Raw genomic sequence first — 111,451 nt, forward strand, 5'->3', positions numbered from 1 at the left:
AGGTGTTCCGGGGGAAGCCGAGGTTGACCCCGCCGTGGGACGGGTCCAGCCACCGGCTCGTGACGACCTTCGTGCGGGTGAAGAAGTGCACGCCCTCCGGGCCGTACGCGTGCGAGTCGCCGAACAGCGAGTCCTTCCACCCGCCGAACGAGTAGTACGCCACCGGCACCGGGATGGGCACGTTCACGCCCACCATGCCGACCTCGACCTCGTTCTGGAACCGCCGCGCCGCTCCGCCGTCGTTGGTGAAGATCGCGGTGCCGTTGCCGTACTGGTTGGCGTTGACCACGTCCAGCGCGTCGTCGTAGGTCGGCACCCGCAGCACCGACAGCACCGGCCCGAAGATCTCGTCCCGGTAGATCGACATGTCCGCGCCGACGTGGTCGAACAGCGTCGGCCCGAGCCAGAACCCCCCGGTGTCGCCGTCGATCTCGTGCGACCGGCCGTCCACCACCAGCGACGCGCCCTCCGACACACCGGCGTCCACGTACGACACCACCCGGTCGCGGTGCGCGCCCGTCACCAGCGGCCCCATCTCGCAGCCGGGACGACGACCGTCGCCGACGTGCAGCGCGGCGATCCGGTCCGCGACCTTGGACACCAGCTCGTCGCCGACCGGGTCCACCGCGACCACGACCGAGATGGCCATGCACCGCTCCCCCGCCGAGCCGAACCCGGCCGACACCGCCGCGTCCGCCGCCAGGTCCAGGTCCGCGTCCGGCAGCACCACCATGTGGTTCTTCGCCCCGCCCAACGCCTGCACGCGCTTGCCGTGCCGGGTGCCGGTCTCGTAGACGTACCGCGCGATCGGTGTCGACCCCACGAACGACACCGCCTTGACGTCGGGGTGCTCCAAGATCCGGTCCACCGCCACCTTGTCGCCGTGCACGACGTTCAGCACGCCGTCCGGCAACCCCGCCTCCGCGAACAGCTCCGCGATGAAGTTCGCCGCCGACGGGTCCTTCTCCGACGGCTTGAGCACCACGGCGTTGCCGCACGCGATCGCGTTCGGCACGAACCACAGCGGCACCATCGCGGGGAAGTTGAACGGCGAGATCACGGCGACCACGCCCAGCGGCTGCTGGATCGAGTACACGTCGACCCTGGTGGACGCGTTCTCGCTGAACCCGCCCTTGAGCAGGTGCGGGATGCCGCACGCGAACTCCACGGCTTCCAGCGCGCGCTGCACCTCGCCCGCCGCGTCGGACAGCACCTTGCCGTGCTCCGCGGTGACGATCGCGGTCAGCTCGCCCTTGCGGGCGTTCAGCAGCTCGCGGAACGCGAACATCACGGTGGACCGCTGTGCCAGCGAAGCGTTGCGCCACGAGGTGAACGCCTCGTGCGCGGTCGCCACCGCCGCGTCCACAGTGGGCACGTCGGCGAAGTCGACCCGCGACGCCACCTGACCGGTCGCCGGGTCGTACACGTCACCGGAGCGCGCGCTGTCGTCGTTCCGATCGTCGACTCCGCCGACGGTGTCCCACGGCTTGCCGCCGATCCAGTGCCTGATCCGCCCGGTGCTCACAGCACGTCCTCCAAGATGCCCAACGCCTCTTCGACCTCGTCCTCGGTCACCGTCATCGGCGGCGCGAGCCGGATGACGTTCCCGTAGAGGCCGCCCTTGCCGACCAGCAGACCACGTTCCCGCGCGCCCTCCAGCACCGCGACCGCCTTCGCCGGGGCCGGCTCACCACCCGGCCCGACCAGCTCGACCCCCACCATCAGCCCCTTGCCGCGCACGTCGCCCACCGCCGGCCGGTCCGCCGCGATGGACTTCAACCCGCCGATCAGCCGGTCTCCGAGCTTGGCCGCGTTGGCCTGGAGGTCGTGGTCGAGCAGGTAGTCCAGCGTGGCCAGCGCGCCCGCCGTGGAGATCGGGTTGCCACCGAACGTGGACAGCGAGTTGGCCTTGAGGCAGTCCATCAGGTCACCGCGCGCGACCACGCCGCCGATGGCCAGCCCGTTGCCCAGGCCCTTCGCGAACGTCATCGCGTCCGGCGTCACGCCGTGCGCTTGGATGCCCCAGAAGTGCTCGCCGGTGCGGCCCCAGCCGGTCTGCACCTCGTCCGAGACGAACAGGATGCCGTACTCGTCCAGCACCTCCTTGAACGCGGCGAACAGCCCGTCCGGCGGTGACGAGAACCCGCCGACGCCCTGGATCGGCTCGGCGACCATGCACGCCACGTCGCCGGCGGTCGTCGTCTCGATCACCTCGCGCAGGTCCGCCACGCACGCCTTGACGTAGTCGGCGTCCGACAGGTCCTTGAACGGGCTGCGGAACCGGTAGCCGCCGTGCACCCAGCTGACCTTCACAGGGCTCAGCGAGGACGCCGACCAGCCCCGGTTGCCGGTGATCGCGACGGTGGCGAACGCGCGGCCGTGGTAGGAGTTGCGCAGGGCGAGGACCTGGTCGCTGCGGCGGAACTGGGTGGCCAGCATGAGCGCCGTCTCATTGGCCTCGGTACCGGAGTTGGTGAAGAACACCTTGGCGTCCGGGATGCCGGACAGCTCGGCGATCTTCTCGGCCAGCTCGACCTGCGACCTGATCAGGTAGAGCGTGGAGCTGTGCAGCACGCCGGTGTCGAGCTGGGACCGGACCGCGTCGGAGATCTCGGCCACGTCGTAGCCGACCGCGTTGGTCAGGATGCCGGCGAAGAAGTCCAGGTAGGTGCGGCCTTCCCGGTCCGTGACCCGACGTCCGCTCGCGCTCGCCAGCTCGATCGGACGGTCGTAGTAGAGGGCCATCCAGTCGGGCATCACGGCGCGGTGCCGGGCCAGCAACTCCTCGTGGTCCATCGCGTCCTCCGGTCGTAGGTCCGTGCCCAGGAGTCTGGTCGGCCCAGGTGACGCCCGCCATGGACAACCTGTACCGCTTTCCGGGGATCGGCATTACGTTGTGTCCGTGTACCCGACGGTCGCCGAAGCGCTCGCACTGCCCGTGGTCCGGCGCGGGAAGCCCGCCGTGGTCGCGGGGGCGGCCGGCATGGGGAAGCGGGTGCGCTGGGTGCACGTCGCCGAGGTCGCGGACATCGCCCACCTGCTGCGCGGCGGCGAGCTGGTGCTGACCACCGGGATCGCGTTGCCCGACGACCCGGAGGGGTTGCGGAGATACGTCTCGGACCTGGCGTCCGTGGGCGCGTCCGGGCTGGTGGTGGAGCTGGTGCGGCGGTGGAGCGACGAGGTGCCGGGCGCGCTGGTGGCCGCCGCCGAGCAGCACGAGCTGCCGCTGGTCACGTTGGCCGAGGAGACCCGGTTCGTGTCCGTGACCGAAGCCGTGGTGTCGCTGATCGTGGACGCGCAACTGGCCGAGCTGCGGGCGGCCGAGCAGGTGCACGAGACGTTCACTGCGCTGACCGTGGCCGGCGCCGAACCGGCCGAAGTGCTGCGCGAGGTGGCGCGGACCGCCGGGCTGCCGGTCGTGCTGGAGACCTTGGGGCACGAGGTGCTGGCGTACGACGCGGCCGGTCAGGACCCGACCGCACTGCTGGCGGACTGGGGCCAGCGGTCCCGGGCGGTGGCCGTGTCGGAGCGGACGGCGTACCACGAGCAGGCCGGGTGGCTGGTCACGGTGGTGGGCGCGCGGGGCGCGGACTGGGGCCGGCTGGTGCTGCTCAGCCCGGACGCGCCGCCGCACCGGCACGTCGTGGTGGCCGAACGGGCGGCGTCGGCGCTGGCCGTGCACCGGCTGGTGGCGCGGGACCGGGAGTCGCTGGAGCGGCAGACCCACCGGACGCTGCTCACCGAGCTGCTCGGGCAGCCGCCGCACGACCTGCCGACGCGGGCTGCGGCGCTGGGGGTGCCGCTGGAACGGCGGCAGCTCGTCGGGGTGGCGATCCGGCCCGGCACGGCGACCGCGCCCGCGCAGGCGTTGGCCTCGCAGGAGGTGCTGCGCGACCTCGCCGAGGCGACGGCGTTGGCGGCCCGGCGGGTGACGGTGCCCGCGCTCGTCGGCGTCGTGGACGACACGAGCGTGCGGGCGTTGCTGTCGCTGCCGCCGCAGGGCGGGTTGGACGGTGTGCTGCGGCGGCTGGCGCGGGAGGTGCACCGGAGGGCGGCCGCGACGCAGCACGCGCTGCCCGTGGTGGTGGCCGTCGGCACGACCGTGACCGCGCTGCCGGACGTGCGGCGGTCGTTGGCCGAGGCGGCCCACGTGGCGGGCGCGGCCCTGCGGTCACCGGGGACGCGGCTCTACCACCGGCTGGACGACGTGCGGCTGCGCGGGCTGCTGCACCTGCTGCGCGAGGACGAGCGGGTGCTGGCGTTCGCGGACCGTGAGCTGGGAGCGCTGCTGTCGCGGGACGGCGCCCAGGGCACCCGGCTGGTGGAGCTGCTGCGCTGCTTCTGCGAGCACGGCGGCAACAAATCCGCCGCCGCGGCCGCCGCGCACCTCTCGCGGACCGCCTACTACCAGCAGTTGAGCCGGATCGAGCAGGTGCTCGGGGTGTCCTTGGAGGACCCGGAGTCGGTGCTCTCGCTGTACGTGGCGTTGCTGGTGCAGGAGATGGGCGAGCGGGACCCTCAACGGCCCCGCCCGCCCACGTCGACCTAGCCGATCCTCGGTGCCTGCACCGGCAGCGCGCCCAGGTCGGGCGCGAGGTCCGGCAGCTGCGGGGCCGCGACGGGCGGCGCCGGCAGCGGGAGGGCCGGCACCGGCGGCAGCGCACGGCCCTGCGGCGGGAGGGTGTCGCCCACCAGCGGCAGGCCGACCTGCGGGACGCTCGGCACGGCCGGGACCTGGGGCGCGGACCGCACCTTCGGCACGTGGACCTCCGGCGAGCCGGACGCCACCGGGGCGGGCAGCTTCAGGGCCCGACCGCTGAGCAGGTCGGTGACGGGCGTGGTGACCACGCTGCCGACCTTGGGCGCCTGGTCGATCGTGCTGTCCAGGGTGTCGGTGGGGGCCTCGGCGGCGGACGCGGTGGACGCGAGCAGCGGAGAAGCGCCGACGGCGAGCAGGGCAGCGGCACGCAGAAGTCCGCGCGTGCGGTTTCCGGACACGGTTTTCCTAACCTGGTTGGGGACCTGCAAGTGACCCCTATGGCATCGACCGTTCCCGCGCTCTTCCGTAGCCGCTCGATCAGGTGATCTGCGCGAGCACGATCCGTGAGACCGCGCGGGCCCGTGTCGTGGGAGACGCGACACGGACCCGCGACGGTTCCTCCCCCCGGTGCTAGGGGTTCGTGACCCCGAGCGCGTAGCTGCCGGACCCGCTGTACGCGTGCACCCGGTAGCGGTAGTAGCCGGCGGTGCCGTTGTAGGTCACCGCTTCGTTCGCGGCCGGGGTGTCGCCCTTCGCCACGACGACCCACGAGCTGCCGTTCCACTTCTGGAGGTACAGGTCGAAGTCGCCACCGCCCGGCCCGACCAGGCAGCCGACGTGCGCTCCGGACACCGTGGACCGGTAGTAGCTGTTGTCCGGCTGGTACGCCTGCCCGCCGGCGGCCAGGGAGCCGCGGTACGTGGTCTCGGAGCTCTGGCAGCCGGTCGGCGGGTTCGGGTCGCCGCCACCGCCGGTGACCAGCGTGAGGCCGTACGTCTGGAGGATCTCGTTGACCGGCTGGAAGTACGTGGTGCCGCCGGTGCGGCAGTTGCCGGATCCGCCGGACGTCACGCCCTGCGCCTGGGTGCCCGCGAGCAGGGAGCCGCCCGAGTCGCCGGGCTCCGCGCACACCGTGGTCTGGATCAGCCCGGACACCGTGCCCTGCGGGTACGTCACCGACGAGTTGCGCGCCTGGATCGTGCCGCAGTGCCAGCCGGTGGTGGAGCCGGAGCGGCACACGGTCGAGCCGACCGGCGCGTCCTGCGAGCCGGCGACCGATACCGTGCCGCCGGAGTAGTTGTTGACCAGCCCGCGCGGGGTGTTGCCCGCCGCGACCTGGACCCACGCGTAGTCGTTGCCGGGGAAGCTGGACCCGCGGAACGTGCCGCTCGGGTTGGCCGTCGACGCGCCGGTCGCGCCGCAGTGCCCGGCGGTGACGAAGCCGCCGGTGACGGAGAAGCCGACGGAGCACCGCGTGCCGCTGCCGATGGTGTAGGCGTTGCCGCCGACCACGTCGATCAGCGGGCGGGGCTCTTCGGTGGTGACGAAGTACCGGACGGCGGAGGCGGCCACGCCGGAGGACGCGACGAACCCGCGTGCGGCGGCGACGTTGCCGGGGTGCGCCTTCACGACCACGGTGTTGGTCGGCAGGTCGACGTACCAGCCGGGGACGGACCGCGGCGCCTTGGCCGCGTTGGCGTCCAACGCCGCCTTCACCGCGTCGAGGTCCTTCTCGCTGCGCTGGACGAGCTTCGTGCGCACGTCATGGTCCACTTCGGAGGGTTGGGTGACGCCGATGGTGAGGGCGCCTGACGAATCGATCCACGCGCCGCCGAACCGGGTGTCCAGCCGCTTGCGCAGGGTCCGCGCCGTCTCGGCGGATCGCGCGTCGGCGGCGAGGCGGGCCCGCGCCTGGTCGACGTCCAGCCCGAGGTCGCGTTGGATCGTGGAGAGGATCTCGGCGTTCTGGTCGGCGGGCGCGGCCTGGGCGGTGGGCGACAGGGTGCCGGCCGCGACCAGCGCCGCGACGAGCGCGAGCGGTCTGAAGAGTGCTGACATGGGGGTTTCTCCTCGAAGGGAGTGCAGGGATTCCCCGTGAAACTAGGTCCGCCGGTCCGCCCGCGGTAATACCGGTTGGGTCATAAGACGCGGTGATGGCCGCGCGGCCGGCCCGTGCCCCGGGTCGGACCGTGACGCGGCCGGCGCGCGGTCCGGTCAGACAGTGGCGCGGTCGGATGACGGGTGGAAGGCCGTCGCGCCGTACTCCGGGTGCGCCGGCAGCCAGGCCGTGTAGCGCGGGTTGCGCTCGGCGGTGTCGCGGTAGGCGTCGGCGGCGTACCGGAGCACCTGCGGCCCGAAGGCGGCGGCCGGGCTTTCGGGGTTCCAGCCGATGAGGTGCCGCCACCGCAGCGGCGCGCCCGCGAGCGGCATCGCGACCAGGCCGGGGGTGCGGCGGAACGTCGGCTGGCACAGCGCCACCGCGTCACCGGACGCGGCGAGGTCGATGCAGCTGTTCGTGTCCACCTCGTACATCGTGCGCGGGGTGAAGCCGGCTCGGCTGCACGCGGCCACGAAGCAGTCGCCGAAGCACCCGTCACCCGGCGTCACCGCCCACTGCATGTCCTTCAACTCCCCCAGCTCGACCTCCTCCAGCCGCGTGAACGGGTGGTCGTCCGGCACCAGCACGAACACCGGGTCGATCGCGATCACGCTCCACGTCAGCCCGTGCTCGGACGGCGGCGGCGCGTCCCCGCACACGCCCACGAGCACGTAGTCGAGCCGTCCGGCGGCGACCATCCCGGCGAGCTCGTCACCGGACCAGGACACCTGCGTCGAGACGTGCGAGCCGGGGTGCGCCTCGGTCAGCCGGTGCACCAGGCCGCCCAGCATCGGCCCGTTCACCGCGCCGACCCGGTACCGGTCGCCGGGCACGTCGTCGTCCACCAAGCGCATCGCGTCCTCCTGCAGACGGGAGAACGCGGGCAGCAGGACGCGGGCGCGTTCGAGCACCAACTCGCCCAGCGCGGTCGTCCGGGCGCCCTTGTGGTCCCGCTCGAAGAGCTTGCCGCCGAGGAGGGCTTCGATCCGGTGCAGCTGGGCGGTCAGGGCGGGTTGCGCCAGGCCGAGCAGCGAGGACGCCTTGGACAGGCTGCCCGAGTCCGCGATCGCGCAGACGACCCGCAGGTGCCGCAGTTCGAGCTTCATCCGAGGGACGGTAGGCCAACGGTGAACGGTGAGTCGAGGGCCGACCGGAGGTGCCCGGGACGCACCGGACCAGCGGCCGGAGTGGCAATGGACAGAGTGTGCCCTGATCATGGCAAGCGTGGACACTTTGCCACTGCCGACGCACGCGGGCCGACCGGAGGATGCCGGGATGGAATCGCGCCGAAGCGCCCGCACGAAGGGTGTTTCACGAGCGTAACAGGGAAGTGACCGATGGCCCTTGACCCCGCAACGCAGGTCACAGCCGCCTCCGACGGCCGCGTCGAGCTCCGCGATCATTCGGCGATCGCGGGCAGCCCGCACTACAACCCGGAACTGGCGCCGGTGCCGTTGGAGCGGCGTACGTGGACCACGTACAACTTCTTCGCGCTGTGGGTCGGCATGGCCACGAACATCCCCAGCTACCTGCTCGCCGCCGGGCTCGTCGCGATCGGGATGAACTGGTTGCAGGCGTTCCTGACGATCACCCTGGGCAACATCATCGTGCTGGGGCCGATGCTGCTCAACAGCCACGCCGGCACGAAGTACGGCATCCCGTTCCCGGTGTTCGCCCGCGCGTTCTACGGCGTGCGCGGCGCGAACCTGGCGGCGTTGCTGCGGGCGTTCGTGGCGTGCGGCTGGTTCGGCATCCAGACGTGGGTCGGCGGCCAGGCCATCCACGGCATCGTCGGCAAGCTGGCCGGCCCGGGGTGGAGCGGCGCGCTTGCCGTCGCGGGCCAGCCGTGGACGCTGTGGTTCAGCTTCTTCGCGTTCTGGCTGCTCCAGATGGCGATCATCTGGCGCGGCATGGACGCGGTGCGGGTGCTGGAGAACTGGGCCGCGCCGCTGGTGGCGCTGGGGCTGATGGCGTTGACGGGGTGGGTGCTGATCAAGGCGGGCGGCCTGGGCCCGATCCTGGCGGAGCCGTCGAAGCTGGGCTGGGGCGTGGACTTCTGGAAGGTGTTCGTGCCGTCGCTGATGGGCATGATCGCGTTCTGGGCGACGCTGTCGCTGAACATGCCCGACTTCACCCGGTTCGGCGGCAGCCAGCGCAAGCAGGTGCTCGGGCAGGTGCTGGGGCTGCCGACCACGATGTCGTTCATCGCGCTGCTGTCGGTGGTGACGACGTCCGGCACGGTCGTGCTCTACGGGGAGGCCATCTGGGACCCGGTCGCGCTGACCGCCAAGTTCGAGAGCCCGGTCGCGGTGGTCATCGGGCTGGTGATGGTCATCCTGGCGACGATCTCGACGAACCTCGCCGCCAACGTGGTGAGCCCGTCCTACGACTTCTCCAACGCGCTGCCGAAGCTGATCAGCTTCCGGGTCGGCGGGCTGATCACCGGCGTGATCGGCATCGTGATCATGCCGTGGCGGCTGATCACCGACCCGAACATCTACATCTTCGCGTGGCTCGGCTTCTACGGCGGGCTGCTCGCGTCGGTCGCCGGCGTCCTGGTCGGCGGGTACTGGATCCGGTCGCGCACCGCGCTGGACCTGTCCGACCTGTACGTGACCGGCGGGCGCTACTGGTTCACGTCCGGCTGGAACCCGCGCGCGGTGGCCGCGACGCTGGTGGGTTCGGTGCTCGCCGTGGGCGGCGCGTACAACGGACCGTTCCCGGCGGACGGGCTGATCCCGTTCCTCAAACCGCTCTACGACTACAACTGGGTCGTCGGCCTGGTCGGCGGGATGATCGTCTACCTGGCTCTGACGCCACGGAGGGAGAACGCGTGAGCACCATCATCCGCGCAGGTCTCGTGCAGCAGAAGTGGACCGGCGACAAGGAGTCGATGATCGCGAACGCGGTCGAGGCGGTCCGCACCGCCGCGTCGCAGGGCGCGCAGGTCGTGTGCCTCCAGGAGTTGTTCTACGGGCCGTACTTCTGCCAGGTGCAGGACGCGGACTACTACTCCTACACCGAGGGCATCCCCGACGGTCCGACCACCGAGCTGATGTGCGAGCTGGCCGAGCAGCACGGCGTCGTGCTCGTCGTGCCGATGTACGAGGAGGAGCAGCCGGGGATCTACTACAACACCGCGGCGGTGATCGACGCGGACGGCACGTACCTCGGCAAGCACCGCAAGAACCACATCCCGCAGGTGAAGGGGTTCTGGGAGAAGTTCTACTTCAAGCCCGGCAACCTCGGCTACCCGGTGTTCGACACCGCCGTGGGCAAGGTGGGCGTCTACATCTGCTACGAGCGGCACTTCCCGGAGGGCTGGCGGGCGCTCGGGCTGAACGGCGCGCAGATCGTGTTCAACCCGTCCGCGACCAGCCGCGGCCTGTCGGAGTACCTGTGGCGGCTGGAGCAGCCGGCGGCGGCCGTGGCGAACGAGTACTACGTCGGCACGATCAACCGCGTGGGCGTTGAACCGTTGGGCGACAACGACTTCTACGGCCAGTCGTACTTCGCCGACCCCCGTGGGCAGCTGGTGGGCGAGGCGGCCTCCGACACGGAGGAGGAGATCGTGGTCCGGGACCTCGACATGGACCTGCTGGCCGAGGTCCGGAACCTGTGGGCGTTCTACCGCGACCGCCGTCCCGACACGTACGAAGGGCTGGTGCGGCCGTGAGCATCCTGATCAAGGGCGGCACGGTGGTGAACGCCACCGGGGCCGTCACGGCGGACGTGCTGGTGGACGGCGAGAAGATCGCCGCGCTGCTGGCGCCGGGGTTCCCGCTCCAGGCCGACCAGACGATCGACGCCACCGGGAAGTACGTGATCCCCGGCGGCATCGACGCGCACACCCACATGGAGATGCCGTTCGGCGGCACGTTCTCCGCGGACAGCTTCGAGACCGGCACGATCGCGGCGGCGTGGGGCGGCACCACCACGATCATCGACTTCGCCGTGCAGGTGAAGGGCACCTCCCTGCTGTCCACGCTGGACAAGTGGCACGGCAAGGCGGACGGCAACTGCGCGATCGACTACGGGTTCCACATGATCGTCTCCGATGTCGACGACACGTCGTTGAAGGAGATGGAGTCCTGCATCGGCGCGGGCGTGAACACGTTCAAGATGTTCATGGCCTACCCCGGCGTCTTCTACGCCACGGACGGCGAGATCCTGCGCGCCATGCAGAAGGCCCGGGAGACCGGCGCGACGATCATGATGCACGCGGAGAACGGCATCGCGATCGACCAGCTCGTCGCGCAGGCGCTGGCCGATGGCCGCACCGACCCGGTCGAGCACGGCCTGACCAGGCCCGCCGAGCTGGAGGGCGAGGCCACGTCCCGCGCCATCACGCTGGCGAAGGTCACCGGGTCGCCGCTGTACATCGTGCACCTGTCCGCCGCGCAGGCGCTGGACGCGGTGACGAAGGCGCGCGACACCGGGCAGAACGTGTTCGCCGAGACGTGCCCGCAGTACCTCTACCTGTCGCTGGAGGACCTGGCGAAGCCGGACTTCGAGGGCTCGAAGTACGTCGCCTCTCCCCCGCTGCGCCCCAAGGAGCACCAGTCGGAGCTGTGGCGCGGCCTGCGCACCAACGACCTCTCGGTGGTGTCGACCGACCACTGCCCGTTCTGCTTCAAGGACCAGAAGGAGCTGGGTCGCGGGGACTTCTCCAAGATCCCCAACGGGATGCCGGGCGTGGAGCACCGGATGGACCTGCTGCACCAGGGCGTGGTGAGGGGTGAGATCAGCCTGGAGCGGTGGGTGGAGATCTGCTCCACCACGCCCGCCCGGATGTTCGGCCTGCACCCGCGCAAGGGTCTCCTCGCCCCCGGAGCGGACGCGGACATCGTGGTGTACGACCCGTCCGCGACCCAGGTCATCTCGGCGGCCACGCACCACATGAACGTCGACTACTCGGCCTACGAGGGCATGGAGATCACCGGCAAGGTCGACACGGTGCTCTCGCGCGGTCGGGTGGTCGTGGACCACGCCGGTTTCCACGGTTCGACCGGGCACGGGAAGTTCCTGTCCCGCGAGCTGAACCAGTACCTGGTGTAGGAGGCGGAAGTGGACTTCGGTGTGGTGCTCCAGACGGACCCGCCCGCGCGGGACGTCGTGGCCGCGATGAAAGCCGCGGAGGACAACGGCTTCCGGTACGGCTGGACGTTCGACTCGGTGGTGCTGTGGCAGGAGCCGTTCGTCATCTACTCGCAGGTGCTGGCCGCCACCCGGGAGCTGGTGGTCGGCCCGATGGTGACCAACCCGAGCACGCGGGACTGGTCGGTGACGGCGTCGCTGTTCGCGACGCTGAACGACATGTTCGGCAACCGCACGGTGTGCGGGATCGGGCGGGGCGACTCGGCGCGGCGGGTGATCGGGCAGAAACCGGCGTCGCTGGCGACCCTGGGCCGCGCGATGACGGTGATCAAGGAGTTGGCGGAGGGGCGGGAGGTCGAGCACCACGGCACGCCGGTGCGCATCCCGTGGGTGCGCGACGGCAAGCTGGAGATGTGGATGGCCGCGTACGGTCCCAAGGCGTTGAAGCTGGTCGGCGAGCAGGCGGACGGGTTCATCCTGCAGACCGCGGACCCGGACATCGCGCGGTGGACGATCGGGTCGGTGCGGGAGGCGGCGGTGGCGGCCGGGCGTGACCCCTCGGCGATCACGATCTGCGTGGCCGCGCCCGCGTACGTGGGCACGGACCTGCCGCACCAGCGCGACCAGCTGCGCTGGTTCGGCGGGATGGTCGGCAACCACGTGGCCGACCTGGTCGCGCGGTACGGCGACTCCGGCGTGGTGCCGGCGGCGCTGACCGAGTACATCAAGGGCCGCGAGGGCTACGACTACGCCCACCACGGCAAGGCGGGCAACCGGTCGACGGACTTCGTGCCGGACGCCATCGTGGACCGGTTCTGCCTGCTCGGCCCGGCGTCCGCGCACGTGGACCGGTTGCAGGAGCTGCGGGACTCCGGCGTGGACCAGTTCTCGCTGTACCTGATGCACGACGACAAGGACAAGACCCTCGCGTCCTACGGCAACGAGGTGATCGGCCGGGTGTGACCTGATCGGGGGGGTGTTCCTCGCTGTCGGGCGCACCCCCCGACCCGGCCCGACCCGACCCGCCCCGGATTGTCGGACCCCGTTGTCACCGTCGCTCGCATGATCCTCCGACCGCTGCCGAAGAGGCCCGTTCCCGGGCGATGCCGGAGAACGCGTGGGCCGGGCTCGGCCCGGCGCGACGTGTCCGTGGACGCCTTCGAGGAGGCCGCCCAGCTCGAAGAACACCTCGACCGGGCGCTGGAGGCGTTGGCCGAGGAGTGCGCCGGGTTGTCCGCCGAGGAGCTGACCGCGCTGGACCGGGTGGTCGAGCGGAAGGCACGGGATCGACGGGGCCGACGTGCACGAGGTCACCGAGGGCTCGGACGACGGCTTGCTGTACGCGCGGGGCTGCATCGTCGCCCTGGGGCAGGAGTTCCACGAGGCCGTTTCGCGCGATCCGCGGGTGGCCGTCGGTGACGCCGAGGGCGAGGGCCCGTGCTACTTCTTCGCGCGGGTGCACGCGGAGCGGTTCGGGGATTACCCGGAGACGGGGTCGGGGATCTCCCGGGAATCGGGCCGGAACCGGGCCGGGTGGGCGGATCTGGAGGTACGGTCGAAGGCGTGATCGACTTCGAGAAGCAGTCCGTCTTCAAGCTCGCGCCGTGCCGCCCCGAGGACATCGCGTCGCAGGTGTCGCCGATCCTGATCCAGGGCGAGCACCTCGTGTCGAGCTTCAAGACGGTGCGGGACTTCGTGGTGTTCACCAACAAGCGGGTGATCGCGGTGAACGTCCAGGGCATGACCGGCCGCAAGAAGGACTTCACGTCGCTGCCGTACAGCCGGGTGCAGGCCTTCTCCATCGAGACGGCGGGCACGTTCGACATGGACGCCGAGCTCGACCTGTGGTTCAGCGGCCTGGGTCACGTGCGGCTGGAGTTCAAGGGCCACGCCGACGTGCGGCTGCTGGGCCAGATGATCGCCACCTTCATCCTCTGACGGTCGTCCTCCAGCGCCGTTCCCGGCGGTCGGTCAGTTCTGCGCGCCCTGGTTGGGCGTGCCGTTCGCCAGCCCCGGCGGGTCGTCGGCACCGGGCACGCCCTTGGCCGCCTCGTTGGCCATGGACATGAGCATGTCCCGCGCCTGCGTGAACGGCATGGCCTGGAGCAGCGCCTGGGCGACGCCGCCGTCCGTGCCGCCGATGACCTGCGGCACGTTCACCTTCACCCACTGCGCCAGCACCCGCTCCATCGACACGTGCTCCGCGCCGAGCAGCCTGACCAGCGTCCGCAGCTCGATGAAGTCCAGCTGGCGGCGCTCGTCCTCGACCCTGACCTGCTTCAACGCGATCTCGCTCAGCACGTCTTCGTTGTGGCTCCGGGCTTGCAGCTCGGCCAGCTTCGCCTGTTCGAGCTTGACGCGTTCCTGCTGGAGCGCGATCTGCCGGCGCATGTCGTTGATCTCCGGCTCGTCGCACTCGAAGTTCTCCAGGGTGGTGGAGATGGCTCTGACACCCGTCCGCGCCATGGCCTGCCGCACCTCGCCCGCGAGTTCGTTGCACACCTCGTCGTAGCGGGTGATGAACTCCTGGATCCGGTAGCGGGCGGAGATCCGGCGGAAGTAGCCGTCGACCGTGGCCCCCAGCTCCTTCTTCACGAACTCCTGCACCGTGCTGCGTCCGCCGGCCTCGCCCTGCCCGCCCAGGCCGTAGCTGCGCACGATCCCCGGCGCCGCCTCGGCCGGGATGCGCACGGTCTGCTTCATGTCGAGCCGGACCCGGTGGCCCTGCACGTCCAGGACGATCCGGTCGAGCGAGATGTCCAGGTTGCCCGTCGCCTTCGCGGCCTTGGTCGTCCACTCCAGGATCAGCGTCCGGGTCGGCACCTCGACCACCTGCGCGAACCACGGGTTGATCGCGTAGCGCCCCGCCTCGTCCAGCGTCTCCTCCTGCACGCCCCGGCGTCCGTTTCCGTCGATGAACACCCAGGGCAGCTGGAAGGCGGCGTGGCCCGCCACGGGCGGGCCGAGGACGTTCGGATCGGTCTTGGCGCCGATGTGCGTGATCACCACGCCGGTCTCGCCGGTCGAGATCTCCACCACGGCGAGGTCGCGGGGCGTCAGGCCCTCGCGTTCCATGTCTTCCGGCGTGTCGACCGTGATCACCCGGAACAGGCGGGTGTTGATGTCGTAGTAGCCGCCGGTCAGCACCTGCATCTGGCGGCCCTGCCGGCCGCCGCCCCGGAGGAAGCGCACGCCGTCCTGGAAGTAGTCGCAGTCGACGTACTCGGCGATCTGGCTGTCGGGCGGGCTCACGGCGCCCGCCTCGGCCACGACCAGGCCGATCGTCCCGTTCGGCACGCACGTCTGCAGGATCAGCTCGACGTCGTACAGGTACGGAGCCAGCCAGGTGCGCGTGTTCGCGCGGAGCAGCCGTGCCTGCGGACCCGCGCCGTCGAACGCGCTCACCCTCGGGTTGTCCTCGGGGTGCCGTGGGCGCAGGGCGAAGCGCTTGGTCACCAGGCCGACCCGACCGGACGGGACGCTCCGCACCCCGGCGACACCCAACCAGCCGGCGGCGGCCAGCACGACGAGCACGACCACGAGTCCCATCTCACCCCTCCCAGCGCTGCAACCGGACGTGCACGGCCATGACGGTCGACGACCACTCGTCGTGCCAGGTCGCGTGGTCTTCCCGCTCGGGATTTCGCAATGTCGGGTGGAACGAATCCGCCGTAGCGCCGGAACGTCGACCGAATTCCCCGTAACGGGATATCACTTCTTCCCTTTCGGTCCGCCACCCGAGCCGGACGGAAAGCTCCCGGAACTCCTTCGGCCCGGAAAGTGCCAACCCGCCGAGCCGCGCGCGTTGGGCGCGGAATCCCGCCTCTCCCCCGGAGAAGTCCGACCAGGCGAGGTCGAGTTCGGTCAGCAGCGCGTCGGTCAGCAGTTCCCCGTCCGACCGGCGCAGCCACCCGTTGCGGCCACGGCCCGCCTCCGCCAGCAACGCCCACGTCGTCATCGCGTCCGCGCGGCGGAGGTCATCTCGCGCGAGCGCTTCCCGCGCCTCGCGCACGGCGTCGCGCACCTCGGGCGCCAGGTCGGCCGGCGCGGGCTCGACCACCTCCACCGCCGCCTCACGCCCAGCCGCCTCACGCCCTCTCCCCGGCGGCGGAGTGGGCGGCGGCAGCGTGGCTCGCAGGGACTTGATCAGGAGCGGAATGCCCGGCGGCTCGGGATCACGCGGAGGCTCGGGCCGTGCGGTGCCCTCGCGCGGCACGTACAGGTACGCGGTCTGGTCGAAGCCCTTGTCCGGCACGTCGACCCGGACCTGCCGGAACTGCCGCGGCCGCAGTCCGCCCAGCTCCGGGAGCACGGCCTTGCGGTACAGGTCGGCCGAGATGATCTGCGCGAGGTTCGCCTCCGGCGCTCGTGCCAGCGCGGCCCGCACCGCGTCGGAGTCGAGCAGGCGGCTCAGCACGGTCAGGGCGGGACCGGCGTACCCGAGCGGCCCCGGCTTCGTCACCACGTCGGTGTGCATCGCCACCCGCAGGCGGATTCGCGCCCCGATGCCGTGGTCCTCGTTGTGGTCGGTGAGCCCGGTGTCGAGCTCGGTGACGAACCGCCGCACCACCGCGAGCAGGTCCACGTCGGCCGGCAGCACCGCCACCTCGCCGTCACCGCCCGGATGACGCGTCCACAGCTCCCGGTCGAGCCCCACGCTTGCCGCCGCTTCGCCGAGCATCCGGTTCAGCGCCGCCTGGAGGACGACCTGGGTGCGGGCGACACGGGAGGAGAAACCCTGGATGTCCACCCCGACGACGAATCGCTCGACCAGTGACACGGAGCCTCCCGATGGCCCGGACAATTCGACGTGGCGCCCTCGCGGTTAACCGGAGCGGGGCATCCCCGGATCGACCGGCCGGCGGTATTCCCCCTGTCGCCAGTGTGCCACAGGGCGGCAACCGGAAGCATCAAGCAATTAATCCGCAGAATTGCGGGCGCGAATTCCCATTACCCCTCGAAGAGGTCGGACGCGGTCCGGCAGCGCGCACGGGCAGCGGCCCGGACCGAGTGAAAGTCGGTAGGATCCGAGCGGTGCTCGATGGGTAGCACGGCCACGCCGCCTCGGACAGGAGACCCCATGAAGTACGTCCTCGCACTCGCCGTCCTGCTCGCCGTCGCGATCGGCGTCGCCGCTTTCGCGTACGGAGAGGCCGACGACTCGCCGGGCCTCCAGCTGATCGGCGCCATCGTGGTCGTCGGCACGATCGTGTTCACCGTGCGGACCGCCCGAGCCGGCAAGACCCGCTAGCCGACCCGCCGCCGCTGGTAGGACAGCGTCACAGCCGCGAGCAGGGGCGCCCACGCCACCAGCGGCAGGTAGACGAACCCGACCCCAGGTAACCGGTGGACGTCATCGCGGCACGACCCGGCCGCCGAGCACCGGCACCCACCGGGGCAGCACCACGCCACACCGCCGCACCAGGCCGAACGTCAGCAGACCGGCGGCCTCGGCCAGCACACCCAGCACGACCGGGTACACGGCCCCGAAGCCGGGACCGACCGGCTCGCGCAGCCCTTGTTCGGCGTGGCCGAGCGGGTCCCCCAGCGCCGGACCGATCCGCCACACGTCGGACCGCACGGCGACAACGCCGGCACGTGCGCCGCTCGTCGCGCCCACCGGGGTGGGTCCGCCACGACCGGTTCCACGACGCCCCGCCGCTCCACGCTGACCACGTCCGCGACGGTACCGACCACGGCGCCGACGCCCGTGCCGAGCACCCGCCGCGACGGTCCCCGGGACTCACCGCACGGAGCGGGTGGCGCCGTCCCACTCGGAGAGCGCGCCGGGCAGCACCTCGGCCAGCTGCACGGGGTACACGGTCTCGTCGGTCGACGCCAGCTCCTCCACCGACCACCACCGGTGCCGTCGGATGGTCCGGCGCTCGATGTCGTCGAACCGCGAGGTGTCCACCTCGACCCCGTCCACCCTCGCCACGAAGAACCACTCGGCCGCCGCGTAGCTCAGGCCGTCGAACGCGAACACGGCGTGCCGCTTCCACAGCGGACCGACCAGGTCCTCCTCGGCCAGCCGCACGCCGGTCTCCTCGAACAGCTCCCGCACCGCCGCCGCCCGGACGTCCTCCCCCGGCTCCACCCCGCCGCCGACGGTGAACCAGAACAGCTCGTCGGGCCGGGACGGGTCGAAGCCCTCGAACATCAGCACCCGGTCCTCGGCGTCCAGCAGCACGACCCGCGCCGACACGCGCTGGGTCAACGAGGACGTCTCGGAGTCCGCTCCGGGCTCGGCGATCTCGAAGTACGACGGCGTGGGCGCGGTGCCCGCGAGACGCAGCCACCGCACGGACCGCCGCCGCCGCAACGACAACGTGTCTCGCACCGCGTCGTTGTGCACGCGCCGGGCCAGCACCACCCGCTGCTCGGCGTCGGACAGCTCGGCCGCCAGCTCGGGCTTGAGCACCGACCGGTCCAGCCCTTCCAACAACGCCGACAGCCGGTTCTCCGCCGCCTCCCGGTCGGCCCGAGGCGACCGTTCGGCCCGGTCCGCCGCCGCACGCAGGTCCGGCTTGCCGCACACCGCCGCCACCGCCCGCGTCACCACCGCACGTCGTGCCAGGGCCGCGTCGAGCGCCGCCCACGCCGCGTCCGTGCGCACGTGCAGCCGGTCCAGCCGGTTCGCCGTGCCGAGCGTCCACGGCCCGATCAGCACCGCCAAGCCCAACAGCACCAGGAACGTCATCGCGACGCCGGAACTGGTCACGCCTCGCCCACCCGCCGCGGATCGGCCGCCATGGCGCTCTCGTAGACCCGCACCACCTGGGCCGCCACCACCGACCAGTCGAACATCATCACCCGCTGCCGCGCCGCCGCCACGTAGTCCGCCCGCCGCACCGGATCGGTCAGCAGGTCGCGCAACGCCGCCGCCAGCGCGTCCGAGTCACCGACGGGGGTCAGCACACCGGCCTTGCCGTCGTCCAGCACCCGCCGGAACGCGTCGAGGTCGCTCGACAGCACCGCCGCGCCCGCGGACATGGCCTCGGTCAGGATGATCCCGAAGCTCTCGCCCCCGGTGTTGGGCGCGCAGTAGACGTCCACGCTGCGCAGGGCGCGCGCTTTGGTCTCGTCGTCCACCATGCCCAGGAACACCATCCGCGACGCCAGCTCCGGCCCCGCCCGCTTGCGCAACTCGTCCTCGTCACCGCGCCCGACGATCAGCAACCGCACGTCCGGCTCGTCCAGCGCGCGGAACGCGTCCAGCAGTACCGGCATGCCCTTGCGCGGCTCGGTGAACCGGCCGACGAACCCGACCGTGCCGCCCGGGCGCGGGTAGCCGTCCAGCGGCTTCGCTTCGGCGAAGAACCCGACGTCCACCCCGTTCGGGATCTCCACCGCGTCACCGCCGAGGTGCTCGACCTGCACGCGTCGCGCCAGCGCGGACACCGCGATCCGGGCGGTGACCTTCTCCAGGAACGGCTGCAGCACGGCCTGGAACGCGGACAGCATCTTCGAGCGCGGCGTGGACGTGTGGAAGGTGGCCACGATCGGCCCGTCCGCGACCATCAGCGCCAGCATCGAGAGCGACGGCGCGGTGGGCTCGTGCAGGTGCAGCACGTCGAAGTCGTGCTCGGCGATCCACCGCCGGACCCGGGTGAACGACACCGGCCCGAACGACAGCCGCGCCACCGACCCGTTGTACGGGATGCCGACCGCGCGGCCGGCGGACGTGACGAACTCCGGCATCGGCGTGTCGTCGTCCGCGGGCGCCAGCACCTCCACCTCGTGCCCGAGACCGCGCAGCGCACGCGCCAAGTCGACCACGTGGGCCTGCACGCCTCCGGGGACCTCGAAGGAGTACGGGCAGACTATGCCGACCTTCACGCAGTTTCCCCCCGGCGGGCGAGCACCCGGCGCAGCGCCTTCTGCCTGCTCTCGGGCAGGTCGGCCAGCCACAGCTGCTGCATCATGTGCCAGTCGGTGGGGTGCGCGGCGATGTCGGCCGCGAACACGTCCGCCAGCTGCTGGGTCGCGGCCGGCACGCCCGCCGTCCCCTGGACCCGGATCGGCGGGTGCAGCCGGATGACCCAGCCGTCCTCGGTGAACCACAGGCCCGCCGGGATCAGCGCCGCGCCGGTCGTCGCGGCCAGGTGCGCCGGACCGGCCGGCATCAGCGTGCGCTCGCCGAAGAACGTCACCGGCACGCCGCCGGCGGTGAGGTCGCGGTCGGCCAGCAGGCAGACGACCTTGTTGGCGCGCAGCCGTTCGGTGAGCACGACGGCCGGGTTGCGGTCGCCCCCGGTGAGCGGCACGACCTCGAACCCCAGGCTCTCGCGGAACGCGATGAACCGGCGGTAGAGCGATTCGGGCTTGAGGCGTTCGGCGACCGTGGTGAACGTGCCGCAGTGCCCGACCAGCCAGACGCCCGCCATGTCCCAGTTGCCGCAGTGCGGCAGCGCGATCACCGCGCCCCGGCCCTCGGCCAGCGCCGCGTCCAGGTTCTCCACGCCGGTCATCGTCCGGTCGCACTCGGCGTAGGCGGCCTTGAGGTCGAGCGACGGCAGCCGGAACGCCTCGCGCCAGTACCGCGCGTAGGAGCGCAGCGCCAGGCGGACCAGCTCGTCCAGCTCCGCCTCGCCGGCCCGCGGGACCACCCGGCGCAGGTTCGCCCGCAGCTGCTGGACACCCTCGCCGCCCCGTTTCGCGGCCCGGTCGGCGGCCAGGTCGAACAGCGGGCGCGCCCAGACCTCCGGCAGCAGCCGCACCAGGCGCCACCCGGCCGCGTAGGCGAGGTCGGCCAAGCCGCCTTTCACGTCCCGAGCTTTCACGTCCCGAGCTCCTTGGCGGCGCGGCTCACGGCCAGGACGCGCTGCACCACGGTGATCGTGACGAGCACCGCCAACAGGTACAGGGCGACCGGCAGGACGTAGGGCACGCCGAGCCCGTGCAGGCCGATGCCGACCAGCACGACGATGAACCGCTCGGCGCGTTCGGCGATCCCGCCGTCGGCGGACAGCCCGGACGCCTCGGCGCGCGCCTTCACGTACGAGGTGACCTGGGCGCCGACCAGCGACACGAGGGTCGCCGCGGCCAGGCCGTGCTCGTCCTGGCCGAACGCCCACCAGGCGATGGCGGCGAACAACGCGCCGTCCGCGATCCGGTCGCAGCTCGCGTCCAGGACGGCGCCGAACCTCGTGCCGCCGCCCTGGGCGCGGGCCATCGCGCCGTCGATGAGGTCCAGCAGCACGAACACCGTGACCAGCGCGGCGCCGACGAACAGCTGATCGCGCGGGATGAACCACAGCGACGTGGCGACGGAGCCGACGGTGCCCAGCACCGTGACGGCGTTCGGGGTGAGGCCGCGGCGCAGCAGCCACGCCCCGATCGGATCGGTGACGCGGGAGACGGACGCGCGGGCGAAGATGTTCAGCATGGGGTGGCGAGGCACCTACCGACGGGGACGAAGTGGTCCCCGGCAGCCTAACCGCCCAGCTCAGCCGAGCTCGCGGTGGTCCCTGGAGATCTGCGCGAGCAGGTCGTCCAGCGCGTCGCCGCGCACCGCCAGCCGTTCGAGCCTGCCGAACAGCCCCAGGTACTCGCGCACGTCGTGCGGGTCGGTGATGGTCGCGTTGCCGGTCAGCACGCTCAACGTCACCACCCGCTCGTCGTACACCTGGAACCCGTGCAGCGCCACCAGGTTCGCGTCCGCCGTCCACGGCACCACGCCCAGCTGCACATTGGGTCTTCGGCTGAGGCCGAGCAGGTGGTCGATCTGCTCGCACATCAGGTCGGCCGAGCCCATCCGCCAGCGCAGGGCGCTCTCCGCGAGCAGGAACACGAACCGCTTGCCCAGGTCGTCCATGCGGGCCCGACGGGTGCGCAGGGTGGCGATCGCGGTGTCCTGCTCGTGCGGGGGCGTGGCGTTCAGCACGACCCTCAGGTAGTTCTCGCTCTGCAACAGCGCGGGCACACCCGCGTTCTGGAAGAAGCGGCTGGTGGTGGCGCGGGCCTCGATACGTGCCACGGTCTGCTGGTGCCGGTGGGCCCCGCGGTGCAGCACCACTCGGCGGGTCTCCGCCTCGGCGTGCAACAGTCGGGCCAACTCGACCAGCTCGACCCTGGTCTCCCTGGTCGCGGACAGCTCGGCGACCAGGCGCTCCACGTCGGTCACGGACGGGAGGAGCATGCCGTTCTCGATCTTCGACAGCTTGGACTGGCTCATCCCGGTAGCGCGCGCCGTGGCCGTTCCGGTCATCTTGGCCTCGGTGCGCAGCCTTCGTAACTCGCGCGAGAGCCGTTCTCGGGCCAGCCGCGAACGCTCAGGTGCGGTCATGCAACGCACCGTATCGACGCTCACCCCTCTTGACGATCGGCCAGGAAGGTATGTAAAGGTCGGATCACCGCCGCACCGTGGTGATCTAACCCACGCCTTCCCGACGTATCCGCGCGAGTCCTACGCGGGGCGGGGGGTGGGCCAGGCGTCGGCGAGGAGTTGACGGGTCTCGCCGAGGAGCTGGGGCAGGACCTTGGTGTGGCCGATCACGGGCATGAAGTTCGCGTCGCCGCCCCAGCGGGGCACGACGTGCTGGTGCAGGTGGGCCGCGATGCCGGCGCCCGCCACGACGCCCTGGTTCATCCCGACGTTGAACCCGTGCGGGCTCGCCACGGCGCGGATCACCCGCATCGCCGTCTGGGTGAACGCGGCGAACTCGACCGTCTCGGCCGGTGTCAGGTCCGTGTAGTCCGGCACGTGCCGGTACGGCAGCACCATCAGGTGACCCGGGTTGTACGGGTACAGGTTGAGCACCGCGAACACCAGCTCGCCGCGCGCCAGGATCAGCCCCTCGGCGTCGTCCAGCCCGATCACCCGGCAGAACGGGCACCCCTCCGGCTCGTCGCCGACCGCCTTGCCCTCACCGCGCACGTACGAGAGGCGGTGCGGGGTCCACAGCCGCTGCAACGCGTCGTGGACCCCGACCCCGTCCTGCTCCTCGTACTGCTCCGTCACTGGACGAGTTCCGCCGTCGGCGAGGCGTTCTCCCGCCGCGCCACCCAGTCGACGACCGTCTCGACCGCCCGCTCCACCGGCACGCCGTTGATCTGCGTGCCGTCGCGGAACCGGAACGACACCGCGCCCTGCTCCACGTCCTTGCCGCCGGCCAGCAGCATGAACGGCACCTTCTGCGTGGTGTGGTTGCGGATCTTCTTCTGCATCCGGTCGTCGGAGGCGTCCACCTCGACCCGGATGCCCTTCGCCCTGAGCTGCTTCGCGACCGCCAGCAGGTGGTCCACGTGCTCGTCCGCGATCGGGATGCCGACCACCTGCACCGGCGCCAGCCACGCCGGGAACGCGCCCGCGTAGTGCTCGGTCAGCACGCCGAAGAACCGCTCGATCGAGCCGAACAGCGCCCGGTGGATCATGACCGGGCGCTGCCGGGTGCCGTCCGGCCCGGTGTACTCCAGCTCGAACCGCTCGGGCAGCGTGAAGTCGAGCTGGATGGTCGACATCTGCCAGGTCCGGCCCAGCGCGTCCTTCGCCTGCACGGAGATCTTCGGCCCGTAGAACGCCGCGCCGCCCGGGTCCGGCACCAGTTCGAGACCGGAGTCCTCGGCCGCTTCACGCAGGGCCTCGGTCGCCGTCTCCCACACCTCGTCGGAACCGACGTACTTCTCGTCGTTGCGGGTGGACAGCTCCAGGTAGAAGTCGTCCAGCCCGTAGTCGCGCAGCAGCCCCAGCACGAAGGACAGCAGCGACTTCAGCTCGTCCTGGATCTGGTCGGGCGTGCAGAAGATGTGCGCGTCGTCCTGCGTCATGCCGCGCACGCGGGTCAGGCCGTGGATCACGCCGGACTTCTCGTACCGGTAGACCGAGCCGAACTCGAACATCCGCAGCGGCAGCTCGCGGTACGACCGCCCGCGCGACTTGAAGATCAGGTCGTGGAACGGGCAGTTCATCGGCTTCAGGTAGTAGTCCTGGCCGGGCTTGCGCAGCTTGCCGTCCTCGTCGTACTCGGCGTCGAGGTGCATCGCCGGGTACATGCCGTCCTTGTACCAGTCGAGGTGACCGGACGTCTCGAACAGGTTGCCCTTGGTGATGTGCGGCGAGTAGACGAACTCGTAGTCCTCCTCGGCGTGCCGGGCGCGCGAGTAGTCCTCCATCGCCTTGCGGATGATCCCGCCCTTGGGGTGGAACACCGCCAGGCCGGAGCCGATCTCGTCCGGGAAGCTGAACAGGTCCAGCTCGACGCCGAGCTTGCGGTGGTCGCGCCGCTCGGCCTCGGCCAGCAGCTCCAGGTGCTGGTCGAGCGCCTCCTGCGACTCCCACGCGGTGCCGTAGATGCGCTGCAGCTGGGGGTTCTTCTCGTTGCCGCGCCAGTACGCGGCGGCGACGCGGGTCAGCTTGAACGCCGGGATGTGCTTGGTCGTCGGCACGTGCGGGCCGCGGCACAGGTCGCCCCAGACTCGGTCGCCGGAGCGCGGGTCGAGGTTGTCGTAGATCGTCAGCTCGCCGCCGCCGACCTCCATGATCTCCGAGGAGTCCACCGCGGGGTCGGACAACTCGGCTTTGACGTCCACCAGTTCGAGCTTGAACGGCTCGGCCGCCAGCTCCGACTTGGCCGCGTCGACCGACTCGACCACCCGGCGGTTGAACCGCTGCGCGCCCTTGATGATCGACTTCATGCGCTTCTCCAGCGCCTGGAGGTCCTCGGGCGTGAACGGCTTGTCGACCTTGAAGTCGTAGTAGAAGCCGTCCTTGACCGGCGGGCCGATGCCCAGCTTGGCCTCGGGGAACTGCTGCTGCACGGCCTGCGCGAGGACGTGCGCCGTGGAGTGCCGGATGACGCTGCGGCCGTCGGCGGTGTCGGCGGCCACGGCCTCCACCTCGACGTCGACCTGCGGCGTCCACGAGAGGTCGCGGAGGTGGCCCTCGGGGTCGCGCACGACCACGACGGCGTCCGGGCCCTTGCCCGGCAGCCCCGCTTCACGCACCGCCGTCCCCGCGGTAGTCCCCGCCGGCACCACCACGCGCGGTGGGGTTGGAGCGGCTGCGGGGCGCGGCTGGGACACGGTGACTCCTCGATGTGTATGCGGTCTTCGCCGGAGATGTTATCGGTGCTCACCGACTCCTTTTCCGGCGCACCGGACGGACCGCCGCGGCGTACCGCCGGATCACCCGCTCGGGGCGCTCCTCGGCCTCGGCCCAGCGCGGACGACGCGTCCACCGAGGTCACGGCACGTCAGGTGGACGGCGGGCGGGGTTCTCAGCTGACGTACAGCCGACGATCAGGATCAGCTCAGGTAGGCCGCGCACCATGGCGTCCACCAGCGCGATCACGTCACCGCGTCCGCCGGCACGACAGAGCAGGGAGTTCCGCCGATGCCAGACCCGCAGCCACCGTCCGAGCAGCACCCGTCCCAGCAGCCACCCGAGCAGGAGAAACCCACGTCACCGGCGGACCGGGCGCCCACCACGCCGGTGGAGACGCCGGTCGCAGGCCCGGCCGAACCGGCCGCCGCCCAGCAGGCCGCCGGACCCCCTGGTGAGCCCTCCACCGCAGGTCACCCGGCGCCTGGTGTGCCGCACCCCGCGCACAGCCAGACCGCTCCGGGCAAGGACGCGGTCGTCGGACGGGTCGTCAAGCACCGGGCCACCCAGCTGGTCGCCGTCGGCCTGCTCGGCCTCGTCCTCGGCGGCGGGATCGTGGCGGCGGCCGACCGCGACCACCACCATTACGGCGTCGGGTTCGACGGGCCGCCCGGCCACTTCCAGTTCGACGAGCGCATCCCGGAGCACAGGTTCGAGCACGGCCCGGAACGCCGGTCCGAGCGCTGAGGTCCGAGCGCTGAGGTCAGGAGGCGGGGTCAGGAGGCGGGGTCAGGAGGCGGGTCAGGAGCCGGGGGTCACGACAGGAAGCCGCGCAGCAGCAGGGCCGTGCCGTCCAGGTGCTCGGCCATCGCCCGCCGCGCGGCCTCCGGCTCACCCGCCACGATGTCCGCCACGATCGCGTCGTGCTGGTCGTTCGAGTGCGCCAGGTTCGGGGCCAGCAGCGGTATGCGGTCGAGCAGCGCGTTGACCCTGGTCCGGGCGTCGGCGACGGCCGCCGTGAGCGACGCCGACCCGGTCGCCTCGGCGATCGCCAGGTGCAGCCGCGAGTCCTTGCGCCGGTACTCCTCGACGGTCGCGTCGCGGCACTCGGCCAGCCGCGCCAGCAGGTTCCGCCGGTCGACCGATCCCAGCGCACGGGCCGCCGCGCACTCCGCCGCACCCGTCTCCACCGCCGCGCGCAGCGTCAGCGCGTCCGCCAGCTCCTCCGGGTCGACCCACCGGTCCGACGCGGGCGCCGGCAGCGGCGAGTTCACGAACGTCCCGCCGTACCGGCCGCGCCGCGACTCGACGTAGCCGGCGTCCTGGAGCGACCTGATCGCCTCGCGCAACGTCACCCGGCTGACGCCCAACCGGGTGGCCAGCTCGCGCTCCGCGGGCAGCCGCTCCCCCGGCCCCACCACGCCGAGCCGGATCGCCTGCATGAGCCGTTCCACGGTCTCCTCGAACGCGTTGCCCGCCCGCACGGGGCGGAACAACGCGTCCTGCACGGGCATCACAGCGGTGTCACGTAGGCACCGGCGATCCCGCCGTCGACCAGGAAGTTCGAGGCGGTGATGAACGACGAGTCGTCACTGGCCAGGAACGCCACCGCCGCCGCGATCTCCTCCGGCTCGGCGAACCGGCCGAGCGGCACGTGCACCAGCCGCCGCGCGGCCCGCTCCGGGTCCTTCGCGAACAGCTCCCGCAGCAACGGCGTGTTCACCGGTCCAGGTGACAGCGCGTTCACCCGGATGCCCTGCCGCGCGAACTGCACGCCCAGTTCCCGGCTCATCGCCAACACCCCGCCCTTGGACGCCGTGTACGAGATCTGGGACGTCGCCGCGCCCATCGTCGCCACGAACGACGCCGTGTTGATCACCGAGCCGCGCCCCTGGGTCAGCATGTGCGGGATCGAGTGCTTGCAGCACAGGTACACCGAGGTCAGGTTCACCTTCTGCACCCGCTCCCACGCCTCGATGCCCGTGGTCAGGATCGAGTCGTCGTCGGGCGGCGAGATGCCCGCGTTGTTGAACGCGACGTCCACCGAGCCGTAAGTGTCCACAGTGGTCTGGTACAGCGCCGACACCTGCTCCTCGTCGGTCACGTCGACCTGGACGAACAGCCCGTCCACCTCGTCGGCCGCCGCCTTGCCGGACTCCGCGTCGACGTCGGCCACGACGACCCGCGCGCCCTCCGACGCCAGCCGCCGCACCGAGGCGAGCCCGATGCCGCTGCCACCACCGGTCACCACGGCCACCCGGCCCTCGAATCGCTGAACCACGTTCTCTCCCAACCAGCGTCAGTGAGCGATGAAGACGTTCTTGGTCTCGGTGAACGAGTCGAGGGCGTCCGGCCCCAGCTCGCGCCCCAGCCCCGACTGCTTGAACCCGCCGAACGGCGTCCAGTACCGCACCGACGAGTGCGAGTTGACCGACAGGTTCCCGGCCTCGACGGCACGGGACACGCGCAGCGCCCGCCCGACGTCCCGCGTCCAGATCGACCCGGACAAGCCGTAGGCGCTGTCGTTGGCCAACCGCACCGCGTCCTCCTCGTCGGTGAACGGCAGCACGGCCACCACCGGCCCGAAGATCTCCTCGACCGCCGCGCGGTCACCGCGCCCGACCGGCGCCAGGACCGTTGGCGGGAACCAGAAACCCGCGCCCGGAGGAGCCGAGCCCCGGAACGCCACGGGCGCGTCGGAAGGCACGTAGGACGCGACCTTCTGCCGGTGCGCGGCCGAGATCAGCGGCCCCATCTCGGTGGCCTCGTCACCCGGCGCGCCGACCACGACACCCTTGACGGCCGGCTCCAGCAACTCCATGAACCGGTCGTAGGCCGACGCCTCGACCAGGATGCGGGACCGCGCGCAGCAGTCCTGACCGGCGTTGTCGAACACCCCGTACGGCGCGGTCGCGGCGGCCTGCTCCAGGTCGGCGTCGGCGAACACGACGTTGGCCGACTTGCCGCCCAGCTCCAGCGTCACCCGCTTCACCTGCTCCGCGCAGCCGGCCATGACCTGCTTGCCGACCCGCGTGGACCCGGTGAACACGACCTTGCGCACGTCCGGGTGCGTGACGAACCGCTGACCCACCACCGGCCCGGCCCCCGGCAGCACCTGGAACACGTCCTCGGGGATGCCCGCCCCCAGCGCCAGCGAGGCCAGCTTCGAGGCCGTCAACGGCGTCAGCTCGGCGGGCTTCAGCACCACCGTGTTCCCCGCCGCCAACGCGGGCGCGAAACCCCACGCGGCGATCGGCATCGGGAAGTTCCACGGCACGATCACGCCGACCACACCCACCGGCTCGTGGAACGTCACGTTCAGCCCGCCCGGCACCGGGATCTGCCTGCCGAACAACCGCTCCGGCGCGGCCGAGTAGTAGTGCAGCACGTCCCGGACATTCCCGGCCTCCCACCGCGCGTTGCCGATGGTGTGCCCGGCGTTCAGCACCTCCAGCGCCGCCAACTCCTCCAGCGCGCCGTCGACCGCCTCCGCGAACCGCCGCAGCAACCGGGCGCGGTCACCCGGCGCGACGGCACGCCACGCGGGCAACGCCGCCGACGCGCGGGCGATCGCCGCGTCGGTCTCCTCCAGCGAGGCCAGCCGCACCGTCCGGACCACCTCCTCGGTGGCCGGGTTGATCACGTCGAACGTCGTCACCGCACTCCCCTGTTCGAATCGGACGCCGCGTCCACCAGTGCGGCGAACAAGCGGTCGTCCTCGCTGTCTGCCTCCGGGTGCGACTGCACGCCGAGCACGAACCGCGAGCCCGGCAGCTCCACCGCCTCGACGGTCCCGTCCGGCGCTCCGGCGACCACCCGCAGACCGTCACCGAGGACGTCCAACGCCTGGTGGTGGTGGCAGTGGACGGTGGTCGCCAGGCCGACGACCTCCGCCAGCCGCGAGCCGGGGGCCACCGCGATGCCGGTGTGCTGGAACACCGCCGGGGCCGGGTTGTGGCCCTCGACGTGCTGGACGAGCGTGCCGCCCAACGCCACGTTGAGCACCTGCATCCCCCGGCACACCGCGAGCAGCGGCAGGTCGAGCTTGAGCGCCGCGCGGGCCAGGCTCAGCTCGGCCGCGTCCCCCTCCGGCCGCGCCGGTCCCGTACGGGGGTCGCGTGGCCGCCCGTACAGCGCCGGGTCCAGGTCCGCGCCGCCCGCCAGCACCAGGCCGTCCAGGAAGCCGATGGCGTCCGCGTCCCAGTCCCCGACCGGCGGCAGCAGCACGGGGTTGCCGCCCGCGCGCACGACCGAGTCGAGGTAGTCGCGGTGCAGCACCGCCGCCTCCACGTCCCAGATGCCGAACTTCGCGCGTTCCAGGTACGTGCTGACGCCGATCAGCGGCCGGCCACCCCGGCCGGCGGAGCCGCTGGAACCGCCAGAGGCGCTAGAGCCGTTCGAAACCACGGACGCGCTCCCAATCCGTCACCGAGGAGTCGAACGCGGCCAGCTCCACCCGGGCCGCGTTGAGGTAGTGCTCGACCACGTCCTGCCCGAACGCCTCCCGCGCGAGGTCGCTTCTCGCCAGCAGGGACGCGGCGTCGCGCAGGGTGGCGGGCACGGTGGGCCGGTCGGACGCGTAGGCGTTGCCGACGAACTCGTCCTCCAGCGGCAGCTCGTCGTCCACGCCGTGCAGACCCGCGGCGATCAGCGCCGCGACGGCCAGGTAGGGGTTCACGTCCGCGCCGGGCACCCGGTTCTCGAACCGCAGCGACTGCCCGTGCCCGACCACGCGCAGCGCGCAAGTCCGGTTGTCCTTGCCCCACGCCACGGCCGTCGGCGCGAAGCTGCCGGGCACGAACCGCTTGTAGGAGTTGATGTTCGGCGCGAGGAAGTAGGTGAGTTCGCGCAGCGCGGCCAGCTGACCGGCCAGGAAGTGCTCCATCAGCTTCGACATGCCCCGGCCCTCGGCGAACACCGGTTCGCCGTCCTCCGAGCGCAGGCTGAGGTGGATGTGGCAGGAGCTGCCCTCGCGCTCGTTGTACTTGGCCATGAACGTCAGCGACTTGCCCTGCTGCGCCGCGATCTCCTTGGCGCCGGTCTTGTAGATGCTGTGGTTGTCGCAGGTCGCCAGCGCTTCCGCGTAGCGGAACGCGATCTCGTGCTGGCCCGGGTTGCACTCGCCCTTGGCCGACTCGACCACCATGCCCGCGCCCGCCATGTGGTTGCGGATGGCGCGGAGCAGTGGCTCGATGCGCGCGGTGCCCAGCAGCGAGTAGTCCACGTTGTACTGATTAGCCGGGGTGAGGCCGCGGTAACCGCGATCCCAGGCGTCCTCGAACGTGTTGTCGAAGACGACGAACTCCAGTTCGGTGCCCACGAACGCGCGCAGGCCCCGTTCGGCGAGCCGGTCGAGCTGCCGCTTGAGGATCTGGCGCGGCGAGGCGACCACCGGCGACTCGTCCTCCCAGACCAGGTCGCACATGACCAGCGCGGTGCCCTCGTGCCACGGCACGCGGCGCAGCGTGGCGAGGTCCGGCCGCATGACGAAGTCGCCGTAACCGCTGTCCCACGAGGACATGGCGTAACCGGCGACCGTGTTCATCTCCACGTCCACCGCCAGGAGGTAGTTGCAGCCCTCGGCGTAGTGCGGCAGGACCACGTCCACGAAGTACCGGGCGGCGCAGCGCTTGCCCTGGAGTCGGCCCTGCATGTCGACGACGGCGACCAGGACCGTGTCGATCTCCCCGGCGTCCACGAGCACGCGCAACTCCTCCACGGCGAGCATCCGCAGTACCTCCAAAGGTATGTCAGCGAGCCATTGGATGCCCCATCTTGACACCATCAGGTGGGCCGCGCCACCCTCCAATCACCCTCCAAAGGAGCGCGACTGACCCATTAGGGAGCGAGCGCAGATGGCCAAGCACGTCGAGTACGAGAAGGTGGGCAGCGACTACCTGGAGCACCGGCAGCTGAAGCGTGGCGCCGCGGGCTGGGTGCTGCTGGCGGGGCTGGGTGTCTCCTACGTGATCTCCGGCGACTTCGCCGGGTGGAACTTCGGCATCGCGCAGGGCGGTTGGGGCGGGCTCCTCGTCGCGACGATCCTGATGGGCGCCATGTACACGTGCATGGTGTTCGGCCTGGCGGAGCTGGCCGCCGCACTCCCCGTGGCGGGCGGCGGTTACGGCTTCGCGCGACGGGCGATGGGGCCGCTGGGCGGGTTCGCCACCGGTGTCGCGATCCTCATCGAGTACGCCATGGCGCCGGCGGCCATCGCGGTGTTCATCGGCGGGTACGTGGAGACGCTGGGGCTGTTCGGGCTGACCAACTCGTGGCCGGTGTACCTGGTGTGCTTCCTGGTCTTCGTCGGGGTGCACCTGTACGGCGTGGGCGAGGCGTTGCGGCTGATGTTCGTCATCACCGGTGTCGCGGTGGTGGCGCTGGCCGTGTTCGTGATCGGGATGATCCCGAAGTTCGACTCGGCCAAGCTGTTCGACCTGGCCGAGGGCGGCGGGTTCCTGCCGTTCGGCGTGACGGGCGCGCTGGGCGCCCTGGTGTTCGGCATCTGGTTCTTCCTCGGTGTCGAGGGCGTGCCGCTGGCGGCGGAGGAGGCGCGCGACCCGAAGCGGGACATGCCGCGCGGCATCATCGCCGCGATGGCGGTGCTGCTGGTGTTCGCGGGCACGATCCTGGTGTTCGCGCCGGGCGGTGCCGGGTCGGAGGCGTTGAAGGGGTCGGACAACCCGCTGCCGGCGGCGGTGCGCGCGGCGTACGGCGGGGACAACCTGCTCGCGCAGGTGGTGAACTACGTCGGCCTCGCCGGGCTGGTGGCCAGCTTCTTCTCGCTGATCTTCGCCTACTCGCGGCAGCTGTTCGCGTTGTCCCGGGCCGGCTACCTGCCGCGTTGGCTGTCCCGCACCGGGAAGCGCAAGACGCCGTACCTGGCGCTGGTCGTGCCCGGCGCGATCGGGTTCGTGCTGGCGGCGGTGACCCGGGACGGTGCGTTGCTGATCAACATCGCGGTGTTCGGCGCGGCGCTGTCGTACGTGCTCATGATGGTGTCGCACATCGTGCTGCGCGTGCGCGAGCCCGGGTTGGAGCGGCCGTACCGGACGCCGGGCGGCGTCGTCACGACCAGTGTGGCGCTGGTGCTCGCGGTGGCGGCGGTCGTGGCCACGTTCTTCGTGGACGAACTGGCCGCCGGGATCACGGCGGGCATCGTCGTGGTGGCGCTGGCCTACTTCTGGTTCTACAGCCGGCACCACCTGGTGGCCTCCGCGCCGGAGGAGGAGTTCGCCGCGATCGCGCAGGCGCAAGAGGAGCTGAAGGACTGACCGACGGGGAACCGGGTGACGCACCGCCACCCGGTTCCACCGATCGTGCAACGCAAGTCTTCCTGGAAGTGGGCACCCCTGTAACGGGGCACCGACGAACAGGAGGCAACCATGACACCCAGGACATCCACCGCCGGAGCGGCGATCGCGGCACTGCTCGTCACCGCCGCCCCCATCGCCACGGCGCCCGCCGGCGCCGCCCCCGTCCACGAGCAGCAGGTCTTCGCCCTGACCAACGAGCAACGGGCCGCCGCCGGGTGCCCGGCGCTGGCGTCGAGCCCGGCACTGGACGCGGCGGCGCGCGAGCACACCGTCGAGATGGCGCGGACCGGCAACTTCAGCCACACCGGCGTGGACGGCAGCACGCTCGGGGAGCGCGTCACCGAGGAGGGCTACCAGTACCGGATGGTGGCGGAGAACATCGCGGCCGGCCAGACGTCCGCGGCGGAGGTCGTGCAGGCCTGGATGGCCAGCGCGAGCCACCGGGCGAACATCGTCAACTGCGAGTTGCGCGACCTCGGCATCGGCTACGCCGTCGACGCGAACAACAAGCCGTACTGGACGCAGGACTTCGGCGTCACGGGCTGACCGTCCCGAAGGGAATCCTCCCGATGGAGGCCCCGGGGACGTGCTGCCGGGGGAACGCCCTGGCAGGATCAGGGCGTGAGTGACATTCAACGTGTTGGAGTGGTCGGCTCGGGCCTGATGGGCTCCGGCATCGCCGAGGTCTGCGCGCGCGCGGGCCTCGACGTGCTGGTGGCCGAGGTCAGCCCGGACGCCACCGAAGCCGCGCGAGGGCGGATCGCCTCTTCGCTCGGCAAGGGCGTGCGCAGCGGCAAGCTGTCCGCCGAGGACCGGGACGCCGCACTGGAGCGCCTCCGGTTCACCACCGACCTCGCCGACTTCGCCGACCGGAACCTGGTCGTGGAAGCCGTCGCGGAGATCGAGCAGGTCAAGACCGAGGTGTTCACGACGCTCGACAAGGTCGTCGCGGACCGGAACGCGATCTTCGCGTCCAACACCTCCTCGATCCCGATCATGAAGCTGGGCATGGCCACCAGCCGTCCCGAGCAGGTCATCGGAGTGCACTTCTTCAACCCGGTGCCGGTGCTGAAACTGGTGGAACTGGTGCCGTCGCTGCTGACCGGCGACGAGACCCGGGCCAGGGCCGAGGCGTTCGTGACCGACGTCCTGCACAAGGAGGTCATCCGCTCGCAGGACCGGGCCGGGTTCGTGGTCAACGCCCTGCTGATCCCGTACCTGCTGTCCGCGATCCGGATGCTGGAGTCCGGCTTCGCCAGCGCCGAGGACATCGACACCGGCATGGTGCTGGGCTGCGCGCACCCGATGGGGCCGCTGCGCCTGGCCGACCTGATCGGCCTGGACACCACCAAGGCGATCGCCGAGTCGATGTACGAGGAGTTCAAGGAGCCGCTGTACTCGCCGCCGCCGCTGCTGCTGCGCATGGTGGACGCGGGGCTGCTGGGCAAGAAGAGCGGGCGCGGGTTCTACGACTACGCGTCCTGACCCGTCACTCCTCGCGGGGCCGTCGATCCACGTGATCGGCGGCCCCGTCCGCGTGTCCGGGGGCATTACCACACAACTCGTGCGCGAACCACGCCGAGCGCACGTCGAACAATCGACACCAGCGTCTTGAATGGTGGGACGTATTAGCGGCGAACGTTCGACCGTACCCCAGGCGGACGTCGGTACAAAATGCCACGATGCGTCATCGAAGATCACCTGGATCTTAGTGCGAAAGGCTGACGGCCACTCAGTCAAGCGGCCGTTCGGAGTAGTTCTGATTACTGGCACCGACCGCGCGGCAACTGATCGACAGGACGTCGACCTGCCTTTAGAGTGCGCTACGTCACGCTACGGCCGACCGGTGGACAAGATTGCTTCGCCTAGCGTACTTTTCGACTCGCCCCCCACGAGGAGAACCCCGCCTTGGACCCTCAAAAAGTCTCCATACGCGATTTCACGGGCCGTCAACTGAGTGCCCTTCTTCATTCCGTGGGCATTACGGACAATACCCTGGAATCCGTCGGGCTACTCGCGGACGCACTGGGCCCCGGTGGCCTGCGCCCGGTTTCCACCAGCCCCGCCTGGCCTTCCGGGGTCGCCGACGACCACTCCCCGGTCGAGTTCTCCACGGCCTTCGCGGCGGACGAGCCCCCGACCGTCCGCATGATCGTCGAACCCACGGCGACCAGGCCTTCTCGTGCCGCCAACCTGTCCGCCGCGCTCGCCTCCCTCGACCGCGTGCAGCGCCGCCACAACCTGGACACCGGCCGTTTCGACGCGGTGCGGAACCTGTTCCTGCCGGAGCACCCCGAAGCGGATTTCACGTTCTGGTATTCGCTCGTGTTCCGCCCCCACGTGAAGCCCACGGTGAAGGTCTACCTCAACCCGGGGGTGCGCGGCGAGGCCGCCGCCGAAGGGCTCGTGCGCGAGGCGTTGGACCGGACCGGTTTCGCCGCCGGTTTCCGGCCCATGCGGGACAGCGCGATGACGCGACCCGGCCTCGACAAGTATTCCTTCTTCGCGCTCGACCTGGTCGAACAACGGCAGGCCCGGGTGAAGGTCTACATCTCCCACCACGCCGCAGAAGTAACCGATGTCACTCGTGCGGCGAGCGCGGCGCGAGCTGTCGATGTGGACAGGGTGCCCGACTTCTGCCTCCTCACCGGGGGCAGCACCGGAACGTTCGACAAGCGTCCGCTGATTTCCAGCTACACGTTCCTGGACGGCGACGTGGGCGCGCCGAGCGGCTATTCCCTCTACGTGCCCATCAGGGACTACGTGACCGACGACGAAGAGGCCCGGCGACGGGTGCTCGCGGTGATGGCCAGGTACGACCTCGACCCCACCCCGTTCGACAACGCCCTGCGCACCGTCGCGGGCCGGCCGCTGGACGAGGGTGTCGGCCTGATCGCCCACGTGTCGCTGCGCATGGGCAGGCCACGCCCCGGAATCACCGTCTACCTCTCGTCCGAGGCTTACGACGTGGCCATGCCGCGTTCGATCAGCCTGGCTGTCTAGGAGTCACCATGCCGATCATGGAGCCGTACCGCATCAAGGTCGTGGAGCCCATCCCGATCACCACGCGCGCGCACCGCGAGCGCGCGTTGGCCGCCGCCGGGTACAACCCGTTCAACCTCGCCGCCACCGACGTGACGATCGACCTGCTCAGCGACTCGGGCACCGGCGCCCTGTCCGCCGAGCAGCAGGCGGCGGGCATGCGGGGTGACGAGACCTACGCGGGTGCGCGCTCCTACCACCGGTTCCACGACGTGGTGACGGAACTGACCGGGTACCCGTACGCGTTCCCCGTCCACCAGGGGCGCGCAGCCGAGCGGATCCTGTTCACCGCGCTGATCAAGCCCGGTCAGGTCAGCGTCGGCAACACGCACTTCGACACCACCCGCGCGAACGTCGAGATCGTCGGCGGCGAGGCGATCGACCTGCCGTGCCCGGCCGCCGACGACCTCGACAGCGACGCGCCGTTCAAGGGCGACATCGACCTGGACGCGTTGGAGGCGCTCCTGTCGAGCCGGCGGGACGTCGCCGTCGTGATGATCACCATCACCAACAACGGCTTCGGCGGGCAGCCGGTGTCGATGGGCAACATCAAGGCCGCCGGTGAGATCGCCCGCCGCCACGGCGTGCCGTTCTTCCTCGACGCGGCCCGCTTCGCGGAGAACGCGTGGCTGGTCACCCAGCGGGAACCGGGCTACGAGAACCACACCCCGCGCCAGGTCGCGGAGGAGGCGTTCCGGCTGACCGACGGGTGCGTGGCGAGCCTGAAGAAGGACGCGATCGTCCACATCGGAGGGTTGCTCGCGCTGCGCGACCCGGAGCTGGCGGCCAAGTGCGAGTCGCTGCTGATCGCGACGGAGGGGTTCCGGACGTACGGCGGTCTGTCCGGCCGCGACCTGGAGATGCTGGCGCAGGGGCTGCGGGAGGTGACCGACCCGGAGTACCTGCGGGCGCGGGCCGACGCGACGTCGTACGTGGCTTCGCTCGCCGCGGCGGCGGGCGTCGACAGCGTGCGGCCGACCGGGGTGCACGCCGTGTACCTCAACGCCGGGCGGCTGCTGCCGCACCTGCCGCCGAGCCGGTTCCCGGGGTTCGCCCTGGCCAGCGAGCTGTACCTGGCGGGCGGCATCCGGTGTGCGGAGCTGGGCTCGCTGTACCTCGGCGAGCTGGACGACGAGGGTGAGCTGCTGAAGCCCGCGCCGTACGAGCTGGTCCGCCTCGCCATCCCGCGGCGGGTCTACACGCAGAGCCACCTGGAGTACGTCGGCGAGACGCTGGCGGAGATCGCGAAGGCACCCGAGCGGGTGCCCGGTTACCGGTTGACGCACGTGCCGAAGCTGTTGCGGCACTTCAACTGCAAGCTCGCGCCGGTGGAGTAGGTCTCCGGTCGGCTCGTGGTTCTCTTCGGGGGCCACGAGCCGGTGCCCGCCGCTGGTGAGCACGGTGCCCGGACGGTCGAGCGCCTGCGGACGGGAGTGGCCGGTTGTGCACAGGCAGGGCTCTCGGTGCCCGGATTGCCGGTCCCTGCCGGCAGGATCAAGACAGGGGTCCCCTGCGGGGGACCCCTGCGGAGCAAGGTCATGCCAGGCGGGTGGCGCGGTTCCCTAAGCCATGGCGTCGAGCCGGTCCATGGTGTGCTGGATCAGGCTCACCAGCACCGTCTTCGCCGACTCGCGGTCCCGCGCGTCGCACAGCACGAGCGGGATGGCGGCGTCGACGTCCAGTGCCCGCCGCACCTCTTCCGCCTCGTACTTGTGCCCGCCCTCGAAGCAGTTCACCGCGATGATGAACGGGATGCCGCGCCGCTCGAAGAAGTCGATCGACGGGAAGCTGCTGTCCAGCCTCCGCGTGTCGACCAGGATCACCGCGCCGATCGCGCCGTACGCCAGCTCGTCCCACATGAACCAGAAGCGGTTCTGGCCGGGGGTGCCGAACAGGTACAGCACCACCTCCGGGTTGATCGTGATCCGGCCGAAGTCCAGGGCCACCGTGGTGGTCTCCTTGGCCTCCAGGCCGACCACGTCGTCGACCCCGACACCGGCCTCGGTGAGCAGCTCCTCGGTGTGCAGCGGCGGTATCTCGCTGACCGATTTGACCATCGTCGTCTTCCCGGTGCCGAAACCACCGGCGATGACGATCTTCACTGGGGTGGGGACCAGCAGTTCCCCACCCGGCCGCTCAGATCCCACGGACACCATCCAGCACCGCCTGCAGCAAATTCCGGTCCGGCACCTGCGGAACTCGGGAAGGGTCTCTGATCACGACGTCACCACGTTGGATCAGGTCGCTCAACAACACCTTGACGACCACCAGCGGCACGTCGAGGTACGCGGCGACCTCGGCCACCGACAACGGCCGCCGGCACAGCTCCATGATCTCCATGTGCTCGACCGCCAGCGCGTCGGGGTCCGACGGCGACGGCATCGCGCGCACCTGCGTCACCAGGTGCAGCTCCGGCCGCAGCGGACGTGTCCGGCCGCGCACCATCGCGTACGGGCGGACCAGCGGGCCCGCCGCCTCGTCGTACCACCAGTCCTTGCCGGCCATCAGGAGGACCTTCGGGCGGCGGGCAGGCTCGCGGCGGCGGTGCCGCGCGGCGCCGAGGACAGGTAGGTGCCGACGCGCTTGACGAGCATGTTCATCTCGTAGGCGATCATGCCCATGTCGGAGTCCTCCTCGCCGAGGACCGCCAGGCACGCACCGTGCCCGGCCGCGGTGACGAAGAGGTAGGCGTGCTCCATCTCGACGATGGTCTGCCGCACCGCGCCGCCGCCGAAGTGCCGCCCCGTGCCGCGGGCCAGGCTCTGGAAGGCCGACGCCATCGCGGACAGGTGGTCCGAGTCGTCCTTGGACAGCCCCGGCGAGCGGCCCAGCAGCAGACCATCCGCCGAGAGCACCACCGCGTGCCGAGCTCCGACCACCCGGGAGACCAAGTCCTCCAACAACCAGTTCAGTTCGTTGTGCTGGCTGGTCATGTCGTTCATCGGGTTGCCTTTCCGGTTTCCAGTCGTCCGGCCACTGCTGCTGGTCAGGGTTCGAGGTCGTCGGGTGTCCGACGGGCGTCGCGCGTGCCCCGTTGGAACGCCGACAAGCCCTTGCGGACCTTCTCGGCGGACTGCTCCGGGTCGACCTCGGCGAGCGGTTCGGGCGAAGGGTGGAAATCGTTGCGCACCAACTGCGGCGCCAGGTTCTGCTGCCTGCGCCGCCTGGGCAGTTCGGGTCGGTCGGCACCGCCGTTGGCCGACTCCGGATCCGCCGGGGGCCACTCGGTGGTGGCCCGCTTCCGCTGCGGCAGTTCCAGCTCGCCGCTGCGCTGCGACAGGTCCAGCCCGCCGCTCAGTCGTTCGACCTCGGGAAGGGGATCCGCGGTGACCGCGGCCTCGGCCTGGGCCCAGAACCCTTCCAGGTCTCGGGAACTGTCGGGAAACCTGGCGTCTCGCACTGAGTCGTCGCCCTGCTCGGGGATGTCGTGGAAACTGCGGCGCGGCAGCTGCCGGGTCTCGGCCGCCTCGGTCGCCGTGGTGGGGCCCGCGACGATCGCGGACGGGATCAGCACGAGCGCCAGCGTGCCACCGTACGGCGACTCGCGCAGCTCGACGTGGATGCCGCGACGGGCCGCCAGCCGGGCCACCACGAACAGGCCGAGCCGGGACTCGCCGCGCAGGCGCATCGCGTCGAACTCCGGCGGGTCGGCCAGCATCGCGTTGTGCTGCTCGCGGTCTTCCGGGTTGATGCCGAGGCCGTGGTCCTCGATCTCCACGACGATGCCCTGCGGCACCTCGCTGGCGTGCACCTGCACCTGCGAACGCGGTGAGGAGAACGCGGTCGCGTTGTCCACCAGCTCGGCGATCAGGTGGATGGTGTCGGCGACGGCCGCGCCCACCAGCGCCGTGTCCGGCACCGGGTTCACCTTGACCCGGACGTACTGCTCGGTCTCGGCGACGCCGGCGCGCAGCACGTCCAGCAGCCGCACCGGCTTGCGCCACTGCCTGCCCGGCTGCTCGCCCGCGAGGATGATCAGGTTTTCCGCGTTGCGGCGGGCGCGGGTGGCGAGGTGGTCGAGCTGGAACAGCGCGTCGAGCTGCTCGGGGTTCTCCTCCTCCCGCTCCAGCTTGTCCAGGATCTTCAGCTGGCGGTGCACGAGGCCCTGGTTGCGGTGCGCGATGTCGAGGAAGACCCGGTTCACGCCTTCACGGGCCTGGCTCTCCTTCACGGCCGCGGCGACGGCGGTGTACTGGGCGGCGTTGAACGCGTCGGCCACCTGGCCGATCTCGTCGCTGCCGTAGTCCAGCGGCGGCACCTCGACCTCGACGTCCACGTGCTTGCCCTCGCGGAGCCGTTCGACGATGTCGGGCAGCCGTTCGTGGGCCAGTTGCAGCGAGTCCTTCTTCAACGCCGTGAGGCGGGTGATCAGCGCGCGGTTGACCAGGCGGTTCGACGTGCGGATCGCGATCAGGATGCCGATGACCACGGCGAGCAGCGCGACCAGGCTGCCGATCAGCACCGTGCGGAACTTGCTCTCACCGCGCTCCATGGTGAGGTTCACGGCGCTGGCGGCCTGCTCGTTGACCAGCGCGGTCAGCTCGGTCGAGATCGGGCCGCTGATGCTCTGCCACTCCTGGAGCGACCCGGCGACCGACGGCTTCTCGCTGTTCTGGATCAGCTTGTTCTCGAACTCGACCAGCCGCTTCCAGTCGTCGCCCTCGATCATGAACCGGTAGTGCTCGCGGACTTCCGGCTGGGCGTAGGGGGCGATCGACTCGTACGAGGAGTGGTAGGCGCCGACGAGGCCGGCGAATTCGAGGTGCTCCTCCGGCGTGAACTGGCCCGCCGCGAGCGCGCCCGAGGCGAGCGAGGTGGCGCGGGACATCCAGTCGGCGGCCCTGAAGTACTCCGGGGCGATGATCGCGCCCTTCACCGACTCGTGGTCGGGCACCACCCGGGCCTGCACGCTGAACAGCGCGTGACCTGCGTCGAGGAGGTTGTTGTAGTACGAGTAGATCTCCGTCTTCGACGCGCGCCTCGCTTCGAGGGCGGCACGGCGCTGGGGCAGCTGGTCCAGCAGCACGTTGAGCGCGTTGATCCGGTCGACGATCTCCTGCGGCGCCTGGGTGGCCAACTCGTCGAACGCCGTGCGCATCCCGGTCACCGCGCGGTCGGTCTCGCCCTGCTGGACTTCCAGGTCGCTGGTGCCGCGGTCCGGCTGGCTGAGCGCCGTCATGCTCAGCTCGCGCTCCTTCTGGAGCGCGGCGAACGTCTGGACGGCCGGGATCGAGGCGTCCTTCACACCGGAGGCGACGGCGCGCAGGTAGAAGCCGTCGAACACGGTGTAGGACGAGAACAGCGCCCACATGATGAGCAAGACGATGCTGGGGACGACGACGACACCGGTAAGCCGTGAACGGATCGTCTTGTAGTTCGTCTCCGTGGTGCTCTTCTGCTTCACAGCGCTCCGCAGCCTCGTCACGTTGGCAGGTCAGGCGTAGCGACTATGGCCACTGCCTCTTCTTCACCCGATCGGCTACGGAACGGTAACACTCAGAAGATCATCATTACGAAGAGACAGCGATCACTCGCGCGACGCGACGGTCAGGCTACCCAGTGGAGTGACGTCGCGAACAGGGGGCCGATGTGAACTTCTTCGCACCGGCCCCCTGACTTTCACCATCTGGGAACGGAAACCGCGTTGTAGGTCGTGGTCGGCGTGGGCGGCGTGGTGAAACGCGCGTTCGGCAGGTACAGCCGGTGACCGAAGGAAGCGACGGTCGTCGGCACGTCGAAACGCGGATCGGTGATCTTGGTCACGAGCTTTCCCGTGGTCCCGTCCTCGGCCAGCGTGAACACCGCGATCGTGTTAAGGCGGTTCTGCACCACATAAAGGGTGCGACCCTCCACCAAAAGCCCGTCACCGTTGGTGAGCACCTCGCCTTGGAGGTCGACGACGGTCGTGCGACCCGATTCCTCGTCCACCCGATGCAGTTGACCGGTGTTGCTCTGGACGATCAACAGCGCTTCGCCGTCCGGGGTCTCCGCGATGCCGTTGGCGTTGTTGACGCCGGGAGTGAGGACGAAGTCGCCCGTCACCGGAATGGCGGTGTGGGAGGCGGGCAACGAGCCGTGCCGGCCGAACGCGACCCGGTACAGCACCGCCTTGCGCGAGTCGGTGAAGTAGGCGGCGTCGCGAGTGATCACGACATCGTTGACGAAAGTGTCGCCATCGCTCGCGAATTCATAAGACTCAAGCACCTCTCCCGACCGCGCGTCGACAACCCGCCCGTCACCGCCCGCGCCACCGGCCACGAACAACCTCTGCCGCCGGTCGACCTTCAACCCGACCGACGCCGTCCCCGGCCCCTGGCTGAACACCTCGCCGCGCCCGGTGCGCAGGTCGACCCGGAACAGGTCGCCGTCGGCGCGCGAGCCGAAGTAGGCGGTGGGGGCGGAGCCGATCGCGATGCCCTCCGGCAGGAACCCGTCGGGCAACCTGAACTCGGAGGGGAACGGGTGTGCTTGCGCTGCGGTGGCGGGCGCGGCGGTGATGAGGGAGACCCCCAGCACCACGGCTGCCAGCGCACCGAGTGTGCGAGACATGACCACTCCTTCTTCGCTTGTGAGGCGATCCAGAGTCTGGCGCAGCTCGCGTGGCGGGGCGAACGCTCGACGAGCCTCTACAGCGAACCGACAGGGTGGGGTAGGGGGGCCGGATGACCGGTGATCGGTGGACGAATGGGCCGATCGGCTTGGGCACGGCGAGCCGGGTGGCGAGGTCCGGTTGCAAGTCGGTGCTGGTGGTGGTGCCGCACGTGGTCGCGGGGACCAGGCTCGTGGACCTGTCGCCGCTGCTCGAAGCGGACCACCGGGTGCGGGTGCCGTTCACCGCCGCGGGCTCCGCGCACGGGACGGCCGGGTGGTGGCCGCCGCTATCGCGCTGTCACACCGGGACGAGTTCGACGTGCTGCGGCGTCGTGCCCCGAGGCCGAACCCGCCGCCGTGGTGGCCGGGACATCTGCCTGGACCGGATGGCGGCGGTGCTGCACCCGAGCATCCGGAGCGTCCACGGCGCACGGCAGGTGCAGGCGGTGCCACCGGTGCCGGTGCGGGTATGAGGCATGCCATCTGTGGCGGATGGCGCGGAGGCCCGGAAGTCAGGGGTCGGTTTCGATAACGAACAGGTAACGGTGAGGTCGCGGACCGGGGACGGTACGTATGCCACTGTGTCCACCGCCCACCGGCGGTCGGGGTTCTACGCAGGACATGCGCGTACCTACGACGAGGTGACTCATCCATGACGCGAAACCAGGGGCGGCACCGCTTCTCCCGGCGCACGAAGCTGACTGCCGGCGTGACCGGGTTGGCGCTCACGATCGGCCTGGCCGTCGCGATCAGCACCACCGGCGATCAGGGCACCGCCCAGGCGGACGGGGCCGACGTCTCCCTGTTCACCGACATCACGAAGCAGCAGCGCAACGTGAAAGCGCCCCGGCCGCAACGGGGCGCGAGCACCGGCACGTTCACGGTCGACTGCGGCCGCAACGAGAACGGCCACTTCAACCCGGACAACTTCATCGCGCAACCCGGTGTCCGCAACGGCGCCGAGCACCTGCACGACTACGTGGGCAACGTGTCGACCGACGCGGACTCCACCGACGAGAGCCTGCTCGAAGCCGACACCACCTGCGAGAACGGCGACAAGTCCGCCTACTTCTGGCCGGTCGTCCGGATCGACCGGGAGAACGAGGACGAGGAGCCGGGCGAACCGGCCGACGCCGAGGTCGAGTGCCCCGACGTGCAGCGGAAGCTGCGCGACGTGCCCCGCCGGGCCAAGGCGGAGGTGGACCGCAACCTCCAGGCGCTCAAGGACCAGGTCACCGAGGCGAACCAGAAGCTGAAGGCCGCCGCGGACGTCGACGACGCCAACTTCGTCAACAACACCGTCCTCAGGCCGTTGCGGGACAAGAGGACCGCGACGATCGACCGGATCGTCGAGGCCGTCGACCGGGTCGCGCAACGCCCGCGCGGGCTGAAGAGGCTCGCGCCGTGCACCGTGAAGGACGGCGACGCCAACGACGTCAAGGTCGCCGAGGCGGCCCGGGAAGCCGAGGCGGACGCGCCGGAGAAGGGTGACGGCCAAAGCGGGAGCGACGAGAACGAGCTGCCCGGCAACGAGGGCGAGATCCAGCGCCCGGAGGTCGTGGACATCACGTTCCGGGGCAGCCCGGTCGGCAAGGTCGAGGCGATGCCCCAGTTCCTCCGGGTCCTCTACGGCGACGCGAAGGTCTCCACGAACGGCCCGAAGAACGCGCGGAAGTCGTGGACCTGCACCGGTTTCGAGGACAGAGTTCTGATGGACAAGTACCCGATCTGCCCCGAGGGCAGCAAGGTCAAGCGCATCCACGACTTCGCCAGCTGCTGGGACGGCCGGAACACCGACAGCGCCAACCACCGCGACCACATCGTCTACCCGAACGGGATCGGCGAGTGCCCCGGGGGTTTCAAGGCCGTGCCGCAGCTGCGGATCAGCCTGACGTACGACATCCCGAGGGACGTGCAGCTGGCCGGGCAGTACGCGGTGGACGCCTTCCCGCAGGAGGAGCACAACCCGTTCTCCGACCACGACGACTTCGCGAACGTCATGTCCGAGGAGATCATGGGCCGGCTGGTCGATTGCGTGAACTCCGGCCGCCGGTGCAGGGAGTGACGGTGCCCCGGACCGACTTCCAGTCCGGTGTGGACGGACTGCCCGCCACCGGGTAGCACCCCCCGGCACACCGGGCTCGACTTCCCCACCACAGCGAGATCCCGGTCGCGACATCGCCGTCGCGATCGAGGGGCTCGGCGCGTGAGATGAGGAAGGGCCATCCCCGACCCGCGCGGCGGCCGGTCGGGGATGGCGCGTCTCCAGGTCAACCGGCCTGGAGTGCCAGGTACAGGTCCACCCGTTCGGCGAAGTTCGAGAGGTCGACGCCGAGCAGGTCCTCGACCCGCTTCACCCGGTACCGCAGGGTGTTCACGTGGACGTGGAGGCGGGCGGCGGCGGTGGTCCACGAGCCGGAGCAGTCGAGGAACACCCGCAGCGTGCCGACGAGGTCGGAGCCGTGCTCGGCGTCGTAGTCCAGCACCGGGCCCAGCAGTCGGCGGCGCAGCGAACGGCGCAGTTCCTCGGGCACACCGGCCAGCAGCAGTTGGTGCAGGGCGATCTCCTCCCCCGCCACCACGCACGTCCGCCCGGCACGCCGCTCCCCCAGCCGCCGCGCGTGCGACGCCTCGTCCGCCGCACCGCGCAGCCCCGCGTGCCCGACCGGCGACGAGATGCCGACCAGCACCCTGGTCGACCGCAACCCCGGCTCCAACGTCCGCAACGCCGACCGGACGCCCTCGGTCCACGACCCGGACGGCACGAGCGCGTAGACCTCCGCGCCGACAGCGGCCACCAGGAACGTCGGCGTGACGGCGGCCAGCACCTCCTCCACCAGCGCCACGGCCTGCTCGGGCCGGCCGGCCGACACCGAAGCCGCCAGCACCCGCAGCGGCACGTCCGGGTCCCACCCGACGGCCGCCACCCTGGCCCGGGCGTCGCCACCGGCGAACACCTCGCGCAGCAGCGGCCCGGCCGCCCGGTTCTCGATCTCCCGACCCTGCACGACCCGCGCCCGCTCCACGCCGACCAGGCTGGCCAGCTCGGCGGCGACGTCGTCCCGCGCCCGGTCGCCGGCGACCACCAGGACCCACCCGGTCAGCCGGGAACCGCCGCGCGTGGACACCGGCAGCAACGTCGTGCCGCGCACCACCTTGGGCAGCCGGTCGGCCAGCAGGAACTCCCGGACCAGCTCGGCGGCCTCGGGCAGCTCGGGCCCCGCGACGACGTGACCCGTGCACGCCAGCACCCAGCACGGCGCGTCCAGCTCCGCCGCACCCGCCGCCAGGAGCTCCGACAGCCCACCGCCGTCCGCGACCACGGTCAGCAGCCGCCGGTGCCGGCCGAGCTGCACGCCCGCGTCGCCGACCCGTTCCGCGGCCAGCTCCAGCACCACGCGTTCGGTGATGGCCGCGAACGACAGGTCGACCGGCACCTCCAGCAGCGGCACGCCGTGCCGCTCGCACGCCTCGACCAGGGCTTCGGGCAAGTCGCCGACATCGGGTGGGCTGGCCGCCAGCGCGGCCACGCCGGATGCCGCCAAGGACGAGACGAACTGCTCGCAATCGGCCGCCGTGCGATGCCACAACAGCCCCGAGAGGACCAGCTCGCCCCCGGACAGGTAGCGGGCCGGATCGGGCAGTTCGGTGCCGTAGAGCCTGGTCACGGGCCGGTCCAGCCACTCGTCGCCGCCGACCAGCCGCAACCGGAGTTCCGGCATCCCGAGCAGGCTCCGAACCAGCAACACGCCCGCCTCCCCGACGTCGCACCGGCCGTTCACCGTCGTCCGATCGTGTTTGTAGGAAAGCACAACTCCACTGCCTGTAGGAGCCTGGGGTTCATGCGGCGCCGCCGTAGCCGATCACCCCTCCGGGTCTGTGTACTGGCTCACACACCGCGCACGTCCAGCCACACCGAGGTAGCCGATGGATTTCCTCCGCCCCGACACCCTCGCCGAGGCGCTGGCCCACAAGGCCGAGCGCCCCGACGCCGTGCCCATCGCCGGCGGCACGGACGTGATGGTGGAGCTGAACTTCGACCACCGCCGTCCCGCCGCGCTGCTCGACCTGACCCGGATCGCCGAGCTGCGGACCTGGGACGAGGACGGCGGCGCGGTCCGCATCGGGGCGGGCGTCCCGTACACGCGGGTCATCGAGGAGCTGGGCGGGCGGTTGCCGGGGTTGGCGATGGCGTCCCGCACGGTCGGCTCACCGCAGATCCGCAACCGGGGCACGATCGGCGGCAACCTCGGCGCCGCCTCCCCCGCCGGTGACACGCACCCGGTGCTGCTCGCCGCGGGCGCGACGGTCGAGGCCGCCTCCGCCAGGGGCACCCGGCTCATCCCGGCCACCGACTTCTACCTGGGCGTGAAGCGCCACGCGCTGGAGCCGGACGAGCTGATCACGGCGGTCCACGTGCCGGTCACGCGGGCGCCCCAGCAGTTCTCCAAGGTGGGCACGCGCAACGCCATGGTGATCGCGGTGTGCTCGTTCGCCGTCGCCCTGCACCCGACGCAGAACCGGGTCGGCGCGGCGGTCGGCAGTGCCGCGCCCACGCCCCGCCGGGCGTCGGCGGCGGAGGAGTTCCTGTCGGCCGAACTGACGTCCACGAACCAGTGGGAGTCGCCGGAACCGCTGCTGGACTCGGTGAAGCAGCGGTTCGGCGACCTGGTCGCGGAGGCCGCGAGCCCGATCGACGACGTGCGCGGGTCGGCCGCGTACCGCAAGTACGCACTCTCCGTGCTTGCCCGCCGCACGCTCGGCTGGGCTTGGCGGGACTACACCGGGAAGGTGGCCTGAGCATGCGCGTGACCGTGACGGTGAACGGCGAGCAGCGGCAGGCCGACGACGTGTGGGAGGGCGAGAGCCTGCTGTTCCTGCTGCGCGAGCGGCTGGGCCTGCCCGGCTCCAAGAACGCCTGTGAGCAGGGCGAGTGCGGTTCCTGCACGGTCTACCTGGACGACGTGCCGGTGTGCGCCTGCCTGGTGGCCGCGGGCCAGGCGCAGGACCGCGAGGTGCGGACGGTGGAAGGGCTGGCCCAGGGCGATCGGCTCGACCCCGTCCAGGAGGCGTTCGTGGACGCGGGCGCGGTGCAGTGCGGGTTCTGCACGCCCGGTCTCGTGGTCGCCGCGCACGACCTGCTCGACCGGGTGCCGAAGCCCAGCGACCCTGAGATCCGCGAGGCGCTGGCCGGGAACCTGTGCCGCTGCACGGGGTACGAGAAGATCCTGGACGCCGTGCGCCTGGCCGCGAGCCGCAAAGCCGCGACCCGCGAGGGGGCCGGCGCATGACGCCCACGATCCTCGACGGCGTCGCGGTGGCCACGGTGGACGCCGCGGGCACCGAGCACGCGTTCGGCCACGTCGTGATCGAGCACGGCGTGATCACGGCGGTCGGCCCCGGCCAGGCGCCCAGGCCCACCGGCCCGCACACCTGGATCGACGGCAGCGGCTGCCTGGTCACGCCCGGCCTGGTCAACACCCACCACCACCTCTACCAGTGGGCCACCCGGGGCATCGCCCAGGACGCCACCCTGTTCGAGTGGCTGACCACGCTGTACCCGGTGTGGGGCGGGCTGGACGCCGGGATCACGCACGCGGCGGCGTCGGCCGGGCTGGCGCGGCTCGCGACCACCGGCTGCACGACCGCCGCCGACCACCACTACGTCCACCCGCGCGAGGGCGGCGACCAGTTCGAGGCGCTGGTCGGCGCCGGGAAGCGGATCGGCATCCGCCTGCACGCCATCCGCGGCTCGATGGACCGCGGCCGGTCGCACGGCGGTCTGCCGCCGGACAACCTGGTCGAGGACACCGAAGGCGCGCTCATCGCCACCGAACGGGCCGTCAACGACCACCACGACCCGCGTCCGGACGCGCTGATCCGGGTCGCCGTCGGACCGTGCTCGCCGTTCACCGTGAGCCCCGAGCTGATGACCGGAGCGGCGGAACTGGCCCGCGCCAAGGGGGTCCGGCTGCACACCCACCTCGCCGAGACGGTCGACGAGGAGGAGCAGTGCCTGGCCGAGTTCGGCTGCACGCCCACCGAGTACGCCGAACGCCTGGGCTGGCTCGGTGGCGACGTGTGGCTCGCGCACACCGTGCACCTGTCACCCGAAGCGGTGAAGCGGCTGGGCGCGACCGGCACCGGCAGCGCGCACTGCCCCACGTCGAACGGTCGGCTCGGCACCGGCATCGCCCCGGTCCGCGACCTGCTCGACGCGGGCGCGCCGGTCGGCCTGGGCGTGGACGGCGCGGCGTCCAACGAGTCCGGCGGGATGGTCGAGGAGCTGCACCAGGCCCTGCTGCAAGCCCGCCAGCGCGGCGGCCCCAAGGCGTTGAACGCCCGGGAAGCGCTGTGGCTGGGCACGATGGGCGGCGCGCGGTGCCTGGGGCGCGATCGGGAGATCGGCTCGATCGAACCGGGCAAGCTCGCCGACCTGGCCGTGTGGCGGCTGGACGGCCTGGACCACGCGGGCATCGACGACCCGGTGGCCGCCCTGGTCCTCGGACCGCAACCCCGGCTGAAACTGCTGCTGGTGGGCGGCCGGACCGTGGTGGACGACGGCGAGTTGCGCACCGCCTCCGGCACCGACCTCGCGCGCGACCTGCGTGCCGCCGCCGAGCGACTGAAGGGGACGCGATGAGCCTCACCCCCGCCGACCTGACCTCCGCCGTGGCCGGTGGCATCGGCGCCAGCGCGCAGCGGCCGGACGGGAACCTGAAGGTGCGCGGCGAGTTCGCCTTCGCCTCGGACCTCTGGCACGAGGACATGATCTGGGGCGCGACCCTGCGCAGCCCGCACCCGTACGCGCGGATCGTCTCGGTCGACATCACCGAGGCGCTCAAGGTGCCCGGTGTGTACGCCGTGCTCACGCACGAGGACGTGCCGGGGCAGAACCGGTACGGCCTGGAGCACGAGGACCAGCCGGTGCTCGCCGAGGACGTCGTGCGCTACCAGGGCGAACCGGTCGCGTTGGTCGGCGCGGACCACCCGGAGACCGCGCTGCGCGCCATGAAGCGCATCAAGGTCGAGTACGACGTGCTCACGCCCGTGGTGGACATGGAGACGGCGGCCGACGACACGCCGCTGCACCCGGCCGGCAACGTCGTGCGGCACGTGCCGATCCGGCGCGGCGACCAGCACGCGGAAGCCGAGGTCGTGGTCACCGGGCGGTACGAGGTCGGCATGCAGGACCAGGCCTTCCTCGGTCCCGAGTCGGGGCTGGCCGTGCCGGATGAAGAGGGTGGCGTCGACCTCTACATCGCCACCCAGTGGCTGCACGTCGACCAGGCGCAGGTGGCGGTGGCGCTGGGCCTGCCGCTGGAGCGGGTGCGGTTGACGCTGTCCGGTGTCGGCGGCGCTTTCGGCGGGCGTGAGGACCTGTCCATGCAGGTCCACGCGTGCCTGCTGGCGTTGCGCACCGGCAAGCCGACCAAGATGGTCTACAACCGCGAGGAGTCGTTCTACGGGCACGTGCACCGGCACCCGGCGGTGCTGTACTACGAGCACGGCGCGGACCGCACCGGCCGGCTCGTGTACGTCAAGGCGCGCATCTTCCTCGACGGCGGCGCGTACGCGTCCAGCACGTCCGCCGTGGTGGCGAACGCGGCGACGCTTGGCGTCGGCCCCTACGACGTGGCCAACGTGACCGTCGACTGTTGGGGCGTGTACTCGAACAACCCGCCGTGCGGCGCGATGCGCGGGTTCGGTGCGGTGCAGGCGGCCTTCGCCTACGAGTCGCAGATGGACAAGCTCGCCGCGGCGCTGGACCTGGACCCGGTGGACGTGCGGATCATGAACGCGATGAGCGAGGGCTCGGTCATGCCGACCGGTCAGGTGGTCGACTCGGCCGCCCCCGTCGCGCAGCTGCTGAAGCTGGTGAGGGACAAGCCGATGCCGCCGATGCCGGCCGCGGTGGACCTGCGGGACATGCCCGGCGGCGTCTCGAACACGACGCACGGCGAAGGCGTGGTGCGCGGCGTGGGCTATGCCGTGGGCATCAAGAACATCTGCTTCTCGGAGGGCTTCGACGACTACTCCACCGCGCGGGTCCGGTTGCAGGTCATCAACGGCGAGCCGGCCGCGTTGGCGCACACGGCGGCGGCCGAGGTGGGGCAGGGCCTGGTGACGGTCATGCAGCAGATCGTGCGCACGGAGCTGGGCGTGGAGCGGGTGACGATCCTGCCGATGGACACCAGCATCGGCAACGGCGGCTCCACGTCCGCGTCCCGGCAGACGTACGTGACGGGTGGCGCGGTGAAGGCCGCCTGCGCGGCCGTGCGGGAGAAGCTGGTCAAGCTCGCCGGCGGCCGGCACCCGGTGGACCTGGTCGAACTGCTGGGCGACGAGGTGATCGACGAGACCGTGGAGTGGCGGCACCGGGCCACTGAGCGGATCGACCCGGTGACGGGGCAGGGCAACGCGCACGTGCAGTACGGGTTCGCCGCGCACCGCGCCGTGGTGGACGTGGACGTGGAGCTGGGCCTGGTGAAGGTGGTCGAGCTGGGCTGCGCGCAGGACGTCGGCAAGGCGGTCAACCCGCAGGCCGTGCTGGGCCAGATCCAGGGCGGGTCGGCGCAGGGCCTCGGGCTCGCGGTGATGGAGGAGATCCAGCTCGCGGACGGCAAGGTGCGCAACCCGTCGTTCACCGACTACCTCATCCCGACCGTGCTCGACATGCCGCCGATGAGCATCGACGTGCTCGAACTGGCCGACCCGAACGCGCCGTACGGTGTGCGCGGCGTCGGCGAGCCGCCCACCATCTCGTCCACGCCGGCCATCGTCGCGGCCATCCGCGCCGCCACCGGCCTCGCCCTGACCCGCGTGCCCGTGCGGCCCGAACACATCACCGGCACCTGACCGTCCCCGCCGCTGTGGCCCATGCCCTGAGGAGCGCTCCATGACCACGTCCGTGTCACCCGACCACGCCTGGCTGCGCGAGTCGATCGACCTCGCCACCCGCAACGTCGCCGAGGGCGGCGGCCCGTTCGGCGCGGTGGTCGTCCGGGCCGGCGAGGTGATCGCGACCGGCACCAACCAGGTCACCCCGACCCTCGACCCGACCGCGCACGCCGAGGTCGTCGCCATCCGCGCGGCCTGCCAGGCCGTCGGCGACTTCAAGCTCACCGGCTGCGTGCTGGTGTCGTCCTGCGAACCGTGCCCGCTGTGCCTGTCCGCCGCGCTGTGGGCACGGGTGGACCGGGTCGTCTACGCCGCGGACCGGCACGACGCCGCCGCGGCCGGCTTCGACGACCGCGAGTTCCACGACCTCTTCGGCCGCCCCCGCGACACGTGGACCCTGCCGGTGCACCGGATCTCCACGAGCGACGACAACGCCCCGTTCACCGCCTGGCTCTCCCGCCCGGACCGGGTCGACTACTAGGCAGTGCCCGTGACTCGGGGGTGTTGTGCCTGATCGGCCCGGTCGGACCAGGGGAAGGCGCCGGAGATGACGGCGCTGGGCGGTAGTCCGTAGCGGTCTTCTCGAAGAAGGGCTGAGGTACTGCGCCTGGGCGATGTCCGCGTGGAGCTAGCATGCCGGCCGTGGCTGACATGATCGGAAGGCGCGCGGTGGTGGTGGGCGGCGGCATCGCAGGTCTCACCGCGGCTCGTGCTCTCGCCGACCGGTTCGAAGAGGTGGTCGTACTCGACCGCGACGAGTTGCCGGACGAGGTGGAACCGCGCAAGGGCGTGCCGCAGGGCCGGCACGCGCACACGCTGATGGCCGGTGGTCGCCGGGCTCTGGAGGAGCTCTTCCCTGGGCTGGACGCCGAACTGGTCGAGGCCGGAGCCGTCGACCTCGACCACGGCCTGGGCATCTCGACGGCCCGGTTCGGCCGGGTCGGATCGCATTGGACGGCCGGCGTGCGCATGATGAGCGCGAGTCGGCCGCTGGTGGAGACCTCGATCCGGCGCCGGGTGCGGGCGGTGGACTCGGTGCGGCTGCGGACCGGGGTCGCGGTGTCCGGGCTGGTCGGCGAGGACGGCCGGGTCACCGGTGTGTCCGTGGACGACGGCGAGGTGGTCGAAGCCGACCTCGTCGTCGACTGCACGGGCCGGGGAACCCGCTCCGACCACTGGCTCACCGCGCTGGGCCTGGCCGTGCCCGAGTCGGTCGAGGTCAAGGCCGGCGTCGGCTACGCCAGCAGGCTCTACCGCAGGACGGACCCGGTCGAGCCCAAGATCGCGTTCGCGGTGCCCGTCGCGCCCGCGGAGTTCCGGGCCGGGCTCATGCTGCCGATCGAGGGCGACCGCTGGCTGGTGTCGCTCAGCGGGTGGCACGACCGGTTCCCGCACGACGACGAGGAGTTCGAGGCGCACGCCGCGTCGTTGCCGCACCCGGCGATCCGGGAGGTCGTCCGCACCGGCGAGCCGCTGACCGGGATCTCCGTGATCCGGTTCCCGGCCAGTCGGCGGCGGTACTTCGAGCGCCTGCGCCGGTCGCCCGCCGGTTTCCTCACCCTCGGCGACGCCGTGTGCAGCTTCAACCCGATCTACGGCCAGGGCATGTCCTGCGCCGCGATGGCCGCCGCGGAACTGCGTCGGCTGCTCGGCGTGCACGGCGCCGTGACCCCGGAACTGTCCACCGAGTACTACCGCCGCGTCGCCGGCATCCTGGCCACCCCGTGGCAGTTCGCCACCGGCGGCGACTACTCCTACCCGCAGACCGAAGGCCACCGCCCGCGCGGCATCGGCCTGGCCAACGCCTACACCAAGCTGATCCTGCTCGCGTCCTCGGCGGACGAGGACCTGCGCCGGACGTACATCTCGGTCCAACACCTCCTCCTCGACTCGGCCGTCCTGCGGACCCCGCCCATGGTCCTCCGCGTACTCCGCCGCGCCGTCCAGGCAGCCCGGCGTTCACGCCGACAGGCCGCGGTCGCGACAACGTCTTCGAGCCGACCGCGGCGCGGCTAGGTGCCGAGCAGGCCGCGTTCGTAGGCCACGGCGACAGCGGCGGCGCGGTCCTTCACGCCCAGCTTGGCGTACGCGTGCACCAGGTGCGTCTTCACGGTCGCCTCGCTGATGAAGAGCTTCGCCGCCGCCTCGCGGTTCGTGCACCCGCGCGCGATCAGGCCGAGCACCTCCACCTCGCGGTCGCTCAACGGCTCCGCGGTGGGCGTGCGGACCTGGCCCACCAGCCGGGTCGCCACGGACGGCGACAGCACCGCCTCGCCTTCGGCGGCCGAGCGCACCGCGCGGAACAGCTCGTCGCGCGGGGTGTCCTTCAGGAGGTAGCCGGTGGCCCCGGCCTTGATCGCGGGCAGGACGTCGCTGTCCGTGTCGTACGTGGTGAGGACCAGGACGCGGGTCGGGAAGTCGCGCAGGCGCTCGATCGCCGTGACGCCGTCCACGCCGGGCATCCGCAGGTCCATCAGCACCACGTCCGGCGCCACGGCCCGCACCACGGCCACCGCCTCCGCGCCGTCCGCCGCCTCACCCACCACCTCGACGTCACCGGCGCCCGCGAGCATCCCGCGCAGCCCGTCGCGCACCACCGGGTGGTCGTCCACGATCACCACCCGGATCACGCCACGACCTCCGCCGGGATCGCGGGCACCGACGCGGACACGGCCGTCCCACCGCCCGGCTCCGACTCCACCACCAGGGCGCCCGCCAGCCTCGACACCCGCTGGCGCATCCCGATCAGCCCGAAACCGTCCGTGTGCACCGCCGGGTCGAACCCGGAACCGTCGTCGCGCACGTCCAGCGTCACCACGTCCTCCATGTACGACAGCGTCAACCCGACCCGTGAAGCGGCGGCGTGCTTGGCCACGTTGGCCAGCGCCTCCTGCGCGGCGCGCAGCAACGTCACCTCCACCTCGGGGTGCAGGGCGCGCGCCGCACCGGTCGTGTGCACGGACGCGGCCACCCCCGTCTGGTCCGTCCACCCCGTGACGACCTCGGCCAGCGCGTCCGGCAGGTTCGCGCCCACCAGCGCGGGCGGGCTGAGGGCGTGCACGGACCGACGCGCCTCGGCCAGGTTCTCCCGCGCCAGCCGCAACGCCGTCTCGACGTGCCTCGGCGGGCTCTCGTCCGCCTGGAGCTGCGTGATGATGCCGGTGAACCCCTGGGCGAGCGTGTCGTGGATCTCCCGCGCCAACCGCTGCCGCTCGTCCAGCACGCCGGCCTCCCGCGCCTGGATGAGCAACTGGGCGTGCAGCCCCGCGTTCTCCTCCATCATCGTCGCCATCTCGGCCACCATCTCCTTGCGGCGCCGGGCCTGCTCGGACGTGATGTGGCCGAACGTGGTGAACGTGCAGGCGATGACCACGATGAACACGACGATGGCCAGGTACACCACGATCGGCCCGAACTCCGCCGGCGGGAGTCCCCCGTGCAGGGACGTCGCCGCCAGCACGCCGGTGGCCGACACCCCGGCGAGCTTCCACCGGCCGGGCAGCACCTCGATGGCGAAGACGTACCCGGCGAAGGAGAAGAACCCGAACATCGGTTCGCGCAGCCCCAGCAGCGCGTACGCCACCAGGATGCCGACGAAGAACACCGCCATCAGGCCGGACCGGGAGCGCCAGCCGGGGTGCAGGGTGAACCACCACAGCATCCACAGGCCGGTCGCCACCGCGATGCCGACGTTGACGGCCGGGGTCGGCCAGGGGTCCGTCTCGACCACCAGGTACATCACGGTCGTCAGCACGAGCACGAAGTACGGGATGGCGTGGCCGGCGACGGTCAGCCGCCGCTCCCACGTCTCCAGCACGTCCATCGTGCGCACCCCTACTCCCAGCGGAAGGACTTCGCCGCGACGGTACCCGCCACCACCGTGACCAGCGCCAGGACGCCGAGGTGCACCGGGTCCGGCGCGGCGCCCAGCCACGACTCCTGGAGCGCGGCCACACCGGGCGGCATGTACTCGCCGATGACGTTGAGGAAGTCCGGCAGCAGGAAGCGGGGCAGGTACACGCCGCCGAAGAACATGACCAGCATGAACACCACGGTCGCCCACCCGCCGGCGGACCGCGCGTTCGGCGCCCAGGCCGCCACCAGCAGACCGATGGCGGACAACGACAGCATGCCGAGCAGGCACGTCACCAGGAACCCGAGCGGGTGGTGCGGCAGGTCGATGTCGAACACCAGCCGGCACGCCGCCATGAGCAGCACGATCGAGATCGCGCCCGCGATCACGTTGACGGCCACCTGCGCCACCAGCAGGCGTGCCGGGTGGACGGGGGTGGTGGAGAAGCGGCGCAGCACGCCCTTCTCGCGGTAGGTGGCGACGGTCGTGGGCAGCTTGTTCAGGCCCAGGAACGCCAGCGCGACCACCACCAGGCTGGACACGTAGGCGTCGACGAACCGCAGGTTGCCGAAGTTCGGGTCGGGGGTGCGCAACGCGGGGATCGCCCCGAGCACCAGCAGCAGGATGGTCGGGAAGAGGACGGCGAACACCACCATGCCGGGCTCGCGCAGGAAAAGCTTCCACTCGATGTCGATGATCTTCAGCATGCTGCTACTCCGTGAGCGTTCGGCCGGTGAGGCGGATGAAGGCGTCGTCCAGTCCCGCCTGCTCGACGCGCAGGTCGGCGGCGACGACCTGGTTGCGGGCGAGCACGGACGTGACGGCGTGCAGCAGGTTGCCGGTGCCGGTGACGACGAGTTGCACCCCGTGCTGCTCGACGTTCGAGACCTCGGGCAGCGCTTCGAGCAGCTTCACGTCGAGCGGCGCGGTGGGCCGGAACCGGACCCGCTGCTCACCGTCCACGCTGGACACCAAACCGGCCGGGGTGTCCACCGCGACCAGCTTGCCCCCGTCGATCAGGGCGATCCGGTCGCACAGCCGTTCCGCCTCCTCCATGAAGTGCGTGACCAGGACGACCGTGACGCCGGAGTCGCGGATCTGCTCGACCAGGCTCCACGTGTCGCGGCGGGCCTGCGGGTCGAGGCCGGTGGTCAGCTCGTCCAGCACGGCCACCTTGGGCTTGCCTATCAGCGCCAGCGCGATGGAGACGCGCTGCTTCTGGCCGCCGGAGAGCTCGCGGTACTCGGTCTTGACCCGGTCGGCCAGGCCCAGGCGGGCCAGCACGGTGCGCCAGTCGGCCGGGTCGCGGTAGAAGGAGGCGTAGAGGTCCAGCGCCTCGCCGACCCGGATGCGGTCCGGCAGCTCGCTCCGCTGCAGCTGCACGCCCACCCGCGTGCGCAGCTCCATCCGGTCACGTCGCGGGTCGAGGCCGTCGACCCGGATGCTGCCGCCGTCCGGCGTGCGCAACCCCTCGATGCACTCGACGGTCGTGGTCTTCCCCGCCCCGTTCGGGCCGAGGATCCCGAAGATCTCCCCCTCGTCGACGGCGAACGAGACACCGTCCACCGCGACTTTCCGGTCGTACCTCTTGACGAGGTCGACCACCTCGATGATCGCCATGCCACCAGCGTCGTCGCGGCGGCGCCCGTCCGGATCACTCGGCGGGTCACACCTCGCATCAACCGATCGGTTGATCCTCCCGTAGACCACCCCGAGGCCTCAGGGATCGTGGCCGGGGGCGCGTTGGGTATCGTTCGCGGCGTGGTCGTCCCGGTCCGTGTCCGCGCCCTGAGGTGGGTGTTGGTGCTGGGTCTGGCGATCGCGGTCGTGGGGATGCACCACCTGAGCGGTCACGGGGCCGGGCACACCGGGATGGACGCCGGGACGGATGTCGGTGTGACGGCCGTCGTCGAGCCCGTCGCCGTCGAGTGCTGTGCCGGCCACATCGGCATGGCCGGGCCGCTGCCGCCGGTGTCCTCGATGCCTGCGGTGTTCCCGGTACCCGAGGTGCCGGCGATGCCCTCGATGCCCGAGCCGTCCGGGCAGGACCTGCTGCACCTGTGCCTGGCCGTGCTCGTCGCCGCGCTCGGGTCGGGGCTGCTCCTCCGCGCGGTGCGCCGGAGTCCGGTGTCCGATCCGGTCGGCGCGTTCGTCACGAGGACGATCGGGCGGCGCCCAGCCCTTCCCCCGCCACGCGGCGTGCCCGCCGTGCTGGCCTCCCTCTGCGTGCTGCGGCTGTGACAGGCCGCACGTCGGCAGTCCACAAAGGACTCGACGTGCGTCCGCACCACACCACGACAGCACCCGCGGAGGAATCATCACCATGACCAGGAACCACCTGGTCGTGACGGCGCTCGCCGTCATGACCACCGTCCTCACCGCATGCGGCGGAGGCACGGACCACAACACCGACCACGGCACGAGCAGTGCGCACACGACGGCAGCGGCGGGGTCGGTCGCCGCGTCGTCGGATGAGCACAACGACGCGGACGTCACGTTCGCGCAAGGCATGATCCCGCACCACGAGGGCGCCATCCGGATGGCCCAGCTCGCGCCGAGCCGCACCGCCAACGCCCGGATCCTCGACCTCGCGGCACGCGTCGAGAGGGCGCAGGACCCGGAGATCCGGACCATGACCGCGTGGCTGGAGGCGTGGGGCGCCGACGTCACGCCGGGCGGCGGCCACGCCGGTCACGGCTCGTCCATGCCCGGCATGAGCGACGAGGACACCGCCAAGCTGGAGGCGGCCGAGGCCGCCGACTTCGACCGGGCGTTCCTCGAGTTGATGATCGAGCACCACCAGGGCGCGGTCGACATGTCCACCACGCTGCTGGGCTCGGGCCGGAACGCGGACGCCAGGAAGCTGGCCGAGCAGATCATCGCGGCTCAGCAGGCGGAGATCACCGAGATGGAAGGCCTGCTCCGGACCGTCGGCTGAGCTTGGCCGCGAACGTCGCGAACGCCGTGACGCCCTGGGGCTTGTACACGCCCAGGGCCGTCACGGCGACGCGGACGACAGCGACTCACGCGTTCCGGACGTAGGACTCACGGGAGGTGGGGGTTGAGGTCGTTCGTGAGGTGGGGAGGGAGTGGGCGGTGGTGGTGCTGCGGAAGCCGCGGAGGCGGAGGCTGTTCGACACCACGAAGACCGACGAGAACGCCATGGCGGCGCCGGCGATCATCGGGTTGAGCAGCCCGGCAGCGGCCAGCGGCAGGGCGGCGACGTTGTAGGCGAACGCCCAGAACAGGTTGCCCTTGATCGTGGCCAGGGTGCGGCGCGAAAGCCTGATCGCGTCCACGGCGGCCAGCAGGTCACCGCGCACGAGGGTCAGGTCACTGGCCTCGATCGCGGCGTCGGTGCCGGTGCCCATGGCCAGACCCAGGTCGGCCTTGGCGAGCGCGGCGGCGTCGTTGACACCGTCACCGACCATCGCCACGACCTTGCCCTCGGCCTGGAGCCGGGCCACCACGTCGACCTTGTCGGCGGGCATGACCTCGGCGATCACCTCGTCGATGCCCACCTCCGCCGCGACCGCGCGCGCCGCGGCCTCGTTGTCACCGGTCAGCAGCACCGGGGTCAGCCCCAGCGCGCGCAGCTGCCGGATCGCCTCGGCGGACGTCGGCTTCACCGTGTCCGCGACGACGAGGACCGCGCGGGCCGCGCCGTCCCACCCGACCAGCACGGCGGTACGGCCCTGCTCCTCGGCCGCCCGCTTCGCCTCGGCCAGCGGACCGTCCAGGTGGAGACCCCACTCGGCCAGCAGCCGCTCCCGACCGACGATCACCGCGTGGCCGTCGACCACGCCCTGCACGCCGAGCCCTTCGAGGTTCTGGAAGTCCTCGACCGCCGCCAGGTCGCCGACCCGCTCCGCCGCACCGACCGCGACGGCCTTCGCGATCGGGTGCTCGGAGGCGTGCTCCAACGCCCCGGCCAGCCGCAGCACCTCGTCCTCGTCCACACCGGAAGCGGTGTGCACGGCCACCAGGCTCATCCGGCCCGCGGTGACGGTGCCGGTCTTGTCCAGCACCACCGTGTCCACCCGACGGGTCGACTCCAGCACCTCAGGACCCTTGATGATGATGCCCAGCTGCGCGCCACGCCCGGTGCCGACCAGCAACGCCGTCGGCGTGGCGAGCCCCAGGGCGCACGGGCACGCGATGATCAGCACCGCGACCGCCGCCGTGAACGCCGCCGACACACCGCCACCGGCGCCGAGCCAGAACGCCAGCGTCCCGACCGACAGCGCGATCACGATCGGCACGAACACCGCCGAGATCCGGTCCGCCAGCCGCTGGGCCTCGGCCTTGCCGTTCTGCGCGTCCTCGACCAGCTTCGCCATCTGCGCCAGCTGCGTGTCCGACCCGACCCGCGTCGCACGGACCACGAGCCGACCGCCGGCGTTCACCGTCGCGCCGACGACCGCGTCACCGGGGCCGACCTCGACCGGCACGGACTCGCCGGTCAGCATGCTCGCGTCGACCGCGGAGCTGCCCTCCGCCACCACACCGTCGGTGGCGATCTTCTCCCCCGGCCGCACGACGAACCGGTCGCCGACCGCCAGCTCCGCGATCGGCACGCGCACCTCACGGCCGTCCCGCAGCACGGCGACGTCCTTCGCGCCCAGCTCCAGCAACGCCCGCAGCGCCGCACCCGCCCGCCGCTTGGACCGCGCCTCGAAGTACCGGCCCGCCAGGATGAACGTGGTCACCCCGGCCGCGACCTCCAGGTAGATGGACCCCGCGCCGTCACCGCGCGAGATGGTCAGCTCGAACGGGTGCGTCATCCCCGGGGTGCCGGCCGTGCCGAACAACAGCGCGTACAGCGACCAGGCGAACGCCGCGATCGTGCCCATCGAGATCAACGTGTCCATCGTGGCCGCGCCGTGCCGCAGGTTCGCCCACGCGGCCCGGTGGAACGGCAACGCGCCCCACACCAGCACCGGAGCGGCCAACGTCAGCGAGATCCACTGCCAGTAGGTGAACTGCGACGCCGGGATCATGGCGAGCAGCACCACCGGCACGGACAGCGCCGTCGACACGATGAGCCGCTGCCGCAACGCCGCCGTCGCATCCACCTCGACGACGGGCGCGTCGGCCCCGGAAGGGGTCTCGACGACCGGCAGCGCGGCCCGGTACCCGGCGGCCTCGACCTGCTCCACCAGCGTCGCCGGGTCCACGTCCGCGGGGAACGTGACGCGGGCCTTCTCGGTGGCGTAGTTGACCGTCGCGGTCACGCCGTCCAGCTTGTTCAGCTTGCGCTCGATCCGGGACGCGCAGGAGGCGCACGTCATGCCGGTGATCGCGAGCTCGACCTGCGACTCAGCCATGACCGTGTCCTCCTTCTTCCTCGACCGGCGCCTGAACGGTTCCCTCAGTCGGTGTTCCCGCAGTCGGTGTTCCCGCAGTCGGTGTTCCCGCAGTCGGTGTTCTCGCTGGCGGGGTCCCGGCAGCGGGGGTCTCCACAACGGGGGTTCCCGCTGTGGCCACGGTGAACTCGGCGGTCCGCACGATCCCGTTGTGCCGGAAGTCCAGGAACAGCCGGTAGCCACCGGCTGACGGGACCTCCGCCACGAACGCGATCTCCGGGCCGGCCGCCGTCTCGCCGTCACCGGGCGTGCCCGCCGGGTGCACGTGGAGGTAGGCCAGGTCACCCTGGCGCAGCGCGACCAGGTGCCCGTAAGCACCGAGGTACGGCTGGAGGTCGGTGACCGGCACCCCGTCCTTGATGACGGTCAGCCGCACCGGCGAGGCCTTGCCCGCCAGCAGGTCACCGTCCAGGCGCACCTGGTAACCGTCCACTTGGGCCACCCGGGACGGCGCGTGGGCACGGGGCTCGAACGCCCCGGCCGCGGCGACGTCGACACCCAGCGTGGTCGCTTCGCCACCGGTCGGCTTGAAGTCGGCGAACACCCGGTAGGAGCCCGCCTCGGCGACGTCCAGCGGCACGGTCCACGTGCCGTCCGCCGCCATCTCGGGGTGGACGTGCCGGTAGCCGGACGTGTCGCGCCGGACTACGACGAGGTGCATCCGCTTGTCGTGCTCGACGTCGAACCCGGTCACCGCGGCACCGCTCGGCCCGGTGATCCGGAAGGAGAATGGGTTGTTCCCCGTGGTCAGCGTCATGTCGGTGGGCGTGAGGGTGTAACCGCCCCGAGACGACGCCAGCCCGCCGGGCTGGTCGTTCGCGGCCTCCGCGACGGTGCCGCCGTGGTCGTCCCCGTGGCCGGTGCCCTCAGCACCGGACGTCCCGTCGGCACCGCGCGGGGCGGCTTCGACGGAGAAGGGACCGACAGCGCTACCGGCCGCCCAGGCGCCACCGGCGACCAGGGCGAGTACCGCACCGTAGGCGGAGAGCTTCGCTGCTGTGTTCATGTGCTCAGGTCCTTGAGACTGGTGGAGCCCGCCCCCACGGGCGGGCTCCGGATCGGCCGTTGTGCCGTTCGTGCCTGTCCTCACCTCGACCGGACGAAGCCGGTCATGCCGCTCGGGCCGCTCAGCCGGCGAGTTCGTAGCCCGCTTCCTCGACCGCCGCGCGGACGTCCGCCTCCGCGACCGGGGCGGCGCTGGTGACCTTGACCGCGCCGGTCGGCAGGTCGACGGCCACGTCGGTCACGCCGTCGATCCTGGTGACCTCCTCGGTCACGGACGCCACGCAGTGACCGCAGGTCATGCCGGTGACGGTGAAAGTGGACTCGGCCATCGGGTGCTCCTCGTAGTCGTTCCGATTCAGGACCGCACCAGGCGGGCGATCGCCTCGCTCGCCTCGCGGACCTTGTCGTCAGCGCCTTCGCCGCCCTGTGCGAGCGCGTCGGCGACGCAGTGCTTCAAGTGCTCGTCGAGCAGACCGAGGGAGACGGCTTGCAGGGCCTTGGTCGCCGCGGCGACCTGGGTCAGCACGTCGATGCAGTACTCGTCGTGCTCCACCATCCGCTGCAACCCCCGGACCTGCCCCTCGACCCGGCGCAAGCGCTTGAGGACGGCATCCTTCTCCGGTGTGTAACCCCGCATGTCCCACTCCCTCCGGCCTCCCGCCGGTCCATCGCGTTCCGGCGGGTGCCCTACAGCCACATTTATACCCCCGGGGGGTACAAGGGTCAAATCAGCCGGAGCCAGAGGTGAGCGTCGTCACGGACAGCCCTCGCCGGCGATACCCTACGGGGGTTACGTCTTTTTCGCGCACCGGGGGACGCCCATGCGGAACCGACCGCGGTGGAGGGCGTGGAGATTGACGGCCACGGCGCGGAGGAGGACCTGACGAGCGTCAAGTCGGGGGTGGGGCAGGCGGGTTTCCGGATCGCGTCCCGAAGGGGCGCCGGCACTCGGAGGGCCGGCAGCACTCGAAGGAACGGCAAGCCCCTCGAAGAGGCCGCTAGTCCTCGAAGACCAGCTCGGCCCACACGGTGGTGGTGGTGTCCTGCGACAGCACGCCCCAGCGGGCGGACAGCGCGTCGACCAGCAGCAGACCGGCCGCGGGACGCCAGGGCCCGGCCCGCTGGTCCGCGCGGTCGCGGACGCTGATGGTCAGGGACTCGCGCCACCGGTCGAGCACGAGTTCGACCACGTACGGCGGCGCGCCGTGGTTCCAGGCGTTGTCGAACAACTCCCCCACCACGACGCCGACCAGCTGCACGTCGTGCTCCGGCCAGCCGTCAAGGCGCTCGTGCAGCCAGAGGGCGACGTCCTCGGGTGAGGTCGAGTCCTCGTCCTGGACGACCAGGACAACCGCGTCGTCACCGGCCGTCACCACACCAGCGTCCCATCCCCGGTCCGGATCGCACCTGACGAGAACCTGACGATCCGCGCCTCAGGACTCGTCGATCACCGAGCGCAGGAACTGCCTGGTCCGCTCCTGCTTGGGCGAGTCGAACAGCTCGTCCGGCGGCGCGGACTCGATGATCCGGCCCTCGTTGAACATCAGCACGCGGTCCGACACGTCGCGGGCGAACTTCATCGCGTGCGTCACGCAGAGCATCGTCACGTCGAACGTGCGTGCGACGTCCCGCAGCACGTCCAGCACCTCGGCGGCCAGCTCGGGGTCGAGCGCGGACGTCACCTCGTCCAGCAGCAGCACGTCCGGCCGCATGGCCAGCGCGCGGGCGATCGCGACCCGCTGCTGCTGGCCGCCGGACAGCTGCGACGGGTACGCGTCGAGCTTGCCCGCCAGCCCGACCATGTCCAGCAGCTCCCGCGCGCGCTCCTCGGCCTCCTCGGCGGAGAGCCCCAGCACGTGCACGGGCGCTTCGGTGACGTTGCGCAGCACCCGCATGTTGGGGAACAGGTTGAACTGCTGGAACACCATCGTGGTGTGCCGCCGCATGGCCCGCAGGTGCTGTTCGCTCGCGGGCACCAGCGCGTCACCGCGCCGTTCCTGGAACAGCGGCTCACCGGCGATGGTGATCGTGCCGCTGTCCGGGCGGGTGAGCGTCATCAGCATCCGCAGGATGGTGGTCTTGCCGGAACCGCTGGGCCCGATCAGGGTCACCCGCTCGCCCGCGCGGACGCCGAAGGACAGGTCGTCGAGCACGACGGCGTCCCCGAACCGCTTGCCGACCCGGTCGAACGTGATCAACTCCGCGGTCATGCGATTTCCCTTCGGTACCGGCGTTCCAGGACCCGCACCGGCCACGCGATGACGAGGGCGGTGATCAGGTACAGCAGCCCGGCGACGGTGATCAGTTCCAGGTACTGGAAGTTCTGCGAGCCGACCGCCTTCACCACGCTGAGCACTTCGGCGATGGTGATGACGGTGAGCTGGGGGGTGTCCTTGAACAGCGCGATGGCGTAGTTGCCCAGCGCGGGCACCACCCGCGGCACGGCCTGCGGCAGGACGACCCTGGTCCACGTGCGGCCGCGGGGCAGGCTGAGCGCCTTCGCCGCCTCCCACTGCCCGGCGGGCACACCGTCGATCCCCGCCCGGTACACCTCCGAGGTGTAGGTGGCGTAGTGCACGCCGAGGCCGATCGCGCCGGTCGCCATCGCGGACAGCTCGATGCCGACCGTGGGCAGGACGAAGAACAGGAAGAACAGCTGCACCAGCAGCGGCGTGGAGCGGATGAACTCCACGAAGAACGCCACCGGCAGCCTGATCCACGGTTGCCCGCTGCGCCGCAGGAGCGCGAACGCCAACCCGAGCACCAACGCGATCACGTAGCCGAGCGCGGCGGCCTGGAGCGCGATCACCAGACCGCGCAGCAGTGCCGGCACCGCGTCCCACGCGGCCTGCCAGTCGAACGTCATCGTGCCCCCTCGACGGCCCGCGGCCCGGTGTGGGTGGTGCGGCCCAGCGACGCCGCGGCCCGCCGTTCGACCAGCTTCATCAGCCGGGTGAGCACCAGGGCGATCACGCCGTAACCGGCGAGCAGGCCGGCGAACGTGGCCGCGGTGTCACCGGTCGCGGCCCGCACGATCTGACCCTGGAACGTGAGGTCCTGGAGGTACACCAGCGACACCAGCGCGGTCGCCTTCAGCAGCTCGACCAGCAGGTTCCCGAAAGGCGGAACCATCGCCACGAGCGCCTGCGGCAGCACCACGAGCCGCATCCGCTGCCACGGCGTGAAGTTGAGCGCGGTGGCCGCCTCCAGCTGCGCGGTCGGCACCGAGACGACCGCGCCGCGGACGACCTCCGCGCCGTACGCGCCGATGTTGAGCGACAGCGCGAGCACCCCGGCGAACAGCGGCTCCAGCTGGAGGCCGAGGCCAGGCAGGGCGAACACCAGCCAGAACAGCACGACCAGCGCGGGCAGCCCGCGGAACCCCTCGGTGTACGCCATGGCGACGCCGCGCAGCAGCCGGTTCGGCGACAGCCGGGCGAGCCCGGCGGCGAACGCGAACACCAGGCCGATCGCCGCGCCGAACACGGTCAGTTCCAGGGTGACGACCAGCCCGTCGAGCAGCCGCAGCCACAGACCTGTGGACATGGGGTGACCCTTCCCCTCAGGCCCGGTCGGCCCGGCAGAGCCGGTCCGCGGTGAGGTCGGTCATCTCGGACTCGGTGAACCCGAACGGTCGGACGATCTCCAGCAGCTCACCGCTCTGCTTGAGCACGGTCAGCTCGGCGTTGAACGCGTCGCGCAGCCGCCGCTGGTCCGGGCGGAAGCCGAACCCGCCCGCGCCGTACTGCTCGACGCCGTCCAGCACCGGCACGAACGGCTCGGTCAGCTCCACCGCCGCGTCCGGCCTGCGGGCCATCGCGTCGCGCAGCGAGATCGCGGTGAGCAGGAACCCGTCCGCGCGACCCGCCAGCAGCCCGTCGATGCCACCCGCCTGGGTGGCGAACGTGACCGTCCGGTCCTCGGGCACCCCGTACCCGGCGGCGATCTCGACCTCGAAGCTGCCCAGGAGCAGGCCGAGGCGCGCGGTGCCGTCGCTGGCGAAGTCCTCCAGCGTGCGGTACCGCCCGACGTCCTCGCTGCGCACCAGGATCGCTTCGGGCGCGTTGTAGTCCGGGTCGGAGAACAGGATCTGCTCGCACCGGGGCGGCGTGATGAACATGCCGGCGGCGATGACGTCGAACAGCCCGGCGCGCAGGCCCGGGATCAACGCGCCGAAGTCGGACAGCGCGGGCACGAAGCCGGGCACGCCCAGCCGGCGGAAGACCGCCTTGGCGACCTCCGGCGCCTCGCCGGTCAGCTCGCCGTCGCTGTCGACGTAGCCGTAGGGGGCTTCGTTGGCGAAACCCATCCTGACCTCGCCGGTCGCGCGCAGGCGTTCCAGCAGGTTGCCCCCGTCACGCTCGGCGGACAGGTCGACGGTGCTGCACCCCGTCACGGTGAGCCCGGCGCCCAGGCCGGCCAGCATGAACAGGCGACGGGACAACTGTGGAGTGGACACGAAGCGGGATTCCCAACTTCGACGACAGGACGGCCCACCACACCGGGAGGGGCGGGGTGGACGTTGGCGACCCTAGAGACAGGCCACCCGGAGCGTCAACACGGCACGGCGTCGCGTGAGGAACGATCCCCGCCATTCTCGTTGCACAACAGGAGAAATCATCTTGTTGCACAGCGCAAAAATCCACAATAGACGGTGAACCTTGCGGTTTCGTGACAGCTGTCACAAGACCCGTTCACCTTTTCCGAGCGGCTGTTACGTTCCAGCAGCATGTTCGCCAAACCGACGAAACACAGCGCGGCCGAGGTCGGCCCGGGGCCACGGCTCCAGGTCGGGCGGCCGAACCCGGTGGACGGGGGCGCGCTCTGGCGACTGGCCCGGGACACCGGGGTGCTCGACGTCAACTCCTCGTACGCCTACCTGCTGTGGGCCAGGGACTTCGCGGCCACCTCGGTGGTCGCCCGGCACGACGGCGAGGTGGTCGGCTTCGTCAGCGGCTACACCCGCCCGGACGCGCCGGACACCCTGTTCGTCTGGCAGGTCGGCGTGGACGCGCGGCACCGTGGCCGCGGCGTCGCGCGCGCCATGCTCGACGACCTGGTCGGCCGTGGCGCGCGGTTCCTCGAAACGACGGTCACCGCGACCAACGAGGCGTCGATCCGGTTGTTCAGCGCGCTGGCGCGGGACCACGACGTCCGGCACACCGTCGAGCCGCTGTTCACCGCCGACCTGTTCCCCGACGGGCACGAAGCCGAGGAACTGCACCGGCTGGGCCCGTGGCCCGTCCCGGCCCCCACCGCACCCGAAAACTTGGAGTGACGTGAGCATCTTCGCCAGCCTCGAATCCGAGGTCCGCAGCTACTGCCGCAGCTGGCCTGTCGTGTTCGACCGCGCGGTCGGCGCACACCTGTACGACGAGGACGGCCGGGGTTACCTGGACTTCTTCGCGGGCGCGGGCGCGCTCAACTACGGGCACAACAACCCGGTCCTGAAGAAAGCGCTGGTCGAGTACCTGTCCGAGGACCGGATCACGCATTCGCTGGACATGCACACGGCCGCCAAACGCGAGTTCCTGGAGACGTTCGACGAGGTCGTGCTCCAGCCCCGCGGCCTGGACTACAAGGTCCAGTTCCCCGGCCCGACCGGCACGAACGCCGTCGAGGCCGCGCTCAAGCTGGCGCGCAAGGTCACCGGGCGCGAGTCCGTCGTGAACTTCACCAACGCGTTCCACGGCATGACGCTGGGCGCGCTGTCCGTGACCGGCGACTCGATGAAGCGCGGCGGCGCGGGCATCCCCCTCGTGCACGCCACGCCGATGCCCTACGACAACTACTTCGAGGGCCAGTACCCCGACTTCCTGTACTTCGAGCGGCTGCTCGGCGACGCGAGCAGCGGCCTCAACGCGCCCGCCGCCGTGATCGTGGAGACCGTGCAGGGCGAGGGCGGCATCAACGCGGCCCGGTTCGAGTGGCTCGCCGGGCTCTCCGCGCTGTGCCGCGAGCACGGGATCCTGCTGATCGTGGACGACGTGCAGATGGGCTGCGGTCGCACCGGCCCGTTCTTCAGCTTCGAGGCGGCCGGGATCAAGCCGGACATCGTCTGCCTGTCCAAGTCCATCGGCGGGTACGGGATGCCGATGGCGCTCACGCTCGTGCGCCGGGACCTGGACGTGTGGGAGCCGGGCGAGCACAACGGCACGTTCCGGGGCCACAACCCGGCGTTCGTGACGGCCACGGCGGCGCTGCGCACGTACTGGACCGACGACCGGCTGGAGAAGAGCACGCTGGCCAAGGGCGAGCAGGTCGAACGCGTGCTCCTCGACCTCTGCGCGACCGTGCCCGGCACCCGGGCGAAGGGCCGCGGACTGGCCCGCGGCATGTCGTTCGAGGAGCCGGGGCTGGCGGGCCGGGTGGCCGCGGCGGCGTTCCGGCGCGGGCTGCTGGTGGAGACGTCGGGACCGGAGGACGAGGTGGTCAAGCTGATGCCGCCGCTGACCGTCACCGACGAGGAGCTGGACCGGGGCCTGGCCCTGTTCACCGAGGCCGTGCGCGAGTGCGCCCCCGCCTGACAGGAGAGGCACCATGATCGTTCGTTCCCTGCACGACCTCGACGGCACGGACCGCGATGTCGTCACCCCCAACTGGCGCAGCAAGCGCATCATCCTGGCCGGTGACCGGGTTGGGTTCTCGATGCACGAGACGGTCCTGAAAGCGGGCACCGTCAACGACTTCTGGTACGCCAACCACGTCGAGGCCGTGCTGTGCGTGGAAGGCCACGGCGAGCTGGTCGACCAGGAGACCGGCGAGGTCCACCCGCTGCGGCCGGGCACGCTCTACCTGCTCGACGGGCACGAGCGGCACCAGGTGCGGCCGGTGACCGACATCCGCGCGATCTGCGTGTTCAACCCGCCGGTGACCGGGCGCGAGGTGCACGACGAGACCGGCGCGTACCCGCTGATCCGCCTGGAAGACCTGGAAGACCTGGAAGACGGCCTGGACAACGGCCCGAACGAGGACGCCGCCGGCCGGCCGTCCGACGAGGAGACCCGCGTATGACCGCGACCACCGCCACCACGACCGCGGACCGGTACCCGACCCGCACCCCGGGCGAGTCCGCGCCGATCAGCCGGACCGAGCCCGTGCTGTGGAACGGTGCGGCCTCCGGCCCGCTCGACGCCGAGACCGCGTCCTCGTACGACGCCAAGGGCTTCCTCACCGTCGAGGGCCTGCTGACGCCGGACGAGGTCGACGTGTTCCGGGCCGAGGTCGACCGGTTGCGCAACGACCCGGTCGTGCGGGCCGACGAGCGCACCATCGTGGAGAAGCAGTCCGACGACGTGCGCTCGATCTTCGAGGTGCACCGGATCAGCGATCTGGTCGCGCGGCTGGCCGCCGACCCCAGGCTGCTCGACCGGGCCCGCCAGATCCTCGGCTCCGAGGTCTACGTGCACCAGAGCCGGGTGAACTTCATGCCGGGCTTCACCGGCAAGGGCTTCTACTGGCACTCGGACTTCGAGACGTGGCACGCCGAGGACGGCATGCCGCTGATGCGGGCGGTCAGCGCGTCGATCGCGCTCACCGACAACTACCCGTTCAACGGCGGTCTGATGCTGATGCCCGGCGCGCACCGGACGTTCGTGCCCTGCGCGGGCGCGACACCGGACGACCACTACCGGGAGTCGTTGAAGGAGCAGGAGATCGGCGTGCCGAGCCGGGCGAACATCACCGCGCTGGCCGACGCGCACGGCATCGAGCAGTTCACCGGACCGGCCGGGTCGGCGCTCATGTTCGACTCCAACAGCATGCACGGGTCGGGCAGCAACATCACGCCGTTCCCGCGGTCGAACATCTTCCTGGTGTTCAACAGCGTGGAGAACGCACTGGTGGAGCCGTTCGCGGCGAACCGCCCGCGGCCGGACTTCGTCGCCTCGCGCGACTTCACGCCGCTGGGCTGATCCGACTCGTCAACTGTTCGTCAGCTTTTCGTCAGGTACGGCGGGCGTCCGTTGCGCGATGATGGTGGCGCGACTCGCGGGGCTTCGGCACCGCGAGTCGACCACACTTCGGGCGCCCGCCGGGTGAGGTACAACTTCCCCATGAATCGGGCCAAGGTCTCCAGCGGCGACGTCGACGCGCTCACCGACGCGGTGCTCACCGCGTCACGGCTCCTGGTCGCCGTGTCGGCCCGGTCGATCGCCGCGGTGGACGAGTCGATCACGCTGGCCCAGTTCCGGATGCTCGTCGTCCTCGACAGCCGTGGCCCGGTCAAGCTGACGTCGCTGGCCGAGCACCTGTCGGTCAACCCGTCCACCGCCACCCGGATGGTGGACCGGCTCGCCGCGGGCGGCCTGGTGGTCCGGCAGGCCAGCCCCACGTCCAGACGCGAGCTCGTGCTCGGCCTGTCCGCCGAGGGCAAGCGGGTGGTGCAGACCGCCACCCGCCGGCGGCGGGCCGAGATCCGCAAGATCGTGTCCCGGATGCCGGCGGAGACGAGGGCGGGGCTGGTCGACGCGCTGGTGGCGTTCGCGGACGCGGGCGGGGAGCCGGTCGTGCCGGACGACTGGACGCCGCTGGGCACGCTGGCCTGACGTTCTCCTTGCGGTGCGGCGCGGCCCGTCGTCGGGCGCACCCGACCGTCCTACTCTCGGTGTGACCGCACGTCGTGCACCGGGAGGACGACCGTTGCTGGACATCGACGACACCGCGACCAGCGCCATCAGGAAGCTCACCGACGCCGCGGGCGTGGCGCCGAGAGGCGGGCTGCGGATCGCGCGGACGCCGGACCTGCGGTTCGACCTGTCCATCACGGCGCGGCCCGGCGGTGACGACGAGGTCGTGACCTCCGAGGACGGCGCACGGGTGTTCCTGGAGCCGCAGGCGGCGGAAGTGCTGGCGGACAAGGTCCTGGACGTGCGCACCGACGACGACGGCCGGTTCCACTTCGGGGTCTACCCCCAGCTCTGACCGGCGAGCGGGCGGTCGGGGGCGGTCGGGGGCGATCGACGTGGTCGCAGCGGGACGGTTCAGTCGGCGCAGCGGAAGCAGTAGTGGGGCCCGACCGCGCGGTCGAGGCCTCGCCACCCCGCCTCGAACGCCTGCTCCCAGAGTAATCGCCAGTCGTGGACGACCTGGTCGACGCGGTTGTGGGTGCGTCCGCAGTGGTCGCAGACGAGGACGAGAGCGGATTCGTCATGGTCGCCGGGAATGGCGGTCACGGTGCCGGTATCGACTTCCTCATCGGGCGCTCCACATCTCGTCGGGCGCTCTGTCCTGTCGGCGGTGGGCAGGTGTCGGCCGCGTCTTTGCGGCCGACACCTGGTTGTGCACCCAGTGATTGCTCGGGAGCCTCGTACCACCTTGGTGGAGAACCGCCGCGGTGAACCTTGCGATCGGCTTGCGATCGCGGCGAGGCCTGTCCCCGTGCGACAGTCTGGGGCCGACCGAAGGTGAGGATCGGGGTAGATGGAATTCTCTGTGCTGCTGGTCGAGGACGACGAGCACATCCGGCAGGCGCTGGGACTGGCGCTCGACGACGAGGGCTTCGCCGTCCACGACGCGGTGTCCGGCGAGGAAGCGCTCGCCCTGCTGGACACGACCACGTTCGACGTGGTGCTGCTGGACCTGATGCTGCCCGGTGTGGACGGACTGGAGGTGTGCCGCCTGCTGCGGGCGCGCGGCGACCTGCCGATCATCATCGTGACCGCGCGCGCCGACGCCTCCGACGTGATCGCCGGGCTGGAGGCGGGCGCGGACGACTACGTGACCAAACCGCTGGTGGCGAGCGTGCTGGCGGCCCGGATCAGGGCGCTGCTGCGGCGGCGTGGCGGCGGGCGGCAGGACGAGGTGATCCGGATCGGCCAGCTGGAGATCCGGCCCGACGTGGGCACGGTGCACCGGGCCGGCAGCGAGGTGCACGTGACCCGCACGGAGTTCCGGCTCCTGGTGGAGCTGGCGTCGGCCGGCGGCCGGATCGTCACCCGCGAGCAGCTCCTGCAACGCGTGTGGGGCTACGACTACTTCGGCGACACCCGGCTGCTCGACGTGCACATCCGCCGGCTGCGCCGCAAGGTGGAGGAGAACCCCGACGATCCGACGCTGGTGGTGACCGTGCGCGGGGCGGGCTACCGGATGGACGTCTGATGGGTCGGTTCTCGCTGCGGTGGCGCGTCGCGCTGGCCCTCGGACTCGGGTCGGTGCTGCTGACCAGCGCCGTCGCGGTGGCGATCTGGAACCTCACGTCCGGCTACATGCTGCGCCAGCGCGAGCAGAGCGCGGTGCGGCAGGCCGAAGTCAACGTGCGGCTGGTCGCCGAGGCGCTGCGCACCGACTCGGACGGGCTGAACGAGCTGCTGACCGGCCTCACCACCGGCCCCGACTCCACCGTCCTGCTGTTCCACGGCGGGCAGGTGCTCACCAGCGGGCGTCAGGTGGACGCGCAGGTGCTGCCCCGTCGGCTGGTCGACCTGGGGCGGGAGGGGACGCCCGCGTCGCAGCGGCTCGTCGTGGACGGCATCCCGGTGCTGGCGGTGACGCTGCCGATCGAGTCGACCGACGGCGCCTACGTCGAGCTGGCGCCGCTCGTGCAGCTGGACCGCACGTTCCGGTTCCTCAGCGGCCTGCTGGTGGCGGTGACCGTGATCAGCGGCCTGCTGGGCGTGGTGCTGGGTTCCTGGGCGAGCAGACGGGCGCTGCGGCCGCTGAGCGAGCTGACGAAGGCCGCGTCGCGGATCGCGGGCGGTGACCTGGGTGCGCGACTGCCGGCCCAGACCGACCCCGACCTGACCCCGCTGGCGGCCACGTTCAACTCGACGGCCGACGCGTTGGAGCAGCGGGTGCGGCGTGACGCGCGGTTCGCCGGCGACGTGAGCCACGAGCTGCGGTCACCGCTGACCACCATGGTCAACGCCGCCGAGGTGCTGCGCCGCCGGCGCGTCGAGGTGCCCGGCACGGCGGGGCGGGCGCTCGACCTGCTGACGTCCGAAGTGGACCGGTTCGCGCGGATGGTGGTGGACCTGTTGGAGATCTCGCGGGCCGACCAGCAGGCCGAGGACCCCACGCTGGAGACGATCGACCTGGTCTCGCTGGTGCGCAACGTCGTCGCGGCCCGGCCGGGCGACCAGGCGCCGGTGCACGCCGAGGAGCCGCCGCCGCAGGTGCTCGGCGACCGGCGACGGCTGGACCGGGCGGTCAGCAACCTGCTCGACAACGCCGAGCGGCACGCGGGCGGGGTGGTGCGGGTGGCCGTGTTCAGCCGTGACGGGCAGGCGCGGATCGAGGTGGACGACGCCGGTCCGGGTGTCCCGCCCGAGCTGCGCGACCGCATCTTCGACCGTTTCGACCGGGGTGCGCGGGCCGGCAGCCGGGGCGCGGACACCGGCAGCGGCCTGGGCCTGGCCCTGGTCGCGCAGCACGTCCAGCGGCACGGCGGCACCGTGCGGGTGGAAGACCGCCCCGGTGGCGGCGCCCGCTTCGTGATCGAGATCCCCGAGGCGGACCAATGAGGACCGCCGCCCTCCTCGTAGCGGCCCTGGCCTTCCTCACCGCGTGCGGCGTGACCACCCAGGACGACCCACAGCCACTGGTCACGTCCACCGCGAACCCCTTGCCGACGCCGACGCTCACCCAGCGCCCGGACCCGACCACGCCCTCCTCCCCCGTCACCCCGTCCACCACCACCGCCGCTACGCCGACCACGTAGGCGCGGCGCGGCTCGCCCCCGCCCGGGAGCCGAACCCCGGCAGAGATCCGGCGCCGGCTCGCCGGCCCTGGTCCGCCCGCGCCGCACCCCGGCCGGATGATGGGGAGATGCGCAGGCGGGTGTTGTCGGTGGCGGCGGTGGTCGTCACCATCGTGGCCGTGGTGTTCGGTGGCGTGTTCGCGTTCCAGCGCAAGCTCATCTACCTGCCGTCCGGTGGGCCGCTGCCGGGCGCGGCCGAGGTGCTGGGTGGTGGACGGGACGTCACCCTGACCACCTCGGACGGCCTGCGGTTGTCGGCCTGGTACTTCCCCGTCGACTCGGCGCGCGCCACCGTGCTGGTCGCGCCGGGCAACGCGGGGAACCGGCGGCTGCGCGTCCCGCTCGCCCGCGCGCTCACCGCGCGCGGCCTGTCGGTGCTGCTGCTCGACTACCGGGGGTACGGCGGCAACCCCGGCGACCCCACGGAGGCCGGGCTGGCGCTGGACGTCCGCGCGGCGCGCGAGTTCCTGGTGGGCGACGCCGGTGTGCCGCCCGAGCGGGTGCTGTACTTCGGCGAGAGCCTGGGTTCGGCGGTCGTCGCGGAACTCGCCACCGAGCACCCGCCGGCCGGGCTGGTGCTGCGGTCGCCGTTCACCGACCTGGCGTCGGTCGGCTCGCTGCACTACCCGTTCCTGCCGGTGCGGTGGCTGTTGCTGGACGAGTTCACGACCGCCGAGCACGTGGCCCGGGTCGAGGCGCCCGTCACCGTCGTCCACGGCACGTCCGACTCGATCATCCCGGCGGAGCAGAGCCGGGCGGTGGCGACGGCGGCGGGCGCCCGGACCGTCGAGGTGCCAGGGGCCGACCACAACGACCGCGTGCTGCTGGACGGGCCGGCGGTGGTCGGCGCGATCACCGACCTGGCGCCGCCGTGACCGGCGGCGACCGGGCTACCGGCGCGCCGGCCGGGTGCCGGTCGGCCGCCGACCGGCTGCTCGCCCGCATCGCACCCGACCCGCCTCCGCTACCAGCGCTCGTCCGGCGCGGGCACGTCGTCGGGCAGCGGCACGGCGCGGCGCTGGTCGGCGACGTCCGCCGGGTCGGCTTCGGCCGGCTCCAGCGGCTCGGGAGCGGGGTCGGCCCGGCCGACCGACGCCTCCTCGTCCACGAGGCCCGCATCGACCTCGGGCTCGACGGTGCGCAGTTGGTCGGCCACGTCGTTCATCGGCTTCTCCATGCTCATCACGATGACCTCCACAGCGGCTGCGGGCAGGACGAGGCCCGCTGCGAACAAGGGTCGCAGCGGGCCGACGGATACGACGTTCAGAGACGGGTTCACACACCATCGGGGGATGCCGCTCGTGGTGCTCGCCTGCGCGCGTCACGAGACGCCGGGCCGGGCCATCCGCTCACGGCACCCGGGTAGCGGTGGGGCGAGCCACCTCGCCGAACGAGCCGGATCCCCTCATCGGGTCACCTCTCCCTCGGTTCCGGACGAACGAGCAACGAACAGTCCACCGTCGATCCGGCGCAGCGGAGGAGACCGCTCGCACGGATCGACCCGGTGGGCTCTGAGGTGCGCGGGACGGGCCGGCGGTCCGGCGGACCGGTCGGGGCCGCGACGTCCTTCCGACGGTCCCCGCCGGGTCGACCAGGGCAGCGGCGTGGAGGCAGCGCCGAAGTTCGCGCTGACGATGGCGGCGAACTCGGCATCCAGCCAGCCCTGGTCCGCCAGGACCAAGTCGGCGAAGCCGACCTGCCCGTCCTCGCGGACGCGACTGCTGACGCAACTGCTGCCGAACACGTCGATCACTCCCAGGCCACGTTCACCAGGTCACTGACCGATACACCTTTTTTGTAGTCGACACTGTAGGTTGTGTCAAGTGCTTGATGTGGCTACGTTGCGAAGGGCAGGTCACCCGCCTGCGGGAGGAGCTGTCCGTCGTGGCCCTGGACGAACTCGATGACGTCGACTTCCCGGCTTACACGATCGGACAGGCAGCCGACCTGCTCGGCGTGCGGCAGGCGTTCCTGCGCAGCCTGGACACCGCCGACCTGGTCCGCCCGCACCGCTCGGGTGCCGGCCACCGCCGCTACAGCCGCAGGCAGCTCCAGCTCGTCCAGCGCATCCGGGCGCTGTTCGACCAGGGCCATTCGCTGGCGGCGACCACGCGCATCCTCGAACTGGAGGACACGCTGGCCGCCGCCAACGCGGAGATCGCCGACCTGCGCAACCGGCTCGCGGACCGGACCACGAACGCGGACCGAGCCGAGCTCACCGACCACGACCAGCCCATCGACCGGATCGAGCTGCCGGGTCGGACCGAGGACGTGTCAGGTGGTCCAGTCGCCTGACAGCCCGGACACCGAGACCTCCTCCCCGCGAGCGCTGATCTGCGCGGTCTCGGCGCCCAGCTTCAGTTCGGACAGCGTCAGCTCGCCCCACCGCGCGGGCAGGTGCGGCTTGGTGGACAGGGTCCGACGCGGCACGTGCGGCTCCAGGCCGAGGAACGCCCGGACCAGCAGCAGCGGTGAGGCGCTGGCCCACGCCTGCGGCGAGCAGGACGTCGGGTACGGCACGGGCGGGTGGAAGTCGTCCCGGGAGAAGCCGCAGAACAGCTCCGGCAGCCGTCCCCCGAACGCCGCCGCGGCGTCGAGCAGGCCGTCCGCCAGCCGGTGCGCGAGGTCCACGGCGCCGGGCAGGTGGGCGTAGCGGAGCAGCCCGGCCACCGCGATGGCCGTGTCGTGCGGCCACACCGACCCGTTGTGGTAGCTCATCGGGTTGTACGCGCCCATGGACGAGGCGAGCGTGCGCAGGCCGTGCCCGCTGTCCATGTCGGGCTCGGCCAACCGCCGGATCAGCACGGCGGCGTGCTCATCGGTCGCGATGCCGGTCCACAGGCAGTGGGCGGTGTTGCTGGTCAACGCGTCCACCCGGTCCTTGCGCCCGTCGAGCGCCACGGCGTACCAGCCGCGGTCGGGCAGCCAGAACGCCTCGGCGAACCGCTGCCGCAGGTCCGCCGCACGCTCGCGCAGACGTGCCGCGGTGGCCTCGTCGCCGAACCCCTCCGCCAACTCGGCCCGCGCCAGCCACGCCGCGTACACGTAGCCCTGGACCTCGCACAGCGCGATCGACGGGATGGCCGGGCGACCGGAGAGGTCGTTGACGCCGTCGAAGCTGTCCTTCCAGCCCTGGTTCGCCAGACCTCGGTCGGTGGCGCGGCGGTACTCCACGAACCCGTCGCCGTCACGGTCGCCGTACCGGTCGACCCACGCCAGCGCGGCGTCGGCGGCGGGCAGCAACGAGCGCACCACGTCCTCGTCCGCGCCCCACCGCCAGCACTCGGCCAGGAGCATCACGAACAGCGGCGTGGCGTCGACCGTGCCGTAGTAGTGGTTGCCGCCCAGCACGCTCGTGCTGTCCGGGCCGAGGCGCAGCTCGTGCAGGATCCGGCCCGGCTCCTCCTCGGTCAGCGGGTCGACCGCCGTGCCCTGGGTCTCGGCGAGGGTCTGCAACGTGCCCAGCGCCAGCCCGACGTCCAGCGGCAGCGCCATCCACGCGGTCAGCAGGCTGTCCCGGCCGAACAGGGTCATGAACCACGGCGCGCCCGCGGCGACGAACGGCCGGCCGTCCCGCGCCGGGTCGTGGATGAGGAGCGCGCCGAGGTCGCTTTCCGTGCGGCGCAGCACTCCCGTGAGCACCGGGTCGGTCGCGGTGACGAGCGTGCTGGCCGCGCGCCACGCCCGCATCTTGCGCGCCGGACCGCTGCTCTCGATCCGCTCGCCCCGGTCGAACTGGGGTTTGACCGCCCGTCCGCCCACGGTCGGCTGCACGACGACCTCGGTGGACCACCGCCCGCCCGCGGGCACCACGACCTGCCAGCTCAACGCGCCGGGCACCACCACGGGCTCCGCGGTGGCGGTGATCGACACGCCGCGCGAACCGTCCTTGCGGTCGCGCAGCAGCAGTTCCGGTCCGGCGGCCAGGGCGTCGGACCCGCCGTGCACGGCCCGCCCCTCCTTGACCGCGAACAGGTCCGCGAAGTCGGCGTCCACGTGCAGTTCCAGCCGCACGGCGGTGGCCTCGCGGCCCAGGTTGTCGACGGTGATCGTCTCCCGCATCCCGTCGCCGACCAGTCGTTCGCGCACCAGGAGCAGGGTGCTGTCGGCGGTGCCGGCGGCGGGCGGGCGGCGCAGCACGAACCGCCCAGCGAAAGCTTCGGGGTGCGATACGGACAGCGGGTGCGGGGTGCGGCCGTCCAGCCGCAGTTCCCAGCGCGACAACACCCGCGCGTCGCGGAAGAACAGGCCGTGCGGCGTGCCGGGCTCGATGTCGCCGGTGCTGCCGGACAGGCAGAACGTGCTGCCCTCGACCAGCGTCGTCGTGCCGCCCACGGCACCGGTGAACGCCGGCTCGCCCGCGTTGAAGGGCTCCGGCGGCAGGTCTGCGGTCACGGGCGGTCTCCCGAGGGGTGCAGGGCGGGTCCTTCATCCACATTGCGTTCATAGACGCGGTCGAGCGCGGAGTCCAACGCCGCGTAGTCGCGGCGCAGCGCGGTGAGCGAGCCGTCCGGGGCGACCACCTCGCGGTAGGCGGCTTCGTAGCCCGCGCCGAGGCCGTCGACGTCGAAGTGCGCTGCGACGTGCGCCCGGCAGGCGGCCGGGTCCAGCGCGCGCACGTCGTGCAGGGCGGCCACCAGCTCCTCCGGCTCGTCGCGGACCAGCCCGGTGACGCCGTCCACCACCACCTCCGGCACCGCGCCCGCGCGCAACGCCACCACCGGCGTGCCGCAGGCCATCGCCTCGATCATCACCATGCCGAACGGCTCCTCCCAGCGGATCGGGAACAGCAGGCAGCGCGCGGCGGCGAGCAGCTTGCGCTTCTCGGTGGCGTCGGCGACGCCGAAGACGTGGTCGTGCTCGGTCAGCCGGGGACGGACCTCGCGCTCGAAGTACTCCTTCTCGATCGGCTCGGCGCACTTGCCCGCGAGGACGAGCGGCACACCGGCCGCGTGGGCCGCCTCCAGCGCCAGGTGCGGCGCCTTCTCGGGGTGGAAGCGGCCGAGGAACAGCGCGTAGTCCTCCTTGTGCGGGCGGAACGGCCAGTCGCGCAGGCGCAACGCGTTGTGGACGGTGCCGACCCAGTTCAGCTCGGGCGCCAGTTGGCGCTGCCGGTCGCTGATCGCGACCAGGCCCACGTCGTCGCCGAGTTCGCGGTAGTAGCGGCGCATGTCGGTGTCGACCGGGCCGTGGACGGTGACGACGGTCGGCAGTCCCATCGCGGCGTACGCGGGGGCGTTGAGGGGGCCGGCGAGGGTGTGGTCGTGGACGACGTCCAGCCCTTCGGACGCGGCCAGCTCCTCGATCTCGCGGCGGACGGCGGCGGCGTGGACGACCTCGGGGAACGGCTCGCCGAGGCGTTCGGGGACGGTGCGGTCCCAGACGGGGACGAAGCGCGCCGTGGTGCCGGGTTCGCCCGCGCCCAGCAGCGTCACCGAGTGGCCGCGGGCGACGAGGGCGTCGGCGAGGTCGGCCACGACGGCTTCGACGCCGCCGTAGGCCTTGGGTGGGACGTCGAAGTACGGCGGTGCCACGAGTGCGACGCGCAACCGGTCGGCGCGGGCGGAGTGGCGTGGCGACGTGACGGTGGACGGCAGGCTGCTCAAGACGACCTCCTCGACCTGGCGAGCAGACCACTGTTGGCACTCTTCGCCATAGAGTGCTAACAAAGATCACGGGTGGAGCGCAATATCCGCCAGAGCGAACATGACGCCGATCACGGACCGGCCCCATGATGAGAGGATCTTGCGGTGATGGCGGTTGAGGGGGATCTGGTGCCTTTGCGGGCCGACTTCGACGTGGTGTGGCGCGGCTACGACAAAGGCCAGGTGCGGCACTACGTCGAGGGCGCCGAGGCCGAGCTGCGGATGATCGCGGTCGACCGCGACGCTGCCGTGGCGCGGGCGGACGACCTCGCCCGTCAACTGGAGGCGGCGCGGTCCGAGATCCGCGACCTGCGCGCCCGCGTGGACCGGATCAGCCGGACGCCGATCGACCCCGGTGCGCTCACCGAACGCCTGCGGCGGATGGTGGAGCTCGCGCACGAGGAGGCCGCCGAGATCACCACCCGGGCGCAGGCCGTCGCCGAGCACCACTGGGCCACCGCGGAACGCGCCGCGACGCGGTTGCGCGAGCGGTCCGACTGGCTGGTCGAGTCGCTCGACGCCCGTCGGCGGGAGGCGGAGGCCGAGCACCGGGAGCTGATGCGGCGGGCCGGTGAGCGGATCGCGGCGGAGACCCGGCAGGCCGAGCGGCGGCGGCGTGAGCTGGACGAGCGGGCGGCGGCGCTGCGGGAGGAGGTCCGGGTGGACTTCGAGCTGGCCATGAGCGCCCGGCGGGCCGAGGCCGCGGCGGCGATCGCGGCGGAGGAGGCCGCCGCTCGGGCGCGGGCCGAGCAGGTGGTGCGTGAGGCGACCGAACACGCCCAGCGCATCATGGCAGAAGGACTGCGCCGCGTGGACGAGCTGCGCTCCCGCCGCGACCACATCGCCGCCGGCCTCCGCAACGCCCGGCAACTGCTGGCCGAGGCCGACCCGTTGCTGCACACACCGTTGGACGACATCCCGGCCCAGCGCACCGAACCGGAACCGGTGGGCTGAGCCGGGGAAGAGCCGGCACCCCGGCCCGGAGGTGCACGAGCCGGTCGGCTGGTTCGACGGCCGGTGGATCGGCGACATTGACCGTTCAATGTGTCCCTGTCGTCACGGTCGGTCAATCATGGGCGAGTGCGAGGAGACGGACAGGGACTCAAGGCCGAGGCGCGGCGGATCAGCATCGTGGACGTGGCCGCGGCGGCGGGCGTGTCCCGGCAGACCGTCTCCAACGTCCTCAACGGGCGCGACTCGTACTACTCGGAGACGACGTTCGAGCGGGTCACGGCGGCCATGCGGTCACTGGGCTACCAGCCGAACCGGGCCGCGCAGACGATGCGCTCGCGGCGGACCATGCAGATCGGCTACCACATCTTCGGCGAGCAGCTGGAAACCATGCAGGGCTTCACGCTGCACTTCCTGCAGGCGCTGGTGAAGGCGGCGTCCGACATCGACAACCAGGTGCTGGTGTTCACCCACCACCGGGACGACCCCCTCGGCGTGTTCAAGGACCTGGTCGCCCGGCGCACGGTGGACGCGGTGATCCTGTCGGAGTCCCGGATCGACGACCCGCGCGCCCGGCTCCTGGCCGACAGCGGCCTGCCGTTCGCCTGCTTCGGCCGCCTCGCGCCGGACCTGCCGCAGCAGTGGGTGGACGTCGACAACGTGGCCGGCATGCAGCCGCTGGTGGACCTGCTGGTCACGGAGGGCCACCGGCGGTTCGCGTACCTGGGTGCGGACGGCGACGAGTACTGGAAGACCGAGCGCCTGGACGGCTTCACGGCGGGCCTCGCACGTCACGGGCTGCGGCTGCCCAAGGCGGCGGTGTTCCGGGGCACGGACGCGGCGATCCGGCGGCGGGCGCGGCGGCTGCTGACCGGCAAGAACCCGCCGAGCGCCATCGCCACCGGCAGTGACTCCGTCGGCGCGGTGGTGGTGAACGTGGCGCACTCGCTGGGGCTGAAGGTCGGCTCGGACGTCGCGGTCACCGGTTTCGACGGCGGCGCGGTGGGACTGTTGAGCGAGCCGACCCTCACGTGCGCCCGGATCCCGGTGGAGCGCATCAGCCGGGAACTGGTCGCCCGCTGCCTGCGCCAGGTCGAGGGCGGGCCGAACGACGACCCCGGGCTGCTGGTGCCGACGGAGCTCGTGCGAGGCGGCAGCGCCTGACCCGGTCACGGCGTTCGGGCAGCTCAAGCGTTCCGGCGGTCAGGCGTCCTCGCGGTCCGGGTTCTCCAGCCGGAAGAAGTTGCTCTGCCTGCCGTCCGAGCGTTCCTCCTGGTAGATGAAGTTCAGCCGGCGCTCGTCGAACGTCTTGAACCACTCGTCCCAGTCGACCTCGCGCAGGCTGTCGCCGCCGTAGCCGGGGAAGTCGAACCTCAGCACGCCGAGGTGGTCGCCGTGCTCGGTGCCCTCGACCGTCGCCGGGGTGGCGTCGCGCGCCTCGGCCCACTGCCGGATGACCTCGTGGCTGGTGGTGGCGAGGCTGCGGCCGGGACGTTCCGGCTCGTCGGCCGGAGACGTGATCTCCTGCGAGTACTTCAGGCTCTTCGACGTGTCCTCACCGGTCCGGATGCCACCGCCCGCGTCCCGCTTGCGCGGCGGGCCCGGCTTCGGGGTGCTTTGTTGCTTCGTCATGTCGTCCTCCTTCCCGGGTTGGCTACCCCCGGACGCGCGGCCGATTCTCCTCGTCGCCCGGTGCGGAAAGGCGGCCGAGTGGTGGCGCAACCATGCGGGACGCAGGTAACGACCTCATTGCGAATCGATGTCCCCACGCGCGGTGGGGGGTTGTGATCCAGCTCATCAGCACGCATGCTGACGCCTCGATATGGGAGCGCTCCCAGTGGCGCTACGTGAGGAGCAGTCGAGTGGAAATCGGAGCGAGACGACGACGCGTCGGGCTGGCCCTGGCCGCGACCGTCGCGTGTGCGTTGGCCGGCGCGGTCGGCGCGATGGCGCAGACCGCGGACGCGGCCGGGCCGCCACACCTGCCCAAGGGCACGTCGTTCTACGTCGAGCCGGACACCAGCGCCGCGCGCCAGGCCGCGCAGTGGCGGCAGGAGGGCCGGGTCGCGGACGCCGAGCTGATGGAGGCGATGGCCGCCCAGCCGACCGCGATCTGGTTCACCACCGCGGGTGCGGACAAGGTCCGGGAGGACGTGCGGAACGTCGTGCGGGCCGCGCGCGCCAAGGACCAGGTGCCCGTGCTGGTCGCGTACTTCGTGCCCTACCGGGACTGCTCGCAGTGGTCGGCGGGCGGCGCGCGCAGCGAGCAGGAGTACAAGGAGTGGATCGACGCCTTCGCCACCGGCATCGGTGACGAGAAGGCCGTCGTGGTGGTCGAACCGGACGGCTTGGTGCTGATGACCAGCGAGCCGTGGTGCGCGATCGGCCCGGACGAGGAGCTGGTGCCACAGCGCTTCCGCGAGATCAACCACGCCGTGGACGCGCTCAAGCGCGGCAAGCACACCCGCGTCTACCTCGACGCCGGGCACTCCGCGTGGCAGGCGCTCAACGACTACGACGCGGGCTACGGCGAGCCGCGCCAGCAGTTGGGCATCGTCAACCGCCTGCTGCAGGGCGGCGTCACGCGGGCGGACGGGTTCGCGCTGAACACGTCGAACTACCGCTTCACCGAGGACCTGGTCCGCTACGGCACGCGCGTCTCCAAGTGCATCTACCTGCGCACGCAGCAGGGTGCGGCGACCTGCCCGGCCGAGTCCGAGTTGGACGCCATGGACGTGCACAAGCCGAAGATGACCCACTTCGTGCTGGACACCAGCCGCAACGGCCAGGGCCACTACACGCCTGGCGCCGACGAGACCGACTGGTGCAACCCGCCGGGCCGCGGCCTGGGCGCACGTCCCACCGCCAACACCGGCATCCCGCTGGTGGACGCGTTCGTGTGGACGAAGCGCCCCGGTGAGTCGGACGGCGAGTGCCAGGGTGGGCCTGCCGCGGGTCGCTGGTGGCCCGAGCAGGCGCTGGAGCTGGCGAAGCTGGCCTCCCCGCCGCTGAAGTGATCACCGGGGGTGGGGCCGCCTGACCATCCGGGCGGCCCCACCCCCGGGTTAGCCTGTGCGGGTCCGGGAGTCCACGGCGGCTGGGAGTGACGTTGTTCAGCGTGCCCGAGGCACGAGCGGAGTTGGTCGAGCTGCTGCCCGTGCTGGCCGAGATCATCGCGATCCGGGCCGACGCCGCCGAACTCGCCGCGTCGCTGCGGGAAGGCGGACGGCCGACCGACCTCGGCGGACTGCCGGAGCTGAAAGCCGCACAGGCCCGGCTGGACGACCTCATGACCGCGGTGCAGCAGACCGGCGCCGAGCTGAAGGGCTTCGCTCCCCTCCTGGTCGACTTCCCGTCCGAACTGGACGGTGTGCCCGTCCTGCTGTGCTGGCTGGAAGGCGACGAAGGCCTCGACTGGTACCACCGCGCCGACATCGGCTTCGCCGGCCGCCGTCCGCTGGCCTGACGAGCACCGGCACTAGAAGGTGATGCTCCAGCTGTCGATGTGACCGGCGTCGTTCGCGTGGACGTCCTTGACGTGCAACCTCCACGTGCCGTTCCTGGTCTCCGCTGACGTGTCGACGGTGAACTTCTCGTGGATGCCGTCCGGTGAACTGACACCGCCGAGCTCCCGCAGCATGAACACCGCGCCGCTTGGAGCCACCAGTCCCACCGCCAGATCGCCGCTGTACGGGTGCACGATGTCCACCTGCACCGCGGTCGAAGCACTGCCCTTGCCGTCGCAGTCGGACAGCACGATGCTCGACGTCACCGCCGGACCTCCGTCCGGGATCGGCACGTCGTCCGCGTTGGAGCCGCCCGTGCACGGGGCCGGCGCGTCACCACCGATGAAACCCGTGTACAGCAACCTGTCCGGCGAGTCCGCGCCGGGATCCTTCACCGCACCGGCGGTGGCGTTCTCGGTCAACGCCTTCGCCACGTCGGCCGGTGCGGACGCGGCGGAGCCGGACAAGTACAGGGCCGCCGCGCCGGCGACGTGCGGAGCGGCCATCGAGGTGCCGTCGATGGTGCGGGTGCCGCCGTCGTTCCAGGTGGAAGTGATGTCCGAGCCCGGTGCGAAGATGTCGGTGCACGTGCCGTAGTTGGAGAACGAGGACCGGCTGCCCGACTTGTCGGTGGCGTTGACCGTGATCGCCTCGGGGGTGCGGGCGGGAGAGGTGTCGCACGCGTCGCGGCTGTCGTTGCCCGAGGCCACGGCGAATGTGATGCCGGCCCCGACGGCCTTCCGGACCGCGCTGTCCAGGGAGGACTGCGCCCGGCCGCCGAGGCTCATGTTGGCCACCGCGGGCCGGACCGCGTTCTGCACCACCCAGTCCACGCCGCCGATGACCTGCGACCACTGGCCGGAGCCCTTGCAGTCGAGCACCCGGACGCCGACCAGCTTCACGCCCTTGGCCACGCCGTAGGTGGTGGAGCCGATCGTGCCCGCGACGTGCGTGCCATGACCGTTGCAGTCCTCCGTCTCCTTGTCGTTGCCGATGAAGTCGTAGCCGTCCACGGCACGGCCGCCGAAGTCGGGGTGCGCCTTGTGGATGCCGGTGTCGATGACGTACGCGGTGACGTCGGACGCGGTGGTGGCGTAGGTGTACTTGGAGTCGAGCGGCAGGGCCTTCTGGTCGACCCGGTCCAGGCCCCAGGTGGGGTCGGTCTGGGTGTCGGTGGCGTACGCGATGCCGTCCTGCTCCACGTACTCGACCGACGGGTCGGCGGCCAGCGCGCTCGCCTGCGCCTCGGTCATCGCGGCCGAGAAACCGCTCAGTGCCGCGGTGTAGGTGAGCTTGATCTGGCCGCCGTACTGGCCGACCAGTGCGGTGGCCAGGCTCGCGGTCTGCTGCGGGTTCGTGTCGCGCAGCACGACGATGTAGCTGCCGGGCACGGCGTCCACGTCATTCGCGCCGAGGATCACGCCCCCGGCCGGACGCGCGGCGGCGTGTGTGGCACCGGCCAGCAGGATTGCGATGGCCAGGCAGACGGCGGCCCGTCGGCGGGTAGAGGGGTCGTGCGGCATCGGCGGTCGCCTCCGGACCTCGACGGGCTCGTGACGACCACCGACTACCCTGCCCCCGACGGATCATGCGCCGGGGGCTATCACTGGATAGGGGGATCAACGGAGGTCAGGCGCTACGGGCGTTCGGGTTGCCCTTGAGCGCCAGGCCCAGCGCGATCATGCCGAGGCCGAGACCGAGGTGCAGCCAGTCGTCGGCGTTGTTGACCGGCACGAAGTTCGCCGCGCTGTCCTCGTCCACGATGAGCCCGTAGAGCCACAGCAGCAGGTACACCACGCCGCCGCCGACGAGGTAGGCCCTGGCGCTCGGCGCGCTGCGCGCCATCACCAGGCCCACGATGCCGAACAGCAGGTGCACCACGTTGTGCAGCACCGACACGTGGAACACGCCGAGCAGGTGCGCGCCCGACTCCGGGCCGGCGAACGTGATTTGATCGAGGTTCGAGGTCACGCCCGGGATGAACCCGAGCACGCCGACCAAGAGGAAAACGACCGCGACGGCCATCGCCGCCCCTCGGACCGGATGCGGCAGACGCGTTGTCGTAGCCATGCGGATCACCTCGCCTGAGACGGTGGTTTCCGCTCGACTACCCGTCGCTCGTCGCTCGAAACAGCCCGCCCCTCACCGTCCGCGACGGCAAGCCGGTCGCGTGCCGACCCGTCCACCCCGCCCAGCCCGCCGCCGGTCGACGCGGCACCCCGCACAGCCGCCGACGCGGCAACCCCTTCGCCGCCGTCCACCCCGTGCCCGCCGTCCGGAGACGCGGCAAGCCCGTCACCCGCCGCCACCAGCCCATCCCCGCCGGACGCCCTTCTTCCACGAGCCGCCGCCACATGCGAGCGCGCTGCCTCCGCACGCCCATCCCCGGCCCTCGACGCGACGCCGTCACCGCCGGACACCGCCCGCCCGCCCCTCGACACCGCACGCCGACCGGCGACCGAAGCCACCCGCCCGCCACCTGCCGACGCCGCACGCGGGCCACCTGCCGACGCCGCACGTCCGCCACCGCCGGCCGCCGCTGCCCCACCACCCGCACCACCGCTGGGCACGGCACGTCCGGTCGCCGCCGCCGCCACGTCCGGGTAGCGCGGGAACAAGCGGTCCAGGTCCGTCCGCTCGAACACCCGTCGCACGTGCGACGGCACGGCGGCCAACCGCAGCCAGCCCCCCGACCGCTGGGCCCGTGCCCTGGTCCGGACCAACGCGCTCATCGCCTGGGCGCCGCAGAACGACACCCCCGACATGTCGAGCACGATCCGGTCCCGCCCCTCGGTCACCAACCGGTCCATCCGGTCCAGCACCCGGCGCGCACCCGCCAGGTCCAACTCCCCGGTCGCCACGACCACCGCACACCCCGTCCGGTGGGCCTCGACCGACAGCGCCAGCATCCCGATCCCTTCACGCCACCCGGCAGTACTCGTCATCGCCCGCCCTGATCAGGGTGAGCAGCAGGCCCTCTCTGGTGGACCAGGGACATATCTCCACCTCGTCCTGACCGGTCGCCACCATCAACGCCTCCGCGACCAGGGCGCCGGCGAGCGACTGCTCGGCGCGGTGCCGCGAGATGCCGGGCAACCGCGCCCGCCTCGGCGCCGGCATCCGGGCCAGCTTCGGTATCCAGCCGCGCAGGTCGCAGAGCCTCAGCGTGCGCCGCACGAACGGCCCGTCCTGCTGCGGTCGCGCGCCGGCCAGTCGCGCCAGCTGCTGGAACACCTTCGAGCAGCCCACGGCCCGGTGGCCCGCGACGCTCTCGCCCCCCAGCGCGGCCACCACCCGGTCGTGCACCAGGACCTGCTCCTGCTCCAGGCCGCGGTGGTCGCGGTGGGCGCGGTGGGCGCGGTCGTTCCGTGCCGCCGCCCGGTCCAGGGCGAGCCTCCGGGTCAACGTCCGAGCGCCCAACGGCAGCGAAAGGGCCAACGACGGCTCCACGTCGTCACCGGCCGCGAGTTCGACCGTACCGCCGCCGACGTCGAGCACCAGCAGCGGACCGACGTGCCAGCCGAACCAGTGCCGCGCGGCCATGTAGGCGAGGCACGCCTCCTCCCAGCCTGGCAGCACGCGCAGCAGCGTGCCGGTGCGGCGGGCGACCTCGCTGATCACGTGGTCGGCGTTGGCGGCGTCGCGGATGACGGACGTGGCGAACGGGACGACCTCCGCGACGCCGGCCCGTTCGGCGATGCGGTGTGCGGTGCGGACAGCGGCCACAACCTGGTCGACGCCTTCCGGGCGGATTCGGTTGTCCTGGTCCAGGGTGCGGTCGAGCCGGAGCCGGGTCTTGTGCGAGACGACCGGGTGCAGCGGGGAGCCCGACACGACGACGAGGTGGGCGCTGAAGCAGCCCACGTCGAGCACACCGACCTGGCCAGGCCGTCCGGACATACGTCACCGCCAACCGCTGCTTGTGAGGTACCGGGGAGTACCCACGAACACATCGGGTGAAACCGGATTGGGTGATCCGACTGGGGGTAGTCGACGGCCATGAGTGCTGCGGAGAGGCCGCTGGCGGTGGTGACCGGCGCGTCGAGCGGGATCGGCTTGGAACTGGCGAAGGTGCTCGTCGAACACGGGTTCGACCTGGTCGTGGCGGCGGAGAACAACCTGGTCGAGGACGTGGCGCGGGAGTTGGCCGAGGGGGGCGCGCGGGTGGACCCGGTGCGCGCGGACCTGGCGACCTTCGAGGGCAACGAGGACCTGGCCGCGGTGGTCGAGGGTTTCGGGCGGCCGGTGAGCGCGTTGGCGATCAACGCCGGCGTCGGCGTCGGCGGTGACTTCGTGGACGACAGCGACCTGCGCTCGCACCTGCGGGTGGTGCACCTGAACATCGGGTCGGCGGTGCACCTGGCGAAGCGACTGGTTCCGGCGATGGTGGACCGGGGCGTCGGGCGGGTGCTGTTCACCTCGTCGGTGGCGGCGACCGCGCCCGGACCGTTCCACTCGGTGTACGCGGCGTCGAAGGCGTTCGTGGCGTCGTTCTCGCAGGCGTTGCGGGAGGAGTTGCGGGACAGCGGGGTGACGGTGACGGCGTTGATGCCGGGCCCGACGGACACGGACTTCTTCCGCCGGGCGGGCATGACGGACACGAAGGTGGCGACGGGGCCGAAGGACGACCCGGCGGACGTCGCACGGGCCGGTTTCAAGGCGATGATGGCCGGTGCCGACCACGTGGTGGCCGCGTCGCTGCGCAACAAGGCGCAAGCCGTCGCCGGACGCGTCCTCCCCGACCCGCTGAAGGCACGGGCGATGCGCACCATGACCGAGCCGGGCTCAGCCGAGTAGCCGCGCGCCCACCCGACCGACCCGCACCGACCGGCCCGCGCAACGGCGCTCGCGCCCCCCGGTCCTGCCCCTGCTCACCCGTTCGGGTCGTCGCCGATCAGGTGCCGGTACTCGTCCACTTCCTGCGGGGTGGGGTCGACGGGCGCCTCCTCCGCGACCTCGTCCGGGTCGATCGGGTCGTCCTGGTCGACAAGGTCGTCCGGGCTGACCGGGCCGACCGGGTCGCCGACGGGCTCCTCTGGCGGTTCCTCGATTGTCGTCATGACCGCCGGTTACCCGGTGTGCGCGCGCTCGAACGGGGTAACCGTCACGCCGTGACCATCCACGTCAGACGCGATGTACCGGCCCTGCCCGACCTCGTCTTCAACGCAGCCGCCGACCCGGTGCGCCTCGCATCGTGGCTCCCGGCCCCGTACCAGGTCGTCGGCCGAACGGACGACGTGCTGATCCTCCGCCGGCACCAGGAGCAGATGCAGGTCCAGCTGGCCGCCGACTACGACCGGCTCCTCCTCACCTGGGAACCGCTGGCGGACCACGGCTGCCGGGGTTGTCTGCACGTGTCCCTGGCGGGGGTGGGCGGCAGCGTCGCGGAACTCGAGGTGGACGGCTGCCCGGACGAGCACCTCCCGGCGCGGTTCCTCGAAGCGCTCGCGAATGAGGTTGAGCAGAACCTCACCGCCGGTTGACCATTTGGCGTGGACATCCGCCCCGCACGGCCCGAGGAACTGCCCCTGCTGCCCGAGATCGAACGCGCTTCCGGCGAGCCGTTCCGCGACTTCGGCATGCCGGAGATCGCCGACGACGACCCGATGCCGCTGGAGACCTTGGCGCATCTGAACGTCTGGGTGGCCGCCGATCCGCACCCGGTGGCCTGGGTCGCGGTCGAGGTGGTGGACGGCGCGGCCCACGTCGAGCAGATCAGCGTGCACCCCGACCACGCCCGGCGCGGCATCGGCGCGGCGCTGCTGGACCACGTCGGGCAGTGGGCATCGGTGCGGGGCCTCGACGCGTTGACCTTGACCACCTTCCGCGACATCCCGTGGAACGGCCCGTACTACCACCGGCTGGGATTCCACGAGATGGCGGAGCTCTTTCCCGGTCTGCGGGCGGTCGTCGAGGCCGAAACCGCGCGCGGACTCGACCCGTCGACGCGTGTTTGCCTCCGCAGGCCGCTCGGCGGTGGCGTTTGGGCGCGATACTGAACGGGCAGGCCTCCTGCCAGCAACCGTTCGGAGGTTCCCCCGGTGGTCGACTTCGTGCACGAGGCGCTGCTCTACCGCGATGACGAGCAGTACCTCGCGGGAACGCTGCCGTTCGTGCGCGACGGCCTGGCCGCCGGGGAGCCGGTGCTCGTCGCGGTGCCGCAACACGGCATCGACCTGCTGCGCGGCGCGTTGGGCGGGCAGGCCGACCGGGTCGAGTTCCTGGACATGAGGCGCGCCGGGCGCAACCCGGGGCGCATCATCCCCGGCGTGCTGTCCACGTTCACGAACCACGCGACCGAGGCAGCGGCCAACGGCCGGGTGCGGATCATCGACGAGCCGACGTGGCCGGACCGCACCGAGCTGGAGTACCCGGCGTGCGTGCAGCACGAGGCGCTGATCAACACCGCGTTCGAGGACCGCCCGGCCTGGATCCTGTGCCCGTACGACACGGCGAACCTGACGCCGGAGGCGGTGCGCGACGCGGAGGCCACGCACCCGATCATGGTCGAGGGCGAGCACCGCCGGCCGAGCGCCAACTACCGCGAGCCGTACCTGATCGCCGAGGAGTTCAACCGGCCGCTGCCGCCACCGCCGCCGGACGCCCTGACCCGCCGGTTCGACCTCGACGCGCTGAGCACGACCCGACGCCTGGTGGCCGGGTTCGCCACCGATGCGGGCCTGTCCGCCGACCAGGTCGAGGACCTGGTGCTGGCGGTGAACGAGCTGACCACCAACAGCGTGGTGCACGCGGGCGGCTTCGGGACGCTGTTCCTGTGGCGCGAGGGCGGCGCGGTGGTGTGCGAGGTGCGTGACGCGGGCCGGATCCCGAACCTCATGGTCGGCAGGCGCAACCCCGGCGTGAGCGCGCACGGCGGGTACGGCGTGGTGCTCGTGAACCTCCTGTGCGATCTCGTCCGCGTGCACACCCGTGAGAACGGCACGACGATCCGCATCTACGTCGGCTGAACCCCGATCTGTCGCGGCGAACCGAAGCCGCGTGCCTGTGTGCTTGCACACCAATCAGCCGTGAACCCGGTGTTCTCGGTGGTCGCGGACCGGGTTCGTGCCGCCTTCCTGCCGAAACGGCCCCGGCGCACCTCCTTGGCCCGGCAGAATCGGCCGGGTGACTCCCGCACTTCTGCTCGCCCACGGGGCCGGTGGCACCGTCCGCGCGAACTTCAGCCCGCTCATCCCGCAGCTGTCGCGCAAGCGCAAAGTGCACGCGGTGGACTTCCCCGGCTCCGGGACGACACCGCGCGCGACCTCGCCGTTGGAGCTGGACGACCTGGCCGACCGCCTCGTCGCCGCCGCCGACGGCGAGGAGCGGTTCGCGATCATCGGCTTCTCGATGGGGTGCGCGGTGGCGATGCGCGCGGCCCAGCGGCACCCGGAGCGGGTGACGGCCCTGGTGCTCACCGCGGGGTTCGCCCGCATCGACGACGACACCCGGGCGCGGATGCAGAAGTGGGGTCGGCTGCTGGACGGCGACCGCACCACGTTGGCGCGCTACCTGATGTCGATCGTGCTGAGCGAGCCGTTCCACCGGCGGATGACGTCCGAGCAGGCCGAGGGCTTCCTCGAGCTGATCGCCCTCACCGTGCCGCCCGGCACCCCCGAACAGGTCGACCTCGTGCAGCGCGCCGACCTGCGCGACGAAGCACCGTCCCTGACCGTCCCGACCCTCGTGATCGGCACCAAGCACGACCGCCTGATCACCCCCGCCACCACCCGCGCCCTCGCGGACATGATCCCCGGCGCGCAGTGGGCCGAACTCGACAGCGGCCACGCCCCCGCCCTCGAAGCCCCCGCCGAATGGGCTCGCCTGATCGAACAGTTCCTAGACGCCCAATCCCAATAACCCACCCCACCCCGCGCGAGTCCTCCACCCAGACACCACGAGTCGTCCGGTCCGGCACCGCGAACACGCCGCCCCGGCCCGCGAGTCATCCGGTCGGACACCGCGAGTCGCGCTGTCGGGCACCGCGAGCAAGCCGGTCCGGCCTTTCGAACCGGCCTAGCCGTCGTGAGCGCGAGGTTCGCGGTGTCCGACTGGAAGGTTCGGGGTGTCCGGGTGGAGGGCTCGCGGTGGGCGGTTTGCGGGTGGTCCGGCCTGGTTAACCAGGCCCCATGACCAACACGCTCGTCCTCGACGTGGACGGCACGCTGGTGGACACCAACTACCACCACGCGGTGGCCTGGTTCCGCGCGTTCCGGCGTTTCGACATCACCGTGCCGACCTGGCGGCTGCACCGCGCCATCGGGATGGGCGGGGACAAGCTCGTCGGCGCCGTCGCCGGCGACCACGTGGAACGTGAGCACGGCGACGCCATCCGCACCGCGTGGGAAGCCGCGTTCGAGCCGATGCTGGCCGAAATCCGACCGCTGGAAGGCGCGCACCGCCTGATCGCCGCCGCCATGGACCAGAACTGCACGGTGGTGCTGGCGTCCTCCGGCAAGCGCCACCACGTGGACCACTACCTGAAGCTGCTCGACGCGTCCGGCGTCATGTCGACGTCGTCGGACGACGTGGACCAGAGCAAACCCGCGCCGGACCTGATCGAGGTGGCGTTGCGGCGGGTCGACGGGAACGGTCGCGCGGTGGTCATCGGCGACTCCGTCTGGGACTGCGAAGCCGCTCAACGCGCCGGCCTGCCCTCGGTCTGCCTTCTCACGGGTGGTTTCGGCGAGGCCGAGTTGCGGGACGCCGGGGCGTCGGCAGTCTACGAGGAACTCGACGAGTTGCGGGCGGACCTCACCGACCTGCCCATGGCGTAGGAGGAAGCGTGCGCATCGGCTACACCCTGATGACCGAGCAGGCCGGCCCACGCGAGTTGGTCGAGCACGCCGCGCTGGCCGAGCGGGCCGGTTTCGACTTCGAGGTGATGAGCGACCACTACTCGCCGTGGCTGGACGAGCAGGGTCACGCCCCGTACGCCTGGAGCGTGCTGGGCGCGGTCACGCAGGCGACCGACCACGTCGAGCTGATGACCTACGTGACGTGCCCGACGGTGCGGTACCACCCGGCTGTGGTGGCGCAGAAGGCAGCGACCGTGCAGCTGCTGTCCGGCAACCGGTTCACGTTGGGCATCGGCGCCGGGGAGAACCTCAACGAGCACGTGGTCGGGCGCGGCTGGCCGCCGGTGAACGTGCGGCACGAGTTGCTGCGCGAGGCGGTGGAGATCATCTCGCAGCTGTTCGACGGCGGGTACGTCAACTACTCGGGTCAACACTTCCGGGTGGACTCGGCGAAGCTCTGGGACCTGCCCGAGCAGCGGGTGCCGATCGCCGTGGCGGTGTCCGGCGGGCAGTCGGTGCGGATGTTCGCGCCGCTGGCCGACGCGATGGTGGCGGTCGAGCCGGACGCGTCGTTGAGCCAGGAGTGGGACGTGTTCCAGGGCAGTCAGTCTCGGAAGATCGGTCAGCTGCCGATCTGCTGGGACCCGGACCGGGACAAGGCCGTCGAACGGGCGCACGAGCAGTTCCGGTGGTTCGCGGGTGGCTGGAAGGTCAACGCGGAGCTGCCGGGGACGGCCGGGTTCGCCGGTGCGACGCAGTTCGTGCGGCCGGAGGACGTGGCCGCGAAGATCCCGTGCGGACCGGACGTCGGGCCGGTGGTGGAGGCGGTGGCCAAGTTCCGCGACGCGGGCTTCACCGATCTGGCGCTCGTGCAGATCGGCGGCGACCACCAGCCGGAATTCCTGGACTTCGCGAAGGCCGAGCTCCTCCCCGCCCTCCGCTGACACGCCCACGCGCCCACGCGACTTCTACGCCGTACGGCCCGCACGGAGTTGCCGTGCGGGCCGTACGGGTCTGTTCACAGCGTCGAACCCCACGCGTCGAACCCCACGCGTCGAACGCCACGCGTCGAACCCCACAGCGCAGAACCGGGCGTCAGCCTCGGCCGGTCGTCGCGCCTTCCCTCGCCGGTGGGCCGACCGCGGTCGGTGTCACGGGCGACGGGGCGATGACCTCCGGCGGGTTCGCCGGCGCCTTCGTCGCCGGGTCGACCGGCTCCCTGGGCGGCTTGGTGTTGCCGCCACCGGCGACTTCGTCGTCGTCCGCCGGGTGGTCCGACCCGGTCCCGGTGTCGGTATCGGTGTCCGTCCCCGTGCCGGGGGCGACCCCGCCGACCGAGCCGTCCTCAGTCCCGGTCCCCACCGGTCGCACCTGCGCCGGCGATCCGTCCGGCACTGTTCCGGCAGACGTCGCGGGGTCCGCCACACCGCTCTTCGACGCCTGCTCCGCGACCGGAGCGGGCGCGGTGGTCGTGGTCTGACCGGCCTCGCCGGAGCCCGGGTCCGAGCCTGCCCCCGGCGCGAACGCGTCCCCCAGCGTCACCACGCCCAGCAGCGTCAACGCGCCCACGGCCACCGCCGCACCGGCGAACAACAGCCGGTTGTTGCCCTTCTTGGGCTCGGCCGCCACCTCGGCCCGGTCCGCCACCGCCACCTCGGCCCGGTCCACCACCGCCACCTCGACCAGCGGCAGCAGCCCCACGCTCGACCGCGCCGCCTCGTCCAGCAGCCGCTCGCACTCCGCCGCGGACGGCCGCTTGGTCGGGTCCGACGCGGTCATCTCGGTCAGCACGGCGGTCCACGGCTCCGGCAGGTTGGCCGGGATGCGCGGCTCGCGGTGCAGCCGGGACAGCGCCGCCTCCGTGTCACCGCCGGGGTACTCGGGCCGCCCGGTCAGGCACTCCAGCAGCACCAGGCCCAGCGCGTAGACGTCGGCGGCCGGCAGCACGTCGCCGCCACGCACCTGCTCCGGCGCGAGGTAGCCGGCGGTGCCGACCAGTATCCCCGACCGGGTGACGCGGGTGACCTGGCCTTGCAGCGCCAGCCCGAAGTCGGCCAGGTAGGCACGCCGCCCCTCGGCGTCGAGCAGGATGTTCGACGGCTTCACGTCCCGGTGCACGACGTCCTGCGAGTGCACGTAGGCCAGCACGCCCGCGATCTGCGCGCCGACCGTGGCCACCACCTCGGGCGCCATCGCGCCGCGCATCCGCCGCCGCAGCGTGCCGCCGTCGACCGCCTGCATCACGAAGAAGGGCCGGCCGCGGAAGACGCCGGTGCCGTAGACCTCGACGAGGCCGGGGCAGCGCATCGCGCCCAGCACCTGCGCCTCGCGGTCGAGCCGGATCCGGTCCTCACCGGAGGCCTCGCCCTGGAAGAACTTGATCGCGACCTTCCGGTCGAGGCGGGTGTCGAACGCGCGGTACACCTCGGCCATCCCGCCCGACCCGTACAGGACACCCAGGGCGTACCTGCCGTCGACCACCTCTCCCGTCAGGTCACCGTCCCACATCCGGTTGAACCTCCGCTGTGTCGACGAAGCCGGCCCGGAGGCCGGAAGCTACCGGTCGTGTGACGCGGCGAGCCACCCCGTTCGTCCTTATCGAATCCACCTACCCGCAGTGCGCTCGTCACAAACCCGTCTTTTCTTCGGGTTCCCGCACCCGTGTCGGACGGCCGCCAGCTGGGTACCTCCGCGGCATGACCGAACGCGAGCGGGAGCCCACGATCGACGAGTTCATCGACGACCCGGCGGCCAAGGTGGACGCCCTCGGCGAGGTGGACGGGGTGAGGCCGGCGCAGTACGGCACCGACCCGGACGAAGAGTACGAGCATGGGCCGGTCATGGGCGACGAACCCGTCGGATGAGCGCCGGAGATCACCCAACGGAGTGAACCTCGACATCCGATCGGCGCATCCGTCACGGCGTTGCGGTCGCACAGGGTGCCGTGCTGGGCGGGGTCGTCGTCATGCCGGGAGAGGACGGCGACGTGGTCACCGGTGGGCCGGACGCACCCGACCGGGTGCCGCCGCACTGGTCGATCTGCAGCAGGCCGTCCGACGAGGCCAGCCGGTTGAAGACCAGGTACTCGACGCCCACCGTCATCCTGAAGCTGCACGAGTAGTTCTTCAGCGTCACGACGGTGACGAAGCGCGGCACGTCGCCCTTGTACTCGGCGCGCACGACCACCCCGTACCGGTACCGGTCGTCGTGGCCGTCCCGCACCTCGACCTTCTCGCTGACCACCTTGCCGGAGAACACGTGCGTCGCCTGCTGGTAGCGCAGCGCCTCGTTGCCCGGGAAGCAGACGCAGGCGCCGGCAGGGCTGGTCAGCACGGCGGCGAGCAGCACCGCGGTGACGGTCACGACACCGGCCGCGCGGGCCAGGAATCGGAAGCGCGCCAAGGAGTCCCCTCGGAGTAAGGGCCTGGGCGGCGGTGCCCGACGACCTTATCGGTCAAGCGTGCAGGGCCAGCCACAATTCGGCGCGCACACCGGCGGATTCCAACGAACGCCCCAGAAGTTCCTCCACCCGCCGGATCCGGTTCCGCACGGTGTGCCGGTGCACGCCCAGGCGCGTGGCGGCCGGGTCGGCCTGACCGTGGCACGAGAGCCACACCCGCACCGTCCTACGCAGCACGTCGTCGAGCGGCGCGAGCAGGACGGCGGCGAAGTCGGCCGCGTCCGCCGCCAGCAGACCGGCCCCGGCGACCTCCTCGAACGTCGCCACCCCTTCTTCCCACGCCCGCAGTGCCTCCCGATACCCGCGAGCGACACCCCGCACGTCCACCGGGCTCGACGCGGCGGCGGGCACGTCCACCTCGTGCGCCAGCACGACCACCCGTCCGTCCACCTCCGCCCAGAACCCAGACGGCCAGAACCCCGACGACGGCTCAACCCCGTCTCGCAGCACGAAGACCCGGAACGGCCCGTCCGGCACCCCGTCCACCGGAACACCCGCCAGCAGCAGCCGGAACCGCGCCTCCCGCAGGTCCCGCCGCACCCCCTCCACCTCGTCCGACCGCGCCAACGCCACCGTGAGCAGGGACGCGGCGGTGTTCACCACCCCGGCGTCCAGCGGCCGGTCCGCCGCGACGGCCAGGTACCCGCGCCGGCCGAGCACCTGCATCGCGGCGTGCCGCTCCCCCACCCGCCACGCCGCCCCTGCCGGACCGCCCGACGCCGCGAGCCGCCGCACGTCACCGGAGAGGTCGGGCAGCGAGCCCACGACGTGCACCGGAGCGCCGCTCGGGTCCAGCAACGCCGCCCCGCCGTCGAGGAGCCGCGCCAGCCGCCGCACGACACCGAGAGGCCCTTCGCCGACCGCCGCACGCGTCAGCGCGCGCTGTGCCTCGCTGGTGCGTGCAAGGGCCGCGTACTCGTCCGCCGCGACGGCCCGCGACACCGCCTTGGTGATCGCGATGAACGGCGTGGCGCGAGGCACCTCCAGCAAGGCCAGCCCGGCCTCCCGCGCGGCCCGGACCAACCCGTCAGGCACGTGCGAATGGCTCAGCCCCGTCCCGAACCCGAGGCCCACCACGCCCACCGCCACCAGCCGCCGCACGTACTCGGCGTGCGGCCCGAGCGCGATCCCCGTGGTCAGCAGCAGCTCGCCGCCCTCCAGGAACGGCGTCGGATCGGCCAGCTCCGTGCTGTGCACCCACGTCACGACCCGGTCGAGCCCGGCGTCCACGTGCACGGTCAGACCGACCTCGCGGGCCAGCGCCCCGACCGTCAAAGCCATGGACACTGTGTACAACACCCGCGGGGAAGCTCGCCACACTGGACACTGTCGCCGCACCGCCGCAGGGGCGATGCTGGTCCCATGGCCCGACTGCGCACCGAGATCCCCGGCCCGCGCTCGCGTGAGCTGGCCGAACGGCGCAAGGGCGCGGTCGCCGCCGGTGTCGGCTCAACCCTCCCGGTCTTCGTGGACCACGCCGAGCCGGGCCTCCTGGTGGACGTCGACGGCAACCGGCTGATCGACTTCGGCTCCGGCATCGCGGTGACCGGCGTCGGCAACCCCGCGCCCCGCGTCGCCCGCGCCGTGCACGAGCAGATCGACCGGTTCAGCCACACGTGCTTCATGGTCACCCCGTACGAGGGTTACCTGGAGGTCTGTGAACGGCTGGCCGAGCTGACCCCCGGCGGGCACGACAAGCGCTCGGTGCTGCTCAACTCCGGCGCGGAGGCGGTGGAGAACGCGGTCAAGATCGCCCGGCACGCCACCGGACGGCCGGGCGTCGTGGCGTTCGACCACGCCTACCACGGCCGCACCAACCTCACGCTGGCGTTGACCGCGAAGGAGGTGCCGTACAAGCAGGGGTTCGGACCGTTCACGCCCGAGGTGCGCCGCGTGCCCGGCTCCTACCCGCTGCACGACGGCCTGACCGGCGGGGAAGCGGCCCAGCGCGCCGTGGACGCCATCGGGGAGCCGGACGGGGTCGCGTGCGTGGTGGTCGAGCCGATCCAGGGCGAGGGCGGGTTCATCGTGCCCGCGCCGGGGTTCCTCGCCGCGCTCGCCGACTGGTGCCGGCGCAACGACGTGCTGCTCGTCGCGGACGAGGTCCAGACGGGCTTCTGCCGCACCGGCGACTGGTTCGCCTGCGACCACGAAGGCGTGGTGCCGGACCTGGTGACCACGGCGAAGGGCATCGCGGGCGGCCTGCCGCTGGCCGCCGTGACCGGACGCGTGGACGTGATGGACGCGGTGCGCGCGGGCGGGCTCGGCGGCACGTACGGCGGCAACCCGGTGGCGTGCGCCGCCGCGTCCGCCGCGATCGACACCATGCGCGACCTGGACCTCAACGCCGCCGCCCGGCGGATCGAGGCGACCGCGCTGCCCCGCCTGCGCGGCCTGGACGCGGTCGTGGAGGCACGCGGCCGGGGCGCGATGCTGGCCGTGGAGCTGACGTCCGCCGAGGAGGCCGCGCGGGTCGCGGCCACCTGCCACGCGGCCGGTGTGGTCGTGCTGACCTGCGGCACCCGCGGGAACGTGATCCGCCTGCTGCCGCCCCTCGTCATCCCGGACGACCTGTTGGCCGAAGGCCTCGACGTACTCGAAGGAGCCATTCAGTGACGACGCCGTACTGGGTCGCGGGACAGCCCGCGACGAGCGAGGACCTGGTCGAGGTCCGCACCCCGCACGACGGCGCCCTGGCCGGCGTCACGTCGAACGCGACCGCCGAGGACGTGGAACGCGCCGTGGCCGCCGCGCACGCCGTGGCCGAGGAGTTCGCCGCACTGCCCGCGCACGCCCGTGCGGCGGCCCTGGACCACGTGTCGCGGCGGCTGGCCGAGCGTGCCGGCGAAGTGGCCGCGCTGATCACCGCCGAGTCCGGCAAACCGGTGAAGTGGTCGCGGATCGAGGTGACCCGGGCGGTGTCGACGTTCCGGTGGGCGGCCGAGGAGGCACGCCGGTTCTCCGGTGAGCTCCAGCGGCTCGACACCGATCCGACGGCGGACGGCAGGCTGGCGCTGGTGCGGCGGGCGCCGCGCGGTCCCGTGCTGGGCATCGCGCCGTTCAACTTCCCGCTGAACCTGGTGGCGCACAAGGTCGCGCCCGCGTTGGCGGTCGGCGCCCCGATCGTGGTCAAGCCCGCGCCGGCCACGCCGCTGGTCGCGCTGCTGCTGGGTGGGCTGCTGGCGGAAACCGACCTGCCCGCCGGGTCGTGGTCGGTGCTGCCGGTGCCGAACGAGGTGGCGGGCGCGCTGGCCGAGGACCCGAGGCTGCCGGTGGTGTCGTTCACCGGATCGGGTCCGGTCGGCTACTCGATCCTGGACCGCGTGCCGCGCAAGCACGTCGTGCTGGAGCTGGGCGGCAACGCGGCGGCCGTCGTCTGTCCTGATTGGACTGACGTGGACCGGGCGGCGCAGCGGATCGCGACGTTCTCCATGTACCAGGGCGGGCAGTCGTGCATCTCGGTGCAACGCGTGTACGTCCACGAGGACGTGTACCCGGCGGTGGCGGAAGCCGTGGTGGCGCACGTGCGCAAGCTCGGCACGGGTGACCCGGCCGATCCGGCCACCGACGTCGGCCCGCTGATCAACGAGGCTGCCGCGCGGCGCGTCGAGGCGTGGGTGGACGAGGCCGTGGCGGCCGGCGCGCGGGTGCTGACCGGCGGCCGGCGGAGCGGCGCGACGTACGAGCCGACCGTGTTGGCGGACGTGCCGGCGGCGTGCAAGGTGGTGGACGAGGAGGTGTTCGGCCCGGTGGTGGTGCTGGACTCCGTCCCGTCGGTGGACGAGGCGTTCGACCGGGTGAACGCGTCCCGGTTCGGGTTGCAGGCCGGGGTTTTCACGCACGACGTCCGGTTGGCGTTCCGCGCGGCGAAGCGGCTGGCGGTGGGCGGGGTGATCGTGGGCGACGTGCCGAGCTTCCGCGCCGACCAGATGCCGTACGGCGGCGTCAAGGAGTCGGGCACCGGGCGCGAGGGGGTGCGTGCGGCCATGGAGGACCTGACCGAGCAGCGGGTCCTGGTGCTCACCGGCCTGGAGCTGTAGGTCCTGGCGCACCCGACATCGGGGGTGGAACGGCGTGGGACGGGGCGCGCACAGGTACGGTCGCCGATCGTGGACACGGTGCGCGTCACGTCGAAAGCCGGGCTGAGCGGTGCGGGGCTGCCGGTGAGCCGGCCTGTGCTGGTGCTCGTCGGCGGCGCCGCCGGGATGGACGCGGCCGACCTGGAGGCGCTGGAAGCGGTGCTGCGCGGTCTGGTCGCGGTGCTGGACGAGCGCGACGCCGTGGTGGTCGACGGTGGCACGGACATCGGCGTGATGCGGGCCGTCGGCCGGGCCAGGGCGGCGGAGGGCGGGCGGTTCCCGTTGATCGGGGTGGCCGCCGAGGTCGCCGTCGACGCGGTCGCGTTCGAGCCGAACCACACCCACCTGGTGCTGGTCCCGGGCAGGACGTGGGGTGACGAGTCGCCGTGGCTCGCGGACGTGGCCGACGTGGTGGCCGGGCCGCGGTCCTCGCTGACCGTGCTGGTCAACGGCGGTGCGATCACGTTCCAGGACGCCGAGCACAGCCTGTGCCGCAACCGCCCGCTGGTGGTGCTGCGCGGCAGCGGGCGCACCGCGGACGCCATCGCCGAGAGCGCCGACGAGCGGTCGACCGCGATCGCCAACTCGCCGCTGACAACCGTGCTCGGCCCTGACCAACTGCGTCCGCACGTCGAACGGCTCCTGGCGCCACACGCGCCGACACCGTCGTCCGTGCCGCGCCGCAGCGGCTAGACGGCCTCCAGGACGAAGAACAGGAAGCTCAGGAAGGCCCCGGAGGGATACTTCGCCAGCTCGTCGGGGAAGAGTTCGCGGGCTTCCGGCGCCGGGGGCGGTTCGCTGATGACGGCGGTGCGGAAACCGGCCGCGGTGAAGGCGTCCGTCATCGCGTGCAGCGGCCGGTGCCAGTACGTGAGCACGGCCTTCCGGCCGTTGAACGTGTACTCCTCCGACCACTCGGCGGTCGCGAAGTAGTCGCGTTCGGGATAGATCAGCTTGAAGATGATCGGGTGGTTGACGGCCATGATCAGCCGGCCGCCGGGCCTCAGCACGCGCCGCAGCTCGGCCAGCGGTGCGGTCCAGTCCTCCAGGTAGTGCAGCACCAGGGCCGCGACGACGTCGTCGAACGAGGCGTCCGGGTACGGCAGCGGACCGCTGATGTCGGCGACCCGCAGGGCCGCGTCGGCGCCGAGCCGCTTCCGGGCCAGCTCGACCATCGTGGTGCTGAAGTCGAAGCCGCTCACGGTGGCGCCCCGGTCGCGCAGCGCCGCGAACAGGGGGCCGGAGCCGCAGCCGGCGTCGAGGACCTGCCTGCCGGCCACGTCCCCGGCCAGGTTCAGCATGGCGGGAAGCGTGTAATAGGCGTTGAGGAGGCTGGTCTCGTTCTCGACCGCGTACGCCTCGCCGAAGCTGTCGTAGTCGTTGACCACGGCCACGGCCACGGCCACGTCCGCGGACCCGGCAGGACTCTCGGGGGTGACAGGCATGCGCCCCATGCTGGCACAACCGCCCCGCCCCGCGTCGGGGGTCGTGGAGACGCCGTGCCGCGGCCCGGACGACTTGGCGCTGTGGAGGTGCAGCCGCCCACCGAGCGGAGACCGAGGGTGCGGGGGCCGGTTCGTCAGCGGGTCGCCCATTCCGGGAGCGGGGTCGCGGGGTGCAGGACCGCGATGGCGGTCGCCGATGGGACCAGTCCGCCGTCGCCCGCGTCACCCAGCACGACGTGGAGGCTCGTGCCTGCGGTGTGGAACGTGATGTGCCGACACCAGAGGCCGGGGAGCCCGCCTCCCCACGGGCGGTAGAAGCTGCTGTCGTCCGCTGCCGGCCCGGCGGGTCGGTCTCACTTCAGGTGCCGGGCGAAGAACCGGTTCCCGTCGTCCCCCTCGAACTGAGGGATGCCGGTGTGCCCGCCCATGTTGGCGTGCAACGTCTTCTCCTCGGAGCCGAAGGCGTCGAACAGCTCCAGGGCCAGCTGCCGGTCGTTCCCCGCGTCGTCCCACTGCAGCAGGACCTGCAGCGGAATGGTGACCTGCCGGGCCTCCTCGACCATGGTGCGGGGCACGAAGCTCCCGGCGAACAGGAGGGCGGCCGAGATGCGCGGCTCGACCACCGCCAGCCGGATGCCGATGGCGATCACCCCTCCCGCGTACCCGACCTGGCCGCCGATCCCCGGCAGTGCGAGGAGGGCGTCCAGGACGGCCCGCCATTCCGGGACCGCCTTGTCCACCAACGGGAGGACCAGCCGGTCGACGATCTCGTCGGCAACCGGCTCACCGGCTTCCAGTGCCCGGCGCAGGTCGGCGCGAGCCTCGTCGGCGACGGCGGAACGGGGCCGGTCACCGCCTCCGGGAAGTTCGATGGTGGCCGAGGCGAAACGCTCCGCCGCGGCGTGCCGGCCCCGGGCCACCAGTCGTGGGTACATCGTGCGCAGTCCGCCGGGGTGGCCGAGCAGGATCAGCGGCGCCGGTGCGGATGCGGATGCGGGTCCGGGCGTCCACAGGATGCCTGGGATCTCGCCTAGCGTGAATTCACGTTCGAGGACGCCGTCGTCGAGGCGCTGTTCGGAGGTGAACCCCATGGTCGTGCCTTTCGGGAGTGCTCGCGAACGGCGCTCCCGGACGGCCTATCGCCCGACCGCGACCCCGGAGGGGAGCACCCATGTCGATACGTTCACGGGTACCACCTCCTCGATCTCTCGCGCGGTCGCCGGGAACGTAGCAGCGGCACCCGTGGCCTGCCAACGGGTTTGCGGCCCCGGACCCGCCGAATGTCCGCTCTTACCCGCCGACGGCAGTGTCGAGCCCGGCCCGCAGGTCACACGGCGGCGACCGCCCACGCAATCCGGCTGTGACCACGGCGCTGGCCAGGCATCATGCCCCCGCATGTCAGAACTGCACCGGGATGAGGTCCGCAGCTCCTTCGACCCGGAACTCACGGGGGCGCTCCCTGACGTGTTCGTCCCGGACACCTCGGCAGACGACTGGCAGGCGGTCTTCGACCTGGTCGAAGCGCGTGGTTGGCAGCGGGGGTGATCGAAGGGGACGTGACCATCCAGCCGCCCCGGAAGTCTTCGGTGCACCTCGGCACTACATGCGGGCACTGCACTCATCGGGCGCCCGTGAGAAAGCAGCCCGGCGACGGCCTCGATGCGGGGCGGCCGTTCGCCGGCGCGCCGGTCAAGTGAGCGGGGTGACCAGGCGCCATGTCCGCACCACGGCCTTGGCACGGTTCAGGTTCGGCACCCGTGCCGTCGACTGCCCGTCCAGCGAGTCCTGGAGGACCAGCAGCTCGCCGTCGCTCCACCACTCGACGAGGAAGCCGCTCTTCCGTTCCAGCCTGCGCAGCGACGGATGGCGGCGGCGGAGCCCTGCCATGTGGTCGGTCACGTTCTCCGGCCAACCATGTCCGTTCCGCTCGAACCTCGCTGGGCGACGTGCCTCTGGCCTGCGCTCCGCGAAGCAGGTCCGGACGCTGGGTGAGCCGGTTGTCCAGCCCTACTTTGCGGATTTTCGGGTTGGGGACACCAGGACTGCCCGAGGAACGGCGGCGCGAACACGATCGCCGCTGCCACCAGTACGACGAGGATCACCGCCGTCGCCACCGCCGCTTCGCCCGCCCCCGGCCGGTCGCGGCTTCGGCTCTGGCGCGTTCGACTTGGTCCAGCAGCCTGTGGATTTCGACGATTTCAGCGCTGTCTGCGGTGTTGGCGCGCCAATCCTCCAGTTCCCGGGTCGCGCTGATGAACGATCCGGCCGCGAGCATCCGCTGTACCCGGTCGAGCCGCTCGGTCAGATCCGGTCGGTATCGCGACCGCAGGAGATGCTTTGGCCCTCCCTGCCCATGCCGAGCGCGATCGAGTTCTTCGACTGCGGACCGACGGGCCCGGTCCGCCTGCTCCCGCTGGGCGCGCACGCGTTCCTCGGCAGCCAACCGGAGGGCTCCCGACTCGATGAGTTCAAGCCACCTCACGCCCGCTCGGCGAGCTTGGACACAGGCGACGAAGCCGTGGACGCCGCCCAGCAGGAACAGCACTCCCATCAGCGCCAGCGGCCACAAGTCGATACTCGCGACCAGAGAGTTGACCACCGTGAACACACCCAGACCGGTGTAGATCAGGCCCATCCACGCCCACAGGGCTGGACTCATCCGTAACGAGACCACGTTCAGGAGTGTGCCAGGGCTGGTCGTGCGCAGGTGGGTGGTCGTAGTCCTGTCCGTTGTTGCCATGGCCCGTCACCCACCGGTGATCAGCACCCCGCGAACCAGGTTCGGACTCCGCAAGCACCTCCGCGAACCAGGTCCGGACACCGCAGGGTTCGATCGGACAGGACAAACACCTGACCAGCTCCGCCTGTAACAGTTGTCATCAACCAATCACAGAGAGTATGGTCTAGACCTGCCGCCGCGTTGGGTGAACGCCTGTTCCGCACCCACGCGCACTCGGGTCGGCGTTCGCCACAAGCGTTTCCGCCCATCCGACCGAAGGAGTCCTCATGTCACTCCGCCGAAGGATCGCCGCGGTGGCGGCAGGCGTGCTCGTCGCGCCGCTCGTGACGATCGTCCTGCCATCAGCTCCCGCGTACGCGCACGGCTACGTGTCGTCACCGCCCAGCCGTCAGGCCCAGTGCGCCCGCGGTCTCGTGCCGTGCGGCGACATCAAGTACGAGCCGCAGAGCGTCGAAGGCCCGAAGGGCCTGCGCAGCTGCAACGGCGGCGTCGCCCGGTTCGCCGAGCTGAACGACGACAACAAGGGTTGGCGGGTCGCCTCCACCGGACGGTCCGTCACCTTCAACTGGACCTTCACCGCCCGGCACCGCACCGCGAACTACGAGTACTACGTGAGCGGCAGGCGGGTCGGGTTCTTCGACGGCGGCAACCAGCAGCCCCCGGCCACCGTGTCGCACACGGTGAACCTGGGCGCCTCCGGCCGTCAGACGGTGCTCGCCATCTGGAACATAGGTGACACCGCCAACGCGTTCTACGCGTGCATCGACGTCAACGCCGGCTAACCCACCCACACCCCGCGTGAGTCCTAGGACTCACGCGGGGGTCAGGCGGTGGAGCCGCCGTCGACGTGCAACTGCGCACCCGTCACGTAACGGGCCTCGTCGGACGCCGGGAACGCGACCGCTGCGGCGACCTCCACCGGCGAGGCGTAACGCCCGACCGCGGGCACCCGCGGACCACGTCGGCTCCCGGACCGTCCGCCGGGTTCGAGTCGGTGTGTCGGTCGCACCGGGGTGCACCCGGTTCACCGTGACGCCCGCGGCCCCAACTCGCGCGCCAACGCCTTCGTCAGCCCCACCAACGCCGCCTTCACCGCCACGAACGCCGCACGCGCGTTCACGTCGAAGGTCCGGTCGAACTCGGCGACACCCAGGTCCTCCACGGGCGCCACGATGAACGCCCCGGCGTTGTTCACCAACACGTCCAACCGCCCAGCACGGCCACGGTCTCCTCGACCGCCGCACCGATACCCCTGCTGCCGCCCGTGACCAGCGCGACCTTGCCGTCGAAGTCCATGCCGACAACCTTGGCCGCACAACGCATCGCGGTCCGGCGGGAATCGGACCCCTTGCGGCCACAACGCATCCCGGGCCGGCGCGACCGAACGGGACGGTGATCAGGTCCACCTGGTGGACCGGCGGGAAATATCCGTTGCGAGGTCCGCGGCACCTCACATAGGTTCGCGGTACACGAGGAAGGAGGTGGTCCGAAGTTGAATAGCTATAGGACTCGTCGTGAGGTGGCTGTCCGCTAGGACCGACCTTTCCCAGGTGGTCTGGGCGAATCCCAGGCAGCCACCCGGCCCCCGTGACCCCGAGCCCAGTCCAGCTCGGCCCGCACCGAGTGCGGGAAGCGGTCAGGGGGCCGCTTCACGTTCTCGTCCCGCCGAGAGCAGCACAGTCGAGAGCACCCGAAGCTAGAGCACCCGCGCGCGATCGAGCGGAGCGCGGTCAACCCAAGTGCGAGCGCACCACGCGCAGGTCGGCCAGGAAACCCCGGTACGCCTCGTCACGATCCGGAGCGCGGAGCACCGACGACGGGTGCACGGTAGCGATCACGTCGTAGTCCTCGACGTGCTCCAGCCGCCCTCGCCGCTCGCTCACCTTGTACGCGCTCCCCAGCACGGCCTTCGCCGCCGTCGCACCCAGGCACACGACCAGGTCCGGCCGCACCTGCGACAGCTCCGCGTGCAGCCACGGCAGGCAAGCGACGACCTCACCGCGCGACGGCGTCTTGTGGATGCGCCGCTTCCCCCGCTCCGCCGGCACGAACTTGAAGTGCTTCACCGCGTTGGTCAGGTAGACGCCCTCACGGGCCAGGTCCGCCTCGTCCAACGCCTTGTCCAGCAGCCGGCCGGCGGGCCCGACGAACGGCTCGCCCTGCCGGTCCTCCACGTCACCCGGCTGCTCGCCGACCAGCACCAGCCGGGCGTCCTCCGGTCCCGCGCCGAACACCGTCTGAGTGGCCGGCTTGTACAGCTCGCAGCCCTCGCACCCGGCGGCGGCACGTCGCAGCGCCGCCAAGTCCGCGCCCTCGGGCACGAACGTGGCGGCGCTGGAGGTCGTCTTAGCTCTTGTCACCACGGAAGGCGTCCTTGACCTTCTCCCCGGCCTGCTTGATCGAGCCCTTGGCCCGCTCCGCGCGCCCCTCCGCCTGCCACTGCTCGTTGTCGGTCGCGTCGCCGACCGCTTCCTTCGTCCGGCCCTTGAGCTCTTCAGCCTTGTTGCTGAACTTGTCCTCGGTACCCATGTGACCGGTCCTCTCTCCAGACATTTCCTGCTGTCCAGGAGTACCCCTCACCCGGACGGGGAAACTCCGACCTCATCACCGCACACTTCGTCACAATCCCATGAAATGCCCATCAGGCCTGGTCACCGCCCTGAAACGGGGATGAGTTCCGGGTTCTGCCGCCCCGTTGAACCCCTCCAATTTCGCCGGGCCGCCCGCCCTCTACTACGGTGATCGTCTACGCGGTTGAAAAGCCAGCCGCAAGCCACCCGGCACCCGCGAGGGGACCCTGGGTCAGCGAGAGCTGTGGGCTTGCCTGTGCCTGCGACCGCGTATCCGGACGCTCTCGCACTGCCGGCCTGGCTGACCGGTACCGACGTGCGAGAGGAGCCCGACCGTGGTCGGGGACAACGGCCGTGACGATTCGCTGACCGCGCGGATCGCCGGCCTGGAGGCCGAGATCGCCGGCTTGCGCAAGGCGGTGCAGACGCGCACCGTGATCGGGCAGGCCACCGGCTTGATAGCCGCCGTGCAGGGCTGCACGCCCCAGGAGGGTTTCCAGCTGCTCGTGCGGATGTCGCAGCACCACAACGTGAAGCTGCACACCATCGCGCTGAAACTGCTCGACCTGTCCGCCGAACTGGGCCCGCAGCACGCCGTGCGCGCGGTGCACTCGACCACCGAGCCCGTCGACCCCGCAGAGCAGGCAGAACCGGTCGGGCCGCTGGAGCCCGCCGAACCGACCGAGTCCGCAGGGCGGCCCACTGGTGCCGTCGAGCCGCGGCGACACCACTTCGACGAGTGGCACAACGTCGAAGTGGTGCACGCGGCACGTCGGCTGGTCGCGGCCTACGACGCGGCCCGGCGCGCCGGTGACGAGCGGCCCGAGGTGCGAAGACACCTGGCCGACCAGGTCGCGCTGGCCGGCCGGCAGCTCGCCGAGAAGCTCACCGAGGTGGGCTGGCTCGCCCCGGAAGCCGCGGACTGACCACCACGATCGCGAAGGAGTCGGCGGGCAGGCGCACCACCTGCCCGTCCACCTCCAGCCCCGCCCCCACCGGCGGCGACGACAGCAGCACCTCGCCCACCGACGCGTCGAGCCGGACCTCGGCGTCCGGCCCGAGGTTGCACACCACCCTCAGCGAACCCCGGTGCAGCACCAGCACCGATCCCTCTTCCCGCACCACGAACCGGTCCAGCCGCGGGTCCGCCAGCTCCGGCCGTGACCGGCGCAGCGCGATCAACGCCCGGTACAGGTCGAACAGCTCGCGGTGGCCGGGCGCGGACACCTCGTCCCAGCGCAGCGTGGACCGGCGCACGGTCTCGGGGTCGATCGGGTCGGGCACCTCCGACTCGCCCCACCCGTGCCGGCCGAACTCGCGCCGCCGCCCGGTGCGCACCGCCTCGGCCAGCTCCGGGTCCGGGAACGACGCGAAGAACTGCCACGGCGTGCCCGCCGCCCACTCCTCCCCCATGAAGATCATCGGCGTGTACGGCGACGACAGCACGATCGCCGCGCCCACCGCCAGCCGCTGCCACGACACCGTCGCCGACAGCCGGTCCCCGGTGGCGCGGTTGCCGACCTGGTCGTGGTTCTGGAGGTACGCGAGGAACCGGTAGCCGGGCAGCCGGTGCCGGTCCACCGGACGGCCGTGGTGCCGCCCCCGGAACGACGACCACGTGCCCGTGTGGAGGAACACGTCCCGCAGCGTCCGGCCCAACGCGCCCTCGAAGTCCGGGTAGTAGCCGAACGTCTCGCCGCTCAACGCCACGTGCAGCGCGTGGTGCAGGTCGTCGGCCCACTGCGCGTGCAGCCCGTACCCGCCGCCCTCCCGCGCGGTCACCAGGCGGGCGTCGTTCAGGTCCGACTCGGCGATCAACGTCAGCGGACGGCCCACGGCGGCCGACAGCGCGTCCACCTCGACCGCCAACTGCTCCAGCACGTGCAGCGCGCTGCGATCCACCAGCGCGTGCACGGCGTCCAGGCGCAGGCCGTCCACGTGGAAGTCCCGCAGCCAGCCCAGCGCGTTGTCGATCACGTACCGGCGCACCTCGTCGGCGCCCTCGCCGTCCAGGTTGAGGCCCGGCCCCCAGTCGTTGCTGCCCGCGAAGTACGGCCCGAACCGGTCCAGGTACGCGCCGGACGGCCCGAGGTGGTTGTAGACCACGTCCAGCAGCACGGCCAGGCCCCGCCCGTGGCACGCGTCCACGAACCGCTTGAACCCGTCGGGGCCGCCGTACGGCTCGTGCACCGCGCCCCACAGCACGCCGTCGTAGCCCCAGCCGGCCGTGCCGTCGAACGAGTTGACCGGCATCACCTCGACGTGCGTGACGCCCAGCTCCACCAGGTGGTCCAGCCGCTCCACCGCGCCGTCGAACGTGCCGGCCGGCGTGAACGTGCCGATGTGCAGCTCGTAGACCACCGCGCCCGGCAGCCCGCGCCCGGTCCACGCCTGGTCGGTCCACGTGAACGCCGAGTGGTCGTACACCCGCGACGCCGCGTGCACGCCGTCCGGCTGCCACCGCGAGCGCGGATCGGGCAGCGCGTCGTCCGAGTCGCCCAGCAGGAAGGCGTAGTCGGCTCCCACGGGCTCGGACACGTCCGCGTGCCACCACCCGCCGTCCCCGGCTGCCATCTCGTGGTCCCGACCGTCCACCCGCACCCGAACGCGCTCGTGCGACGGCGCCCACACCGCGAAAGTCACCGATCTCCCCTGACCAGCAGTGCCACCGGGTAATGATCGAGCAGGTCGGTCAGCAGCGGCGCGGCGGGCCGGGAGGTGAGCACGTCGGTCCACTCCCCGGGCGGCAGCGGCAGCACCGTGTCACCCCAGCCGCCCGCGTCCGCCAACCCGACCGGGAGCCGGGTCGCCACCGCGACCAGGCCGTTCCGCTCGAACGCGACCACGTGCGACGCGGCCGTGCCCGACGCCGACAACGGCCGGTAGCCGCGGAACAACTCGGGCCGTTCCCGACGCAACCGCAGCGCGCGCCGCACGACGAGGAGCTTGGCCGCGCCCGAGTCGTCCACGTCCGGCAGCCAGCCGTCCTCGATCCGCGCCAGCAGCCGCCGCCGCACCTCGTAGTCCACCGGCCGCCGGTTGTCCGGGTCGACCAGCGACAGGTCCCACAGCTCGGTGCTCTGGTACACGTCCGGCACGCCCGGCGCCGTGAGCTGCACCAGCTTCTGCCCCAGCGCGTTGGACCAGCCCGCCGCCACGATCCGGTCCACGAACGACGCCACCTCTGCCGCCACCGGACCGGCCAGCACCTGCTCCGGCCACGCCGCGACGGCCGCCTCGAACTCCTCGTCGTGGTCGATCCACGTGGTGCGGACCTTCGACTCCTTGGCCGCCTTGTCCAGGTAGCCGCGCATCCGGTCGGCGGTGATCGGCCACGCGCCCACCAGCGACTGCCACGCCAGCATGGCCAGCGACGGCTCGTCGATCGGGTGCGCGGCGGCCCACCGGCGGACCAGCTCGGCGAACTCGTCGGGCACCTCGGCCAGCACCGCGAGCCGCGCCCGCACGTCCTCGGACCGCTTGGTGTCGTGCGTCGACAACGCCGTCATCGCCGCCGGGAACCCGGACTCGCGCAACGCCGCCCGCGCGTGGAACTCCTCCGGCGGCACGCCGAACCGGTCCGGCGCGCCGCCGACCTCGTTCAGCGCCACGAACCGGCTGTACCGGTAGAACGCGGTGTCCTCGGTGCCCTTGGCGACCACCATCCCAGACGTCTGCTGGACGCGGGTGGCCAGCTCGCCGTGCGGCTCGGCGCGCACCTGCCGGTCCAGCTCCGCCGCCGCCGGCGACGTCGCCGCGCTCACCGCCGCCGCCCACGCGTCCAGGCCTTCGGGCAGGTAGGAGCGGTAGACGGGGAAGTGGACCATCACCTCGGCGACGGCCTGCTCGGCCTGCTCGCGGTCGACGTCACGGACCAGGGCCGCGATCCGGCGCACCTCGGCGCGCAGGATGGTGCGGGTGACCAGGTCGCGGCACTCGTGCTCGACCGCGGCGAAGTCCGTGGGCACGCCGAACTCCTCGGCCAGCGCGGTGAACCCCGCCTCGCCCGCCGGGTCCACGAACAGCCCGCACACCTCGCGCAACGCGTCGTAGCCGGTGGTGCCGTCGACCGGCCACGTCGCGGGCAGCCGCTCGTCCGCACCGAGGATCTTCTCGACCACCAGCCACACGCCCGACCGCTCCTTCAGCCGCCGCGCGTACCCGCCGGGGTCGGCCAGGCCGTCCGGGTGGTCCACCCGCAGCCCCGTCACCTCGCCCGCCGCCACCCACCGCAGCACCTCGCCGTGGGTCGCCTCGAACACCTCCGGGTCCTCGACGCGCACCGCGGCCAGCGAGGTGATGTCGAAGAACCGCCGGTAGTTCAGCTCCGAGTTGCCGCGCCGCCAGTCCACCAGCCGGTAGTGCTCGTGCTCCTCCTCGGAGTCCTGGTCGGCGGCGAACGGCAGCAGCAGCGGCCCGGAGTCCCAGTCGACGTCGAAGTACTTCGCGTACTGGGAGACGCGGCCGTGCCGGAGCACGTCCCACCACCACGCGTTGCCGTCGTCGTGGCCGACCGCCATGTGGTTGGGCACGATGTCCACCACGAACCCGAGACCGGCCCGCTTCAGCGCCTTGTGCAGCGCGACCCGGCCCGACTCGCCGCCCAACTCCTCACGGGCCCGCGTCGGGTCGACCACGTCGTAGCCGTGCGTCGAGCCGGGCACCGCCTCCAGCACCGGCGACGCGTAGAGCGCGCCGACACCCAGCGCGTCCAGGTAGTCGACCACCGCTTCGGCGTCGGCGAAGGTGAAGTCGGGGGTGAACTGGATCCGGTAGGTGGACGCCGGCGCCGCTCCACCGGCGGAATCCCGCTCCGCTCCCCGTCCGCCCGTCATTCCTGGCCCGTCCGCTGGAGCACGACCAACGACCGCGCGGTCAGCGTGACAGTGGCGCCCGCCGGCACCGGTTCGCCCTGGTCAGGCGCGGTCACCTCGCCGGTCGCGGTGTCCACCACCACAGTCCACTGGAGGCCGTAACCCTCCTCGGGGAGGGTGACCTCGATGTCCTCGTGGTGGGCGTTGAACGCGAGCAGGAACGAGTCGTCCAGCACCCGCATCCCCCGCTGGTCCAGGTCCGGGATGCCTTCGCCGTTGAGGAACACCACGACGCAGCGGCCGAAGTCGTCGCCCCAGTTCTGCTCCGTCATCTCTTCACCCGACGGCGTGAACCAGGCGATGTCGCGGAGTTCGTCGCCCTTGCGGATCGGCTTGCCCTGGAAGAACCGGCGCCGGCGCAGCACGGGGTGCTGCCGGCGGAACGCGGTCAGCGCGGAGGTGAACTCCACCAGGTCGCGGTTCTTCTCCGCCAGCGTCCAGTCCACCCAGGCCAGCTCGTTGTCCTGGCAGTAGACGTTGTTGTTGCCCGCCTGCGTGCGCCCCAGCTCGTCACCGTGCAGCAGCATCGGCACGCCCTGCGACAGCAGCAACGTGGCGAGCATGTTCCGCCGCTGCCTGGCCCGCAGGTCGTTCACGTCCGGGTCGTCCGTCGGGCCTTCCACGCCGCAGTTCCACGACCGGTTGTCGTCCGCGCCGTCCCGTCCGTCCTCGCCGTTGGCCTCGTTGTGCTTCTCGTTGTACGACACGAGGTCGTGCAGCGTGAACCCGTCGTGCGCCGTCACGAAGTTGATCGACGCGTACGGGCGGCGGCCGTCGTCCTGGTAGAGGTCGGACGAGCCGGTGATGCGGGACGCGAACTCGCCCAGGGTGGCCGGC

The 111,451-nt window shown here is 71.6% G+C and carries 116 protein-coding genes (2 of these 116 cut by a window edge); 53 read left to right on the plus strand and 63 right to left on the minus strand.

Features of this window, described 5'->3' with window-relative positions; genetic code table 11:
• Window positions 1-1,525: the 5' portion of a CoA-acylating methylmalonate-semialdehyde dehydrogenase gene (locus ACRAKI_RS24985; protein ID WP_447002950.1), read on the minus strand. The gene continues 2 nt to the left of window position 1, outside the view; the window shows 1,525 of its 1,527 coding nt (coding positions 1-1,525); it begins with the start codon at window positions 1,523-1,525; only part of the stop codon is in view: it crosses the left edge, with 1 base visible at window position 1.
• Entirely contained in the window at window positions 1,522-2,796 is a 1,275-nt protein-coding gene (locus tag ACRAKI_RS24990) for an aspartate aminotransferase family protein (protein ID WP_447002951.1), read from the minus strand. Before ACRAKI_RS24990 ends, ACRAKI_RS24985 begins: the two co-directional genes overlap by 4 nt.
• Before the next feature lie 106 nt (window positions 2,797-2,902).
• Here ACRAKI_RS24990 and ACRAKI_RS24995 point away from each other — a divergent pair, with 106 nt between their 5' ends.
• Window positions 2,903-4,549 carry a PucR family transcriptional regulator gene (locus tag ACRAKI_RS24995; protein WP_447002952.1) on the plus strand — a complete coding sequence of 549 codons (1,647 nt, stop codon included), beginning with the start codon at window positions 2,903-2,905 and terminating at the stop codon, window positions 4,547-4,549.
• Here the strand turns inward: ACRAKI_RS24995 and ACRAKI_RS25000 are convergent.
• The 3 genes from ACRAKI_RS25000 to ACRAKI_RS25010 all read right to left on the minus strand — a co-directional run bounded on the left by ACRAKI_RS25000 (window position 4,546) and on the right by ACRAKI_RS25010 (window position 7,744).
• Window positions 4,546-4,998 (minus strand): hypothetical protein, encoded by a 453-nt coding sequence (locus ACRAKI_RS25000; protein ID WP_447002953.1) that lies wholly within the window; start codon window positions 4,996-4,998, stop codon window positions 4,546-4,548. The two genes, ACRAKI_RS24995 and ACRAKI_RS25000, sit on opposite strands and share 4 nt — an antisense overlap.
• Before the next feature lie 172 nt (window positions 4,999-5,170).
• A complete protein-coding gene (locus tag ACRAKI_RS25005) occupies window positions 5,171-6,598 on the minus strand; it encodes a S1 family peptidase (RefSeq protein ID WP_447002954.1) in 1,428 nt (475 codons plus the stop codon).
• Between the two features lie 156 nt (window positions 6,599-6,754).
• Complete coding sequence (locus tag ACRAKI_RS25010) at window positions 6,755-7,744, minus strand: LysR substrate-binding domain-containing protein (protein ID WP_447002955.1); 990 nt, start codon at window positions 7,742-7,744, stop codon at window positions 6,755-6,757.
• A 231-nt stretch (window positions 7,745-7,975) separates the two neighbouring features.
• Between ACRAKI_RS25010 and ACRAKI_RS25015 the strand changes: the two genes are divergently transcribed.
• The 6 genes from ACRAKI_RS25015 (at window position 7,976) to ACRAKI_RS25040 (ending at window position 13,673) form a co-directional block, all read left to right on the plus strand.
• Window positions 7,976-9,475: an NCS1 family nucleobase:cation symporter-1 gene (locus ACRAKI_RS25015; RefSeq protein ID WP_447002956.1), complete on the plus strand. Its 1,500-nt coding sequence runs from the start codon at window positions 7,976-7,978 to the stop codon at window positions 9,473-9,475.
• Window positions 9,472-10,314, plus strand: coding sequence for a nitrilase-related carbon-nitrogen hydrolase (locus tag ACRAKI_RS25020; protein ID WP_447002957.1), 843 nt, complete (start codon window positions 9,472-9,474; stop codon window positions 10,312-10,314). Before ACRAKI_RS25015 ends, ACRAKI_RS25020 begins: the two co-directional genes overlap by 4 nt.
• Window positions 10,311-11,696, plus strand: a complete 1,386-nt coding sequence (gene hydA / locus ACRAKI_RS25025; RefSeq protein WP_447002958.1) for a dihydropyrimidinase — start codon at window positions 10,311-10,313, stop codon at window positions 11,694-11,696. The genes ACRAKI_RS25020 and hydA overlap by 4 nt, the downstream gene beginning before the upstream one ends.
• 9 nt (window positions 11,697-11,705) lie before the next feature.
• On the plus strand, window positions 11,706-12,698 hold the full coding sequence (locus tag ACRAKI_RS25030; RefSeq protein ID WP_447002959.1) for a TIGR03842 family LLM class F420-dependent oxidoreductase: 993 nt from the start codon (window positions 11,706-11,708) through the stop codon (window positions 12,696-12,698).
• A gap of 337 nt (window positions 12,699-13,035) precedes the next feature.
• Window positions 13,036-13,302, plus strand: coding sequence for a hypothetical protein (locus ACRAKI_RS25035; protein WP_447002960.1), 267 nt, complete (start codon window positions 13,036-13,038; stop codon window positions 13,300-13,302).
• Entirely contained in the window at window positions 13,299-13,673 is a 375-nt protein-coding gene (locus tag ACRAKI_RS25040; RefSeq protein ID WP_447002961.1) for a PH domain-containing protein, read from the plus strand. The genes ACRAKI_RS25035 and ACRAKI_RS25040 overlap by 4 nt, the downstream gene beginning before the upstream one ends.
• Before the next feature lie 33 nt (window positions 13,674-13,706).
• On the opposite strand, the gene ACRAKI_RS25045 is transcribed toward ACRAKI_RS25040, so the two are convergent.
• Entirely contained in the window at window positions 13,707-15,284 is a 1,578-nt protein-coding gene (locus ACRAKI_RS25045; protein ID WP_447002962.1) for an SPFH domain-containing protein, read from the minus strand.
• 1 nt (window position 15,285) lies between these two features.
• Complete coding sequence (locus ACRAKI_RS25050) at window positions 15,286-16,515, minus strand: GUN4 domain-containing protein (protein ID WP_447002963.1); 1,230 nt, start codon at window positions 16,513-16,515, stop codon at window positions 15,286-15,288.
• A gap of 300 nt (window positions 16,516-16,815) precedes the next feature.
• Between ACRAKI_RS25050 and ACRAKI_RS25055 the strand changes: the two genes are divergently transcribed.
• Window positions 16,816-16,986, plus strand: coding sequence for a hypothetical protein (locus tag ACRAKI_RS25055; RefSeq protein WP_447002964.1), 171 nt, complete (start codon window positions 16,816-16,818; stop codon window positions 16,984-16,986).
• Window positions 16,987-17,088: 102 nt separating this feature from the next.
• Here ACRAKI_RS25055 and ACRAKI_RS25060 read toward each other — a convergent pair whose 3' ends face one another.
• From ACRAKI_RS25060 to thrS, 8 genes are all read right to left on the minus strand, one after another.
• Window positions 17,089-17,355 carry a hypothetical protein gene (locus ACRAKI_RS25060; RefSeq protein ID WP_447002965.1) on the minus strand — a complete coding sequence of 89 codons (267 nt, stop codon included), beginning with the start codon at window positions 17,353-17,355 and terminating at the stop codon, window positions 17,089-17,091.
• A 123-nt stretch (window positions 17,356-17,478) separates the two neighbouring features.
• Complete coding sequence (locus ACRAKI_RS25065; RefSeq protein WP_447002966.1) at window positions 17,479-18,456, minus strand: NUDIX hydrolase; 978 nt, start codon at window positions 18,454-18,456, stop codon at window positions 17,479-17,481.
• Complete coding sequence (locus ACRAKI_RS25070; RefSeq protein ID WP_447002967.1) at window positions 18,453-19,574, minus strand: glycosyltransferase family 4 protein; 1,122 nt, start codon at window positions 19,572-19,574, stop codon at window positions 18,453-18,455. Before ACRAKI_RS25070 ends, ACRAKI_RS25065 begins: the two co-directional genes overlap by 4 nt.
• Window positions 19,571-20,503 carry a phosphatidylinositol mannoside acyltransferase gene (locus ACRAKI_RS25075; RefSeq protein WP_447008503.1) on the minus strand — a complete coding sequence of 311 codons (933 nt, stop codon included), beginning with the start codon at window positions 20,501-20,503 and terminating at the stop codon, window positions 19,571-19,573. Before ACRAKI_RS25075 ends, ACRAKI_RS25070 begins: the two co-directional genes overlap by 4 nt.
• Before the next feature lie 11 nt (window positions 20,504-20,514).
• Complete coding sequence (gene pgsA, locus ACRAKI_RS25080) at window positions 20,515-21,123, minus strand: phosphatidylinositol phosphate synthase (protein WP_447002968.1); 609 nt, start codon at window positions 21,121-21,123, stop codon at window positions 20,515-20,517.
• Between the two features lie 60 nt (window positions 21,124-21,183).
• The gene (locus ACRAKI_RS25085) at window positions 21,184-22,023 is read right to left on the minus strand and encodes a helix-turn-helix domain-containing protein (protein ID WP_447002969.1); all 840 of its coding nucleotides are present in this window, start codon (window positions 22,021-22,023) and stop codon (window positions 21,184-21,186) included.
• A gap of 120 nt (window positions 22,024-22,143) precedes the next feature.
• On the minus strand, window positions 22,144-22,698 hold the full coding sequence (locus ACRAKI_RS25090; RefSeq protein WP_447002970.1) for an HIT family protein: 555 nt from the start codon (window positions 22,696-22,698) through the stop codon (window positions 22,144-22,146).
• On the minus strand, window positions 22,695-24,758 hold the full coding sequence (gene thrS, locus ACRAKI_RS25095) for a threonine--tRNA ligase (RefSeq protein WP_447002971.1): 2,064 nt from the start codon (window positions 24,756-24,758) through the stop codon (window positions 22,695-22,697). Before thrS ends, ACRAKI_RS25090 begins: the two co-directional genes overlap by 4 nt.
• Window positions 24,759-25,068: 310 nt before the next feature.
• Here thrS and ACRAKI_RS25100 point away from each other — a divergent pair, with 310 nt between their 5' ends.
• Entirely contained in the window at window positions 25,069-25,524 is a 456-nt protein-coding gene (locus ACRAKI_RS25100) for a hypothetical protein (protein WP_447002972.1), read from the plus strand.
• A 68-nt stretch (window positions 25,525-25,592) separates the two neighbouring features.
• On the opposite strand, the gene ACRAKI_RS25105 is transcribed toward ACRAKI_RS25100, so the two are convergent.
• Genes ACRAKI_RS25105 through ACRAKI_RS25125 form a run of 5 tightly spaced genes read right to left on the minus strand, consistent with a single transcriptional unit; the run spans window position 25,593 to window position 30,505 of the window.
• On the minus strand, window positions 25,593-26,291 hold the full coding sequence (locus ACRAKI_RS25105; RefSeq protein WP_447002973.1) for a FadR/GntR family transcriptional regulator: 699 nt from the start codon (window positions 26,289-26,291) through the stop codon (window positions 25,593-25,595).
• Window positions 26,291-27,058 carry a 3-oxoacyl-ACP reductase gene (locus ACRAKI_RS25110; RefSeq protein ID WP_447002974.1) on the minus strand — a complete coding sequence of 256 codons (768 nt, stop codon included), beginning with the start codon at window positions 27,056-27,058 and terminating at the stop codon, window positions 26,291-26,293. Before ACRAKI_RS25110 ends, ACRAKI_RS25105 begins: the two co-directional genes overlap by 1 nt.
• A gap of 18 nt (window positions 27,059-27,076) precedes the next feature.
• Entirely contained in the window at window positions 27,077-28,435 is a 1,359-nt protein-coding gene (locus ACRAKI_RS25115) for an aldehyde dehydrogenase family protein (RefSeq protein WP_447002975.1), read from the minus strand.
• Window positions 28,432-29,184: a gamma-glutamyl-gamma-aminobutyrate hydrolase family protein gene (locus ACRAKI_RS25120; protein WP_447002976.1), complete on the minus strand. Its 753-nt coding sequence runs from the start codon at window positions 29,182-29,184 to the stop codon at window positions 28,432-28,434. Before ACRAKI_RS25120 ends, ACRAKI_RS25115 begins: the two co-directional genes overlap by 4 nt.
• Complete coding sequence (locus tag ACRAKI_RS25125; protein ID WP_447002977.1) at window positions 29,165-30,505, minus strand: glutamine synthetase family protein; 1,341 nt, start codon at window positions 30,503-30,505, stop codon at window positions 29,165-29,167. Before ACRAKI_RS25125 ends, ACRAKI_RS25120 begins: the two co-directional genes overlap by 20 nt.
• 127 nt (window positions 30,506-30,632) lie before the next feature.
• On the opposite strand from ACRAKI_RS25125, the gene eat reads away from it, so the two are divergent.
• The 5 genes from eat to ACRAKI_RS25150 all read left to right on the plus strand — a co-directional run bounded on the left by eat (window position 30,633) and on the right by ACRAKI_RS25150 (window position 36,472).
• Window positions 30,633-32,051, plus strand: a complete 1,419-nt coding sequence (gene eat / locus ACRAKI_RS25130; protein ID WP_447002978.1) for an ethanolamine permease — start codon at window positions 30,633-30,635, stop codon at window positions 32,049-32,051.
• Between the two features lie 111 nt (window positions 32,052-32,162).
• Window positions 32,163-32,639, plus strand: a complete 477-nt coding sequence (locus ACRAKI_RS25135; protein ID WP_447002979.1) for a CAP domain-containing protein — start codon at window positions 32,163-32,165, stop codon at window positions 32,637-32,639.
• Between the two features lie 75 nt (window positions 32,640-32,714).
• A complete protein-coding gene (locus tag ACRAKI_RS25140) occupies window positions 32,715-33,578 on the plus strand; it encodes a 3-hydroxybutyryl-CoA dehydrogenase (protein ID WP_447002980.1) in 864 nt (287 codons plus the stop codon).
• A 423-nt stretch (window positions 33,579-34,001) separates the two neighbouring features.
• Window positions 34,002-35,096 (plus strand): tryptophan dimethylallyltransferase family protein, encoded by a 1,095-nt coding sequence (locus tag ACRAKI_RS25145; protein WP_447002981.1) that lies wholly within the window; start codon window positions 34,002-34,004, stop codon window positions 35,094-35,096.
• A gap of 8 nt (window positions 35,097-35,104) precedes the next feature.
• Window positions 35,105-36,472 carry a tryptophanase gene (locus tag ACRAKI_RS25150; RefSeq protein ID WP_447002982.1) on the plus strand — a complete coding sequence of 456 codons (1,368 nt, stop codon included), beginning with the start codon at window positions 35,105-35,107 and terminating at the stop codon, window positions 36,470-36,472.
• A 225-nt stretch (window positions 36,473-36,697) separates the two neighbouring features.
• Here the strand turns inward: ACRAKI_RS25150 and ACRAKI_RS25155 are convergent, their stop codons facing one another.
• The 5 genes from ACRAKI_RS25155 to ACRAKI_RS25175 all read right to left on the minus strand — a co-directional run bounded on the left by ACRAKI_RS25155 (window position 36,698) and on the right by ACRAKI_RS25175 (window position 41,684).
• Window positions 36,698-37,291, minus strand: a complete 594-nt coding sequence (locus ACRAKI_RS25155; RefSeq protein ID WP_447002983.1) for a GTP-binding protein — start codon at window positions 37,289-37,291, stop codon at window positions 36,698-36,700.
• Entirely contained in the window at window positions 37,272-37,640 is a 369-nt protein-coding gene (locus tag ACRAKI_RS25160) for a DUF742 domain-containing protein (protein WP_033440409.1), read from the minus strand. Before ACRAKI_RS25160 ends, ACRAKI_RS25155 begins: the two co-directional genes overlap by 20 nt.
• Window positions 37,640-38,077, minus strand: a complete 438-nt coding sequence (locus tag ACRAKI_RS25165) for a roadblock/LC7 domain-containing protein (RefSeq protein WP_033440408.1) — start codon at window positions 38,075-38,077, stop codon at window positions 37,640-37,642. The genes ACRAKI_RS25160 and ACRAKI_RS25165 overlap by 1 nt, the downstream gene beginning before the upstream one ends.
• Before the next feature lie 44 nt (window positions 38,078-38,121).
• Window positions 38,122-40,539 carry a nitrate- and nitrite sensing domain-containing protein gene (locus tag ACRAKI_RS25170; protein WP_447002984.1) on the minus strand — a complete coding sequence of 806 codons (2,418 nt, stop codon included), beginning with the start codon at window positions 40,537-40,539 and terminating at the stop codon, window positions 38,122-38,124.
• A 215-nt stretch (window positions 40,540-40,754) separates the two neighbouring features.
• On the minus strand, window positions 40,755-41,684 hold the full coding sequence (locus ACRAKI_RS25175; protein ID WP_447002985.1) for an SMP-30/gluconolactonase/LRE family protein: 930 nt from the start codon (window positions 41,682-41,684) through the stop codon (window positions 40,755-40,757).
• Window positions 41,685-41,797: 113 nt separating this feature from the next.
• Here ACRAKI_RS25175 and ACRAKI_RS25180 point away from each other — a divergent pair, with 113 nt between their 5' ends.
• Together ACRAKI_RS25180 and ACRAKI_RS25185 are read left to right on the plus strand one after the other, a co-directional pair.
• Complete coding sequence (locus ACRAKI_RS25180; protein ID WP_447002986.1) at window positions 41,798-42,199, plus strand: hypothetical protein; 402 nt, start codon at window positions 41,798-41,800, stop codon at window positions 42,197-42,199.
• A gap of 179 nt (window positions 42,200-42,378) precedes the next feature.
• On the plus strand, window positions 42,379-43,791 hold the full coding sequence (locus tag ACRAKI_RS25185) for a DUF1996 domain-containing protein (protein WP_447002987.1): 1,413 nt from the start codon (window positions 42,379-42,381) through the stop codon (window positions 43,789-43,791).
• Window positions 43,792-43,996: 205 nt separating this feature from the next.
• On the opposite strand, the gene ACRAKI_RS25190 is transcribed toward ACRAKI_RS25185, so the two are convergent.
• Window positions 43,997-45,475 (minus strand): PucR family transcriptional regulator, encoded by a 1,479-nt coding sequence (locus ACRAKI_RS25190; protein ID WP_447002988.1) that lies wholly within the window; start codon window positions 45,473-45,475, stop codon window positions 43,997-43,999.
• 178 nt (window positions 45,476-45,653) lie between these two features.
• Between ACRAKI_RS25190 and ACRAKI_RS25195 the strand changes: the two genes are divergently transcribed.
• The 6 genes from ACRAKI_RS25195 to ACRAKI_RS25220 all read left to right on the plus strand — a co-directional run bounded on the left by ACRAKI_RS25195 (window position 45,654) and on the right by ACRAKI_RS25220 (window position 52,643).
• Complete coding sequence (locus ACRAKI_RS25195) at window positions 45,654-46,526, plus strand: FAD binding domain-containing protein (protein ID WP_447002989.1); 873 nt, start codon at window positions 45,654-45,656, stop codon at window positions 46,524-46,526.
• 2 nt (window positions 46,527-46,528) lie between these two features.
• Window positions 46,529-47,017, plus strand: coding sequence for a (2Fe-2S)-binding protein (locus ACRAKI_RS25200; protein ID WP_447002990.1), 489 nt, complete (start codon window positions 46,529-46,531; stop codon window positions 47,015-47,017).
• Window positions 47,014-48,369, plus strand: a complete 1,356-nt coding sequence (locus tag ACRAKI_RS25205; protein ID WP_447002991.1) for an 8-oxoguanine deaminase — start codon at window positions 47,014-47,016, stop codon at window positions 48,367-48,369. Before ACRAKI_RS25200 ends, ACRAKI_RS25205 begins: the two co-directional genes overlap by 4 nt.
• The gene (locus tag ACRAKI_RS25210) at window positions 48,366-50,585 is read left to right on the plus strand and encodes a molybdopterin cofactor-binding domain-containing protein (protein ID WP_447002992.1); all 2,220 of its coding nucleotides are present in this window, start codon (window positions 48,366-48,368) and stop codon (window positions 50,583-50,585) included. The genes ACRAKI_RS25205 and ACRAKI_RS25210 overlap by 4 nt, the downstream gene beginning before the upstream one ends.
• 40 nt (window positions 50,586-50,625) lie before the next feature.
• Window positions 50,626-51,108 carry a nucleoside deaminase gene (locus ACRAKI_RS25215; RefSeq protein WP_447002993.1) on the plus strand — a complete coding sequence of 161 codons (483 nt, stop codon included), beginning with the start codon at window positions 50,626-50,628 and terminating at the stop codon, window positions 51,106-51,108.
• A gap of 170 nt (window positions 51,109-51,278) precedes the next feature.
• Window positions 51,279-52,643, plus strand: coding sequence for an FAD-dependent oxidoreductase (locus ACRAKI_RS25220; protein ID WP_447008504.1), 1,365 nt, complete (start codon window positions 51,279-51,281; stop codon window positions 52,641-52,643).
• On the opposite strand, the gene ACRAKI_RS25225 is transcribed toward ACRAKI_RS25220, so the two are convergent.
• From ACRAKI_RS25225 to ACRAKI_RS25240, 4 genes are read right to left on the minus strand one after another with little or no spacing between them, the layout of a single operon-like run.
• Window positions 52,640-53,257, minus strand: a complete 618-nt coding sequence (locus ACRAKI_RS25225; RefSeq protein WP_447002994.1) for a response regulator — start codon at window positions 53,255-53,257, stop codon at window positions 52,640-52,642. The two genes, ACRAKI_RS25220 and ACRAKI_RS25225, sit on opposite strands and share 4 nt — an antisense overlap.
• Window positions 53,254-54,450 (minus strand): sensor histidine kinase, encoded by a 1,197-nt coding sequence (locus ACRAKI_RS25230; protein ID WP_447008505.1) that lies wholly within the window; start codon window positions 54,448-54,450, stop codon window positions 53,254-53,256. The genes ACRAKI_RS25225 and ACRAKI_RS25230 overlap by 4 nt, the downstream gene beginning before the upstream one ends.
• Before the next feature lie 11 nt (window positions 54,451-54,461).
• Entirely contained in the window at window positions 54,462-55,187 is a 726-nt protein-coding gene (locus ACRAKI_RS25235; protein WP_447002995.1) for an ABC transporter permease, read from the minus strand.
• A gap of 4 nt (window positions 55,188-55,191) precedes the next feature.
• A complete protein-coding gene (locus ACRAKI_RS25240; RefSeq protein WP_447002996.1) occupies window positions 55,192-56,100 on the minus strand; it encodes an ABC transporter ATP-binding protein in 909 nt (302 codons plus the stop codon).
• Between the two features lie 141 nt (window positions 56,101-56,241).
• On the opposite strand from ACRAKI_RS25240, the gene ACRAKI_RS25245 reads away from it, so the two are divergent.
• Together ACRAKI_RS25245 and ACRAKI_RS25250 are read left to right on the plus strand one after the other, a co-directional pair.
• Window positions 56,242-56,721: a hypothetical protein gene (locus tag ACRAKI_RS25245; RefSeq protein WP_447002997.1), complete on the plus strand. Its 480-nt coding sequence runs from the start codon at window positions 56,242-56,244 to the stop codon at window positions 56,719-56,721.
• An 82-nt stretch (window positions 56,722-56,803) separates the two neighbouring features.
• The gene (locus ACRAKI_RS25250; RefSeq protein WP_447002998.1) at window positions 56,804-57,418 is read left to right on the plus strand and encodes a DUF305 domain-containing protein; all 615 of its coding nucleotides are present in this window, start codon (window positions 56,804-56,806) and stop codon (window positions 57,416-57,418) included.
• Window positions 57,419-57,503: 85 nt separating this feature from the next.
• On the opposite strand, the gene ACRAKI_RS25255 is transcribed toward ACRAKI_RS25250, so the two are convergent.
• From ACRAKI_RS25255 to ehuB, 9 genes are all read right to left on the minus strand, one after another.
• Window positions 57,504-59,807 carry a heavy metal translocating P-type ATPase gene (locus tag ACRAKI_RS25255; protein ID WP_447002999.1) on the minus strand — a complete coding sequence of 768 codons (2,304 nt, stop codon included), beginning with the start codon at window positions 59,805-59,807 and terminating at the stop codon, window positions 57,504-57,506.
• The gene (locus ACRAKI_RS25260) at window positions 59,800-60,852 is read right to left on the minus strand and encodes a hypothetical protein (RefSeq protein WP_447003000.1); all 1,053 of its coding nucleotides are present in this window, start codon (window positions 60,850-60,852) and stop codon (window positions 59,800-59,802) included. Before ACRAKI_RS25260 ends, ACRAKI_RS25255 begins: the two co-directional genes overlap by 8 nt.
• A 121-nt stretch (window positions 60,853-60,973) precedes the next feature.
• Complete coding sequence (locus tag ACRAKI_RS25265; RefSeq protein WP_447003001.1) at window positions 60,974-61,180, minus strand: heavy-metal-associated domain-containing protein; 207 nt, start codon at window positions 61,178-61,180, stop codon at window positions 60,974-60,976.
• A 26-nt stretch (window positions 61,181-61,206) separates the two neighbouring features.
• Window positions 61,207-61,488, minus strand: coding sequence for a metal-sensitive transcriptional regulator (locus tag ACRAKI_RS25270; protein ID WP_447003002.1), 282 nt, complete (start codon window positions 61,486-61,488; stop codon window positions 61,207-61,209).
• 361 nt (window positions 61,489-61,849) lie between these two features.
• Window positions 61,850-62,224 carry an ATP-binding protein gene (locus ACRAKI_RS25275; protein WP_447003003.1) on the minus strand — a complete coding sequence of 125 codons (375 nt, stop codon included), beginning with the start codon at window positions 62,222-62,224 and terminating at the stop codon, window positions 61,850-61,852.
• A 60-nt stretch (window positions 62,225-62,284) separates the two neighbouring features.
• The gene (ehuA, locus tag ACRAKI_RS25280) at window positions 62,285-63,049 is read right to left on the minus strand and encodes an ectoine/hydroxyectoine ABC transporter ATP-binding protein EhuA (RefSeq protein WP_447008506.1); all 765 of its coding nucleotides are present in this window, start codon (window positions 63,047-63,049) and stop codon (window positions 62,285-62,287) included.
• Window positions 63,050-63,057: 8 nt separating this feature from the next.
• The gene (ehuD, locus tag ACRAKI_RS25285) at window positions 63,058-63,717 is read right to left on the minus strand and encodes an ectoine/hydroxyectoine ABC transporter permease subunit EhuD (RefSeq protein ID WP_447003004.1); all 660 of its coding nucleotides are present in this window, start codon (window positions 63,715-63,717) and stop codon (window positions 63,058-63,060) included.
• Window positions 63,714-64,397, minus strand: a complete 684-nt coding sequence (gene ehuC, locus ACRAKI_RS25290; protein ID WP_447003005.1) for an ectoine/hydroxyectoine ABC transporter permease subunit EhuC — start codon at window positions 64,395-64,397, stop codon at window positions 63,714-63,716. Before ehuC ends, ehuD begins: the two co-directional genes overlap by 4 nt.
• A gap of 16 nt (window positions 64,398-64,413) precedes the next feature.
• The gene (ehuB, locus tag ACRAKI_RS25295) at window positions 64,414-65,295 is read right to left on the minus strand and encodes an ectoine/hydroxyectoine ABC transporter substrate-binding protein EhuB (protein ID WP_447003006.1); all 882 of its coding nucleotides are present in this window, start codon (window positions 65,293-65,295) and stop codon (window positions 64,414-64,416) included.
• Between the two features lie 285 nt (window positions 65,296-65,580).
• On the opposite strand from ehuB, the gene ectA reads away from it, so the two are divergent.
• From ectA to ACRAKI_RS25325, 6 genes are all read left to right on the plus strand, one after another.
• The gene (gene ectA, locus ACRAKI_RS25300) at window positions 65,581-66,129 is read left to right on the plus strand and encodes a diaminobutyrate acetyltransferase (protein WP_447003007.1); all 549 of its coding nucleotides are present in this window, start codon (window positions 65,581-65,583) and stop codon (window positions 66,127-66,129) included.
• A 1-nt stretch (window position 66,130) separates the two neighbouring features.
• Complete coding sequence (gene ectB, locus ACRAKI_RS25305) at window positions 66,131-67,378, plus strand: diaminobutyrate--2-oxoglutarate transaminase (RefSeq protein ID WP_447003008.1); 1,248 nt, start codon at window positions 66,131-66,133, stop codon at window positions 67,376-67,378.
• A gap of 13 nt (window positions 67,379-67,391) precedes the next feature.
• Window positions 67,392-67,865 (plus strand): ectoine synthase, encoded by a 474-nt coding sequence (locus ACRAKI_RS25310; RefSeq protein WP_447003009.1) that lies wholly within the window; start codon window positions 67,392-67,394, stop codon window positions 67,863-67,865.
• A complete protein-coding gene (gene thpD / locus ACRAKI_RS25315; RefSeq protein ID WP_447003010.1) occupies window positions 67,862-68,764 on the plus strand; it encodes an ectoine hydroxylase in 903 nt (300 codons plus the stop codon). Before ACRAKI_RS25310 ends, thpD begins: the two co-directional genes overlap by 4 nt.
• 141 nt (window positions 68,765-68,905) lie before the next feature.
• Window positions 68,906-69,397: a MarR family winged helix-turn-helix transcriptional regulator gene (locus ACRAKI_RS25320; RefSeq protein ID WP_447003011.1), complete on the plus strand. Its 492-nt coding sequence runs from the start codon at window positions 68,906-68,908 to the stop codon at window positions 69,395-69,397.
• Window positions 69,398-69,491: 94 nt separating this feature from the next.
• Window positions 69,492-69,773: a hypothetical protein gene (locus ACRAKI_RS25325; RefSeq protein ID WP_447003012.1), complete on the plus strand. Its 282-nt coding sequence runs from the start codon at window positions 69,492-69,494 to the stop codon at window positions 69,771-69,773.
• 59 nt (window positions 69,774-69,832) lie between these two features.
• Here the strand turns inward: ACRAKI_RS25325 and ACRAKI_RS25330 are convergent, their stop codons facing one another.
• Window positions 69,833-70,024, minus strand: a complete 192-nt coding sequence (locus tag ACRAKI_RS25330) for a hypothetical protein (protein ID WP_447003013.1) — start codon at window positions 70,022-70,024, stop codon at window positions 69,833-69,835.
• 247 nt (window positions 70,025-70,271) lie between these two features.
• Here ACRAKI_RS25330 and ACRAKI_RS25335 point away from each other — a divergent pair, with 247 nt between their 5' ends.
• The 4 genes from ACRAKI_RS25335 to ACRAKI_RS25350 all read left to right on the plus strand — a co-directional run bounded on the left by ACRAKI_RS25335 (window position 70,272) and on the right by ACRAKI_RS25350 (window position 73,421).
• Window positions 70,272-70,949, plus strand: a complete 678-nt coding sequence (locus ACRAKI_RS25335; protein ID WP_447003014.1) for a response regulator — start codon at window positions 70,272-70,274, stop codon at window positions 70,947-70,949.
• Window positions 70,949-72,310, plus strand: coding sequence for an ATP-binding protein (locus tag ACRAKI_RS25340; RefSeq protein ID WP_447003015.1), 1,362 nt, complete (start codon window positions 70,949-70,951; stop codon window positions 72,308-72,310). Before ACRAKI_RS25335 ends, ACRAKI_RS25340 begins: the two co-directional genes overlap by 1 nt.
• On the plus strand, window positions 72,307-72,507 hold the full coding sequence (locus ACRAKI_RS25345; RefSeq protein WP_447003016.1) for a hypothetical protein: 201 nt from the start codon (window positions 72,307-72,309) through the stop codon (window positions 72,505-72,507). Before ACRAKI_RS25340 ends, ACRAKI_RS25345 begins: the two co-directional genes overlap by 4 nt.
• A 107-nt stretch (window positions 72,508-72,614) precedes the next feature.
• Window positions 72,615-73,421 carry an alpha/beta hydrolase gene (locus ACRAKI_RS25350; RefSeq protein ID WP_447003017.1) on the plus strand — a complete coding sequence of 269 codons (807 nt, stop codon included), beginning with the start codon at window positions 72,615-72,617 and terminating at the stop codon, window positions 73,419-73,421.
• Window positions 73,422-73,510: 89 nt separating this feature from the next.
• Here ACRAKI_RS25350 and ACRAKI_RS25355 read toward each other — a convergent pair whose 3' ends face one another.
• Entirely contained in the window at window positions 73,511-73,780 is a 270-nt protein-coding gene (locus tag ACRAKI_RS25355) for a hypothetical protein (protein WP_447003018.1), read from the minus strand.
• Between the two features lie 596 nt (window positions 73,781-74,376).
• Here ACRAKI_RS25355 and ACRAKI_RS25360 point away from each other — a divergent pair.
• Entirely contained in the window at window positions 74,377-74,841 is a 465-nt protein-coding gene (locus tag ACRAKI_RS25360; RefSeq protein ID WP_447003019.1) for a MerR family transcriptional regulator, read from the plus strand.
• Here the strand turns inward: ACRAKI_RS25360 and ACRAKI_RS25365 are convergent.
• Together ACRAKI_RS25365 and ACRAKI_RS25370 are read right to left on the minus strand one after the other, a co-directional pair.
• Window positions 74,821-76,941 carry an amylo-alpha-1,6-glucosidase gene (locus ACRAKI_RS25365; protein ID WP_447003020.1) on the minus strand — a complete coding sequence of 707 codons (2,121 nt, stop codon included), beginning with the start codon at window positions 76,939-76,941 and terminating at the stop codon, window positions 74,821-74,823. The two genes, ACRAKI_RS25360 and ACRAKI_RS25365, sit on opposite strands and share 21 nt — an antisense overlap.
• Window positions 76,938-78,152, minus strand: a complete 1,215-nt coding sequence (locus ACRAKI_RS25370; RefSeq protein ID WP_447003021.1) for a glycosyltransferase family 4 protein — start codon at window positions 78,150-78,152, stop codon at window positions 76,938-76,940. Before ACRAKI_RS25370 ends, ACRAKI_RS25365 begins: the two co-directional genes overlap by 4 nt.
• Window positions 78,153-78,299: 147 nt before the next feature.
• Between ACRAKI_RS25370 and ACRAKI_RS25375 the strand changes: the two genes are divergently transcribed.
• Together ACRAKI_RS25375 and ACRAKI_RS25380 are read left to right on the plus strand one after the other, a co-directional pair.
• Entirely contained in the window at window positions 78,300-79,145 is an 846-nt protein-coding gene (locus ACRAKI_RS25375) for a hypothetical protein (RefSeq protein ID WP_447003022.1), read from the plus strand.
• Window positions 79,146-79,271: 126 nt separating this feature from the next.
• Window positions 79,272-80,306 carry a LacI family DNA-binding transcriptional regulator gene (locus ACRAKI_RS25380; protein ID WP_447003023.1) on the plus strand — a complete coding sequence of 345 codons (1,035 nt, stop codon included), beginning with the start codon at window positions 79,272-79,274 and terminating at the stop codon, window positions 80,304-80,306.
• Window positions 80,307-80,345: 39 nt separating this feature from the next.
• Here ACRAKI_RS25380 and ACRAKI_RS25385 read toward each other — a convergent pair whose 3' ends face one another.
• Window positions 80,346-80,774 (minus strand): hypothetical protein, encoded by a 429-nt coding sequence (locus ACRAKI_RS25385; protein ID WP_447003024.1) that lies wholly within the window; start codon window positions 80,772-80,774, stop codon window positions 80,346-80,348.
• Between the two features lie 230 nt (window positions 80,775-81,004).
• Between ACRAKI_RS25385 and ACRAKI_RS25390 the strand changes: the two genes are divergently transcribed.
• Together ACRAKI_RS25390 and ACRAKI_RS25395 are read left to right on the plus strand one after the other, a co-directional pair.
• Window positions 81,005-82,159: a glycoside hydrolase family 6 protein gene (locus ACRAKI_RS25390; RefSeq protein WP_447003025.1), complete on the plus strand. Its 1,155-nt coding sequence runs from the start codon at window positions 81,005-81,007 to the stop codon at window positions 82,157-82,159.
• 86 nt (window positions 82,160-82,245) lie between these two features.
• On the plus strand, window positions 82,246-82,608 hold the full coding sequence (locus ACRAKI_RS25395; RefSeq protein ID WP_447003026.1) for a DUF2203 domain-containing protein: 363 nt from the start codon (window positions 82,246-82,248) through the stop codon (window positions 82,606-82,608).
• A gap of 12 nt (window positions 82,609-82,620) precedes the next feature.
• Here ACRAKI_RS25395 and ACRAKI_RS25400 read toward each other — a convergent pair whose 3' ends face one another.
• The 4 genes from ACRAKI_RS25400 to ACRAKI_RS25415 form a co-directional block, all read right to left on the minus strand.
• The gene (locus ACRAKI_RS25400) at window positions 82,621-84,171 is read right to left on the minus strand and encodes a S8 family serine peptidase (RefSeq protein WP_447003027.1); all 1,551 of its coding nucleotides are present in this window, start codon (window positions 84,169-84,171) and stop codon (window positions 82,621-82,623) included.
• A gap of 106 nt (window positions 84,172-84,277) precedes the next feature.
• The gene (locus ACRAKI_RS25405; RefSeq protein WP_447003028.1) at window positions 84,278-84,718 is read right to left on the minus strand and encodes a DUF4383 domain-containing protein; all 441 of its coding nucleotides are present in this window, start codon (window positions 84,716-84,718) and stop codon (window positions 84,278-84,280) included.
• Between the two features lie 5 nt (window positions 84,719-84,723).
• A complete protein-coding gene (locus ACRAKI_RS25410; RefSeq protein ID WP_447003029.1) occupies window positions 84,724-85,593 on the minus strand; it encodes an STAS domain-containing protein in 870 nt (289 codons plus the stop codon).
• The gene (locus ACRAKI_RS25415) at window positions 85,568-86,548 is read right to left on the minus strand and encodes a Ppx/GppA phosphatase family protein (protein ID WP_447003030.1); all 981 of its coding nucleotides are present in this window, start codon (window positions 86,546-86,548) and stop codon (window positions 85,568-85,570) included. Before ACRAKI_RS25415 ends, ACRAKI_RS25410 begins: the two co-directional genes overlap by 26 nt.
• 99 nt (window positions 86,549-86,647) lie before the next feature.
• Here ACRAKI_RS25415 and ACRAKI_RS25420 point away from each other — a divergent pair, with 99 nt between their 5' ends.
• Window positions 86,648-87,445, plus strand: a complete 798-nt coding sequence (locus tag ACRAKI_RS25420; protein ID WP_447003031.1) for an SDR family NAD(P)-dependent oxidoreductase — start codon at window positions 86,648-86,650, stop codon at window positions 87,443-87,445.
• Window positions 87,446-87,519: 74 nt separating this feature from the next.
• On the opposite strand, the gene ACRAKI_RS25425 is transcribed toward ACRAKI_RS25420, so the two are convergent.
• Window positions 87,520-87,708: a hypothetical protein gene (locus tag ACRAKI_RS25425; RefSeq protein WP_447003032.1), complete on the minus strand. Its 189-nt coding sequence runs from the start codon at window positions 87,706-87,708 to the stop codon at window positions 87,520-87,522.
• 51 nt (window positions 87,709-87,759) lie between these two features.
• Here ACRAKI_RS25425 and ACRAKI_RS25430 point away from each other — a divergent pair, with 51 nt between their 5' ends.
• From ACRAKI_RS25430 to ACRAKI_RS25455, 6 genes are all read left to right on the plus strand, one after another.
• Complete coding sequence (locus ACRAKI_RS25430; protein ID WP_447003033.1) at window positions 87,760-88,131, plus strand: hypothetical protein; 372 nt, start codon at window positions 87,760-87,762, stop codon at window positions 88,129-88,131.
• 9 nt (window positions 88,132-88,140) lie between these two features.
• Window positions 88,141-88,647 (plus strand): GNAT family N-acetyltransferase, encoded by a 507-nt coding sequence (locus tag ACRAKI_RS25435; protein ID WP_447003034.1) that lies wholly within the window; start codon window positions 88,141-88,143, stop codon window positions 88,645-88,647.
• A gap of 42 nt (window positions 88,648-88,689) precedes the next feature.
• The gene (locus ACRAKI_RS25440; RefSeq protein ID WP_447003035.1) at window positions 88,690-89,616 is read left to right on the plus strand and encodes an anti-sigma factor RsbA family regulatory protein; all 927 of its coding nucleotides are present in this window, start codon (window positions 88,690-88,692) and stop codon (window positions 89,614-89,616) included.
• A 157-nt stretch (window positions 89,617-89,773) separates the two neighbouring features.
• A complete protein-coding gene (locus ACRAKI_RS25445) occupies window positions 89,774-90,508 on the plus strand; it encodes an alpha/beta fold hydrolase (RefSeq protein ID WP_447003036.1) in 735 nt (244 codons plus the stop codon).
• Window positions 90,509-90,777: 269 nt separating this feature from the next.
• Window positions 90,778-91,425, plus strand: coding sequence for an HAD family hydrolase (locus tag ACRAKI_RS25450; RefSeq protein WP_447003037.1), 648 nt, complete (start codon window positions 90,778-90,780; stop codon window positions 91,423-91,425).
• Window positions 91,426-91,433: 8 nt separating this feature from the next.
• On the plus strand, window positions 91,434-92,390 hold the full coding sequence (locus ACRAKI_RS25455; RefSeq protein ID WP_447003038.1) for an LLM class F420-dependent oxidoreductase: 957 nt from the start codon (window positions 91,434-91,436) through the stop codon (window positions 92,388-92,390).
• Window positions 92,391-92,541: 151 nt separating this feature from the next.
• On the opposite strand, the gene ACRAKI_RS25460 is transcribed toward ACRAKI_RS25455, so the two are convergent.
• A complete protein-coding gene (locus ACRAKI_RS25460; protein WP_447003039.1) occupies window positions 92,542-93,954 on the minus strand; it encodes a protein kinase domain-containing protein in 1,413 nt (470 codons plus the stop codon).
• A gap of 188 nt (window positions 93,955-94,142) precedes the next feature.
• On the opposite strand from ACRAKI_RS25460, the gene ACRAKI_RS25465 reads away from it, so the two are divergent.
• On the plus strand, window positions 94,143-94,310 hold the full coding sequence (locus ACRAKI_RS25465) for a hypothetical protein (RefSeq protein WP_447003040.1): 168 nt from the start codon (window positions 94,143-94,145) through the stop codon (window positions 94,308-94,310).
• 52 nt (window positions 94,311-94,362) lie between these two features.
• On the opposite strand, the gene ACRAKI_RS25470 is transcribed toward ACRAKI_RS25465, so the two are convergent.
• Together ACRAKI_RS25470 and ACRAKI_RS25475 are read right to left on the minus strand one after the other, a co-directional pair.
• Complete coding sequence (locus ACRAKI_RS25470; protein WP_447003041.1) at window positions 94,363-94,848, minus strand: hypothetical protein; 486 nt, start codon at window positions 94,846-94,848, stop codon at window positions 94,363-94,365.
• A gap of 52 nt (window positions 94,849-94,900) precedes the next feature.
• Window positions 94,901-96,187 carry a PucR family transcriptional regulator gene (locus tag ACRAKI_RS25475; RefSeq protein ID WP_447003042.1) on the minus strand — a complete coding sequence of 429 codons (1,287 nt, stop codon included), beginning with the start codon at window positions 96,185-96,187 and terminating at the stop codon, window positions 94,901-94,903.
• Window positions 96,188-96,268: 81 nt separating this feature from the next.
• On the opposite strand from ACRAKI_RS25475, the gene gabT reads away from it, so the two are divergent.
• The 3 genes from gabT to ACRAKI_RS25490 all read left to right on the plus strand — a co-directional run bounded on the left by gabT (window position 96,269) and on the right by ACRAKI_RS25490 (window position 99,678).
• Complete coding sequence (gene gabT / locus ACRAKI_RS25480; RefSeq protein WP_447003043.1) at window positions 96,269-97,522, plus strand: 4-aminobutyrate--2-oxoglutarate transaminase; 1,254 nt, start codon at window positions 96,269-96,271, stop codon at window positions 97,520-97,522.
• Window positions 97,519-98,946 carry an aldehyde dehydrogenase family protein gene (locus tag ACRAKI_RS25485; protein WP_447003044.1) on the plus strand — a complete coding sequence of 476 codons (1,428 nt, stop codon included), beginning with the start codon at window positions 97,519-97,521 and terminating at the stop codon, window positions 98,944-98,946. The genes gabT and ACRAKI_RS25485 overlap by 4 nt, the downstream gene beginning before the upstream one ends.
• A gap of 69 nt (window positions 98,947-99,015) precedes the next feature.
• Complete coding sequence (locus ACRAKI_RS25490) at window positions 99,016-99,678, plus strand: hypothetical protein (RefSeq protein ID WP_447003045.1); 663 nt, start codon at window positions 99,016-99,018, stop codon at window positions 99,676-99,678.
• Here ACRAKI_RS25490 and ACRAKI_RS25495 read toward each other — a convergent pair.
• Window positions 99,675-100,430 carry a methyltransferase domain-containing protein gene (locus tag ACRAKI_RS25495; RefSeq protein ID WP_447003046.1) on the minus strand — a complete coding sequence of 252 codons (756 nt, stop codon included), beginning with the start codon at window positions 100,428-100,430 and terminating at the stop codon, window positions 99,675-99,677. The two genes, ACRAKI_RS25490 and ACRAKI_RS25495, sit on opposite strands and share 4 nt — an antisense overlap.
• Window positions 100,431-100,783: 353 nt before the next feature.
• Window positions 100,784-101,521 carry an alpha/beta hydrolase gene (locus tag ACRAKI_RS25500; RefSeq protein WP_447003047.1) on the minus strand — a complete coding sequence of 246 codons (738 nt, stop codon included), beginning with the start codon at window positions 101,519-101,521 and terminating at the stop codon, window positions 100,784-100,786.
• A 304-nt stretch (window positions 101,522-101,825) separates the two neighbouring features.
• On the opposite strand from ACRAKI_RS25500, the gene ACRAKI_RS25505 reads away from it, so the two are divergent.
• Complete coding sequence (locus ACRAKI_RS25505) at window positions 101,826-101,975, plus strand: hypothetical protein (protein ID WP_447003048.1); 150 nt, start codon at window positions 101,826-101,828, stop codon at window positions 101,973-101,975.
• 144 nt (window positions 101,976-102,119) lie between these two features.
• On the opposite strand, the gene ACRAKI_RS25510 is transcribed toward ACRAKI_RS25505, so the two are convergent.
• Together ACRAKI_RS25510 and ACRAKI_RS25515 are read right to left on the minus strand one after the other, a co-directional pair.
• Window positions 102,120-102,329, minus strand: coding sequence for a hypothetical protein (locus ACRAKI_RS25510; RefSeq protein ID WP_447003049.1), 210 nt, complete (start codon window positions 102,327-102,329; stop codon window positions 102,120-102,122).
• A 199-nt stretch (window positions 102,330-102,528) separates the two neighbouring features.
• Window positions 102,529-103,065, minus strand: coding sequence for a DUF308 domain-containing protein (locus ACRAKI_RS25515; RefSeq protein WP_447003050.1), 537 nt, complete (start codon window positions 103,063-103,065; stop codon window positions 102,529-102,531).
• A 371-nt stretch (window positions 103,066-103,436) separates the two neighbouring features.
• Here ACRAKI_RS25515 and ACRAKI_RS25520 point away from each other — a divergent pair, with 371 nt between their 5' ends.
• Entirely contained in the window at window positions 103,437-103,952 is a 516-nt protein-coding gene (locus ACRAKI_RS25520) for a lytic polysaccharide monooxygenase auxiliary activity family 9 protein (protein ID WP_447003051.1), read from the plus strand.
• A gap of 41 nt (window positions 103,953-103,993) precedes the next feature.
• On the opposite strand, the gene ACRAKI_RS25525 is transcribed toward ACRAKI_RS25520, so the two are convergent.
• The 4 genes from ACRAKI_RS25525 to ACRAKI_RS25540 form a co-directional block, all read right to left on the minus strand.
• On the minus strand, window positions 103,994-104,119 hold the full coding sequence (locus tag ACRAKI_RS25525) for an SDR family oxidoreductase (protein WP_447003052.1): 126 nt from the start codon (window positions 104,117-104,119) through the stop codon (window positions 103,994-103,996).
• A gap of 75 nt (window positions 104,120-104,194) precedes the next feature.
• Window positions 104,195-104,371: an SDR family NAD(P)-dependent oxidoreductase gene (locus ACRAKI_RS25530; RefSeq protein ID WP_447008507.1), complete on the minus strand. Its 177-nt coding sequence runs from the start codon at window positions 104,369-104,371 to the stop codon at window positions 104,195-104,197.
• A 529-nt stretch (window positions 104,372-104,900) separates the two neighbouring features.
• Window positions 104,901-105,533 (minus strand): UdgX family uracil-DNA binding protein, encoded by a 633-nt coding sequence (locus tag ACRAKI_RS25535; RefSeq protein WP_447003053.1) that lies wholly within the window; start codon window positions 105,531-105,533, stop codon window positions 104,901-104,903.
• Complete coding sequence (locus ACRAKI_RS25540) at window positions 105,517-105,699, minus strand: CsbD family protein (RefSeq protein ID WP_447003054.1); 183 nt, start codon at window positions 105,697-105,699, stop codon at window positions 105,517-105,519. Before ACRAKI_RS25540 ends, ACRAKI_RS25535 begins: the two co-directional genes overlap by 17 nt.
• 376 nt (window positions 105,700-106,075) lie before the next feature.
• On the opposite strand from ACRAKI_RS25540, the gene ACRAKI_RS25545 reads away from it, so the two are divergent.
• A complete protein-coding gene (locus ACRAKI_RS25545; protein WP_447003055.1) occupies window positions 106,076-106,666 on the plus strand; it encodes an ANTAR domain-containing protein in 591 nt (196 codons plus the stop codon).
• Here the strand turns inward: ACRAKI_RS25545 and treZ are convergent.
• The 3 genes in view from treZ to glgX are tightly spaced (each overlapping or abutting the next) and all read right to left on the minus strand, a layout consistent with a single transcriptional unit that may run on beyond the window.
• Entirely contained in the window at window positions 106,626-108,383 is a 1,758-nt protein-coding gene (gene treZ, locus ACRAKI_RS25550; RefSeq protein ID WP_447003056.1) for a malto-oligosyltrehalose trehalohydrolase, read from the minus strand. The genes ACRAKI_RS25545 and treZ overlap by 41 nt on opposite strands.
• Window positions 108,380-110,575 (minus strand): malto-oligosyltrehalose synthase, encoded by a 2,196-nt coding sequence (gene treY / locus ACRAKI_RS25555; protein ID WP_447003057.1) that lies wholly within the window; start codon window positions 110,573-110,575, stop codon window positions 108,380-108,382. Before treY ends, treZ begins: the two co-directional genes overlap by 4 nt.
• Window positions 110,572-111,451 carry the 3' portion of a glycogen debranching protein GlgX gene (gene glgX, locus ACRAKI_RS25560; RefSeq protein ID WP_447003058.1) on the minus strand. 1,244 nt of this gene lie beyond the right edge of the window, so 880 of the gene's 2,124 nt are visible here — the last part of the coding sequence; its start codon lies beyond the right edge, outside the window; its stop codon occupies window positions 110,572-110,574. The genes treY and glgX overlap by 4 nt, the downstream gene beginning before the upstream one ends.

The sequence above is a fragment of the Saccharothrix isguenensis genome (assembly GCF_052936305.1).

Coding starts and splice junctions, on each gene's coding strand:
- pgsA (WP_447002968.1), bottom strand. CDS start 21,123: ATGCTGAACATCTTCGCCCGCGCGTCCGTCTCCCGCGTCACCGATCCG.
- ACRAKI_RS25205 (WP_447002991.1), top strand. CDS start 47,014: ATGACGCCCACGATCCTCGACGGCGTCGCGGTGGCCACGGTGGACGCC.
- ACRAKI_RS25260 (WP_447003000.1), bottom strand. CDS start 60,852: ATGAACACAGCAGCGAAGCTCTCCGCCTACGGTGCGGTACTCGCCCTG.
- ACRAKI_RS25460 (WP_447003039.1), bottom strand. CDS start 93,954: ATGTGGGACGGTGACCTGACGGGAGAGGTGGTCGACGGCAGGTACGCC.
- ACRAKI_RS25160 (WP_033440409.1), bottom strand. CDS start 37,640: ATGGCCGGCAAGGACTGGTGGTACGACGAGGCGGCGGGCCCGCTGGTC.
- ACRAKI_RS25125 (WP_447002977.1), bottom strand. CDS start 30,505: ATGCTCGCCGTGGAGGAGTTGCGCGTGCTCGTGGACGCCGGGGAGATC.
- ACRAKI_RS25235 (WP_447002995.1), bottom strand. CDS start 55,187: ATGCTGAAGATCATCGACATCGAGTGGAAGCTTTTCCTGCGCGAGCCC.
- ACRAKI_RS25055 (WP_447002964.1), top strand. CDS start 16,816: ATGAAGTACGTCCTCGCACTCGCCGTCCTGCTCGCCGTCGCGATCGGC.
- ACRAKI_RS25515 (WP_447003050.1), bottom strand. CDS start 103,065: ATGGGCCTGATCTACACCGGTCTGGGTGTGTTCACGGTGGTCAACTCT.
- thpD (WP_447003010.1), top strand. CDS start 67,862: ATGACCGCGACCACCGCCACCACGACCGCGGACCGGTACCCGACCCGC.
- ACRAKI_RS25360 (WP_447003019.1), top strand. CDS start 74,377: ATGTGGCTACGTTGCGAAGGGCAGGTCACCCGCCTGCGGGAGGAGCTG.
- ACRAKI_RS25230 (WP_447008505.1), bottom strand. CDS start 54,450: ATGGACGTGCTGGAGACGTGGGAGCGGCGGCTGACCGTCGCCGGCCAC.
- ACRAKI_RS25270 (WP_447003002.1), bottom strand. CDS start 61,488: ATGCGGGGTTACACACCGGAGAAGGATGCCGTCCTCAAGCGCTTGCGC.
- ACRAKI_RS25010 (WP_447002955.1), bottom strand. CDS start 7,744: ATGAAGCTCGAACTGCGGCACCTGCGGGTCGTCTGCGCGATCGCGGAC.
- ACRAKI_RS25400 (WP_447003027.1), bottom strand. CDS start 84,171: ATGCCGCACGACCCCTCTACCCGCCGACGGGCCGCCGTCTGCCTGGCC.
- ACRAKI_RS25015 (WP_447002956.1), top strand. CDS start 7,976: ATGGCCCTTGACCCCGCAACGCAGGTCACAGCCGCCTCCGACGGCCGC.
- ACRAKI_RS25465 (WP_447003040.1), top strand. CDS start 94,143: ATGACCGAACGCGAGCGGGAGCCCACGATCGACGAGTTCATCGACGAC.
- ehuD (WP_447003004.1), bottom strand. CDS start 63,717: ATGACGTTCGACTGGCAGGCCGCGTGGGACGCGGTGCCGGCACTGCTG.
- ACRAKI_RS25425 (WP_447003032.1), bottom strand. CDS start 87,708: ATGACGACAATCGAGGAACCGCCAGAGGAGCCCGTCGGCGACCCGGTC.
- ACRAKI_RS25420 (WP_447003031.1), top strand. CDS start 86,648: ATGAGTGCTGCGGAGAGGCCGCTGGCGGTGGTGACCGGCGCGTCGAGC.
- ACRAKI_RS25405 (WP_447003028.1), bottom strand. CDS start 84,718: ATGGCTACGACAACGCGTCTGCCGCATCCGGTCCGAGGGGCGGCGATG.
- ACRAKI_RS25520 (WP_447003051.1), top strand. CDS start 103,437: ATGTCACTCCGCCGAAGGATCGCCGCGGTGGCGGCAGGCGTGCTCGTC.
- gabT (WP_447003043.1), top strand. CDS start 96,269: ATGGCCCGACTGCGCACCGAGATCCCCGGCCCGCGCTCGCGTGAGCTG.
- ACRAKI_RS25385 (WP_447003024.1), bottom strand. CDS start 80,774: ATGACGAAGCAACAAAGCACCCCGAAGCCGGGCCCGCCGCGCAAGCGG.
- ACRAKI_RS25265 (WP_447003001.1), bottom strand. CDS start 61,180: ATGGCCGAGTCCACTTTCACCGTCACCGGCATGACCTGCGGTCACTGC.
- ACRAKI_RS25185 (WP_447002987.1), top strand. CDS start 42,379: ATGACGCGAAACCAGGGGCGGCACCGCTTCTCCCGGCGCACGAAGCTG.
- ACRAKI_RS25475 (WP_447003042.1), bottom strand. CDS start 96,187: ATGGCTTTGACGGTCGGGGCGCTGGCCCGCGAGGTCGGTCTGACCGTG.
- ACRAKI_RS25135 (WP_447002979.1), top strand. CDS start 32,163: ATGACACCCAGGACATCCACCGCCGGAGCGGCGATCGCGGCACTGCTC.
- ACRAKI_RS25540 (WP_447003054.1), bottom strand. CDS start 105,699: ATGGGTACCGAGGACAAGTTCAGCAACAAGGCTGAAGAGCTCAAGGGC.
- ACRAKI_RS25255 (WP_447002999.1), bottom strand. CDS start 59,807: ATGGCTGAGTCGCAGGTCGAGCTCGCGATCACCGGCATGACGTGCGCC.
- ACRAKI_RS25200 (WP_447002990.1), top strand. CDS start 46,529: ATGCGCGTGACCGTGACGGTGAACGGCGAGCAGCGGCAGGCCGACGAC.
- ACRAKI_RS25210 (WP_447002992.1), top strand. CDS start 48,366: ATGAGCCTCACCCCCGCCGACCTGACCTCCGCCGTGGCCGGTGGCATC.
- ACRAKI_RS25180 (WP_447002986.1), top strand. CDS start 41,798: ATGACCGGTGATCGGTGGACGAATGGGCCGATCGGCTTGGGCACGGCG.
- ACRAKI_RS25005 (WP_447002954.1), bottom strand. CDS start 6,598: ATGTCAGCACTCTTCAGACCGCTCGCGCTCGTCGCGGCGCTGGTCGCG.
- ACRAKI_RS25310 (WP_447003009.1), top strand. CDS start 67,392: ATGATCGTTCGTTCCCTGCACGACCTCGACGGCACGGACCGCGATGTC.
- ACRAKI_RS25450 (WP_447003037.1), top strand. CDS start 90,778: ATGACCAACACGCTCGTCCTCGACGTGGACGGCACGCTGGTGGACACC.
- ectA (WP_447003007.1), top strand. CDS start 65,581: ATGTTCGCCAAACCGACGAAACACAGCGCGGCCGAGGTCGGCCCGGGG.
- ACRAKI_RS25175 (WP_447002985.1), bottom strand. CDS start 41,684: ATGTCTCGCACACTCGGTGCGCTGGCAGCCGTGGTGCTGGGGGTCTCC.
- ACRAKI_RS25105 (WP_447002973.1), bottom strand. CDS start 26,291: ATGCCCGTGCAGGACGCGTTGTTCCGCCCCGTGCGGGCGGGCAACGCG.
- ACRAKI_RS25375 (WP_447003022.1), top strand. CDS start 78,300: ATGGCGGTTGAGGGGGATCTGGTGCCTTTGCGGGCCGACTTCGACGTG.
- ACRAKI_RS25085 (WP_447002969.1), bottom strand. CDS start 22,023: ATGACCGCACCTGAGCGTTCGCGGCTGGCCCGAGAACGGCTCTCGCGC.
- ACRAKI_RS25350 (WP_447003017.1), top strand. CDS start 72,615: ATGCGCAGGCGGGTGTTGTCGGTGGCGGCGGTGGTCGTCACCATCGTG.
- ACRAKI_RS25195 (WP_447002989.1), top strand. CDS start 45,654: ATGGATTTCCTCCGCCCCGACACCCTCGCCGAGGCGCTGGCCCACAAG.
- ACRAKI_RS25500 (WP_447003047.1), bottom strand. CDS start 101,521: ATGGGGTTCACCTCCGAACAGCGCCTCGACGACGGCGTCCTCGAACGT.
- ACRAKI_RS25150 (WP_447002982.1), top strand. CDS start 35,105: ATGCCGATCATGGAGCCGTACCGCATCAAGGTCGTGGAGCCCATCCCG.
- ACRAKI_RS25100 (WP_447002972.1), top strand. CDS start 25,069: ATGCCAGACCCGCAGCCACCGTCCGAGCAGCACCCGTCCCAGCAGCCA.
- ACRAKI_RS25250 (WP_447002998.1), top strand. CDS start 56,804: ATGACCAGGAACCACCTGGTCGTGACGGCGCTCGCCGTCATGACCACC.
- ACRAKI_RS25220 (WP_447008504.1), top strand. CDS start 51,279: ATGATCGGAAGGCGCGCGGTGGTGGTGGGCGGCGGCATCGCAGGTCTC.
- ACRAKI_RS25320 (WP_447003011.1), top strand. CDS start 68,906: ATGAATCGGGCCAAGGTCTCCAGCGGCGACGTCGACGCGCTCACCGAC.
- ACRAKI_RS25340 (WP_447003015.1), top strand. CDS start 70,949: ATGGGTCGGTTCTCGCTGCGGTGGCGCGTCGCGCTGGCCCTCGGACTC.
- ACRAKI_RS25410 (WP_447003029.1), bottom strand. CDS start 85,593: ATGACGAGTACTGCCGGGTGGCGTGAAGGGATCGGGATGCTGGCGCTG.
- treY (WP_447003057.1), bottom strand. CDS start 110,575: ATGACGGGCGGACGGGGAGCGGAGCGGGATTCCGCCGGTGGAGCGGCG.
- ACRAKI_RS25495 (WP_447003046.1), bottom strand. CDS start 100,430: ATGCCTGTCACCCCCGAGAGTCCTGCCGGGTCCGCGGACGTGGCCGTG.
- ACRAKI_RS25240 (WP_447002996.1), bottom strand. CDS start 56,100: ATGGCGATCATCGAGGTGGTCGACCTCGTCAAGAGGTACGACCGGAAA.
- ACRAKI_RS25415 (WP_447003030.1), bottom strand. CDS start 86,548: ATGTCCGGACGGCCTGGCCAGGTCGGTGTGCTCGACGTGGGCTGCTTC.
- ACRAKI_RS25155 (WP_447002983.1), bottom strand. CDS start 37,291: ATGGTGTCCGTGGGATCTGAGCGGCCGGGTGGGGAACTGCTGGTCCCC.
- ACRAKI_RS25215 (WP_447002993.1), top strand. CDS start 50,626: ATGACCACGTCCGTGTCACCCGACCACGCCTGGCTGCGCGAGTCGATC.
- ehuC (WP_447003005.1), bottom strand. CDS start 64,397: ATGTCCACAGGTCTGTGGCTGCGGCTGCTCGACGGGCTGGTCGTCACC.
- ACRAKI_RS25335 (WP_447003014.1), top strand. CDS start 70,272: ATGGAATTCTCTGTGCTGCTGGTCGAGGACGACGAGCACATCCGGCAG.
- eat (WP_447002978.1), top strand. CDS start 30,633: ATGGCCAAGCACGTCGAGTACGAGAAGGTGGGCAGCGACTACCTGGAG.
- ACRAKI_RS25505 (WP_447003048.1), top strand. CDS start 101,826: ATGTCAGAACTGCACCGGGATGAGGTCCGCAGCTCCTTCGACCCGGAA.
- ACRAKI_RS25345 (WP_447003016.1), top strand. CDS start 72,307: ATGAGGACCGCCGCCCTCCTCGTAGCGGCCCTGGCCTTCCTCACCGCG.
- ACRAKI_RS25045 (WP_447002962.1), bottom strand. CDS start 15,284: ATGGGACTCGTGGTCGTGCTCGTCGTGCTGGCCGCCGCCGGCTGGTTG.
- ACRAKI_RS25165 (WP_033440408.1), bottom strand. CDS start 38,077: ATGAACGACATGACCAGCCAGCACAACGAACTGAACTGGTTGTTGGAG.
- ACRAKI_RS24990 (WP_447002951.1), bottom strand. CDS start 2,796: ATGGACCACGAGGAGTTGCTGGCCCGGCACCGCGCCGTGATGCCCGAC.